This window comes from Arthrobacter sedimenti (genome assembly GCF_042652025.1).
GTDB lineage: Bacteria > Actinomycetota > Actinomycetes > Actinomycetales > Micrococcaceae > Arthrobacter > Arthrobacter sedimenti.
Genome location: NZ_JBHSDQ010000002.1, coordinates 340,171 through 455,513 on the forward strand (window position 1 = coordinate 340,171; position 115,343 = coordinate 455,513).

Annotated in this window: 83 protein-coding genes, 1 tRNA gene, 1 pseudogene and 2 riboswitches (1 of these 87 running past the window's edge); of the genes and pseudogenes, 56 read left to right on the top strand and 29 right to left on the bottom strand. The window is 67.2% G+C overall.

The features are described from left to right. A protein-coding gene (gene nirB, locus ACFO0G_RS06875; protein WP_376976873.1) for a nitrite reductase large subunit NirB crosses the window boundary here: on the bottom strand, positions 1–2,526 show its 5' portion. It extends 117 nt beyond the left edge of the window; only the first 2,526 of its 2,643 coding nucleotides appear in the window; the start codon lies at positions 2,524–2,526; its stop codon lies beyond the left edge, outside the window. 259 nt (positions 2,527–2,785) lie between these two features. Here nirB and nirD point away from each other — a divergent pair, with 259 nt between their 5' ends. Continuing rightward, a complete protein-coding gene (nirD, locus tag ACFO0G_RS06880) occupies positions 2,786–3,166 on the top strand; it encodes a nitrite reductase small subunit NirD (protein ID WP_286402916.1) in 381 nt (126 codons plus the stop codon). Between the two features lie 70 nt (positions 3,167–3,236). Here the strand turns inward: nirD and ACFO0G_RS06885 are convergent, their stop codons facing one another. Together ACFO0G_RS06885 and ACFO0G_RS06890 are read right to left on the bottom strand one after the other, a co-directional pair. Further along, positions 3,237–4,985 carry a phospho-sugar mutase gene (locus ACFO0G_RS06885; protein ID WP_376976874.1) on the bottom strand — a complete coding sequence of 583 codons (1,749 nt, stop codon included), beginning with the start codon at positions 4,983–4,985 and terminating at the stop codon, positions 3,237–3,239. A 57-nt stretch (positions 4,986–5,042) separates the two neighbouring features. Then, on the bottom strand, positions 5,043–5,861 hold the full coding sequence (locus tag ACFO0G_RS06890) for a purine-nucleoside phosphorylase (protein ID WP_286402920.1): 819 nt from the start codon (positions 5,859–5,861) through the stop codon (positions 5,043–5,045). A gap of 103 nt (positions 5,862–5,964) precedes the next feature. On the opposite strand from ACFO0G_RS06890, the gene ACFO0G_RS06895 reads away from it, so the two are divergent. Both ACFO0G_RS06895 and ACFO0G_RS06900 read left to right on the top strand, forming a co-directional pair. Next, entirely contained in the window at positions 5,965–7,380 is a 1,416-nt protein-coding gene (locus tag ACFO0G_RS06895; RefSeq protein WP_286402922.1) for an NAD(P)H-quinone dehydrogenase, read from the top strand. Between the two features lie 127 nt (positions 7,381–7,507). Continuing rightward, entirely contained in the window at positions 7,508–7,756 is a 249-nt protein-coding gene (locus ACFO0G_RS06900; RefSeq protein WP_376976875.1) for a hypothetical protein, read from the top strand. A 53-nt stretch (positions 7,757–7,809) separates the two neighbouring features. Here ACFO0G_RS06900 and ACFO0G_RS06905 read toward each other — a convergent pair whose 3' ends face one another. The 4 genes from ACFO0G_RS06905 to ACFO0G_RS06920 all read right to left on the bottom strand — a co-directional run bounded on the left by ACFO0G_RS06905 (position 7,810) and on the right by ACFO0G_RS06920 (position 14,610). Further along, positions 7,810–9,267: a benzaldehyde dehydrogenase gene (locus ACFO0G_RS06905; protein WP_376976876.1), complete on the bottom strand. Its 1,458-nt coding sequence runs from the start codon at positions 9,265–9,267 to the stop codon at positions 7,810–7,812. 201 nt (positions 9,268–9,468) lie between these two features. After that, positions 9,469–11,028, bottom strand: a complete 1,560-nt coding sequence (locus ACFO0G_RS06910) for an FAD-dependent oxidoreductase (protein WP_376976877.1) — start codon at positions 11,026–11,028, stop codon at positions 9,469–9,471. After that, positions 11,025–13,196 (bottom strand): molybdopterin oxidoreductase family protein, encoded by a 2,172-nt coding sequence (locus tag ACFO0G_RS06915; RefSeq protein ID WP_376976878.1) that lies wholly within the window; start codon positions 13,194–13,196, stop codon positions 11,025–11,027. The genes ACFO0G_RS06910 and ACFO0G_RS06915 overlap by 4 nt, the downstream gene beginning before the upstream one ends. Before the next feature lies 1 nt (position 13,197). Continuing rightward, positions 13,198–14,610 carry an MFS transporter gene (locus ACFO0G_RS06920; protein ID WP_376976879.1) on the bottom strand — a complete coding sequence of 471 codons (1,413 nt, stop codon included), beginning with the start codon at positions 14,608–14,610 and terminating at the stop codon, positions 13,198–13,200. A 278-nt stretch (positions 14,611–14,888) separates the two neighbouring features. On the opposite strand from ACFO0G_RS06920, the gene ACFO0G_RS06925 reads away from it, so the two are divergent. After that, positions 14,889–16,298 carry an MFS transporter gene (locus tag ACFO0G_RS06925; RefSeq protein WP_286402933.1) on the top strand — a complete coding sequence of 470 codons (1,410 nt, stop codon included), beginning with the start codon at positions 14,889–14,891 and terminating at the stop codon, positions 16,296–16,298. Between the two features lie 148 nt (positions 16,299–16,446). On the opposite strand, the gene ACFO0G_RS06930 is transcribed toward ACFO0G_RS06925, so the two are convergent. The 6 genes from ACFO0G_RS06930 to ACFO0G_RS06955 all read right to left on the bottom strand — a co-directional run bounded on the left by ACFO0G_RS06930 (position 16,447) and on the right by ACFO0G_RS06955 (position 23,577). Next, on the bottom strand, positions 16,447–17,178 hold the full coding sequence (locus ACFO0G_RS06930; protein WP_376976880.1) for a glutamine amidotransferase: 732 nt from the start codon (positions 17,176–17,178) through the stop codon (positions 16,447–16,449). Between the two features lie 130 nt (positions 17,179–17,308). Continuing rightward, positions 17,309–17,746 carry a YybH family protein gene (locus ACFO0G_RS06935; RefSeq protein ID WP_286402936.1) on the bottom strand — a complete coding sequence of 146 codons (438 nt, stop codon included), beginning with the start codon at positions 17,744–17,746 and terminating at the stop codon, positions 17,309–17,311. 16 nt (positions 17,747–17,762) lie between these two features. Then, a complete protein-coding gene (locus ACFO0G_RS06940) occupies positions 17,763–19,574 on the bottom strand; it encodes an acetyl/propionyl/methylcrotonyl-CoA carboxylase subunit alpha (RefSeq protein WP_376976881.1) in 1,812 nt (603 codons plus the stop codon). A 130-nt stretch (positions 19,575–19,704) separates the two neighbouring features. After that, positions 19,705–20,349 carry a Maf family protein gene (locus tag ACFO0G_RS06945; protein WP_286402938.1) on the bottom strand — a complete coding sequence of 215 codons (645 nt, stop codon included), beginning with the start codon at positions 20,347–20,349 and terminating at the stop codon, positions 19,705–19,707. A gap of 9 nt (positions 20,350–20,358) precedes the next feature. Then, positions 20,359–22,881, bottom strand: coding sequence for an MMPL family transporter (locus ACFO0G_RS06950; RefSeq protein WP_376976882.1), 2,523 nt, complete (start codon positions 22,879–22,881; stop codon positions 20,359–20,361). Positions 22,882–22,899: 18 nt separating this feature from the next. Continuing rightward, a complete protein-coding gene (locus ACFO0G_RS06955) occupies positions 22,900–23,577 on the bottom strand; it encodes a TetR/AcrR family transcriptional regulator (protein WP_376976883.1) in 678 nt (225 codons plus the stop codon). Positions 23,578–23,772: 195 nt separating this feature from the next. On the opposite strand from ACFO0G_RS06955, the gene ACFO0G_RS06960 reads away from it, so the two are divergent. After that, positions 23,773–24,336: a hypothetical protein gene (locus ACFO0G_RS06960; protein WP_376976884.1), complete on the top strand. Its 564-nt coding sequence runs from the start codon at positions 23,773–23,775 to the stop codon at positions 24,334–24,336. 82 nt (positions 24,337–24,418) lie between these two features. Here ACFO0G_RS06960 and ACFO0G_RS06965 read toward each other — a convergent pair whose 3' ends face one another. The 5 genes from ACFO0G_RS06965 to ACFO0G_RS06985 form a co-directional block, all read right to left on the bottom strand. After that, positions 24,419–25,855, bottom strand: coding sequence for a dicarboxylate/amino acid:cation symporter (locus ACFO0G_RS06965; RefSeq protein ID WP_376976885.1), 1,437 nt, complete (start codon positions 25,853–25,855; stop codon positions 24,419–24,421). A gap of 119 nt (positions 25,856–25,974) precedes the next feature. Beyond that, a complete protein-coding gene (locus ACFO0G_RS06970) occupies positions 25,975–26,844 on the bottom strand; it encodes a phosphatase PAP2 family protein (RefSeq protein WP_286402945.1) in 870 nt (289 codons plus the stop codon). Between the two features lie 99 nt (positions 26,845–26,943). After that, positions 26,944–28,629, bottom strand: a complete 1,686-nt coding sequence (locus ACFO0G_RS06975; protein ID WP_286402946.1) for a DUF885 domain-containing protein — start codon at positions 28,627–28,629, stop codon at positions 26,944–26,946. 114 nt (positions 28,630–28,743) lie between these two features. Then, positions 28,744–28,983 (bottom strand): acyl-CoA carboxylase subunit epsilon, encoded by a 240-nt coding sequence (locus tag ACFO0G_RS06980; protein WP_286402948.1) that lies wholly within the window; start codon positions 28,981–28,983, stop codon positions 28,744–28,746. Next, complete coding sequence (locus ACFO0G_RS06985) at positions 28,980–30,563, bottom strand: acyl-CoA carboxylase subunit beta (protein WP_286402949.1); 1,584 nt, start codon at positions 30,561–30,563, stop codon at positions 28,980–28,982. The genes ACFO0G_RS06980 and ACFO0G_RS06985 overlap by 4 nt, the downstream gene beginning before the upstream one ends. 215 nt (positions 30,564–30,778) lie before the next feature. Between ACFO0G_RS06985 and ACFO0G_RS06990 the strand changes: the two genes are divergently transcribed. From ACFO0G_RS06990 to ACFO0G_RS07085, 20 genes and pseudogenes are all read left to right on the top strand, one after another. Continuing rightward, positions 30,779–31,666 carry an SDR family oxidoreductase gene (locus ACFO0G_RS06990; protein ID WP_286402950.1) on the top strand — a complete coding sequence of 296 codons (888 nt, stop codon included), beginning with the start codon at positions 30,779–30,781 and terminating at the stop codon, positions 31,664–31,666. Between the two features lie 41 nt (positions 31,667–31,707). After that, entirely contained in the window at positions 31,708–32,616 is a 909-nt protein-coding gene (locus ACFO0G_RS06995; RefSeq protein WP_286402951.1) for a biotin--[acetyl-CoA-carboxylase] ligase, read from the top strand. Continuing rightward, positions 32,609–33,208: a PH domain-containing protein gene (locus ACFO0G_RS07000; RefSeq protein ID WP_286402953.1), complete on the top strand. Its 600-nt coding sequence runs from the start codon at positions 32,609–32,611 to the stop codon at positions 33,206–33,208. Before ACFO0G_RS06995 ends, ACFO0G_RS07000 begins: the two co-directional genes overlap by 8 nt. Beyond that, a complete protein-coding gene (locus ACFO0G_RS07005) occupies positions 33,198–34,442 on the top strand; it encodes an adenylate/guanylate cyclase domain-containing protein (RefSeq protein ID WP_376976886.1) in 1,245 nt (414 codons plus the stop codon). The genes ACFO0G_RS07000 and ACFO0G_RS07005 overlap by 11 nt, the downstream gene beginning before the upstream one ends. A 193-nt stretch (positions 34,443–34,635) precedes the next feature. Then, entirely contained in the window at positions 34,636–40,761 is a 6,126-nt protein-coding gene (locus ACFO0G_RS07010) for an Ig-like domain-containing protein (RefSeq protein WP_465251109.1), read from the top strand. Between the two features lie 148 nt (positions 40,762–40,909). Further along, positions 40,910–47,023, top strand: coding sequence for an Ig-like domain-containing protein (locus ACFO0G_RS07015; RefSeq protein ID WP_376976888.1), 6,114 nt, complete (start codon positions 40,910–40,912; stop codon positions 47,021–47,023). A gap of 67 nt (positions 47,024–47,090) precedes the next feature. After that, positions 47,091–48,062: an AAA family ATPase gene (locus ACFO0G_RS07020; RefSeq protein ID WP_286402957.1), complete on the top strand. Its 972-nt coding sequence runs from the start codon at positions 47,091–47,093 to the stop codon at positions 48,060–48,062. Between the two features lie 71 nt (positions 48,063–48,133). Continuing rightward, positions 48,134–49,477: a DUF58 domain-containing protein gene (locus ACFO0G_RS07025; protein WP_286402959.1), complete on the top strand. Its 1,344-nt coding sequence runs from the start codon at positions 48,134–48,136 to the stop codon at positions 49,475–49,477. Continuing rightward, a complete protein-coding gene (locus ACFO0G_RS07030; protein ID WP_286402961.1) occupies positions 49,474–52,032 on the top strand; it encodes a transglutaminase-like domain-containing protein in 2,559 nt (852 codons plus the stop codon). The genes ACFO0G_RS07025 and ACFO0G_RS07030 overlap by 4 nt, the downstream gene beginning before the upstream one ends. Continuing rightward, entirely contained in the window at positions 52,032–53,789 is a 1,758-nt protein-coding gene (locus tag ACFO0G_RS07035; protein ID WP_376976889.1) for an RDD family protein, read from the top strand. The genes ACFO0G_RS07030 and ACFO0G_RS07035 overlap by 1 nt, the downstream gene beginning before the upstream one ends. After that, entirely contained in the window at positions 53,786–54,793 is a 1,008-nt protein-coding gene (locus ACFO0G_RS07040) for a PP2C family protein-serine/threonine phosphatase (RefSeq protein ID WP_376976890.1), read from the top strand. Before ACFO0G_RS07035 ends, ACFO0G_RS07040 begins: the two co-directional genes overlap by 4 nt. Beyond that, positions 54,780–56,858: an FHA domain-containing protein gene (locus tag ACFO0G_RS07045; protein WP_376976891.1), complete on the top strand. Its 2,079-nt coding sequence runs from the start codon at positions 54,780–54,782 to the stop codon at positions 56,856–56,858. The genes ACFO0G_RS07040 and ACFO0G_RS07045 overlap by 14 nt, the downstream gene beginning before the upstream one ends. Beyond that, positions 56,855–58,648, top strand: a complete 1,794-nt coding sequence (locus ACFO0G_RS07050; protein WP_286402967.1) for a serine/threonine protein kinase — start codon at positions 56,855–56,857, stop codon at positions 58,646–58,648. Before ACFO0G_RS07045 ends, ACFO0G_RS07050 begins: the two co-directional genes overlap by 4 nt. A 102-nt stretch (positions 58,649–58,750) precedes the next feature. Further along, on the top strand, positions 58,751–59,455 hold the full coding sequence (locus tag ACFO0G_RS07055) for a hypothetical protein (protein ID WP_286402969.1): 705 nt from the start codon (positions 58,751–58,753) through the stop codon (positions 59,453–59,455). Further along, positions 59,452–63,897, top strand: a complete 4,446-nt coding sequence (locus tag ACFO0G_RS07060; RefSeq protein ID WP_376976892.1) for an FtsK/SpoIIIE domain-containing protein — start codon at positions 59,452–59,454, stop codon at positions 63,895–63,897. The genes ACFO0G_RS07055 and ACFO0G_RS07060 overlap by 4 nt, the downstream gene beginning before the upstream one ends. A gap of 121 nt (positions 63,898–64,018) precedes the next feature. Next, positions 64,019–64,657 (top strand): hypothetical protein, encoded by a 639-nt coding sequence (locus tag ACFO0G_RS07065; protein ID WP_376976893.1) that lies wholly within the window; start codon positions 64,019–64,021, stop codon positions 64,655–64,657. Positions 64,658–64,767: 110 nt separating this feature from the next. Beyond that, positions 64,768–67,089, top strand: coding sequence for an NAD-dependent DNA ligase LigA (ligA, locus tag ACFO0G_RS07070; RefSeq protein WP_376976894.1), 2,322 nt, complete (start codon positions 64,768–64,770; stop codon positions 67,087–67,089). Further along, positions 67,086–67,895 carry an inositol monophosphatase family protein gene (locus ACFO0G_RS07075; RefSeq protein WP_286402976.1) on the top strand — a complete coding sequence of 270 codons (810 nt, stop codon included), beginning with the start codon at positions 67,086–67,088 and terminating at the stop codon, positions 67,893–67,895. Before ligA ends, ACFO0G_RS07075 begins: the two co-directional genes overlap by 4 nt. 82 nt (positions 67,896–67,977) lie before the next feature. After that, complete coding sequence (locus ACFO0G_RS07080; RefSeq protein WP_376976895.1) at positions 67,978–68,481, top strand: GNAT family N-acetyltransferase; 504 nt, start codon at positions 67,978–67,980, stop codon at positions 68,479–68,481. A gap of 46 nt (positions 68,482–68,527) precedes the next feature. Further along, a pseudogene (locus ACFO0G_RS07085) lies at positions 68,528–68,909 on the top strand (RidA family protein). A 10-nt stretch (positions 68,910–68,919) separates the two neighbouring features. Here ACFO0G_RS07085 and ACFO0G_RS07090 read toward each other — a convergent pair. Next, positions 68,920–69,582, bottom strand: a complete 663-nt coding sequence (locus tag ACFO0G_RS07090) for a response regulator (RefSeq protein ID WP_286402981.1) — start codon at positions 69,580–69,582, stop codon at positions 68,920–68,922. After that, the gene (locus ACFO0G_RS07095) at positions 69,575–71,332 is read right to left on the bottom strand and encodes a sensor histidine kinase (RefSeq protein ID WP_376976896.1); all 1,758 of its coding nucleotides are present in this window, start codon (positions 71,330–71,332) and stop codon (positions 69,575–69,577) included. Before ACFO0G_RS07095 ends, ACFO0G_RS07090 begins: the two co-directional genes overlap by 8 nt. Positions 71,333–71,521: 189 nt before the next feature. Between ACFO0G_RS07095 and ACFO0G_RS07100 the strand changes: the two genes are divergently transcribed. From ACFO0G_RS07100 to ACFO0G_RS07120, 5 genes are all read left to right on the top strand, one after another. After that, positions 71,522–72,991 carry a CitMHS family transporter gene (locus ACFO0G_RS07100; RefSeq protein ID WP_376976897.1) on the top strand — a complete coding sequence of 490 codons (1,470 nt, stop codon included), beginning with the start codon at positions 71,522–71,524 and terminating at the stop codon, positions 72,989–72,991. A 145-nt stretch (positions 72,992–73,136) separates the two neighbouring features. Further along, entirely contained in the window at positions 73,137–73,433 is a 297-nt protein-coding gene (gene gatC, locus ACFO0G_RS07105; protein ID WP_018763018.1) for an Asp-tRNA(Asn)/Glu-tRNA(Gln) amidotransferase subunit GatC, read from the top strand. A 2-nt stretch (positions 73,434–73,435) separates the two neighbouring features. Then, positions 73,436–75,001, top strand: coding sequence for an Asp-tRNA(Asn)/Glu-tRNA(Gln) amidotransferase subunit GatA (gene gatA / locus ACFO0G_RS07110; RefSeq protein ID WP_376976898.1), 1,566 nt, complete (start codon positions 73,436–73,438; stop codon positions 74,999–75,001). Beyond that, positions 75,001–76,509 carry an Asp-tRNA(Asn)/Glu-tRNA(Gln) amidotransferase subunit GatB gene (gene gatB, locus ACFO0G_RS07115; protein ID WP_376976899.1) on the top strand — a complete coding sequence of 503 codons (1,509 nt, stop codon included), beginning with the start codon at positions 75,001–75,003 and terminating at the stop codon, positions 76,507–76,509. Before gatA ends, gatB begins: the two co-directional genes overlap by 1 nt. A gap of 206 nt (positions 76,510–76,715) precedes the next feature. Further along, positions 76,716–77,438, top strand: coding sequence for a hypothetical protein (locus ACFO0G_RS07120; protein ID WP_376976900.1), 723 nt, complete (start codon positions 76,716–76,718; stop codon positions 77,436–77,438). Positions 77,439–77,499: 61 nt separating this feature from the next. Here the strand turns inward: ACFO0G_RS07120 and ACFO0G_RS07125 are convergent, their stop codons facing one another. Further along, positions 77,500–78,411, bottom strand: a complete 912-nt coding sequence (locus ACFO0G_RS07125; protein WP_286402992.1) for a LysR family transcriptional regulator — start codon at positions 78,409–78,411, stop codon at positions 77,500–77,502. A gap of 130 nt (positions 78,412–78,541) precedes the next feature. Here ACFO0G_RS07125 and tdh point away from each other — a divergent pair, with 130 nt between their 5' ends. From tdh to ACFO0G_RS07155, 6 genes are all read left to right on the top strand, one after another. Then, positions 78,542–79,588, top strand: a complete 1,047-nt coding sequence (gene tdh / locus ACFO0G_RS07130) for an L-threonine 3-dehydrogenase (protein ID WP_376976901.1) — start codon at positions 78,542–78,544, stop codon at positions 79,586–79,588. Between the two features lie 21 nt (positions 79,589–79,609). Beyond that, positions 79,610–80,806 carry a glycine C-acetyltransferase gene (locus tag ACFO0G_RS07135; protein WP_376976902.1) on the top strand — a complete coding sequence of 399 codons (1,197 nt, stop codon included), beginning with the start codon at positions 79,610–79,612 and terminating at the stop codon, positions 80,804–80,806. Positions 80,807–80,911: 105 nt separating this feature from the next. After that, a complete protein-coding gene (locus ACFO0G_RS07140; protein WP_376976903.1) occupies positions 80,912–82,042 on the top strand; it encodes an NAD(P)/FAD-dependent oxidoreductase in 1,131 nt (376 codons plus the stop codon). Positions 82,043–82,053: 11 nt separating this feature from the next. Then, on the top strand, positions 82,054–83,265 hold the full coding sequence (hutI, locus tag ACFO0G_RS07145; protein WP_376976904.1) for an imidazolonepropionase: 1,212 nt from the start codon (positions 82,054–82,056) through the stop codon (positions 83,263–83,265). Between the two features lie 100 nt (positions 83,266–83,365). Then, on the top strand, positions 83,366–84,154 hold the full coding sequence (locus ACFO0G_RS07150) for a DeoR/GlpR family DNA-binding transcription regulator (RefSeq protein ID WP_376976905.1): 789 nt from the start codon (positions 83,366–83,368) through the stop codon (positions 84,152–84,154). Between the two features lie 71 nt (positions 84,155–84,225). Next, positions 84,226–85,005, top strand: coding sequence for a CPBP family intramembrane glutamic endopeptidase (locus tag ACFO0G_RS07155; protein ID WP_286403003.1), 780 nt, complete (start codon positions 84,226–84,228; stop codon positions 85,003–85,005). Positions 85,006–85,076: 71 nt separating this feature from the next. On the opposite strand, the gene ACFO0G_RS07160 is transcribed toward ACFO0G_RS07155, so the two are convergent. Next, entirely contained in the window at positions 85,077–86,840 is a 1,764-nt protein-coding gene (locus tag ACFO0G_RS07160) for an HNH endonuclease signature motif containing protein (protein ID WP_376976906.1), read from the bottom strand. Between the two features lie 476 nt (positions 86,841–87,316). Then, positions 87,317–87,955: a VOC family protein gene (locus ACFO0G_RS07165; RefSeq protein ID WP_376976907.1), complete on the bottom strand. Its 639-nt coding sequence runs from the start codon at positions 87,953–87,955 to the stop codon at positions 87,317–87,319. 151 nt (positions 87,956–88,106) lie between these two features. After that, positions 88,107–88,221, top strand: a riboswitch (SAM riboswitch). A 44-nt stretch (positions 88,222–88,265) separates the two neighbouring features. Between ACFO0G_RS07165 and ACFO0G_RS07170 the strand changes: the two genes are divergently transcribed. The 4 genes from ACFO0G_RS07170 to ACFO0G_RS07185 all read left to right on the top strand — a co-directional run bounded on the left by ACFO0G_RS07170 (position 88,266) and on the right by ACFO0G_RS07185 (position 93,653). Then, positions 88,266–89,582: a bifunctional o-acetylhomoserine/o-acetylserine sulfhydrylase gene (locus ACFO0G_RS07170; protein ID WP_286403007.1), complete on the top strand. Its 1,317-nt coding sequence runs from the start codon at positions 88,266–88,268 to the stop codon at positions 89,580–89,582. Between the two features lie 122 nt (positions 89,583–89,704). Then, positions 89,705–89,820: riboswitch (SAM riboswitch) on the top strand. A 12-nt stretch (positions 89,821–89,832) separates the two neighbouring features. Further along, positions 89,833–90,948, top strand: a complete 1,116-nt coding sequence (gene metX, locus ACFO0G_RS07175) for a homoserine O-acetyltransferase MetX (protein WP_376976908.1) — start codon at positions 89,833–89,835, stop codon at positions 90,946–90,948. Between the two features lie 178 nt (positions 90,949–91,126). Further along, the gene (locus ACFO0G_RS07180) at positions 91,127–92,509 is read left to right on the top strand and encodes an MFS transporter (protein WP_376976909.1); all 1,383 of its coding nucleotides are present in this window, start codon (positions 91,127–91,129) and stop codon (positions 92,507–92,509) included. A 7-nt stretch (positions 92,510–92,516) separates the two neighbouring features. Further along, on the top strand, positions 92,517–93,653 hold the full coding sequence (locus ACFO0G_RS07185; RefSeq protein WP_376976910.1) for a zinc-binding dehydrogenase: 1,137 nt from the start codon (positions 92,517–92,519) through the stop codon (positions 93,651–93,653). Between the two features lies 1 nt (position 93,654). Here the strand turns inward: ACFO0G_RS07185 and ACFO0G_RS07190 are convergent, their stop codons facing one another. Further along, positions 93,655–94,587: a LysR family transcriptional regulator gene (locus tag ACFO0G_RS07190; protein WP_376976911.1), complete on the bottom strand. Its 933-nt coding sequence runs from the start codon at positions 94,585–94,587 to the stop codon at positions 93,655–93,657. Positions 94,588–94,698: 111 nt separating this feature from the next. Here ACFO0G_RS07190 and mmsB point away from each other — a divergent pair, with 111 nt between their 5' ends. After that, complete coding sequence (mmsB, locus tag ACFO0G_RS07195; protein ID WP_376976912.1) at positions 94,699–95,628, top strand: 3-hydroxyisobutyrate dehydrogenase; 930 nt, start codon at positions 94,699–94,701, stop codon at positions 95,626–95,628. A gap of 50 nt (positions 95,629–95,678) precedes the next feature. Then, positions 95,679–97,163 carry a CoA-acylating methylmalonate-semialdehyde dehydrogenase gene (locus tag ACFO0G_RS07200; RefSeq protein WP_286403016.1) on the top strand — a complete coding sequence of 495 codons (1,485 nt, stop codon included), beginning with the start codon at positions 95,679–95,681 and terminating at the stop codon, positions 97,161–97,163. 98 nt (positions 97,164–97,261) lie between these two features. On the opposite strand, the gene ACFO0G_RS07205 is transcribed toward ACFO0G_RS07200, so the two are convergent. Both ACFO0G_RS07205 and ACFO0G_RS07210 read right to left on the bottom strand, forming a co-directional pair. Then, the gene (locus ACFO0G_RS07205) at positions 97,262–97,873 is read right to left on the bottom strand and encodes a hypothetical protein (protein ID WP_376976913.1); all 612 of its coding nucleotides are present in this window, start codon (positions 97,871–97,873) and stop codon (positions 97,262–97,264) included. 48 nt (positions 97,874–97,921) lie between these two features. Next, positions 97,922–98,791, bottom strand: coding sequence for an SGNH/GDSL hydrolase family protein (locus ACFO0G_RS07210; protein WP_286403018.1), 870 nt, complete (start codon positions 98,789–98,791; stop codon positions 97,922–97,924). A gap of 78 nt (positions 98,792–98,869) precedes the next feature. On the opposite strand from ACFO0G_RS07210, the gene ACFO0G_RS07215 reads away from it, so the two are divergent. Next, positions 98,870–99,520, top strand: a complete 651-nt coding sequence (locus ACFO0G_RS07215) for an alpha/beta hydrolase (protein WP_286403019.1) — start codon at positions 98,870–98,872, stop codon at positions 99,518–99,520. 32 nt (positions 99,521–99,552) lie between these two features. On the opposite strand, the gene ACFO0G_RS07220 is transcribed toward ACFO0G_RS07215, so the two are convergent. Beyond that, a complete protein-coding gene (locus tag ACFO0G_RS07220; protein WP_236821687.1) occupies positions 99,553–99,786 on the bottom strand; it encodes an RNA-binding S4 domain-containing protein in 234 nt (77 codons plus the stop codon). 32 nt (positions 99,787–99,818) lie between these two features. Between ACFO0G_RS07220 and ACFO0G_RS07225 the strand changes: the two genes are divergently transcribed. From ACFO0G_RS07225 to ACFO0G_RS07235, 3 genes are all read left to right on the top strand, one after another. After that, positions 99,819–100,808: a DMT family transporter gene (locus tag ACFO0G_RS07225; protein ID WP_286403021.1), complete on the top strand. Its 990-nt coding sequence runs from the start codon at positions 99,819–99,821 to the stop codon at positions 100,806–100,808. A gap of 130 nt (positions 100,809–100,938) precedes the next feature. Beyond that, positions 100,939–102,324, top strand: a complete 1,386-nt coding sequence (locus tag ACFO0G_RS07230) for a glycine--tRNA ligase (RefSeq protein WP_286403022.1) — start codon at positions 100,939–100,941, stop codon at positions 102,322–102,324. Positions 102,325–102,326: 2 nt separating this feature from the next. Continuing rightward, complete coding sequence (locus ACFO0G_RS07235) at positions 102,327–103,379, top strand: GNAT family N-acetyltransferase (protein WP_376976914.1); 1,053 nt, start codon at positions 102,327–102,329, stop codon at positions 103,377–103,379. A 74-nt stretch (positions 103,380–103,453) separates the two neighbouring features. Here ACFO0G_RS07235 and ACFO0G_RS07240 read toward each other — a convergent pair whose 3' ends face one another. Then, positions 103,454–104,275 (bottom strand): lysophospholipid acyltransferase family protein, encoded by an 822-nt coding sequence (locus tag ACFO0G_RS07240; protein ID WP_376976915.1) that lies wholly within the window; start codon positions 104,273–104,275, stop codon positions 103,454–103,456. 11 nt (positions 104,276–104,286) lie between these two features. Then, positions 104,287–105,069: an alpha/beta hydrolase gene (locus ACFO0G_RS07245; RefSeq protein ID WP_286403025.1), complete on the bottom strand. Its 783-nt coding sequence runs from the start codon at positions 105,067–105,069 to the stop codon at positions 104,287–104,289. 84 nt (positions 105,070–105,153) lie between these two features. Between ACFO0G_RS07245 and ACFO0G_RS07250 the strand changes: the two genes are divergently transcribed. From ACFO0G_RS07250 to ACFO0G_RS07295, 10 genes are all read left to right on the top strand, one after another. Next, on the top strand, positions 105,154–106,680 hold the full coding sequence (locus ACFO0G_RS07250; RefSeq protein WP_376976992.1) for a YibE/F family protein: 1,527 nt from the start codon (positions 105,154–105,156) through the stop codon (positions 106,678–106,680). 68 nt (positions 106,681–106,748) lie between these two features. Then, entirely contained in the window at positions 106,749–107,927 is a 1,179-nt protein-coding gene (gene dusB, locus ACFO0G_RS07255; RefSeq protein WP_286403026.1) for a tRNA dihydrouridine synthase DusB, read from the top strand. Beyond that, entirely contained in the window at positions 107,875–109,224 is a 1,350-nt protein-coding gene (locus ACFO0G_RS07260) for a deoxyguanosinetriphosphate triphosphohydrolase (protein ID WP_376976916.1), read from the top strand. The genes dusB and ACFO0G_RS07260 overlap by 53 nt, the downstream gene beginning before the upstream one ends. A gap of 127 nt (positions 109,225–109,351) precedes the next feature. Further along, positions 109,352–109,723, top strand: a complete 372-nt coding sequence (locus ACFO0G_RS07265; protein ID WP_376976917.1) for a hypothetical protein — start codon at positions 109,352–109,354, stop codon at positions 109,721–109,723. A 1-nt stretch (position 109,724) separates the two neighbouring features. Continuing rightward, positions 109,725–110,834 carry an FAD:protein FMN transferase gene (locus ACFO0G_RS07270; protein ID WP_376976918.1) on the top strand — a complete coding sequence of 370 codons (1,110 nt, stop codon included), beginning with the start codon at positions 109,725–109,727 and terminating at the stop codon, positions 110,832–110,834. After that, on the top strand, positions 110,827–111,384 hold the full coding sequence (locus tag ACFO0G_RS07275; protein WP_376976919.1) for a ferric reductase-like transmembrane domain-containing protein: 558 nt from the start codon (positions 110,827–110,829) through the stop codon (positions 111,382–111,384). Before ACFO0G_RS07270 ends, ACFO0G_RS07275 begins: the two co-directional genes overlap by 8 nt. After that, positions 111,381–112,784 carry an NADH-ubiquinone oxidoreductase-F iron-sulfur binding region domain-containing protein gene (locus tag ACFO0G_RS07280; protein ID WP_376976920.1) on the top strand — a complete coding sequence of 468 codons (1,404 nt, stop codon included), beginning with the start codon at positions 111,381–111,383 and terminating at the stop codon, positions 112,782–112,784. Before ACFO0G_RS07275 ends, ACFO0G_RS07280 begins: the two co-directional genes overlap by 4 nt. Next, the gene (locus ACFO0G_RS07285; RefSeq protein WP_376976921.1) at positions 112,781–113,053 is read left to right on the top strand and encodes a ferredoxin; all 273 of its coding nucleotides are present in this window, start codon (positions 112,781–112,783) and stop codon (positions 113,051–113,053) included. Before ACFO0G_RS07280 ends, ACFO0G_RS07285 begins: the two co-directional genes overlap by 4 nt. 41 nt (positions 113,054–113,094) lie before the next feature. Next, the gene (gene dnaG / locus ACFO0G_RS07290) at positions 113,095–115,074 is read left to right on the top strand and encodes a DNA primase (RefSeq protein ID WP_376976922.1); all 1,980 of its coding nucleotides are present in this window, start codon (positions 113,095–113,097) and stop codon (positions 115,072–115,074) included. Positions 115,075–115,172: 98 nt separating this feature from the next. Then, positions 115,173–115,245: transfer RNA gene (locus ACFO0G_RS07295), tRNA-Asn, on the top strand. Positions 115,246–115,343 lie beyond the last annotated feature (98 nt).

The following is a 115,343-nucleotide window of genomic DNA, read 5'->3' on the forward strand; positions in this document are numbered from 1 at the left end:
GACGAAGCTGATCGAGTCGTCCTTCTGGTCCGGGGCATTGACGAAGGAGCGGAACCGGCGCAGCCGCTCCGGGTCCTTCAGGGTGTCTGCCCATTCGTCCACGTAGGTGTCCACGTGCTTGGCCATGGCTGCCTCGAGGTCCTCGGCGATGCCCAGAGTGTCCTTGACCACCACGTCCTCGACGTGGTTGATGCCGCCGTCGAGCTCCTCCTGCCACCTGGCCGTGCGCTGCAGGCGGTCAGCGGTGCGGATGTAGTACATGAAGTAGCGGTCGATGTACTTGATGAGGGTCTCGTCGTCCAGGTCCTTGGCCAGGAGCTGGGCATGGGCAGGAGTGGCGCCGCCGTTGCCGCCGACGTACAGGTTCCAGCCGTCCGCGGTGGCGATCACCCCAACGTCCTTGCCGCGGGCCTCGGCGCATTCCCGGGCACAGCCGGAGACGCCCATCTTGAGCTTGTGCGGGCTGCGCAGGCCGCGGTAGCGCAGTTCCAGCTTGATGGCCATGGCCACCGAATCCTGCACGCCGAAGCGGCACCAGGTGGAGCCGACGCAGGACTTCACGGTGCGCAGGCTCTTGCCGTACGCCTGGCCGGATTCGAAGCCGGCGTCCACCAGTTCCTTCCAGATTTCGGGGAGCTGCTCCAGCCGGGCGCCGAACATGTCGATCCGCTGGCCGCCCGTGATCTTGGTGTACAGGCCGTACTTCTCGGCGACGGCGGCAATGACGCCAAGCTTCTTGGGGGTGATCTCGCCGCCGGCGATGCGGGGGACCACCGAGTACGTGCCGTCCTTCTGCATGTTGGCCAGGGCACGGTCGTTGGTGTCCTGGAGGGTGCCGCGCCCTGCGTCCAGGACGTAGGCGCTGTTCTGGCTGGCCAGGATGTTGGCGATGGTGGGCTTGCAGATGTCGCAGCCGGCGCCGGTACCGTACTTGGCCATGATCTCTTCGAAGGAGGTCAGCTCCAGGACATGGATGGCGTCGAACAGTTCCTGGCGGGACAGTTCGATGTGCTCGCAGAGGGCCTTGGAAACCTCGACGCCGGACTTGGTGAGCTCGGTTTCCAGCAGCTTCTTCAGCATGGGCACGCAGGATCCGCACTGGGTGCCGGCGCGGGTGCAGCCTTTCAGCTCACCGAGTTCCTGGACCGGGGCGTTGCCCTCACAGGCGCCGCAGCCGTTGATGGCGTCGCGGATGCTTCCGGCAGTTACGTTGTTGCAGGAGCACAACGTGGCGTTGTCCGGGAGCTCCGTTTCGGGGGCTTCGCCGCCTCCTGCCGCGCTGAGGAAGGCGCCGGGCTCGGCGGGCAGTTCGCGGCCCAGGAGCGGCCGCAGGCTCATATAGGGCGAGGCGTCGCCAACGAAGATGCCGCCCAGCAGAGTCTTGGCGTCATCTGTGGTCACGATTTTCTGGTAGACGCCGCGGGCGGGGTCGGCGTAGACGATCTCCAGGGCGTGTTCGGTCCTGGCGAAGGCGTCGCCGAAGCTGGCCACGTCCACGCCGGAGAGCTTCAGCTTGGTGGCCGTGTCGAAGCCGGGGAAGGTGGCGTCGCCGCCGTGCAGGCGGTCCGCGACGATCTCGGCCATGGTGTTGGCGGGGGCCACCAAGCCCAGGCACATGCCGCCGAAGTTGGCCACTTCACCGATGGCCCAGATGCCCGGGACTTCGGTGGCGCAGAAGTCGTTGATCACAACGCCGCCGCGCTGGCCCAGGCTGAAGAGCTGCTCCTCGCCCTCGGCCGCGCGGAAGAGCTCGTCGCGGGGCCTGACGCCGACCGCCACGATCACCAGGTCTGCCGGGATAACGCGTTCGTCAGCCATCAGCACTCCGGTGACCTGGCCGTCGTCGTCCGTCAAAATCTGGCTGGGGAACACACCGCCGTGCACTTCGAAGCCCTTCGCCTCGATGAGGCGGCCCAGGGCCTGGCCGGCGCCCTCGTCCAGCTGGGTGTTCATCAGCCAGGGTGCACCGTTGATGACCACGGGGGTGGCACCCAGCTGCTCGGTGCCGGCAGCCGACTCGAGGCCCAGGAGGCCACCGCCGATGGTCACGGCGTTGATTTTGCGGCCAAGCTTTTCGGTGAGCTTTGCAATTGCCTTATTGATGGCCCAGACATCCTCGAGGGTCCGGTAGACATGGGCGTGCTGAGCGCCCGGAATGGGGAGGCGGACCGGGTCCGAGCCGGTGGCCACCACGAGCTCGTCGTACGGGTAGGCGTTCCCCGCGGCGGTTTCCACCGTCTTCGCCGCGGCGTTAATCTTCACCACGCGCTCGCCGGTCTTCAGGACCACGGAATTGTGATCCCACATGGCAGCCGCGCCCAAGGTGAGGTCCACGCCGGTATCGGTGAGGGCCTTGGAGAGCGCCACCCGGTCATAGGGAAGGTGGGCTTCCTCGGTGAGGACAGTGACCTGCCAGCCGTCGAGGCCCCGGGCATGCATGGCGTCCGCAAAACGGTGGGCCGCGGGGCCGCCGCCGGCGACGACGATGCGGCGCGCAGTCTCTGTGCTTGAAGTCTGTTCGGTCACTGTGGGCCTTTCGCATGGGCCGCAGACGGTGCTCTGCAGCTTGTGCCTCCAGCCTAGGAAGGGGCAGTTTCGCCTCAGTTTCCCAATTGTTTCGTCAACTTAACTTCTGCATCACGGACGCATTTCCTCCCGGGTTAGGTCTCTTTTACGCGCCCGACACATGCATCGCACCCTGATGAAACACCCGGACCCTAGCGTGGGATACGGCCGCAGATGCAGCGGCTGAAAGGACCAACAGGCACAGGGAAAGGAGCCGGACATGACGGCAACACTGGAACTTGGGGCGCTCGCCGCCGAATCAGACCTCGCCGGATTTGAGGCCGGCTGGCACCGTGTCTGCACGGTGGATGACCTTGAACCTGCCTGGGGCGAGGCTGCCCTGGTTGCCGGCCGCCAGGTGGCGCTCTTCCGTACCGGGCCCGACGAAGTTTTTGCAGTGGCGCACGAAGACCCGGCCACCGGGGCCCACGTGATGGCCCGTGGCATCCTGGGCTCCAAAGGCACCCGGCCCACCATTGCCTCGCCGCTGCACAAGGAGGTCTACGACCTTGAAACCGGCGAGTGCTTCAGCACCCCCGGGCTGCGCCTGGCCACGTACAGCACCAGGCTCAGCGGCGGCTTCGTCGAGGTGCAGCTGTAAGGCTTCTCCAACAAAAAGGGGCGCCGGGCTTTGAGTAAGCCCGGCGCCCCTTTTCGTGCTTACGGACCTGCTACAGCCCCAGCGCTTCGCTGACGTCGTGCAGGACCTCGTCCAGGGAAGCCCGGGCCGCCTGGCGTGCGGCCGGCAGCTCCGCGGCGGATCCCACCTGGTGGATGACCTCCAGGTAGCACTTGAGCTTGGGCTCCGTGCCGCTGGGCCGGATGATCACCCGCGTCAGGTTCCGGGTGATGTAGAGCAGGCCCTCGGTGGGCGGCAACTGGGCGCTTCCCTCGGCAAGGTCGGTGAAGACCTCCACTGCCGACTGCCCAAACGCTTCCGGCGGCGAAACGCGCAGGCGGTTCATCATGGCGTCCAGCAGTCCCAGGTCCGCGACCCTGATGCTGAGCTGGTCGCTGGCGTGCAGGCCGTGCTGGAGGTACAGCTCATCCAGGGTGTCGAAGACCGTCTTGCCTGCCGCTTTGGCGGTGGCGGCAAGTTCGGCGATCAGGACCGCGGCGGAGATGCCGTCCTTGTCCTTCACCTGGTCCGGCGCCACGCAGTATCCCAGTGCCTCTTCGTACCCGTAGACCAGGCCGGGAACGCGGGAGATCCACTTGAATCCGGTCAGTGTTTCCTGGTGCGCGAAGCCGGCAGCATTGGCGATGCGGGCCAGCAGCCGGGAGGAAACAATCGAATTGGCAAAGACGCCCCGGCCGTCGGCTTCGTCGCCGGGGGCGCCGTCCGCGAGCCGGGCCACCATGTGCGCGCCCAGCAGTGACCCCACTTCATCGCCGCGGAGCATCCGCCAGGCGCCGGTGTCAGGGTCTTTCGCCGCGACTGCAGCCCTGTCGGCGTCGGGGTCATTGGCGATGACAATGTCGGCGTCCAGCCGCACGGCCGCCTCCAGGGCAAGGTCCAGCGCGCCCGGTTCCTCCGGGTTGGGAAAACTGACGGTGGGAAAATCGGGGTCCGGTTCCGCCTGCTCGGCCACCACGGTGACATCCGTGAAACCTGCCGCGTTCAGCACGTCCAGCGCAGTGCCGCCGCCCACACCGTGCAGCGGGGTAAGGACGATCTTCAGGTCGCGGGCCGGGAAGCGCTCCGCCATGGCGAGTGCCGCCGTCGTCCGTTCGTACCCGGCGGCCAGCGAGCCGTCCAGGACGGTCCAGCCGTCCTCAGCCAGTGCTATTGATTCCAGCGGTCCCACCGCGCTGATGCGTGCGGCAATTTCGGCGTCGTAGGGGGCCACGATCTGGGCACCGTCACCATCAGCCGCCACGGCGTGCCGGCCCAGGTACACCTTGTACCCGTTGTCCTGGGGCGGGTTGTGGCTGGCGGTCACCATGACGCCGCCGTCGCAGCCCAGGGCGCGGACCGCGTAGGCCAGCAGGGGAGTGGGGAGGGCAGCAGGCAGCAGGAATGTCTCGATGCCGGCCGCGGTGAAGATCGCCGCCGTCTCCTCCGCAAAGACATCGGAATTATGCCGGGCGTCATAGCCGACGACGGCGCGCGGCCGGGTGCCGGCCGCCGCTTTGGCCACGGCGTCCACAAGGAAGGCGGCGAGCCCCGCGGCGGCGCGGCGCACCACCACCCGGTTCATCCGGTTGGGCCCGGGGCCAAGCGCGGCGCGCAGGCCCGCGGTGCCGAACTGCAGCGTGCCGCGGAAGCTGTCTTCCAGTTCCTGCCGGGCCGCCGGATCGCCGTCGTCGGCAAGGCGGACAAGCTCCAGGAGGGACGCCCTGGTTGCGGGATCCGGGTCCTGGGCAGCCCATTCGCGGGCCTCGGCGGGCAGGCGGAGTTCGGCATCGGCAGTGGTCATGGGCACAACGCTATCGTCATTGCAGGCCGCCGTGATGCACCCGGGTGCGTGGTCCTGCTAGAGCCGGGCGATGATTTCGGCCAGCAGCCTGGAGATGCGGGGCCCCGCAGCCTCGCCGGATTCAAGGACTTCCTGGTGGCTCAGCGGCTGGGGGCTGATGCCCGCGGCGAGGTTGGTGACCAGTGAAATGCCGAACACCTCCATCCCGGCGTGCCGCCCGGCGATCGCCTCCAGCGCCGTTGACATGCCGATCAGGTCGGCGCCGATCCGCTTGGCGTACTGCACTTCCGCCGGGGTCTCGTAGTGCGGGCCGGGGAACTGTGCGTAGACGCCTTCGTCCAGGGTGGGGTCGACTTCGCGGGCGAGTCCGCGGATCCTGGGTGAGTAGAGGTCCGTCAGGTCCACGAACGTGGCCCCCTCCAGCGGTGAGGCCGCGGTGAGGTTGATGTGGTCCCGGATCAGGACCGGTGTGCCGGGGGCCCAGGCCTCGTTGAGCCCGCCGCAGCCGTTGGTGAGGACCAGGGTGTTGCACCCTGCGGCTGCCGCGGTCCGGACGCCGTGCACCACGGCGCGGACGCCCTTGCCTTCGTAGTAGTGGGTGCGGGCGCCCAGGACCAGGGCGCGCTTGCCGCCCTTGGTCAGCACGGAGCGGATGGTGCCCACGTGACCCTCGACGGCGGGGGAGTGAAAGCCGGGGACTTCCTCGGCGGACAGGGTGGCGGTGGTCTCGCCGATCAGGTCGGCGGCCTCGCCCCAGCCGGAGCCGAGGACCAGTGCGGTGTCATGGCGGTCCACTCCGGTTTCTTCCGCAATATAGTCTGCAGCGGCGCGGGCGGCGGCGAACGGGTCCGTGTTCAGGAAGTCTGTTGTACTCACCAGTACAAGTTATCCTGCCGGCACTGTTACCCCTGTCACGGCGGCCCGCAGGCTGCCCTGTTTTCTTGGTGGTCAGGCGGTAAATGGGCGAGAATGGATGACTGTGACTACGCACCCAGATTTCAGTTCCCCCCGGATCGCAATCCTGGGAGGTGGTCCCGGCGGATACGAAGCCGCCATGGTGGCCGCCTCGCTCGGAGCCACGGTCACCATCGTCGAACGCGCGGGCCTGGGCGGCTCCGCGGTGCTGACGGACGTGGTTCCGTCGAAGACCCTCATCGCCACGGCGGACCTGATGACGCGCGTTGCGGAGGCCGGCGAGCTGGGTGTGAAGTTCGACGTCGACGGCGGCGACTTCGTTCCCGTTATGCGCGCCGACCTCAAGCACATCAACGACCGCCTCCTCACCCTGGCCCGCACCCAGTCCCAGGACATCCGCGACGGCCTCGAAAAGCAGGGCGTCCGCATCATTGCCGGTTCCGGCCGCCTCCTGGACAGCCACACCATCGAGGTCCTCACCGTGGACGGCACCGAGACGATCGAAGCGGACACCGTCCTGCTGGCCGTGGGTGCGCACCCCCGCGAACTGGACACCGCCCGCCCGGACGGGGAACGGATCCTGAACTGGACCCAGATCTACAACCTGGATGAACTGCCTGAGGAACTCATCGTGGTGGGCTCCGGCGTGACCGGCGCCGAATTCGCTTCCGCCTACAACGGCCTTGGCTCCAAGGTCACCCTGGTCTCCAGCCGTGACCGCGTGCTGCCGGGCTCGGACGTTGACGCCGCAGTGGTCCTGGAGGAAGTCTTCGAACGCCGCGGCGTCCGGGTCCTGTCCCGCTCCCGCGCGCAGACCGTCGAACGCACGGACGACGGCGTGGTGGTCACCCTCTCCGACGGCACCAAAGTGACCGGCAGCCACTGCCTCCTGTGCCTCGGTTCCATCCCGAACACCGCCGGCATCGGCCTCGAGGAGGCGGGCGTGGCGGTCAGCGACAGCGGCCACATCAAGGTGGACGGCGTGTCCCGCACCACGGCCCCCAACATCTACGCTGCCGGTGACTGCACGGGCGTTCTTCCGCTGGCTTCCGTGGCCGCGATGCAGGGCCGCATCGCCGTGGCGCACTTCATGGGCGACGGCGTTACCCCGCTTAAGCTGCACCAGGTGGCATCCAACATCTTCACCTCGCCTGAAATCGCGAACGTTGGCGTGTCCGAGGCTGAGATCGAGTCCGGCAAGTACCAGGCCGACATCATCAAGCTCTCGCTGAAAAGCAACGCCCGCGCCAAGATGCGCAACGCCAAGGACGGGTTCGTGAAGATCTTTGCGCGGAAGGGCTCCGGCACCGTGATCGGCGGTGTGGTGGTGGGACCCAACGCGTCCGAACTGATCTTCCCGATTTCCATCGCGGTCAAGCAGAAACTGCACGTGGACGACGTCGCCAGCACCTTCACGGTGTACCCGTCGCTGACCGGCTCCATTTCCGAGGCAGCCCGCCGCCTGCACGTCCACATGTAAGGCTCCCGCCAAACGCGGGGCTGGACCCCTCCGGGGCCCTCTGCCTAGACTCGAACCAGGCGCGGCCGGGAATTTCCATGAAGTTCCCGGCCGTTCCTGTACCAGCCGTCGACGCAAGGAGGGGCCCATGGAACTGCAGGACGTCAAGTGGAACGAGCAGGCACGGGAGAAAATCCTGCTGGATGCTGACCGGGCACTGCAGGAAGCGGTCCGGGAGGCGGCTTCATCGCTGTCCGGAGCCGGCAAGGAAAAGGTGTACGAATTCCTGTTTGAAAAGCTGAAGGGCCAGTTCGTGGACTTCCAGCCGGGCCCGGACCTCACCGAGTACGCCGAGGCCGTGGCCGGTGGGGAGTTCGATTCAGGACCAACGGCTTAGAAGCCCCACAGTTTCCCGCCAAGGGGTTTGAAAGCCTTGGCGGGAAACTGTGTTTAAAACGGATACGGGGCGATGTCCGGTCGCATGGTGAGCCACTGGATTTCGGTGAAGGACTCCATGTTGGCGTGGTGGCCGCCGATCCGTGAGCCGTTGCCCGAATCCTTCATGCCGCCGAACGGGGAATTGGCTTCGTCCGAGACTGTTTGCTCGTTGATATGGACCTTGCCGGAGTCCAGCTGGTCTGCAATGGTCATGGCCATGCCGACGTCACCCAGGATGCCGATGGACAGGCCGTATTCGCTGTCGTTGGCCAGGGCCACTGCTTCCTCCACGGTGGAGAAGCTGGTTACCGGGGCCACGGGCCCAAAAATTTCATCTTTCCAGGCCGGACTGTCCTGCTTAAGGTCCACCAGTACCGTGGGCTGGTAGAAGCGCCCATCGTGGGTGCCGCCCGCTGCCACGCGGGCGCCGCCCTTTACCGCCTCCTGGACGATGCCGTCCACGCGGTGCAGCTGCCGCTCATCGATGACCGGTCCCAGCGCCACGGTGCCGCTCTTCGGGTCACCGACCGGCAGGTGGGCGGCCTTTTCGGACAGCGCGGCGACGTAGTCGTCGTAGATGTCCTCGTGCACGATATGCCGGCCGGCTGCCATGCAGATCTGGCCCTGGTGCATGAACGATCCGAACGCGGCGGCCGACGCTGCCTTGGCCAGGTCCGCGCCCGGCAGCACGATCAGCGCGTTGTTGCCGCCAAGCTCCAGGTGGGCGCGCTTGAGCAGGCGTCCGGCGGTTTCGCCGATCTTCCGGCCGGCCGCCGTCGAGCCCGTGAAGGCGATGACGCGCACTTCCGGTGCCTCCACCACGGCGGCACCGATGTCTGCGCCGCCGGGCAGCAGCGACAGCAGCCCGGGCGGCAGGCCGGCCTCCTCGAAGATCCGCATCAGGGTGACTCCTCCGCAGACAGCGGTCCGCGGGTCCGGTTTGAGCAGCACCGCGTTCCCCAAGGCCAGGGCAGGGGCGACGGCGCGGATGGAGAGGATCAGCGGGAAGTTGAACGGTGCGATCACGGAGACGACGCCGACAGGGCGGCGCCGGGCAAAGGACCAGCGGTTCTCGTTGGAGGTGAGCACATCCCCGGCCGGCAGCGAGGGCAGCGCTGAAGCGTCGAAGCATTCGTTGGCGGCGATGTGCGTTTCCAGGCCAGCCTTGGGGGCAATGCCGCCCGATTCCCGGACGATCCAGTCCTGGACCTCCGCGGCGTGCTCCTCCCAGAGCCGGCCCGCGCGGCGCAGCACGGCGGCGCGCTCCTCCGGGTTGCGCGCGGCGCAGTCCTTTTGGGCCTTCGCCGCCACTGTTGCAGCCTCCCGGACGTCCTCCACGGAGGCGATTCCGTAGTTGCCCAGCTGCGCGCCGGTGGCTGGTTCAACGCTGGTTCCGGTTCCGCCGCCGCCTTTGCGCCAGCCGTTGAGGTAGATGTTGCCGTCCCAAAGGGCGGAATCGAGGAGGGACATCGGTGTCCTTTCGTCGTGAACTGCCGCGACTCGATGTCACGGGCGGGCGGAGTCCGGAACACCGCCCAGTCATTGGTGGTGCCTTTACCTTCGCCGCCTTGTTCATGCGCCGTCAACTATGGTTCCCTGACCGAGCTTGCGGGGTTAGGGGAAGGCTGGGTGGGGCCACGGCCGCCGGGTTCCCTGACCGAGCTTGCGAGGTTAGGGGAAGGCTGGGGAAAAGTGCCCTTCGATGAGGCCCTTGATGTCCTCGTGGCAGCCACCGCAGCCGGTGCCCGCGCGGGTGGCCTTGGAAACGTCCGCCACGGTGGCGCAGCCAGCCGAGACCGCCGCCGTGATGGCAGACCCGCTCACTCCGGCACACCGGCACACGGTTCCGGCTGGATCCACCGGGCCGGCGCCTGGCAGCTGGTCCGGACCGTCCAAGCGCAGGAGCAGCGACCGGTCCGCGGGCAGTTCAGCGCCGCGTTCAAAGAGCCCCACCAGCTCGGCGGCCGTGCGCGGCATGCCCACTGATACCAGGCCTTCAAGGACGCCCCCGCGCGTGGTCATCTTGACGTACCGGCCGTGCTCCGGGTCGGCCCATTGGGAGACCTGCAGTCGCGGCCGGCCGGTAGCGGCACCCGCCGTGAGGGCCTCCTCATCCCAGGGGTCCGCCGAGTTGTCGCCGGCTACGGCCATGTTCATGCCGCGGGCCTTCAGGACCACGACGCCGGGCTGTTCCGGCGGGAGCGCAGGCAAGAGTTCCGCCTGGGCAGCCGCCCCTTCCGCCAGGAGCGTGAGGTAGCCCCCAAGCCACTCTGCCTGCCGCCAGCCCGGACCCACCAGCCCGGAGGGCCCCTTGGCACTGCGGCATTCGGCGCAGGCCGGGTCAGGGCAGCGGACCTCGGCGCAATCACCAATGGCAAAAATGTGCGGTTCGTGGTGCGCCCGCAACCGGTGGTCCACCAGGATCCCGGCGCCGGTGGGCAGCCCGCATCCCTCGGCCAGTTCGGTCCGGGGACGGACACCGCATGAGATGACCAGGAGATCGCCGTCAATCGCGGACCCGTCATCGAGCAGCAAGGCCGAGAAGCCGCCGTCGGGCCCGTTGTGCTCAATCCCCGTGGAGCGGGCGTTGCCGGCCACGCGGACGCCGCACCTCCGCAGGCCAGCAGCCAGGACCGCTCCGCCGCCGCGGTCGATGCTGCGGCCCAGCGGGTGCGGGCCGTTGTGGACCACCGTGACGGTGGCGCCTTCCTCCGCCGCGGCCAATGCCGTTTCCAGGCCCAGCACGCCGCCGCCCAGCACCACCACCCGCTTGCCGCCGTCCACAGCCTCGCGCAGCACGCCGGCGTCGCGGAGGTCCCGCAGTGCCGTGACGCCCGCGGGAAGGACAGGGGTGGAGGGGTCGGGGTTGATGCCGGTGAGGTTGGGGATCACTGGCCGGGATCCGGTGGCGAGGACCAGCCGGTCGTAGTGGACCGCCGCCCCGTCCGCGAGCAGGACCTGCTGCCGCGCCCTGTCCATGCGCTTCACCCGCACACCCAGGCGGACGTCCACGCCCTGCGCGGCCAGCTCGGCAGCATCGGCAAGGGCCAGCGCGTCGGCGGTGGTCCGTCCGACGCCGAGATCGGCCACGAGCACCCGGTTGTAGGCGGCTTCGGCTTCAGCCCCCACCACGGTGAGCCTGACGTCGCCGGAGTGCACGGCGGGCAGCAGTTCGTCCACCAGCCGGGCAGCCACGGGACCGAATCCCACAATGACAATCCGCTCGCTCATGAGGCCTCCGTTGTTTGCAGCATCCGGGCGGAATCAGGTGCGGCCACTGGCCGGACCCACACGGTGTTGAACTTGAATTCGGGCATTCCGGAGACGGGATCGGTGGCCGCTTCGGTTAGCCGGTTGGCGCTTTCGGCACCCGGGAAGTGGAACGGCAGGAAGACCGTCTCGGGGCGGATGGCGGTGCTGAGCTCGGCCCGGCACACCACCTCACCGCGGCTGTTCACCACGGAGACCAGGGTGCCGTCTCCAATGCCCATGGCGTGGGCCGCCGCGGGGTGGAGCTGCACCGTGGCCTCCGGCTGGGCCGCGAGGAGTTCAGCCACCCGGCGGGTCTGGGCTCCGGACTGGTAGTGCTCCAGGAGGCGGCCGGTGATGAGGGTCATGGCTTTGGCAGCGGGGCCGGGGTTGGCATCGGGCGTACGACGGCGGCGCGGCGCCACCGGGACCAGCCGCGCCTTGCCGTCGGGGTGCGCAAAGCGGCCCGTGAACAGCCGCGGCGTTCCGGTGCTGCCGGCCGGGTAGGGCCAGTAGGCGGCCTCGCCCCGGTCCAGCATGGCGTAGTCGATGCCGGAGTAGTCCGCCGGGCCGCCCGCGGAGGCGCGCCGCAGCTCCTCGAAAACCGTTTCCGGGTCCTCGCTGTAGGTGGAGGGCGCGTCCAGCCGCTCGGCCAGGCGGGCCATGATCCACAGCTCGCTGCGGGCGCCGGCGGGCGGGGAGACGGCGCGGCGGCGGCGAAGGACGCGTCCCTCGAGGTTGGTGAGCGTGCCGTCCTCTTCCGCCCACTGGAGCACCGGGAGGATGAGGTTCGCTTCCGCAGCGGTCTCGGACAGGAAGAAGTCGCAGACCACCAGGAAGTCCAGGCTTCGCAACCCGTGGATCACGGCGTTGGCGTCAGGGGCTGCAACGGCAATGTTGGACGCGTGCACGAAAAGGCACTGCACGCCGTCGGACTTTCCCAGGGACTTCAGGAGCTGGACGGCGGGGAGGCCGGGGCCGGGGATCAGGTCCTCGGGGACGCCCCAGACGGCGGCGACGTGCGCGCGGGCGGCGGGGTCGGTGATCTTGCGGTAGCCGGGGAGCTGGTCCGCCTTTTGGCCGTGCTCGCGGCCGCCCTGCCCGTTGCCCTGGCCGGTCAGGGTGCCGTACCCGCTGCGGGCAGTGCCCGGCAGGCCCAGCAGGAGGCTGAGGTTGATGGCGGCGGTGGCGGTGTCGGTGCCGTCCACGTGCTGTTCCACGCCTCGGCCGGTGAGGATGTAGCTTCCGCCCGCCCGGGCTCCGGCCGCAAGCATGCGGGCCGTCTGCCGGACCAGCTCTGCGGGGACGCCGGTGATCGACTGGACGCGTTCGGGCCAGAAGGCGTTCACGCTGCGGACCACCGCGCTGTAGCCGGAGGTGCGCTCCTGGACGTAGGCGGTGTCCACCAGGTTTTCATGGATGACCACGTGGGAGAGTCCCAGCAGCAGGGTGAGGTCGGTGCCGGGCAGCGGTTGCAGGTGGAGGCCAGCGCCGTCGGCCGTAAAAGCCGCAGTGGCGGAACGGCGCGGGTCCACCACGATCAGCCCGCCGGCATCGCGCGCACCCTTGAGGTGCTGGACGAAGGGCGGCATGGTCTCGGCAACGTTCGAGCCGAGCATCAGGATGGTGCTGGCGGTATCCAGCGCTTCCACCGGGAAGGGCAGGCCGCGGTCCACGCCAAAGGCCCGCATCCCGGCCGCCGCCGCGGAGGACATGCAGAATCTTCCGTTGTAGTCGATCCGCGAGGTGCCAAGGGCCAGCCGGGCGAACTTGCCCAGCATGTAGGCCTTCTCATTGGTGAGCCCGCCGCCGCCGAACACGCCGACGGCGTCCGCACCATGCCGGGCGCGGGCCTCCCTCACCGCCTGCGCGGCGAGGTCCAGGGCCTGGTCCCAGCCGATGGGCCGGTGCACGCCGTCGGGTCCCTTTAGCAGGGGCTCGGTGATCCTGCCTCCGTGGTTTAGGAGGCTGGCTGAGGTCCAGCCCTTGCGGCACAGGCCGCCACGGTTGGTGGGGAAGTCCCGGCCCTGGACGTCAAGGGGAGCCGCGGGGGTGGAAAGTGCCACCGGAACCGGTCCCGCAGCGGGGGTGAGCGTCATGGCGCACTGCAGGGCGCAGTAGGGGCAGTGCGTGTCGGCGCTGTTGGCCATGCTAGATGTGTCCCATCGCGTTCCGGCCGGCGTTGCGGATGTAGCAGGCCCAGCAGACGGCCAGCATCAGGACGTAGGCTCCGACGAAGCCGTAGAAGGCGGGGGTGTAGGAGCCGGTGGCGGTGCTGGAGGCGTTCAGGACCTGGGGGATGACGAAGCCGCCGTAGGCCCCGATCGCGGAGATCAGGCCGAGAGCAGAGGACGCCAGGCGCTGGGTGGCCACGGCGCTTGCGCCCTTGCGTGCGGCCCGGCTGGAGGTGGCGAAGATGACCGGGATCATCCGGTACGTGGCGCCGTTGCCGAAGCCGCTGGCGGTGAAGAGCATCAGGAACAGGACCAGGAAGAGCAGGAAGTTCTTCAGCGGCAAGGTCCAGACCATGGTCAGCGTAATCACGGCCATGGCGGCGAACGCCGAAACGGTCATCCGGGCTCCGCCCATGCGGTCCGCCATGCGGCCGCCGTAGGGGCGGGCCAGCGAACCCACCAGCGGGCCCAGGAAGGCGAGCGAGAGGGCCACGGTTCCCACACCGATGCTGGAGAACCCGGGGAAGTAGTCCTTGATCAGCTTGGGGAACACGCCGGCGAAGCCGATGAAGGAGCCAAACGTCCCGATGTACAGCAACGCCATGATCCACAGGTGCGGTTCCTTGAGCGCGGCCACGGAGCCGGCCACGTCGCCCTTGGCGCTGGTGAGGTTGTTCATGTACTTGAAGGCGCCGAACGCGGCCAGCAGGATGAAGGGGACCCACATCCATCCGGCCAGGGGAAGGTTGACCGTGCCGGCGGCCAGCAGGGTGATCACAATGGGAACGGCAAGCTGTGCGACGGCGGCACCGAGGTTTCCGCCCGCGGCGTTCAGGCCCAGCGCCCAGCCCTTTTCCCGGGCTGGGTAGAAGAAGGTGATGTTGGCCATTGAGCTGGCGAAGTTGCCGCCGCCGAAGCCGGCCAGGGCCGCCACCAGGAGCATGGTGCCGAAGGGGGTTTCCGGGTTGGAGACGCAGAGGGCCAGCCCGATGGAGGGGATCAGGAGCAGCAGGGCCGACACGATGGTCCAGTTCCGGCCGCCGAAGCGGGGGACCATGAACGTGTAGGGGATGCGGAGCGTCGCGCCCACCAGGCTGGGCATGGAGATGAGCCAGAAAATTTCCGACGTGGAGAAGGTGAAGCCGGCGGCGGGAAGCTGGACCACCACGATGGACCAGAGCTGCCACACCACGAAGCCGAGGAACTCGGCGAAGATGGACCAGTTCAGGTTGCGGCGGGCGATGCCGCGGCCCACGGACTCCCACTGTTCTTTGTTCTCCGCATCCCAGTTGGCGATCCAGCGGCCGGGGCGGAATTCAAGGGCAGGGGTGTCTGTGGTGCGGGCAGGGCCGGGCTGTACGCCGGTTTCGACAGTGCGGTCAACAGTCACGGTTTACCTCCTTCAGGGATGGGGTTTCCTCAAACCTAAGGACGGCTCGTTTCGCGGACAGTCGATGTTTGTAAACGCGCTGTGACTTTTGCCTATCCAGCCCGGGCGGCCAGCGTGAGGCGACAGCGGACGAGCGGAATGTGAGACGCACAATACGTGTCCGCATAATGGACGTTTCGTCCATTGAATGGACGGGGGCAAGTAAGATTGAACTCTAACAACTTGAGCCGGGAGGCAGTCCTGCCTGTGCCCGGCCGGTCTCACGAAAGCGTTTACCTATGTCATCCACCGATACCACCGCGCTGCCAGGTGCACAGCAGCCGGTGAACTCCCGCGGCCGCGTCATCGTGGCCAGCCTGATCGGCACCACAGTGGAGTTTTACGACTTCTATGTCTACGCCACCGCCGCCGTCCTCGTCTTCCCGAAGCTCTTCTTCCCCAGCGCGAACGAAACCACGCAGCTGCTGAGCTCCTTTGCCGTGTTTGGCGTGGCCTTCATCGCCCGCCCCCTCGGCTCGATCATCTTCGGGCACTTCGGTGACAAGTTCGGCCGCAAGGGCACGTTGGTGGCTTCGCTGCTGACCATGGGTATTGCCACGTTCCTCATCGGATGCCTCCCCACCGCACTGGTTCCGGGCTGGGAGTTCCTGGCACCGGCCCTGCTGGTGGTCATGCGCTTTGCCCAGGGCCTGGCGCTCGGCGGCGAATGGAGCGGGGCCGCGCTGCTGGCCACCGAGAACGCCCCCGCCAACAAGCGCGCCATCTACGGCACCTTCCCGCAGCTCGGCGCCCCGATTGGCTTCATCATCGCCAACGTCATCTTCCTGGTGGCAAGCTACACCCTGACCCCGGAGGCCTTCGCCGCATGGGGCTGGCGCGTGCCGTTCCTGCTCAGCGCCGTCATGGTGATCCTGGGCCTCTATGTCCGGCTCAAGCTGATCGAAACCCCGGCCTTCACCAAGGTGGTGGAATCCAATGAGGTGGCCAAGCTGCCGCTGGGCCGCGTCTTCAAGGGCAGCTGGCGCCAGCTGATCCTGGGCACCTTCATCATGCTGGCCACGTACGTGCTCTTCTACCTGATGACCACGTTCACGCTCACTTACGGCACCAAGCCAACCCTGGAGGGTGCCAAGGCTGCAGCCGAAAAGGCCGGCAAGCCGATGTCTGAAGCCGCTGCCGCCGCGTTCGTTCCCGGCCTCGGCTACAGCCGGAACGACTTCCTCTGGATGCTGATCGCCGGCGTCGTCTTCTTCGGCATCTTCACCCTGGTCTCCGGACCCCTGGCCGAAAAGTACGGCCGCCGCAAGATGCTCATCGCCGTCACCGCCGGCATCTTCGTGTTCGGCCTGCTGTTCGTCCCGCTGTTCAGTGGCGGCTTTGTGGGCACAATGGGCCTGCTGATCCTTGGGTTCTCGCTCATGGGCCTGACCTTCGGACCAATGGGGGCACTGCTGCCTGAATTGTTCCCCACCAACGTTCGGTACACCGGCTCGGCCATCAGCTACAACTTCTCCAGCATCCTGGGTGCCGCAGTGGCGCCGTTCATCGCCGTGGCACTGTGGGAGTCCGCCAAGGGCAGCCCGGTCCTGGTCGGTGTGTACCTGACCTCAATGGCAGTGCTCACCCTGATCGCGCTGTTCCTTACCCGCGAAACCCGGGACGTGGACTACGAGAACAACGTGGCCTGACGCCCAGCGTGCATTCCAGCCCGGTTAGCGGCTGAATTGCCCGGCCTGTTTCCTGCAATGGCAGGAAACAGGCCGGGCATTTTGCTTTCTGTGCCAGGTAACCGGGCAGGAACGCACGACGCCGGGCGGCTGGTTCAGGCGGGCGGGTTCAGCGGGCGTAGCGGGCCACGAAGTTCTTCAACACGGCCATGGGCTCCGTGACGGTGAACTGCCGCGCTGCCGCCATCAGCTCCTCCGCTGATTCGGGCGGGAAGTAGCCGGCGTGCCGGTAAATGTCGATGCGGGTGACCAGCCCATCGGCGTCAAGTTCGGGGTGGAACTGCGTGGCGTAGAGATTGGCCTTGATGCGGAACATGTGGACCGGGCAGGAGGCGGCCCGTGCCAGCAGCACAGCATGCGGGGGCAGCGAGCTGACGGCTTCCTTGTGCCCGGTCAGCGCTGTGAAGGTTTGCGGCATGCCCTGCAGGATGGGGTCCTGCAGTCCCTCCTCCGTCAGTTCCACCTCCACGGCGCCCAGCGGCTCGCCGTAGGTCCGGTCGATCACAGCGCCTTGATGGCTCCCGAGCGTGCCCACTCCATAGCAGGCACCCAGGAACGGGAAATCGAGGTCCACCAATTGGTCCAGGAGTGCTGCCAGCTCTTGCTCCACCCGGTGCTGGACGGGGCTCTTGTGTTCGGGCGGGTCGCTGGAGGTGAACGGGCTGCCGCCGACGATCACGCCGGAGTACCTCGAAAGGTCCAGCGAGGGCAGGGGAGCGGCCTCGAGCCGGACGGGGATCAGCTCCCGTTCTTCAAGCCCGCCGTACCTCAGGTAGGCGGCATATTCGTCCTCCGCGGCGGCATCCTCCGCACGGGTGGCCAGGAGCAGGAAAGGCAGCATGTGCTAAGTCTGCATCCTGGACGGGCCTCCGGCCAGCGCCTGGCCCTGGAGCCGGGCCTGCCGCCGGCCCGGTGAGGCTGTGTGCCACCGGGCCGGTGAAGCTGTCTGCAGGGTCAGGCTGTGTCCTGGCTCAGGCCGGCGGCTGCGTGAGCGAACGGCGGGACTGGGGCCGGGCAGCCGGGTCCGCGTGGCGGTGCACCAGCTTCCAATAGCCTTCCTCGCGCCGGAAGATGCTGCTCACGCGCAGCGCGAACTCCTCCGTGGTGGCCGCTCCGTCAAGCCGGGCGCGGAAGTGCTCGGTCTCCACCAGGTAGGCGGTGTCGCGGGCCGTGTAGGAGGTTACGGTGTCGAAGCCCAGCATCTCGCCGTCGCGGAACTGCCGCGCGGCCTGGTCCAGCCGGGCCTCCACCTGGGCCCAGCCGCGAGCGATCCCGCCGAACGGATTGGCCAGGGTGACGTCGTCCAGCCGGGAGTACAGTTCCTTGATGGGGGCCGGGTTTCCCCGCGTGATCTCTGGAACCGCCTGGTGGTAGCGGTCCACTTCTTCCTGGAAGCTTGGTGCGAGCATGGCTGCCGGGCCGCCTCTAGTCCTCGATGGTGGCGATGATGGCGCCCGCGGACACCGTCTCGCCCGCAGTGGCGGTCAGGCCCGTGATGATGCCGGAGCGGTGCGCGGTGAGGGGCTGTTCCATCTTCATGGCCTCGAGGACCACCACCAGGTCGCCTTCGGATACCGTGTCGCCGTGGGCCACGGCCACCTTGACGATGGTTCCCTGCATGGGGGAGGTCAGGGCGTTGCCGGTGGCGGCCGCCGGGCCTGCGGAGCGGGAGCGCTTCTTGGACTTGCCCGGCTTACCGGTGGCGGCCGCTGCGGATCCCGGAGTGCCCAGGGACGCGGGAAGGACCACCTCAAGGCGCTTGCCGCCCACCTCCACCACCACGCGCTGCCGGTCCTCGGCGGAGCCGTCAGTATCGGCAGCCGCGTCCGGGGTCCATGCCGGCAGGTTGTTGGTGAACTCGGTTTCGATCCAGCGGGTGTGGACCTTGAACGGGCCTTCGGCAGGCGCGAACGCGGGGTCCGAGACGACAGCGAGGTCGAACGGGATGACGGTGGGAATGCCCTCCACCACCATCTCCTCCAGGGCGCGGCGCGCACGCTGCAGGGCCTGGGGTCGGCTGGCGCCGGTGATGATGAGCTTGGACAGCATGGAGTCGAAGTTGCCGCTGATGACGTCGCCCTGCTCCACGCCGGAGTCCACGCGCACACCGGGGCCGGTGGGGTTCCTGAGGACGCGGAGGGTGCCGGGGGCGGGCAGGAAGTTCCGGCCCGGGTCCTCGCCGGTGATGCGGAATTCGATGGAGTGGCCGCGGACTTCGGGGTCGCCGTAGCCCAGTTCCTCGCCGCGGGCCAGCCGGAACTGTTCGCGGACCAAATCGATGCCGGTGACTTCCTCGGAGACGCAGTGCTCCACCTGAAGGCGGGTGTTGACCTCAAGGAAGGAAATGGTGCCGTCCTGGCCCACCAGGAATTCGCAGGTGCCCGCGCCCAGGTAGCCGGCCTCTTTCAGGATGGCCTTGGAGGATTCGTACAGGCGGCGGTTCTGGTCCTCGGTGAGGAACGGGGCCGGGGCCTCCTCCACGAGTTTCTGGTTGCGCCGCTGCAGTGAACAGTCGCGGGTGGACACCACCACGACGTTGCCGTGGGAGTCGGCCAGGCACTGGGTCTCAACGTGGCGCGGAGCGTCCAGGAAGCGTTCGATGAAGCATTCACCGCGTCCGAATGCGGCGGTGGCCTCGCGGACGGCGGATTCGTACAGTTCGGGGATTTCTTCCCGGGTACGGGCAACCTTGATGCCGCGCCCGCCGCCGCCGAAGGCAGCCTTGATGGCCACGGGGAGCCCGTACTGGTCCACGAAATCGAGGACTTCGGCAGCGGACTCCACGGGGTCGGCCGTGCCGGGCACCAGCGGAGCACCGACTTTTTCGGCGATGTGCCGGGCCTGGACCTTGTCGCCCAGGGCGGAGATGGCCTCGGGGGAGGGGCCGATCCAGGTGATGCCGGCCTCGATCACGCGGGCTGCGAACTGGGCGTTTTCGGCAAGGAAGCCGTAGCCGGGGTGGATGGCATCGGCGCCGGACTGGCGCGCGGCGTCGATGATCTTGTCCATGACCAGGTAGGACTCGGCGGCGGTGGTGCCGCCCAGGGCGTAGGCCTCGTCAGCTAGCCGGACGTGCAGGGCGTCGCGGTCCGGGTCGGCGTAGACGGCAACGGAGGCGATGCCTTCGTCCCGGGCCGCCCGGATGATGCGCACGGCGATTTCGCCGCGGTTGGCGATCAGCACCTTTGTGAGGCTCGGCTGCGTGGTTCCTGCGGACTGCTCCAAATTTGCTGACAAGGCGTCTCCTTCTTTCCTTCAGGGAGCCTAGCGCGGTTTTGAGGGTTCCGCCGATATTACTTGCGGAATCCGCGTGAAAAGCAGTCTTCCTTTGTAGGGAAGCTACAAGCTGTGCGGAAAACGGACTGCTTTACCGGTGGGGCCAGAGATCCGTGATGCGCACATTGGCGGCAGCGAGCAGTCCGCGCAGGGTGGAGACAGAAAGGCCGACGACGGCATGCGGGTCGCCGTCGACCTTCCGGATAAAGGCCCCGCCCAGACCGTCGATAGTGAAGGAACCCGCGCAGTGCAGCGGTTCACCGGTGGCGATGTAGGCGTCGATCTCTGCCGGCTCCATGTCCAGGAAGGAAACCTCGGCGGAGGCGACCGCCCCGAGCGTGGCGCCCGAGCCGCGGCCGCCGCTGCCGTCGTCGTCCGTGTCCCTGCAGTCCACCAGCCAGTGGCCCGTGTGCAGCACGCCGGCCCTGCCGCTCATCCGCAGCATCCGCTCGCGGGCGACGTCGGCGGTGTAGGGCTTGCCGTGCGCCTCGCCGTCGAACTCGAAGACGGAGTCGCAGCCCAGCACGAGCGCCCCCTCCGCCTCTGGAAGGGACGCGACGGCCTCCGCCTTGGCCCGGGCCAGCAGCAGGGCGGTGTCGTGCGGGTCCGTGACGCCGTACCGTTCCTGGACGGCGGCCTCGTCGACGTCGGACACCAGCACGGCGTGCCGGATGCCGGCCTCGGCCAGGAGCTTGGTGCGGGCGGGGGACTGGGAAGCGAGGATCAGATGGAGCACGGCTTCAGCCTAGTGGACCAGCTCGCCGGAAACCGGTGCGGCCTGTCCGCGGTTGAGCTTGGCGCCCTCCACGTCCACGTCCGGCAGGATCCGGTCGAGCCAGCGGGGCAGCCACCAGGACCTGGCGCCCAGCAGGTACATCACGGCCGGCACGATGGTCATGCGGACCACGAAGGCGTCGAATAGGACGCCGAAGGCCATGGCAAAGCCCAGCGGCCGGACCATGGTGAGGTGGCTGAAGATGAAGCCGGAGAACACGCTCACCATGATGATCGCCGCGGCCGTAACCACAGCTGCCGCGTGCCGGAAGCCCACCCGCACCGCTTCCTTTGCTGATGAACCATGCATGTAGGCCTCGCGCATGCCGGAGGCGATGAACACCTGGTAGTCCATAGCCAGGCCGAACAGCACGCCGATCAGGATGATGGGCAGGAAGCTCAGCACGGCGCCGGGGTTGGCCACATCGAAGACGTTCCCCAGCCAGCCCCACTGGTATACGGCAACCACGGCCCCAAAGGCTGCGGACAGGGACAGCAGGAAGCCGCCCGTGGCCAGCAGCGGGACCACGATGGAGCGGAACACCAGCAGCAGCAGGACCAGGGAAAGTCCGACGACGATGGCCAGGTAGGGCGGCAGGGCGTCGCCAAGCTTGGTGGAGACATCCACGTTGCCGGCGGTCTGCCCGGTCAGGCCCATGGTGACGTCGTAGTCGGCCTTGATTTCCCCGTTGAGGCCGCGCAGTTCGGAGACGACCTTGACGGTGCTGGCGCTGGCGGGGCCCTCCTTGGGGATGACCTGGAACACGGCGGTGCGGCGGTCTTCGCTGAGGGCCACCGGTACGGCGGCCACCACGTTGTCCACGGCACGGAGCTTGTCCGCGATGTCGTACTGCAGCTTCTGCGCCTGGGCCGCATCCAGGTTCGCGGGGAACTCGCCCACGGCCACGATCGGTCCGGTGACGCCTTCACCGAAGCTGCGGGCGGTCAGGTCGTAGGCCTGGTAGGCCTCGGACTCCACCGGCTCGGAGCCGCCGTCCGGCAATGCCAGCTGGAGCTGGGTGGCGGGAAGGGCAAGGGTGCCCAGCAGGAGGATGCCGGCGATCAGTGCAATCCACGGGTGCTTGGTGACCAGGCCGCCCCAGCCGCGGGTGCTGCGTTCGCGGTCGAAGGCAAGGTCTGCCGCCTCGTGGTCCGGTTCGGCGTTGTGTGCCTCGGACTTGGCCCAGGCGCGTTTGGAGATGATGCGCCGGCCGATGAGGGACAGCATGGCGGGGGTCAGGGTGATGGCGACGAGGACGGCCACGGCCACGGTTCCCGCCGCCGCGAGGCCCATGACGGTGAGGAACGGCAGCCCGGGGACCACCAGGGCGGCAAGGGCGATGATCACGGTAAGGCCGGCGAAGACGACGGCGTTGCCGGAGGTTCCGTTGGCCCGGGCCACGGACTCTTCAGGGTCCATGCCGGCCAGGAGCTGGGTCCGATGCCGGTTGACGATGAACAGGGAGTAGTCGATGCCGACGGCGAGGCCCAGCATGAGGGCCAGCATGGGGGAGATGGAGCTCATGTCGAACAGGCCGGACAGGGCGAAGGTGATGCCCACGCCCACGCCGACGCCCATGATAGCCATCAGCAGCGGCAGTCCGGCCGCCACCAGCGTGCCCAGCATGAGGATGAGGACCAGCGCCGCCACGGCGATGCCGACGATTTCCGCCGTGCCGAAGAGGGCCGAGATGTCCTCGGTGATTTCCTTGCTGGCAAAGGCCTTGACGCCCGCGGAGGACGTCTCGTGGGCGATCTCCTGTACCTGCTTGCGGACGGCCGGGGCCAGACCGTTGATGGAGGTGTTGAACTGGACCTGCGCCACGGCGGCTTTGTTGTCTTCGGAGACGAAGCGGATGGCCGAGGCGGCCTGGGCCTGGCGTTTGCCGAGTTCCAGCTTGGCCTTGTTGGCCTCCAGTTCCTGGGTGCCGGCGTCGAGCTTTGCCTGGCCCTGCGCCAGGGCGGCCTTCTGCTGGCCCAGCTGGGCCTCGATCAGCGCTGCCGGGGCTCCGGCGGCAGTGAGCTGCTGCTCTGCTGCCGCCAGCTGTGCCTTTCCCGCCTCCAGCTGGGCGCGGGAGGCATCCAGCTGCGATTGGCCTGCCGCCAGTTGCTGTTCGCCATCGGTGATGGCCTTGCCGGCCTGGTCCACCTGGGCCTGGGTGGCGAACGGATCTACCGTGCCGCGGACCTCGGGCAGGTCTTGCAGCTTCTTCAGTGCATCCGTGACGGCCGCGCGGCTCCCGTCCGTGAACCCGCCGTCGGGGGCTTCGAAGACGATCGTGGCGCTTCCGCCGGAGGCGGCAGGCAAATCCTGCTTGAGCTTGTCCGCGATCCGCTGTGTCTCGGTGCCCGGGATCTGGAAGTTGTTGGACAGCGTGCCGTGGAAGGCCGCGGCGGAACCGCCGACGGCCACCAGCACGGCAAGCCAGAGGGAGATGACAAGCCAGCGCCGGCGGTAGGAGAACTTGCCGAGGCGGTAGAGGAGGAGTGCCATGCGGGAGGACCGATCTGATCAGGAGGAACGGGTGGCGGATGGGAAAGCGGTGGTGGTGAAGCCGGCGCCCAGCAGGGCCATGGCATCGATGAGCAGTTGGCGGAGTTCGGCCAGGGAGGCGGGCGAGAGGTCCGGCCCGCGCCGGCTGAACCAGACCTCCATGGCAGCCTTGCCGCAGGAGATGATGGAGCCGGACAGGGCGTGGACATACAGCTCGTCCTGGGCGCCGGGGGTGCCGGCGAGGCGTTCGCGGGCAACGGTGAAGACCTGGGCCCGGCAGTGGTCCCACGCCTCGAGTTCCGTGTGGGACATCAGCGGGCTCTGCTGGGTCAGCGTGAACAGTTCGGCGAGCGGGGCGATGGCCTTGGGGTCCGCCAGGGCCATCAGCGCGGCCTGGGCTGACTCCAGCATCGGCTCGTCCGCCGGGCGGAGACGCAGCTGCTGGATGGCGTTGTCCAGGAAGCCATGGACGATGGACGCCAATGCGGCGTCCGTGCTGCCGAAGTAGTTGAAGAAGGTTCGGCGCGAAATGCCCGCGGCGTCGGCGATGTCCTCCACGGTGAAGTTTCCCGGGCCCTGGGAACGAAGGAGTCCCAGTGCAGCGTCCGTTATGGCCTGGCGCGTGGCCGCCTTGTTCAGTTCCCGGCGCGACGGGGTGGCCGGCTCAGCGTCGGGAGAAGGGAGGGTGCTTGTCACGCCTCTTACACTACGTGCAAATTTGCACTGCATGCAACTTCTTCGAACGACCGGAAACGCGGACCCATATGGATTCACAGGAGAACGAAAGGTTCCGAACAGCCCCTCCTGAACCTGGCACGGGACGCTTGGTGTGTCTCGCCAAGAGGCGTTCCACCAGCAGCCGTCACCCGACGGCGAATCAGGAGACAAAAGATGAAACGCACGAAGAAGATGACCCTGGGCCTGTCAGCCGCCGCGCTGGCGCTCGGTGCCGGAATCGGCGTTGCCGGCATGGCCTCAGCCACCACCACGACGCCCACTCCCACGCCCAGCTTGAGTTCCAGCGCTTCGGCTGACGGAAGCACCGGCACTGCCCAGGACGGAATGGGCAGGCACGGCGGCCGCGGCGGACACGGGATGGAACAGGCCTCCACGCTGGCAGCGAAGCTTGGAGTGGACGAATCAAAGGTGGCTGACGCGCTGAAGTCCTTCCGCGATGCCAATAAGCCCAGCACTCCGCCCACCGAGGGCCAGAAGCCGGACCCCGCTGCCCGCGAGGCTGCACTCGCCAAGTCCCTTGCCGCATCGCTGGGCATTGACGAGGCGAAGGTGACGGCGGCTCTCCAGGAGATCCGCAGCGAGGAGCAGTCCGAGCATGCTGCGGCGCTCAAGACCCGCTTGGACAAGGCTGTCACCGACGGAAAGCTGACGCAGGCCGAGGCCGATGCTGTCACCAAGGCCGTGCAGAACGGTGTGATCGGCGGTGGCGGCCGCTGACGCCGGCAGGCTGAGGAGTCCTAAACCTGGAAGCGCGTCCCCGGGAGAGCTCCCGGGGACGCGCTTCTATTTCCAGTGACCGTTATGCCTTTGCATCCTGCAGTTCGCGGGGTGCGGTGTCGGCGGTGGTGCCGTCGGTGGCTTCAGTCGCGGCATCGCTGTCATCCACAAAGGGCGTGCCGTTGCGGGGTGCGTTGTACAGCGACTCGTCCAGGATGCCCTGGCGCTTGGCCACGATGGTGGGGACCAGTGCCTGGCCCGCCACGTTCACGGCGGTGCGGCCCATGTCCAGGATCGGGTCGATGGCGAGCAGGAGTCCGACGCCGGCCAGCGGCAGTCCCAGAGTGGAGAGCGTCAGGGTGAGCATCACCACGGCGCCGGTGGTTCCGGCGGTGGCCGCGGAACCCAGGACCGAGACCAGGGCGATCAGCAGGTACTGGCTGAAGTCCAGGTGGATGCCGAAGAACTGGGCCACGAAGATCGCGGACACTGCGGGGTAGATCGCTGCGCAGCCGTCCATCTTGGTGGTGGCGCCCAGCGGCACGGCGAAGGAAGCGTAGGCGCGGGGGACGCCCAGGCTGCGCTCAGTGACTCGCTGGGTCAGCGGCAGCGTTCCCACGGAGGAGCGGGACACGAAGGCCAGCTGGACGGCGGGCCACACACCCGAGAAGTACTGCTTGATGGACAAGCCGTGGCTGCGCACCAGGATGGGGTAGACCACGAACAGCACCAGGACCAGGCCGGCGTAGATGGCAACCGTGAACTTGCCCAGCGAGCCGATGGTGTCCCAGCCGTAGACGGCCACGGCATTGCCGATGAGGCCGATGGTGCCCAGCGGTGCAATGCGGATGATCCACCACAGCACCTTCTGGATCACGGCGAGGGCTGACGCGTTGAGGTTCAGGAACGGCTCTGCGGCCTTGCCCACCTTGAGGGCTGCAACGCCCACCGCGATGGCGATGACCAGGATCTGCAGGACGTTGAAGCTGATGGAAGTGGTGACGGCGCCGGAATCGCCGACGGTGGAGCTGGCACCGAGGCCGAGGAAGTTCTTGGGGAAGAGTCCCACCAGGAAGGCCCACCAGTCACCGGACTTTCCGGTGTACTTGGCATCGCCGCTGATGCCGGTGTTGGCACCCGGCTGCAGCAGCACGCCAAGCCCCATGCCGATCAGCACGGCGATCAGGGACGTGATGGCGAACCACAGCAGCGTGTTCCATGCCAGCCTGGCCGCGTTCGACACTTGGCGCAGGTTGGAGATGGAGCTGACCACGGCGGTGAAGATCAGCGGAACGACGGCGGTCTGCAGCAGGGACACATAGCTTGAGCCGATGGTCTGCAGTGTGGCGCCGAGCGCGTTCGGGTTGGCCTTGGTGCTGCCGGTGTACTTGGCCAGCAGTCCGAGGCCGAGGCCCACGATAAGGGCGGCGATGATCTGGAAGCCGAACGAGCCCGCCCATTTGGGCAGCTGGAATCCGGTCTTCCCTGCGGGAGATGGGGTGCTTGTCTGAGTGCTCACCAGAACAAGCTAGACCCCCGCTACATATCACGTCGAAAGAATATTGAGAAATATTACGTGCCAGAAATTACCGCCACGGTCCGGAATCTGCGGAAAATGAGGGGCCACAGCGGTCATTGTTACTTATTCCCGGCCTTGGTGTGCTTAATGTCTCGCGCCCCGTGGTGTTTCCTTACCGTCAGATAAAGGCGGTGTGCCGTGATGACGATGGCCAGCCATGCCGCACCGAGCGCCCAGGCGGCCAGGACGTCTGTAAGCCAGTGGTGGCCAAGGAAGACCCGGCTGAGCCCGATGGCAATGGCAAAGAGGGCGGCAACCGACGCTGTGAGGATGCGGGCCCGGTTCGAATCGAGGCGGAGGATGATGAGGTAGGCGACGATGCCCGCGATCACGACAGCGTTCAGTGAGTGTCCACTGGGGAAGGACGGGGAGTGTTCGTAGGGTGGCACGGCATCGCTGAGGTCCGGGCGCGCCCGTCCCACGAGGCGCTTGCCGGCGATCGTCATCAGCAGCGAGCCCAGGCCTGCTGCGGCGATCAGGATGACGGGGGTCCAGGAGCGGCGCCGCAGTGCCAGGGTAAGCATCATGACCACGGCCAGGATTGGCATGCCAACGGTCCCGCCCACGTCAGTAAACGCGGTCACCGCGACATCGAGGGTGGGGGTGCGAAGGCTCTCGCTGGCCGCCAACACCGGATGGTCAAGTCCCGCCACCCCGTCGGCGGCGGTCACTGCCTGGTACACCTCGCCGAAGGCGGCGGCCATGACGGCGGAAATCACGGCCCCCGCCAGCAGGGTCAGGATCAGGGCACCATAAGGGCCCAGCACCTGGCTGATGTGGTGGACCAATCCCGCGAGGCTCCGGCCTGCTCGGCTGTCCCAGCGGGTGAGGTCCTTTGCCCCTACCGCAGTGTCCTGGTGGAGTTCGCCCCGCACTCCCGTCCCCGCCGGTGTCCCTTGGTAGTCGGTCAATGTGGTCTCCCTGATCATTCGGCATATGCTCCCCACAACAATTTAGTAAGCAAGCTTATTGATTGCTGTGGGCAGTGTCCACCAAACGAGGGGCAGGACCCTGGCCGGAAAGTGGGTCTAGGTGAGCAACGCCCGCCGCAGGGTATCGAGTCCAACAGAGCCGATGTTGAGGGCCTTGGTGTGGAACGCCTTGAGGTCGAACCCGGGCCGTGATTCCAGTTCGGCGCGGATCTGCTCCCAGAGGCGCTGGCCTACCTTGTAGGAGGGGGCCTGGCCGGGCCAGCCGAGGTAGCGGGTGAACTCGAAGTTGAGCTGCCCTTCGCTGATGGGGAGGTTTTCCTTGAGGAAGCCGTACCCCTTGTCAGCAGTCCAGGTACCGGAGCCCCAGCGTTCGGGCATTTCCAATTCGAGGTGCACGCCGATGTCGAAGACCACGCGGGCTGCCCGCATGCGCTGCATGTCCAGCATGCCCATGTGGTCGCCGGGGTCTTTCAGGTAGCCCAGTTCCTGCATGAGCTTCTCGGCGTAGAGTGCCCAGCCTTCGCCGTGCCCTGAGGTCCAGCAGACGTTGCGGCGCCACTTGTTCAGCAGTTCCCGGCGGTAGGTGGCGGTGGCCACCTGGAGGTGGTGGCCGGGGACGCCTTCGTGGTAGACGGTGGTGGTTTCGGCCCAGGTGGTGAAGGTGTCTTCGCCGGCGGGCACGGACCACCACATGCGGCCGGGGCGGCTGAAGTCGGCGGAGGGGCCCGTGTAGTAGATGCCTCCTTCATCGGTGGGGGCGATCCTGCACTCGAGCTTCTTCATGACGTCCGGGATGTCGAAGTGCACGCCGGCGAGTTCGGCTACTGCCTTGTCGGAGAGGCCCTGCATCCATTCCCGCAGCGCCTCGGTGCCCTTCAGCTGGCGCGCGGGATCGTTGTTGAGGATTTCCTTGGCTTCGGCGATCGTGGCGCCTGCCTTGATGGTGGCTGCCACCTGTTCCTGCTCGGCGATGAGGCGGTCGAGTTCCTGCACCCCCCATGCATAGGTTTCCTCGAGGTCCACTTCGGCGCCCAGGAAAGACCGGGAAGCCAGGGCGTAGCGGGCCCTGCCCACGGCGTCCTTCTCGGGCGCGGCGGGGAGCAGCTCGGTGCGCAGGAATTCCGCCAGACCGGCGTAGGCACTCCGGGCAGCGTCGGCACCGGCGTCGAGCTTGTTTTGCAGCGCCGCGGGCAATGGCCCGGCGGAGGTGGAGGCCCCCGCCGCCAGCTTGGCGAAGAAGCCGTCTTCGGCGGCGTATTTGGTCACCTGTTCCATGACGATCCGCACCTGGCGCGCCGCGGCCACCTTCCCGGCGTCCTTCGCCAGGCGCAGGGATTCGGTGTACCCGCTGATGGCTGCCGGGACATTGTGGGCGCGCCCGGCGATGTGTTCCCAGTCCTGCTCGGTGTCGGTGGGCATGAGGTCGAAGATGGCCCTGATGTCCTGGGCGGGCGAGGCGATGTTGTTCAGTTCCGCGTACTCCCACCCGGAGGCATGGATCAGCAACTGCAGGCCCAGCCGCTCCCGCATCGCATCGAGGGTGACGGCGTCCACGTCGTCCTCAGGCTCCAGGCCGTCCAGTGCCGCGAGGGCGTCCCGTGCCGCCTCTGCGAAACCGGCGATGCCGGCGGGGGAGAAGTCCTGGTATTCCGTCTCATGTCCGGGCAGGCCAAGGGTGGTGGCAAACGTCGGGTTGAGCCTGATCAGGGTGTCTGTGTAGTTGTCCGCGACGGCATCGATCCGGGTGTGCGGGCGGGCTGCGGAAGAGGTGTCTGTAGTCACACCCCCGAGCCTAACGGGGCAACGTGGGCAACGTCAGCATGCCCCGCGGGTGTATGGGCCCACTCCGCCGAGGGTCCCTGGCCGAGCGAAGCGAGGTTAGGGAGGGGGTGGGGACTACGCCCCGCCGTGGCTGCGTTTCCAAGCGCCCGGGCCCGGCGTGGGCGCGAGCCGCAGCTGCTGCCGCCGCACCCAGTGCCGCACGCTGGGCGTCTTGGCCGGTGCAGGGCTTTCCCCGCCCAGGGAAAGCACGACGGCGGTCAGCGCGGCCAGTTCCTCGGCGTTCGGCTGTCCTTTGACAACAGAGAGCAGCGGAGCGGTCGGCAGGTTTTCCTCAGCGGGGCCGGTGGGGATCACAGCGGGATGTTCCCGTGCTTCTTGGCGGGGAGGCTGGCCCGTTTATCGCGCAGCGCCCGCAATGCCTTGATGATTTGGATGCGGGTGTCCGAGGGGGCGATGACCGCGTCCACGTAGCCCAGTTCGGCAGCCTGGTAGGGGTTGAGGAGTTCTTCCTCGTACTGCCGGATCACCTCTGCGCGGCGGGCCTCAACGTCGCCGCCGTCCTGGGCGACTGCCGCGAGGTCGCGCCGGTACAGGATGTTCACTGCGCCCTGCGCACCCATGACACCAATCTGCGCCGTGGGCCAGGCCAGGTTCAGGTCTGCGCCGAGCTTCTTGGAGCCCATGACGATGTAGGCGCCGCCGTAGGCCTTTCGGGTGATGACGGTCAGTTTGGGGACGGTGGCCTCGGCGTAGGCGTAGAGAAGCTTGGCGCCGCGGCGGATGATGCCCTGGAACTCCTGGTCCTTGCCGGGAAGGAACCCGGGAACGTCCACCAGGGTGATGATGGGGATGTTGAAGGCGTCGCAGTGGCGCACGAAGCGGGCGGCCTTTTCTGATGCGGCGATGTCCAGGGTGCCGGCGAACTGCAGCGGCTGGTTGGCCACGATGCCAACAGTGTGCCCCTCCACCCGGCCGTACCCGATCATCACGTTGGGGGCGTACAGCGCCTGCATCTCCAGGAAGTGGCCATCGTCCACGATCTGTTCCACCACGGCGCGCATGTCGTAGGGCTGGTTGGCCGAGTCCGGGACCAGCGCGTCCAGGGCGAGGTCGTCGTCGTCGATCTCCAACTCCTGCTGGTGCCCCATTACGGGTGCCTCGGAGAGGTTGTTGGAGGGAAGGAAGTCCAGCAGTTCGCGCACGAACTCGATGGCGTCGGTTTCGTCCGAGGCCAGATAGGTGGACGTTCCGGTGGTGGCGTTGTGCTGCCGGGCGCCGCCCAGTGTTTCCATGTCAACGTCCTCGCCGGTGACGGTCTTGATGACGTCCGGGCCGGTGATGAACATATGCGAGGTCTTGTCCACCATCACCACATAATCCGTGAGGGCGGGGGAGTAGGCCGCACCGCCGGCGGAGGGGCCCATGATGAGGGAGATCTGCGGTACCACGCCGCTGGCATGGACGTTGTTCCGGAAGATGTCCGCGAACATGGCCAGCGAGGCCACGCCTTCCTGGATGCGGGCGCCGCCGCCGTCGAGGATTCCGACGACGGGGCAACCATTCCGGAGCGCGAACTCCTGGACCTTGACGATCTTTTCGCCGTTCACCTGGCTCAGCGATCCACCATAGACGGTGAAGTCCTGGCTGTAGACGGCAACGAGCCGTCCATCCACGGTGCCGTAGCCGGAGACCAGGCCGTCGCCCAGCGGCTTCTTCTTTTCCATGCCAAAGGCGGTGGAGCGGTGGACCGCCAGGGCGTCGAACTCAACGAACGAGTCCTCGTCCAGCAGCAGCGCAATCCGCTCGCGGGCAGTGTTCTTGCCCCGGGCATGCTGCTTTTCAATGGCTTCGGGGCCGGAGGGCTGTTCGGCGCGCGCCTGGCGGTCGCGGAAATCGGCAATCTTTCCCGCTGTCGTTGTCAGATCGTGGCTCATCAAGTGTCTCCGGCTCTGTAGCAGGTCAATTCCGTTGGCTGGCGCGTCAGGCTGTGCGGTGCTTTAAGTAGCATCCACACAAAAGACGAACCCTGCTGGCAAGTCTAGTGACGCTTTGGGCGCCCACAGCTGTAGGGAACCTACAATTTTCTGAGGATCCAACAACCACTCAACAATGTTACTAGCCGGTAACTTAGTTGGGCTACAGTGGTCCCATGACCTCAAGCGACGATGCTTTGCATGCTCCCGACAGCCCATACCGGGCGGCAGGTTCCCTGGCCGGACGGACCATCCTGATCTCCGGCGGCAGCCGCGGAATCGGGCTCGCCATTGCTAAAAGGGCGGCCCGCGACGGCGCCAACATCGTCCTCCTGGCCAAGACGGGGGAGCCCCATCCCAAGCTGGAGGGCACCGTCTACACCGCTGCCGAGGAACTGGTGGCGGCGGGCGGACAGGCGCTGCCCCTGGTAGGGGACGTGCGCAGGGATGAAGACGTGGCCGGTGCCGTGGATGCGGCGCTGGAGCGGTTTGGCGGCATCGACGTCGTCATCAACAATGCCTCAGCCATCGACCTGTCCACCACTGACACCGTCGACATGAAAAAGTACGACCTGATGCAGGACATCAACGTCCGCGGCACCTTCCTGCTGTCAAAGCTGGCTCTGCCGGCGCTCCGTGCCTCGGAACAGGGCCACATCCTCACCCTCTCACCGCCGCTGAACCTGCACCCCTCCTGGGCGGGGAAGCACCTTGCGTACACCATGGCCAAATACGGGATGAGCCTGACTACGCTGGGCCTGGCCGAGGAGCTGAAGGCGGACGGGATCCGGGTCAACTCCCTGTGGCCGTGCACCCTGATCGATACCGCGGCCATCCGCAACATGCCCCACGGCGAAACCATGGTCATGGCCGCGCGCGGCCCGCAGATCATGGCCGACGCCGCCCACGCCGTCCTGACCGGAGCCAACCTTGGTGCCGGTGCCCCGCCGTCGGGCAACTTCTACACGGACGAGCAGGTCCTTGCCGCTGCAGGCGTGACGGACTTCCGCCCCTACACCCTTGGAGCGCCCGAGGACCAGTTGGTTCGGGACATCTTCCTGTAACGACGCCACCGGCGCGGTACTGCGCTCGGTAGGATTTAGGTATGGACGACGCACACGCACCGGGCACCCCCTTGAACCGAGGGGACCTGGCAGACCAGCGTTTCCTGTCCGCCACCGGGATACCCCGGATCGACGTGGTTGACTCAACCGGCTCCACCAACGCGGACCTCCTGCGCGGTGCCACGGTGGATCCGGCGGACTGGCCTGACCTCTCCGTCCTGACTGCCGAGTATCAGACTGCAGCCAGGGGCCGGCTGGAACGGCACTGGGAAGCTCCGCCGCTGAGTTCGGTGTCCGTCTCGGTGGTCCTGCGCCCGGTCAACGCGGACGGACGGCCGTTGCCTACCCAGAGCTACTCCTGGCTCTCCCTGATCGCAGCCCTCGCGCTGCGCGAGACCCTCCTGGAAACCGCCGGCATCCCGGCCGAGCTCAAATGGCCTAATGACGTCTTGGTGCGCGGCAGGAAGATCGCCGGCATCCTGGCGCAGCTTGGACCGATGGCGGACGGCAACGTGCCCCCCGTCATTCTGGGCACGGGCCTGAACGTCACCCTGCGCGAAAGCGAACTGCCCGTTCCCACCGCTACCTCCGTGGGCCTCGAAGGTGGCCGCACCACCGACCGCACCGCGCTGCTGAAGAGCTACCTGTCCCACTTTGCGGTCCTGTACCGCAGTTTCTGCAATGCCGACGGCGACCCCACAGCAGGCTTGGCGGGCGGGCCGTCCCTGCACAAGAGGGTGGAGGCCGTCATGGTCACGCTGGGCAAGCAGGTGCGCGCCCAGCTTCCCGGCGACCACGAGATCATCGGACATGCCTCCCGGCTGGACGACTACGGCTCGCTGCTGGTGCTGGACCGCGACGGGCGCGAGCACGTGGTGACTGCCGGGGACGTGGTGCACCTGCGGCCATGGACAGCGCCGGATGCACCGGACCAAGGCGGTTATGCGTAAAACCCTCGTTCCCGGGGAGCAGGTCATCGTCACAACCCGCCCGCAGCCCAGGAGGCTGGCCGGGGCTGCCGTGGCCTTCGTACTGGCCCCGGCGCTGGCCGCCTATGCCAGCGCCTGGATTACCCGCGGCGGCGCCGCGCGCCTGGCCCCCGCGCTCGGCCGCCAGTGGACGCCGTGGCTCGTCACCGCCTGTGTCCTCGCGGCCGCAGCGGTATGGCTGGGCTACTGCCTGCCCAGGCTGCTCCGCTGGCAGGGCACGCGCTACACGCTGACGAGCCAGCGGATGGTGGCCCGGTACGGTCTGCTGAACCGGCGGGACCAGCAGGTGAACCTCGCTGCCGTCCGTAATCTGACGGTCCACGAATCCGTGCCGCAGCGACTGGTGCGCTCCGGGAATATATCCTTGGAAACCGGGTACCAGGGCGTGGTGACCTTTCGCGACGTGCCTGAGGTTGCAAGGTTCCGCGACTTTATCCTCGATGCCATCGGGGAATTGCCGGATGAAAGCGGAGCCCAGCCGGGCGGCGCGACGTATTACCCCGCCGGTGCGTTTCCGGAGGATATGAGAGAAGGTGGACGGGATGACCGATGAGGACCAGCAGGAACGCGTCGACAGCATCGCACCCGGCACCGCCGCCTTTGATCCTGCCGCTTTTGAATCCGCCGCCTATCAGCCTGCCGCTTCTGATTTTCGCGCCGGCTCCTCCGCCGACCCGTCGGAAGCCGGGCCCGCCCTCGATCCGGTCATGCCCGCCGTCGACCGGCACCCGCCCACCGGCGCCATGTCCGCCGAACGCCTGGCCATGAAGGCACTCGAGTCGCGCCTGCTGGGCGGGGAACGCAAGCTCCGCCGTCGTGAAGTTGCCGCCGGCGCGGGCCTCTCCCTGCTCTCCGCCCGCAAACTCTGGCGCGCCCTGGGTTTCCCGAACTTCGGCGACGAGGACGTTGCCTTCACCGAGCGCGACCAGGCAGCCCTGTCCACCGTGGTGGACCTGGTCCGCGCCGGCAAGCTCACGGAGGAGGCAGCCATTTCGGTCACCCGTTCGATCGGGCAGATGACCGACCGGATGGTGGTCTGGCAGATCGAGGCCCTGGTGGAGGACATGGTCCACGAACAGGGCGTTACGGATGCGGTGGCCCGCAAGCGGCTGGTCAACGAGCTCCCGGCGCTGGTGGACGCGCTCGAGGAAGTCCTGGTCTACTCCTGGCGGCGCCAGCTCAATGCCGGCGTCCAGCGGCTCGCCGTCCGCGCCGAGGCCGGCCTGCAGGCGAGCGAAGAAGGCCGGGAAGGCGACGAGGACGACGCGCCGCTGCCCCTGGCCCGCGCCGTGGGCTTCGCGGACCTGGTTTCCTACACCAGCCTGTCCCGCCGGATGAACGAAAAAACGCTCGCACGGCTGGTCCAGCGCTTCGAGAACAAGTGCGCCGAGATCATCTCCGTGGGCGGCGGACGGCTGGTCAAGACCGTGGGCGACGAAGTCCTCTATATCGCTGAAACCCCTGCGGCCGGCGCCGAGATCTCCCTGGCACTCGCCGAGGCCTTCACCGAGGACGAGATCCTCCCGGAAGCCCGGGTGGCCATGGTCTGGGGCAGGATCCTGTCGCGCCTTGGTGACATCTACGGACCCACCGTCAACCTCGCAGCACGCCTGACCACCCTCGCCGATCCCGGCACCGTCCTGGTGGACTCCATGACCGCCTCTGCACTGGAGCACGACGAGCGGTTCGTGCTGATCCCGCAGGACCCCGAAAACGTCCGCGGGTTCGGCGAGATCAACCCGGTACGCCTTACCCGCGGCCGCGGCAAGGGCCTGGTGCTGGACTAGGCCATGGTGAATCCGCTGTTTGCGGTGTTGCCGGTGTCCTTGTAACCATTTATCCACTTGTTGGGGAATTAGCGGTACTGTTGTGCTGCCCGGCTTCCACGGAAGCCGGAATCCGGCTGTGAGCCTGAAATCTGGGGAGATTCAACGAATGAAACGTCGGGGACAAACGCGCGCCCAAAGCACTGTTACCGGCATGCCCAAGCGCCGGTTTTCGCGCCCGCGGTGGTTCCCGGGTACTGCGTTTGGTGCTGTGGTGGCTGTGGTGGTGACGGGTGCTGTGTTGTATCCGGGGTTTAAGACCACTGAGGTGGAGTTGAATGACGGTGGCGTGTGGGTGGTGTCGAAGTCGAAGAATGCTGTGGGGCGGTTGAATTATCCGTCGCGGGTGTTGGATGGTGCGGTGACTCCGGCGTCGACGACGTTTGATGTGTTGCAGCATGCCGGTGAGGTGTTTGTTGATGATGAGACTGGTTCGACGTTGAATCAGGTGTCGCCGGCGAATATGCGTCTTGGTGGGGATAAGCAGTTGCCGGGGGCGGCGGATGTGAGTTTTGGTGCGCGGACGATTTCGGTGACGGATGCGGCGTCGGGGAAGGTGTGGGCGGTGTCGCCGTCCACGGTGAATGGTTTTGACAAGGAAGCGTCGGAGCCGGTGATGGTGGGCTCGGCGGGGATTGTGTCGGCTGTTGGTTCTGATGACCGGATTTATTCTGCGGATCCGAAGACCGGGGCGGTGACGGTGACGGGGGTGGATGCTGATGGTGCGGTGACGTCCTCGGAGTCCAGTGTTTGGGATGGGCTTAAGGGTGCCGGGGATTTGCAGATGACGGTGGTGGGGGACCGGCCGGTGGTGTTGGATGCTGCGGCGGGGAACCTGTTTTTGCCCGGCGGTAAGAAGTTGGCGTTGGAGGACGCGCGGGAGGCGAAGCTTCAGCAGGCGGGGCCGGGTAGTGATGTTGTGGCGGTGGCGACGCGGAAGGCGTTGTTGGAGCAGCCGTTGGATGGCGGTACGGCGAAGACGGTGGGCTTTGATGGTGAGGGTGTGCCTGCTGCGCCGGTGCAGTTGGGTGGGTGTGTGCATGCGGCGTGGTCGGGTGCGAACAAGTATGTGCGGGATTGCACCAATGATGGGGACGATAAGAAGGTGGACGTGCCCAAGGCGAGTGCGTCGCCGTCGTATGTTTTTCGGGTGAACCGGGACCTGGTGGTCCTGAACGATGTGAACTCCGGGAATGTGTGGTTGGTGAACCAGAACATGCAGCTGGTCAACAACTGGGACGACGTCATCCCGCCCAAGGAAACCTCCGACGACGCCGACAAGGACTCCGCCGACGAAGTCCAGCAGACCGTCCTGCCGGACCGCACCAAGCCCAACAATGCCCCGGTGGCCAAACCGGACCAGTTCGGCATCCGCGCTGGAAAGACAACCATCCTGCCCGTGCTGGACAACGACTCCGACCCCGACGGCGACGTCCTCACCGTTCGTACCCCCGAAGGGGTCAAGTCCGGTGCCGTGTCACCCATTTACGGGTCCACGGGACTGCAGATCGCCGTGCCCGCAGACAAGACAGGCAGCGAGACCTTCAAGTACACGGTGGACGACGGCCGCGGCCTCTCCGCCTCGGCGGACATCACCCTCAACATCGTTCCGCCCGGCACCAACACCCCGCCGCGGCAAAAGCCCAACCGGAACACCACGTTGGTGGTCCAAACAGCCAAAGCCGTGGCGCAAAACATCCTTCCGGACTGGATGGACCCCGACGGCGACGACCTGTTCGCCGTGTCCGTGACCAGCAGCGACCCCCTGGACCAGGCCCGCATCCGGCCCGACGGCCAGCTGACCTTCCAGGATTCCGGCTCCGGTCCCGGCCGGAAGGTCCTGACCGTGTCGGTCTCGGACGGACAATCCACTGCCGAGGGCAAGGTCACCGTGGACGTCAGGAGCCCTGGCGCCCTGCCGCCCGTTGCCAACGCCGACCATGTGGTGGCAGTTGCCGGTACCGACACGGTGATCACCCCGTTGAAGAACGATTCCGATCCCCAGGGCGGGACTTTGCGGCTTGCCCAGGCCAGTCCCGACGCTGAATCCTCTGCCACCCTCAACCCGGACCAGCAGACCTTCACGTTCAACTCCCGCACGATCGGGGCGCACTACGTCACCTACCTGGCGACCAACGGCCCCGCCAGTGCCCAGCAGCTGGTACGCGTGGACGTGGTGCCGGGCACCGATGAGGGAGCGCCCGTTGCCGTCCGCGATACGGCGCTGCTGCCCACCGGCGGCGACGTCCTGGTGGACGTCCTTGGCAACGACTCCGACCCCTCGGGCGGCGTCCTGGTGGTGCAGTCCGTGACGGCCGACGCCGGGCTGCCGGTGAGTGTCGCGGTGCTCGACCACTCCGTAGTGAGGATCACCGACCTCCGCGCAGAAGGCCAATTGACTGTCCGCTACACCGTTTCCAACGGCCGCTCCTCCGCTACCGGAGAGATCTCGGTGCTGATGGTTCCCGCGCCGGCCAAGCTCCAGGCACCCCAGGCAAAGCCGGACGAAGCCACGGTCCGGGTAAACGACGTCGTCAGCATCCCTGTCCTGGCCAACGACACAGATCCCAACGGCTCCAAACTCACACTCCTGCCCGATCTTGCCCAGCAGCCGGACGCCGCTGACGGCCGCATGTTCGTGGCAGGCGACCAGCTCCGGTTCATCGCCGGACCCGAGGCTAAGACCGTCTACGCCATCTACAAGGTGCAAAACGCGTCCGGCCAGGTGGACTCCCAGCAGGTCACCATCCGCATCCGGGCCCGCGACGACGACCGGAACACCCGGCCCGAGCCCCGTAACCTGACCGCCCGGGTGGTGGCTGGGATGACAGTCAAGGTACCGGTGCCCCTGGACGGCATCGACGCCGACGGCGACTCCGTCCAGCTCATCGGCATCGACAAGGCGCCCGCCATGGGAACAGCCGTGGTCCGGGACGGCTACCTGGAATTCACCGCCGCGGGAGATGCCGCAGGCACCGACAGCTTTACCTACCGCGTCCGCGACCGGATCGGCGCCGAGAACACCGGCACCGTCATTGTGGGCATCGCCCCGCCGGAAGCCAACAACCAAAAACCCATCGCCGTGGACGACGCCGTCGACGTTCGGCCCGGCCGCAAAGTGGCCGTGGAGGCCGTGGCCAACGATTCAGACCCCGACGGCGATCCCCTCAGCCTGGTTTCCGACGGGTTCGAGGCCGCACCCGAACTGCAGGTCGAGGCCACGGACGGAGCCAAGGTACTCTTCACCGCACCCGCGGCCGCAGGCAATGAAAGCATCAGCTATCGCATCCAGGACGACAAGAAGGCCTCCGCCAGTGCCGTGATCCGGATCCGCACCAGCCCTGACGCGGAGCTCAAACGTCCCGTGGCCAAGGATGACCGGGTGACGGTTGCCGAAACCCTTGGCAAGACCGCAGTGGATGTCCCCGTCCTGAAGAACGACTCCGATGCCGACGGCGTGGCCGCAGACCTCAACATCAGCCTGCCCGACGGCAACCCCAATGCCCGCGTGGGCGGCTCCGGCAACGTCGTGGTGACGCTGACCCCGGAGGACCAGCTCATTCCCTACACGGTGACCGACGTTGACGGCCTGACCTCCACGGCCCTCATGTGGATCCCCGGCCAGGGCGCGCAGTACCCCACCCTGGCCAAAACGGAGCCGGTGGAAGTCATGTCCGGCAAGGACATCACCCTGGACCTCGCCGAATACGTCCGGGTCCGCAACGGCCGTACCGCCAGGGTCACTGTGGCTGATTCCGTCCGGGTCCAGGGCGGTTCACCGGAGGGCGTCATCCAGTCCGACGGCAAGGCCCTGCGCTACACCGCGAAACCCGATTATGTGGGCCCCGGCTCCATCACCTTCGAAGTGACGGACGGCTCCGGACCGGACGACGGCGACGGCCTGAAAGCCACGCTGGTGATCATCACCAAGGTGATCCCGGACCCCAACGCCAACCACCCGCCCACCTTCAGTGGCACCTCCGTGGATGTCCCGAAAGCCGAAACGGCAACGATTGATCTTGCCGGACTGGCCAAGGACGTGGACGAAAGGGACAAAGACAACCTCCGCTTCGAACTGGACGGAACGCTTCCCGCCGGGTTCAACGCAAAGGTCGACGGCGCCACGCTCGCCATTACTGCCGACGGTTCCCTTGGCATCGGCGTCACCGGAAACATCCAGGTGAAGGTCACCGACGGCAGGTCACCCGCAGTGGGCGCCACGATCACGGCCCGCCATGTCGCCTCCAACCGGCCCCTGCCGGTGGCCAACGATGACGTGGTGGACAAAGCCAACGCCGGCAAGACGGAACAGGTGAATGTCCTGGCCAACGACTTCAATCCGTTCGCGGACACACCCCTGCGGATCGTTGGCGCCACCGTGGAGACGGGGGCCGCGGCCGGGCAGCCGGCGGTAGCAGGAGACAGCATCAGTGTTACCCCGGCTGACGGATACAAGGGCGTCATGGTGGTCCGCTACACAATCGCCGACAAGACGGGCGACCTGTCCCGCCAGGTCGACGGACGCCTGCGGCTCACCGTCCGCGGCAAACCCGACGCACCATCGGCGCCCAGCGCCACCGACGTCCGCAGCCGCACCGCCGTGCTCAAGTGGGCGCCGCCCTCGGACAACGGCGCCCCGATCACCGGGTACACCGTCCGTTCGAACAACGGCTTCGAACAGAAGTGCCCCACCACCACCTGCACGTTAAGCGGGCTCACCAACAATGTGAAGTACGTGTTCACGGTCCTGGCCACCAATGAAGTGGGGGACTCGCAGGCTTCACCGCAGTCCAACGAGATCCGGCCCGACGAAAAACCTTCGCCGCCTGAGGCGCCCACGGTCAAAGCCGGCGACAAGACCATGGCGGTCACCTGGCCCGCGGCCAAGTCCGAGGGCTCGCCGGTGAAACACTACAACCTGGAGATTTCCCCACCGCCGGCCAGTGGAGTTGCGGTCAAGAACGAGGTCGCCGGGCTGAACTACACCTGGACCGGCCTCACCAACGGCGTGAAGTACAAGGTGCGCGCGCAGGCTGTCAACGAGCTCGGCCCCTCCGACTGGGGGACCTATTCGGCCGAAGACAACCCGGCCGGCGTTCCGGCGGCACCTGCCGCCCCGTCATCCGCCGTCGCATCATCCGTGGGCACCCAGAACCAGCTCAGGGTGTCATGGGCAGAACCCAACACCAACGGCGACCCCATCAGCACCTACTACGTCACCATGAGCGGCGGCAACGCCGCGGACCAGACGCAGGCTGTCCCGGGCAACGTCCGGACTGCCAACTTCACCGCCAATAACTCCGAGGCCGCCTATACCTTTACGGTGCAGGCGGAGAACAAGGCCGGCAAGGGAGCGGTCAGTCCGCCCTCGGCACCCCGCCGTGCCACCGGCAAGCTGTCTCCGGTCTCCGGTGTCACGGCCACGCCGGCGAACACCGGGGGAGCGGGCCGCGCCGTGACGGTGGACTTCCGCAGGCTGACCGCGGCGGAACGCAACGGCTCCGCCGAGAACGAAGTCAGCTACACGTACAACGCCAGCAACGGCGCCCGTGGGCCCATCACACCCGGGCAGATCATCAGCGGCTTCAGCAACGGCACCCCCGTCAGCATCACCGTGATCGCCAACTCCACGGTGGCGCCGAGCTCGGACAGCAGTGCACCCGCCACCACCACGCCCTACGGATCCCCGGGCACGCCCTCGGCTTCCGGGCAGGACGGAGCTGTCAACCAGAAGTCGGCCACCCTCAACTGGTCCTCACCGTCCACCAGCACCAACGATGTGGCGCAGACCAAGATCAGGATCAACAACGGCGGGTGGGAGAGCGTTGCCCCCTCCGGCAGCAGGACTGTCAACACGGCAAACTTCGGGGACACCGTCACCATCGCCGTCCAGACCTTCAACTCCATGGGTACCGGCAGCGCAGTGGTCACGGCCAGCGCCAACGCGGGCAAGCAGGGGCTCTGGGAAACCAGGATCAAGACTTCCGACCCCAACTTCGTCCGGAGCTGTACGTTCACACTGGGCGGGTCCAACTACCGGCCAAGTCCCTACTTCGACTGTGATGGAGTCAACGCTGACAGCCCGCCGTGGTTCTACAAGGCGGACCAGGACCGCATCATGGTGGCGTGCTACATCGACCAGAGCGATAACTGGTCCGGCAACGGCATAGTCCGCTGGTGGCGCGTGGAATCGGGATCGGCCCGCAACGTCGGCCGGTACGTCATCGCCGGCCACACCACGCTTGCGGACCCTGCATCGCTGGGAGCACCGCATTGCTGACACCGGAAGTTCCGGCAGCCTGCGGGCAGTTGTCCCCATCGCAGGGCTTGCAGGGGTTCGGTAGGCTTGCCGCGGGGAAAGAAAGCCTGCTGCCTGTCCTGCGAACAGGCCGCCATCTGGCTACACAATCTGAGGGAAAAGTAACGCTGTGACAACTCTGCTGGGGAAGCTTGGGCTGAAAAAGCGACATAGGAAACTCGTCACCGGTACTGCGTTTGGTGCTGTGGTGGCTGTGGTGGTGACGGGTGCTGTGTTGTATCCGGGGTTTAAGACCACTGAGGTGGAGTTGAATGACGGTGGCGTGTGGGTGGTGTCGAAGTCGAAGAATGCTGTGGGGCGGTTGAATTATCCGTCGCGGGTGTTGGATGGTGCGGTGACTCCGGCGTCGACGACGTTTGATGTGTTGCAGCATGCCGGTGAGGTGTTTGTTGATGATGAGACTGGTTCGACGTTGAATCAGGTGTCGCCGGCGAATATGCGTCTTGGTGGGGATAAGCAGTTGCCGGGGGCGGCGGATGTGAGTTTTGGTGCGCGGACGATTTCGGTGACGGATGCGGCGTCGGGGAAGGTGTGGGCGGTGTCGCCGTCCACGGTGAATGGTTTTGACAAGGAAGCGTCGGAGCCGGTGATGGTGGGCTCGGCGGGGATTGTGTCGGCTGTTGGTTCTGATGACCGGATTTATTCTGCGGATCCGAAGACCGGGGCGGTGACGGTGACGGGGGTGGATGCTGATGGTGCGGTGACGTCCTCGGAGTCCAGTGTTTGGGATGGGCTTAAGGGTGCCGGGGATTTGCAGATGACGGTGGTGGGGGACCGGCCGGTGGTGTTGGATGCTGCGGCGGGGAACCTGTTTTTGCCCGGCGGTAAGAAGTTGGCGTTGGAGGACGCGCGGGAGGCGAAGCTTCAGCAGGCGGGGCCGGGTAGTGATGTTGTGGCGGTGGCGACGCGGAAGGCGTTGTTGGAGCAGCCGTTGGATGGCGGTACGGCGAAGACGGTGGGCTTTGATGGTGAGGGTGTGCCTGCTGCGCCGGTGCAGTTGGGTGGGTGTGTGCATGCGGCGTGGTCGGGTGCGAACAAGTATGTGCGGGATTGCACCAATGATGGGGACGATAAGAAGGTGGACGTGCCCAAGGCGAGTGCGTCGCCGTCGTATGTTTTTCGGGTGAACCGGGACCTGGTGGTCCTCAATGATGTGAACTCCGGGAATGTGTGGTTGGTGAACCAGAACATGCAGCTGGTCAACAACTGGGACGACGTTGTTCCGCCCAAAAACCAGTCCGATGACCAGGACCAGGAATCCGCGGACAACAACACCATCAATGTCCTGCCGGACCGCACCAAGCCCAACCGGCCGCCGGAAACCAAGCCGGACGCCGTCGGTGTCCGCCCTGGCCGCACCACTATCCTGAGTGTTCTGGACAATGACTCCGACCCCGACGGTGACGTACTCACGGCTGCCGTGGCGCCGGAGGCTGCACCCAAGGCCGGCAACCTTGAGAGCATCTACGGCGGGACGGCGTTCCAGATCACCGTTCCCGCAGACGCAAAACCGGGCACGGAGACCTTCAACTACAGTGCCTCCGACGGCCGTGGCCTGTCCGCCACCGGCCAGGTCGCCTTAACGGTGGTGGGACCGGACGAGAACAAGCCGCCTAAGTTCAAGCGCGGCGAGGACACCACCATGCTGGTGGAACAGGGCAAGACCGTCAGCCAGAACATCCTCACCGACTGGATCGACCCCGACGGCGACGACCTGGTCCTGCTTGACGCGAAGGCCGACAACGACCAGGACCAGGTCAAGGTCCGGCGCGACGGGCTCCTCACTTTCCAGGACTCCGGCGCCACGGCGGGCAAGAAGAATGTCCAGGTGACCATCTGGGACGGCCGCGCCACGGTTACCGGCAAGGTTGTGGTCAACGTCCAGCCGCCCGGAGCCCTGGCACCGGTGGTCAACGCCGACCACGTCACCGCCGTTGTGGGCCAGGACCTGGTGATCTCGCCCCTGAAGAACGACGTCGACCCCAACGGAGGTGCCCTCCGGCTTGCCCAGGTGGAAGCCAACGGGCCGGCCGAACTTGGCCCCGTGACTGACGGCGGCACTTTTACCTTCCGCAGCAGCACCCCCGGCCCGGTCTACTTGACCTACATTGCCAGCAACGGACCGCAAAGCAGCCAGGGACTCATCCGCGTGGACGTGGAGTCCGGCAACGACGGCGGTGATCCGGTGGCGGTGCACGACGTTGCCCTGATGCCCACCGGCGGAAGCGTGCTGCTGGACCCGCTGGCGAACGACTCCGACCCCTCCGGCGGAGTCCTGGTGCTGCAGTCCGTCAAGCTTCCGGACAACGCCACCGTATCCGTCAGTGTGATCAACCACAGCGTCCTGCGGATCACCGACATTCTGGGGACCAAGGACCCCATCCTGTTCGAGTACACCATGTCCAACGGAAAGAAGTCGGCCACCGGCAGCGTCTCCGTGGTGCCGGTCCCGGCCCCCGCCGTCGTGGAAGCCCCGCAGCCCAAGCCCGACGAAGTGAACGTCCGCGTCAATGACGTGGTCACCATTCCGGTCCTGGACAATGACACCCACCCGCAGGGCCAGGAACTGACCGTTGACCCGGTCCTGCCGCAGGCCGTTGATCCCGCCGACGGCAAGAGCTTCGTCTCCGAAAACACGCTCCGCTTTATTGCCGGCAGCCAGCCCAAGACCGTCCGGGCCATCTATAACGCGGTGGACCCGCAGGGGCAGAAAAGCGCCGCCGCGGTAACAATCCACATCCTTCCGCTCGAAGGCGCGGAGAACTCCCGGCCCCAGCCGCGCAACCTCACCGCGCGCGTGGTGGCGGCCGGCACCGTCAGGATTCCCGTGCCCCTGGACGGCATCGACCCCGACGGCGACTCCGTTCAGTTGACAGGCATCGACAGCACCCCTGCCATGGGCACCGCCACCGTTGGCAGCAACTTCATCGACTTCACGGCTGCGGGGGACGGTGCAGGTACTGACACGTTCCGCTACAAAGTGGTGGACCGGCAGGGCGCGACAAATACAGGCACCGTGACGGTGGGCATCGCGCCGCGTGGTGAGATCAACCAGAAGCCGACACCTGTGGACGATGAAGTCCGGGTCCGGCCCGGGCGTCAGATCGCCGTTGACGCCATCGCCAACGACACGGATCCCGACGGCGACCGCATCCGCATCCTCACCGACGGCATCGAGGCCGATCCGGCCCTGCAGGCCACCGTGAGCAAGAACAGCGGCCGCATCATCCTTCTGGCACCGAACGAGGCCGGGACCGTCAACGTCCGTTACACCGTCGCCGACGACCGCGATGCAACGGCCCAGGCCACCATCCGCCTGGTGGTTGACAACGACGTGCCGCTGAAGGCCCCGATTGCCCGCGACGACAGGGTGACCTCGGCCCAGGCCATGGGCAAGACCGCCGTGGACGTGCCGGTCCTCAAGAACGATGAGGATCCCGATGGCGTCGGCGAGAACCTGAAGATCAGCACCGAGGCCGCCACTGCCCGCCCGGGCGGCAACGGCAACGTGCTGGTGGACCTCACCGAACAGCCGCAGCTCATCCCGTACACCGTGGAAGACGTGGACGGCCAGCAGTCCACCGCCATTATCTGGGTGCCCGGCCTGGGGCAGCAGGTCCCGACCCTGGCCAAGGACGAGGTCCTCGAAGTGGTGGCCGGCCAGTCTGTCGACGTCGACCTCAAGGAATGGGTCAAGGTGCGTGAAGGCAGGTCACCCAGGTTGACCCAAGCGGACCGGATCAAGCTCATTGGAGCCGACGGCGGCGACCCCATCATCAGGGACGGTGCCGGGCTCAAGTATTCCGCAGGTGCCGACTATGTTGGCCCTGGATCGCTCACCTTCGAAGTGACCGACGGCTCAGGACCCGACGATCCTGCCGGCCTGAAGTCGACCCTCAGCATCCGCACCAAGGTCCTGCCGGACCCCAACAAGAACAACCCGCCGGAACTGCTGGGCGCCAACGTGGATGTTCCCAAGGGTGACTCGGCCAGCACCGACCTCGGCAAGCTCACCTCAGATCCCGACCAGGACGACGTCGAGAAGATGAAGTACCAGCTGGTAGGGGACTCCCCGGGAGGCTTCAACGCACGCATCGAAGGCCAGACGTTGAAGGTTTCGGCTGCGGATTCCACCGCCACCGGCACCCGGGCTGCCGTCCAGGTCAAGGCGACGGACCCGCGCGGGCTTGAAGCGACGGCGACGTACCAGCTTGCCGTGACGGCTTCCAACCGGCCCAAGCCCGTGGCCAACGACGACGTCGAGCCGAACGCTGCGGCAGGAAAGCCCGTCACCATCAACGTCCTGGCAAACGACGCCAACCCGTTCCCGGAAACCCCGCTGAAGATCATCGCTGCGAACACCGAGACCGGCAGCGGCAATGTGGGGGTCAACGGTGATTCGATCACCGTTACCCCGGCGCCGGGCTTCACCGGAACCCTGGTGGTTGCGTACACGGTGGAGGACAAGACACAAGACAGCTCCCGGCATGCCACGGCCCGGGTCCGGCTCACCGTCAAGGACAAGCCTACGGCTCCCACCACGCCGCAGGCCCAGAGCGTAGGGGACCAAACCGCACTGCTCAACTGGTCCGCTCCCGCCGACCGCGGTTCAGCCATTACCAAGTACACCGTGTACGGGGAGGCAGGCTTCCGGCAGGACTGCCCTGCCAATACCTGCACCTTGAACGGCCTGACGAACAACACGACGTACCACTTCCAGGTGACGGCCACCAACGAGTTCGGTGAGTCTGACCGTTCCCCGGCGTCGGCGGATGTCCGTCCGGACGTGAAGCCGGATACGCCTCTTGCGCCGTCGCTGAAGTTCGGTGACAAGCAACTGACGGTCGCCTGGGCCGCTCCGGCCAGCAAGGGCTCGCCGGTGAAGTCCTACGACCTGGAGATCTCGCCTGCTCCTGCGGGCCAGAACGCCCAGATCCAAGGGCTGACGTCGGTCAACTACGTGTGGAAGGGCCTGCAGAACGGCGTGTCCTACAAGGTGCGGGTCCTGGCCCGGAACGACGCCAAGGATCCGTCCGAGTGGAGTCCCTATTCGGCGGCCGAAGTTCCCGCCGGCGTGCCCGCAACACCGGCAGCGCCGAGCGTGGCACAGGCCACGCCCGTTGGTTCGCAGAGCCAGCTGCGAGTGGTGTGGTCGGCACCCAATAACAACGGTGACGCCGTCTCCGCCTACACGCTGACCACGCTTCGGGGCGGAGCCGCCGTTGCAACCCAGCAGGTTTCCGGGACGTCGCAGAACGTCACGGTGGATAACTCGGAGTCCAGCTACACCTTCACCGTTTCGGCCACCAACAAGGCGGGCACCAGCGGCACCAGCGCGCCGTCGGCTGCAACGCGTGCGGTGGGCAAACCCGGAACGGTGGCAGCGCCCTCGGCCTCCCTGGTGGACACCAACGGCAACGGCGGCAAGATCGACGTCCGGTTTACGCCACTGACGGACGCCCAGCGGAACGGCTCGGCGACCAGCGAAATTACCTATCGTTACAGCCTGACCTCCGGTGGGGGCTCCGGCTCCATCCCCGCCGGTGGCGGCGTGGTGGCGGCAGCCAACGGCACGCAAACATCGGTGGTGGTGTGGGCGGTTTCATCCCGCAGCACTTCCGCCGGTGACGCCAGTGCGCCATCGAACGCCGTCAACCCGTATGGCCTGGCCTTTGCCCCGAATGTCACCGGCAGCAAGAGCAGCGGGGTGGGTGACCAGACGGTCTCCTGGACCTGGAACCAGCCGGACGGCAACGGGCGCGCTGTTACCGGATACCAGATCAGCCTGGACAACGGCGCATGGCAGGACACCACACAGCGCAGCTTCTCCAAGAGCGTTGGCTTCAGCCAGACGCACAAGCTGGAGGTACGCGCCGTCAGCGCCGGACAGCCGGGACGCATCGGCAGCGATACGTCCAGCAGCGGTGCCGCACCGCCGCCTCCGGGACCCAAGCTGTGGAACGTCACGGTCCGGGTCAACAGCTGCCTTGAGGAAGCCAAGGGCAGCGGAGACCACTGGTCCAGCGGAACCTGCACGTCCTACATGATGCCGCAGGGCTCCAACCTTGGACTCGAGTGCTACCGCGATGGATGGGGCTCAAGCCGCTGGTACTACATCTACGAACGGAACGGCAGCCGGTGGACCAATCAGTACCGGTTCATCAGGGCTGACACCATCACCGGCTCAACTGCCGGAATGGGCTCCTGCCCGGCGAGCTACTAAGACCGCGGCAACCCGGTCTTCACAACAACACGACAAACCAGCCACAACCAGAGGAAGAACAACTTTCATGACCATGACCATCGAGCAGGCCGAGTGGTTTGCCGACACATTCGAAAAGCTGGTTGCCAACGTGGGGCAGGCGGTGTTGGGCAAGGAACACGTCATCCGGCTGACCTTCACCGCGATGCTGGCCGAGGGCCACGTCCTGTTCGAGGATGCGCCGGGCACCGGCAAGACCTCCCTGGCCCGCGCCCTCGCAGCCACCGTCCAGGGCTCCAACAACCGCATCCAGTTCACCCCCGACCTGCTGCCGTCGGACGTGACCGGTGTGACCATCTACGACCAGAAGACGCAGAAGTTCGAGTTCCACAAGGGCCCGATCTTCAACAACATCGTCCTGGCCGATGAAATCAACCGTGCGTCGCCCAAGACGCAGTCGGCCCTCCTCGAAGTCATGGAAGAATCCCGGGTCACCGTGGACGGCGTCACCTACTCCGCGGGCCGCCCGTTCATGGTCATGGCCACCCAGAACCCCATCGAGCAGGCCGGCACGTACCGCCTGCCCGAAGCCCAGCTGGACCGCTTCCTGATCAAGACGTCCATTGGCTACCCGGACCACGCGTCCACCGTCCGGCTCCTGGGCGGCAGCAACCTGAAGGACCGCTCCAAGGAACTGTCCGCCGTCATCACCACCCAGGCCGTGGCAGACATGGCGGACCTTGCGGCAACCGCGCACATCGACACCGCGGTGCTGGAGTACATCTCCCGCCTGTGCGAAGAAACCCGCAACGCCCCCGAAACCCGGCTCGGTGTCTCCGTGCGCGGCGCCCTTGCCATGGTGCGGGCCGCCAAGGTGTGGGCCGCCTCGCAGGGACGCAACTTCGTCCTGCCGGATGACATCAAGGAACTGGCCTCCGTGGTGTGGACCCACCGGTTCGTGATGGATCCCGAGGCCGAGTTCTCCGGTGCCACCGCTGAGGCTGTCCTGACCAGGATCCTCACCGACGTCGCCGCACCACAGCAGCGCACCAACGCCTGACCGGACCGGCTGCAGCCTGGCGCTGCAGCCACCACCACTCCATCCCAGCGCAACAACGAAGGCACACCCCTATGTCCGACGGCACGTCCAGCGGCACCCCGTTGACCCGGTTCGCGGAGCGATTCCAGCAGCTCTTCCACCGGAACGGCCGCCCCACCCGCCTGCATCCTGCGGCGGTATGGTCCGAAGCGAGCAGCACCGCCCTCCAGGCCCTGACACCCGGCTGGCGGGCCGTCCGTGACACCTGGCTGAAGTATGCGTGGCCGGTCCTTTCCGTGGTCAGCATCCTTGGCTGGTCCGTCCTGGCAGCAGCCATCCTGCTCTGGACCACCGGCCAGGCATTCGGCTGGCAGGAAGCCACGGCAGCCTCCATTGCCGCGTTCGCCATGTTCGTCATCGCCGTTGCCTTCATCCTGGGCCGGTCCTCCTACGGGGTGGTCCTGGACCTGGCCCGTACGCGTGTGGCGGTGGGGGACAGCGCCGTGGGCAGCATTGCGGTCTCCAACACCTCGGCACGCCCGCTGCTACCGGCCGCGCTGGAACTGCCGGTGGGCAGCACCACGGCCGTCTTCCACCTGCCCCGGATGAAGCCCGGACAGGTCCACGAAGACCTGTTCACCATCCCCACCGCGCGGCGCGCCGTCATCGTGGTGGGACCGGTCCGATCCGTCCGGGCAGACCCCCTGCACCTCCTGCGCCGCCAAGTCCTGTGGACCGAGCCGGAGGACCTCTTCGTCCACCCGCGCACGGTCGCCCTGGCGGGCTCCGCCGCAGGCTTCATCCGCGACCTCGAAGGCATGCCCACCACCGAGCTCTCCAGCGCCGACGTCTCCTTCCACGCCCTCCGCGACTATGTGCCGGGCGATGACCGCCGGCACATCCACTGGAAGACCACGGCCCGGACCAACAAACTGATGGTGCGCCAGTTCGAGGAAACCCGCCGTGCCCACCTGGCCATCTCGCTGTCCATCAACACCGAGGAATACGCCTCCGAAACCGAGTTCGAGATGGCCATCTCGGTGGCTGCCTCCATCGGCCGGCAGGCCATCCGCGAACAGCGGGAACTGGATGTCCTGACCCAAAAGGGGCCGCTGCGCTGTGAAACCGGCCGGAACATGCTGGACGACATGACACGGATCGTCGGCTCGCCCATGCGCCGCACCGCCGTCGACCTTGCCCGCACCCTGGCCGACACCGTCCCCAACGCCTCCGTGGTCTTCTTCGTGGTGGGCAGCAACGTAACGGCAACCCAACTCCGTTCCGCCGCCGCCTCGGTACCGCCCGGCGTGCGAAGCCTCGCAGTCCGGGTGGAAGCCGGGGCGGCGCCCACACGGGCCAACATCGCGGACCTTACTGTCCTGACGCTCGGCGACCTTGCCGACCTTGCCATCGTGCTGAGAAAGGCGGCAGCATGAGCACCGCACCGGGCCGTTCACCGCAAACTTCCATCCCGCCCACCCGTACCCGGCGGAAGGCCGCCACCACGGAGTCGGCCTTCGCTGACGGGCAGCCGCTCTGGCACTTCCTGCTCGACGCCGGCGCCCTGGTGGTCCTGCTGGGCCTGGGCCTGCTTGGCTTCGGCCTGAGCTTCGGCGGGGACCCCTATTACCTGGTCTCCGGATTCGGCGGCATCATCCTGGGCCTGGCCATTGGGGCCGCCAACGCCCACCTGCGCCTGGGCCTGCTGATCACCACCGCCCTGGCCCTGGCCGCGTACCTGGTGCTCGGGACCTGGCTGGCAGTGCCGGACGCCGCCATCGCAGGCTTCGTCCCCACCCTGGACTCGCTGCGGACCCTGCTGCTGGGTGTCGTCTTTGCCTGGAAGGACATGCTCACGGTCGGCGTGCCGGTGGGCACAGCCGGCGGCGTGCTCATCGTCCCGTTCCTGAGCTCGCTCATCACGGCCCTCGTGGCCGCTCTCCTGACCTGGCGGCTCCGCAGCCCCTACCTGCCCCTCCTTCCCGTGCTGGTCCTGTTCGTCACCGGCATCGCCTTCAGCACCAATGCCGCCTTCCTGACGCTGGAACGCGGCATCGGGCTGACCGTGCTGGGCATCGCCTGGGCAACGTTCCGCCGGGACGCCCTGCGGCGGAACAGCACCAGGCGGGTGGCGGTGAACAACCCGCAGAATGACAGCGCCACCGCGCGGCGGGCCAGGATCCGCCGGCTGGGCATGGCGGCGGGAGTCATCGCCGTCAGCGTCGGGATCACAGCAGTGGCCGCGCCGCTGGTCAGCGCAGGGGAGGACCGGAAAGTCCTCCGCAACGTGGTGGTGCCGCCGTTCGATCCCAAGGACTACATCACCCCGCTGGCCAGCTTCCGGACGTACGTGAAGGACAAGAAGGACGACACCCTGTTCGTGGTCAAGGGCCTCCCGCGCGACGGCCGGGTGCGCCTGGGGGCCCTGGACGCCTTCAACGGCACCAACTACAACATGGACCCCAACGGCTCGGGCAACTTCAGCAAGGTGGGCGACGCCAAGTCCATCAATACGCTCGCCGACACGTCCGGGGTAGTTCCCACCAACGATTACTCGATCAGCATCAACATCGAGGACTACCAGGGCTACTTTGTCCCCGGCGGGCGCAAGACCACCGGCATCAGCTTTGACCAGCCCGGGTCTGCAGCGGCTGGGGGACTCTACTTCAACCCGGGATCGGACACCGCTGTCACCACCAGCGGGCTGTCAAAGGGCGACTCCTATACCGTCCAGGTCTCCGACCCCGTCAAGCTCGAGCACGGCCAGCTGACCCAGTACGACTTCGCCAAGATCTCCCTCCCGGACCCCCTTGAGGTACCGCCGGTGGTGGGCTCCCAGGCGAACGACCTGTCCGCTGATGCCCCGACCGCGATCGACCGGGTGCGCCAGATTGAGGCCCACTTCCAGAAGACCGGGGCGTTCAGCAACGGCTTGGTGAGCGAGGGGCAGCTGCCCAGCGTTTCCGGCCACGGCTCTGCCCGCATCCGCAGCCTGCTCACAGCCAAGCAGATGCTCGGTGACGATGAACAGTACGCGGTGGCCATGTCCTTGATGCTGCGGCACTTGGGCATTCCGTCCCGCGTGGTGATGGGCTTCTACCCGGAACCGACCAGTCCCGAGAACGGCGCGGGCGAGGTGAAGATCACCGGCAAGGACGTCCACGCCTGGGTGGAGGTGGCGTTCGAGCGGGTGGGCTGGGTCAGCTTCGACCCCACCCCGCCCAAGGACAACATCCCCATCCCGCCGGACCCCGAAAGCAAGTCCAAGCCCAAGCCGCAGGTGCTGCAGCCGCCGCCCCCGCCGCAGGAGCCGGCGGACCTGCCGCCGGACTCCTCGCCGGACGCGCTGGACGCGGACCAGAAGAAGAACAACCCGTGGCTGTTCTGGGGCGCGCTCCTGGGTGCCTTGGGCGTCGCGGCCATCCCGGTGGTCGTCCTGGCCCTGCCGTTGTTGCTGATTGCTTTGCTGAAGGCACGACGGCGGAAGTCGCGTTTCCGTGATGGCCTCCCCGCCCAGCGTGTGGGCGGAGGATGGAACGAGGTAGTGAGCCTGGCGACGGACCTGGGTGCCGCCGTCGACACCCGGTCGACGAGGCGCGAAAGCGCCGCCGTGCTGGCCGAGGCGTTCCCGGCGACCTCGGGGACCACCACCATGCTGGCCCGCCGGGCGGACGCGTCAATCTTCGGCGCCGGGGAGCCCACTGAGGAGCAGGTCCGGGAGTACTGGACCATCGTTGACGGCTCGCTGAAGGAAATGACCTCCGGAATGGGCTTCTGGCGCCGGCAGCAGGCACGGTTCTCGCCCCGGTCGCTGCTCGCCGACGCCCGGACAGCCATGAACTCAGGTAGCGGCCTGAAGCTGCGCGGCGGCCGTTTGGCACTCCCGACGGTGCCCGGGATCCTCGCCGCGCGCCGTCGTCGTACCTCCGGCAACGCTGATGCGCCGCCCCAGCAGCACGCACCCAACCAGCAAGGACCACACCAGCAGTGATGCGCGACGCCGAACGCTGCCCCCGCTGCCAACAGCAGATCCGTGCGGGGGCCACCTTCTGCACTGCCTGCGGTGCGCCGCTGCCCAACAGGGCGGCGCGCCGCACCCGGACTTCGGACCTGCTTCCGGATCACGGCCCGAGTGCTGCCAGGGAGGCGCGTCCCGAGCATGCGGCGGGGATTCCCGGTACTATCCCGGTAGTAGAAAGGCCCCCGGCAGGTCAGCCGGCGGGCAGCGCATTGACGGGTCCCATATACACGGGCTCCGGGCCGGGCAGGACCGGCGGTTCCACCAAGGTGGAAGCCGCTCCAGGGGGAGGAACGGGAATGGCAGTGAACCTTCAGCTTGTTCCGGCTACGGCGGGCAAGCGGCTTGGTGCTGCCGTCATTGACTGGCTGCCTGGGTTAGCGGTGCTGGTGGTGACCTTCGCCATCGGTTTCGCCGGCATCACGCGGACCAGGAGCGGCGGCTTCATCGTCTACGACACGTCATCCCTGGTGCTGTTCGGCGGCATCGGCCTGGGCCTGACCCTGGCCTACCTGTTCGTTGTCCTCGGCCTGGAGAGCCGCAGCGGCAAGACGCCGGGCAACCTGCTGATGGGCATCCGCAGTGCGGACCAGGACGGCTACGCGCCCGGTGCCGGAGCTGTGTTCCTGCGCGGCCTGATCACGGGAGCCGGTGTCCTGCTGGCCCTGCTGGTGGCGGTGCTGGTGGTGGTGTTCAAGTGGTTCGACGTTGCCCTGTTTATTCTTGGGCCGCTGCTTCTGGTGTCTGCCGTCTGGGCGGTGCTGGTGGTTGTTTCCTGCCGATGGGACAAGCGCGGCGGGCTGCGCGGCTGGAATGACAACGCTGCCAAAACGTTGGTGTTCGACGTGAAAGCGGGCCGGGACCCCATCACCACCGGCGGCATCCAGGGGCCCTACAGCTTTGCGCCCCTGGACCTTCCGCCCGTCCAGCAGGTGCTGTCCCCGGTGGCCGGCGCCAAGGCACAGCAGGCAGCGGGATCCCAGGCTTCAGCGTCCGGACCGCCGGCGTCGCCCGTGCCGGCATCCCCCGCACCCGACTCCCGGCCGCCGGCACCCTTTAGCCCTGTACCATTCGCACCGACGCCCGTCGCGCCCCAACCCAGCGCGCCCCAGGCGGCGACGCCCCACGCAACCCCAGCCCAGGCCCCCCAAGCACCTGCGCCGTCGGCCACCATGCCGTCCCAGACCATGCCCTACACCTCGCCGGCATCCTTCGCGCCGCCTGCTGCAGGTGCCCCGGCTGCTGGTACCCACGGTTCGCCGGCAGGCTTCGAGCAAGGCTCCGTCCAGGGCTTCGCTTCTGCCGGTGCTCCCTCCGGTCACCGGGTGCCCCCGCCGCATGTGGACGACGACGTCGAGCGCACCCAGGTGCGCCCCGGCAGCGGTGCCCCGGCCCAGGTGGCAGTCCTGCGCATCCGCCTGGACGACGGGCGGGACTTCCAGCTGGACCGCAACGTCCTGGTGGGCCGCAACCCCGTGGGACAGGCCGGGGAGCAGCATGCCCAGCTGCTGGCCGTGGACGATCCCGGCCGCTCCATTTCGAAAACCCACCTGCACCTGCTCACCGACGGTGCCGGCATCTGGGTGACGGACCGGCACTCAACCAACGGAAGCGCCGTCACCACCCCGGACGGCCTGCGCACCCCCTTGGTGCCGGGCGTCCCCACGTTTGTTACCCCGGGATCCAGCGTGCATTTTGGAGACCGTACCTTTTACCTAGGACAGGCATGAACCAGCACCCCGCCAGTGTTTCCTCCACCATCCAGCCGGGGCCGGCCCTTAGCCTCTCCTGCGGTTACGGGACGGACAGGGGGCTCCGCCGGGAACTGAACGAGGACTCGTATATCGCAGCCGATCCCATCTTCGCCGTGGCCGACGGCATGGGCGGCCACGAAGCCGGCGAGATTGCCAGCGGCCTGTGCGTGCGCGCCCTGGCCGAAATGCCCCAGGTCACCACGGGGGAGCGGAACATCACGGCGTCCGTCCTCCAGCAGTACCTGGTCCGTGCCGACGCCTCCATCCGTGAAGCCGCCGGGGCCCGGGCCGGTACCACGCTGACGGGCGCCGTCATTGTGGAACAGATGGGCATGCCCTACTGGCTGGTGATGAACATCGGCGACTCCCGCACCTACCGGCTCAGCCTGGGACGGTTCGAGCAGATCAGCGTGGACCACTCCGAAGTCCAGGAGCTGGTGGACGCGGGCGAAATCACCGCCCAGGAAGCCACCGTCCACCCGCGTCGGCACGTGGTCACCCGGGCACTGGGCACCGGGGATGAGACGGAGGCGGACTACTGGCTCCTCCCCGTCGAGGAAGGCGACCGCGTGCTGGTCTGCTCGGACGGCCTCACCGGCGAACTGGCAGACGATGACATCCTGCGGATCCTCAGTACCGTGGCGGACCCGCAGGAGGCCGTGGACGCCCTGATCCAGGCGGCCCTGCGCAGCGGCGGCCGTGACAACGTCACCGCCATCGTGGTGGACGCGCGCAACGTGGCGAACGACGACGGCGCAGGCACCACGGCGCCCCGCCACACCACGGCTGACGGGGACGAAGTGACGCTGCCGCGCCCGCAGTCCTCCGAGGCCGTGACGGATCCATTGCCCGAACCCTTGGTGGACGGCGCGGCATTGGATAACGGCGCGGCATTGGAAAACGGCACTGCGCTGGAGAACGGTGCCGGGCTGGTCGAGGGCACTTCGCTGGAGGGGGAGCCGGGCGATGACCGGCGCTAGCTACATTCCCGGCGGCTGGCTGGGCATCATCCGGTCCCGTACTGCAGTCCTGCTGGGTCCCGAGGCGCCGGCTGAACTGGCCGGCGCACTGTGGGAACTCCTGGCCGGCCGGCCCGAACCGCACGAGGTCCTCGCCGCCGTGACCAGCAGCTCCGGCGGCTCGCTAACCCGCATACCGTCCTTCGCCATCCTTGACTTCAACGGGTCCCTGCGGGTCTTCCTGCGCGGCGCCATCGACCTTACCGTCGAGCAGCCAAGCGGGGCCGTTGACCTTGACGGAAGGGACGTAACCACCTGGAACGAACGCAAATTCGTGGTGCCCGGCACATGCAGGTTGGGTCTCCCGGATGGCGGCGCTGCAGGCACCGGCGGCGCATGGCCCGCAGAGGGTCCCGGGCTGCCGCTCGGGGAGGGCGTGGTGCTGCTCCGGTCCCTGATCTTTGGGACACAGCCAAGTCCTGCCGCCGTCGATGGCGCTGCTGCTGATACTGGCACGGCGGCGGGCGAGGGGACGGCTGTAATCACAGGCACGGCGCCTGCGGACGGTACAGAAGCAGGACATGTTCCCGCCGCCCCCGACGGCCCTTTTGCCGTCAATGCGGCCGGTGAAGTGGAATCTGCCGGTGAAGTGGACACTGCCGGCGAAGTCGATGGTAGCGGCGACGCCGGCCATGTTGCCGGGATTGTGGTGGGGGTGATTGACGAGGACCTGGACGTGGACCCGGTTGAAGACCCGGTTGCTGACGTGAACGACGACCTGAACGAGGCCCCGGACGGGGAATGCGCGGAAGACGGGAACCTGCCCCAGGCGTTCGCCGCCGACGCTCTTGACCCCGAAGGCCTTGACCTCGAAGGTCTTGATCCCGACGCCACCATCGCTCCGGGCGCCATCATCGACGCCGACGAGGAACTGCTGGAGGAGCCTGCCAATCCGGCACCGGTTGGCGACGGACCGGTTGGCGACGGCCCGGCCGGACCGGACGGGGCGGAAACTGATCCAGGCGATGCCGCTCCGGCCGAGGAACTCACCAGCTCCTACGACCACCTCTGGGACCGCACTGTGATGCGGAACATCGAGGACGCGGCGGTGCGCGAGGAACCCGATGCCGACTCCGGCCATGTGGTCCCGCAGCAACCTCCAGCCCTGCCCGCGGCCGAACCGCTGGCCGCTCTTGGTGCAGCGGAGGACGCCGGCCTGGAGGGTGCAGCAGCCGGTTCTGGACCGGCAGCGGACTCCGACACTGCCACCGGCGCCGGCAATCCTGCCGCAGCTGGCCCCGAAACCGGCGCGGCGGCTGCCTCGCCCCGCCCTGCCTCCACGGGCCTCATCGATTCCGTCCCATGGCGTACCGCGGGAGCTGCGACAACACCCGCCCCGGAACCCAGCACGCCGCCAACCCTCGGCACGCCGCCGGCTCCGCCAGTCCCTGCCCCCGTTGCATTCGAAGGTGGCCCGTCCGGGCCGGCCCAGAGCTCGTCCCAGGCCCAGCCCGAGGCCGGCTTCGATCCCGACCACGACGGCCAGACGGTTATGAAGAGCAGCCTTCCGGGAGCAGGCTCCGTCCCGGCCGCAAACCAGCAGGCCGCCCTGCAGGATGCCGGCGACGGGCCGCTGGTGCTGGCGCGCGTCTGTTCGCAGGGCCACGCCAATCCGCCAACCCGTGCACAGTGCGGCGCCTGCGGTGCCGCCCTGCTGCCCGACGCCGTCCAGGTTGCACGTCCACGGCTGGGCCGGATGCGCCTATCCACGGGCGAACTCCTGGACCTGGACCAGTCGATGGTCATTGGCAGGCAGCCGTCCGTATCCCGGGTCCAGGGCGGGGTCATGCCGCGCCTTGTCCAGGTGGCGAGCCCGGGCGGGGACATCTCCAGGTCCCACGTTGAGGTGCGGCTCGAAGGCTGGCACGTCATGCTCTGCGATCTCAAAGCCACCAACGGCACCGTCCTGGTCCGCGAAGGCCAGCCGCCGCGCCGCCTGGCCCAAAACGAGATGGCCATCCTGCTCGACGGCGACATCGCGGAGCTGGGCGACAACATCTCACTGCGTTTTGAGGAGATTCCGTGAGTTCCAAACGGCCCGTTGCGCCGCCGCCCCGCATTCCGGGGTTCACCTACATCAGCCTGCTGGGATCCGGCGGCTTCTCCGACGTATACCTCTATGAACAGGACAGGCCGCGCCGAAAGGTGGCGGTCAAGGTGCTGCTCTCCGACCTGAAGACAGAGGGCGCCCGGCGGCGGTTCGAATCCGAAGCCAACCTCATGGCCCAGCTGTCCTCGCACCCGTACATCGTCACCATTTTCGAAGCGGAAGTGACGGATGACGGGCACTCCTACCTGGCCATGGAGTACTGCTCACGGCCCAGCCTGGACGTCCGGTACCGGCGGCAGCGCTTCAGCGTGGACGAGGTCCTGGCAGTGGGCATCCAGGTTGCCTCCGCGGTGGAGACAGCCCACCGTGCCGGCATCGCCCACCGTGACATCAAGCCCGCCAACATCCTGGTGACGGACTACAACCGCCCTGCCCTGACCGACTTCGGCATCTCCGGCACCCTCGCCGGGGACTCGGACGACGACTCCGGCATGTCCATTCCGTGGTCCCCGCCCGAGCAGTTCCGGGACGGGCCCGTGGACGGCGTCATGGTGGACGTGTGGGCCCTTGGCGCCACGCTCTACACGCTGCTGGCCGGCCGCTCGCCCTTCGTCATGCCCGGGGCGGACAATTCGCAGCGCGAATTGATCAACCGCATCAGCAACACGGCCCTGCCGCGTCTGGGCCGGGCCGATGTGCCGGAATCCCTGGAACTGGCGCTGGCCACGGCCATGGCCAAGTCACCGCAGTCCCGGTACTCCTCGGCCCACGCCTTCGCCCTGGCCCTGCAACGCATCCAGGCCGAGCTCAACCTCTCCGTCACGCCCTTCGAGGTCCTGGAGGAGCCCCAGCAGGACGAGGGCCACCCGGATGACGGCACTGAGGAAACGCGCGTCCGCAGCATCGCCGCCATCGACCCGGAAGGCACCGGCAGCGCCCCCACCTTCCCGGCACGCACCCGGCCCAACGCAGCCAGCCCCAATTTTCCTGGCGCCAGTCTTCCCGGCGCCCAGACCGACGCGACCGGACGCAGGGGAGGCGCCGTCCCGCCGTCGGCCTTCACCCCCGCAGCGCCCAGCCAATGGCGGGCGGCCCCGGCAGTGCCCTCCATCCCGGCCAGTCCGGCAGGAGCACCGGGCGCTTCCGGAACAGAACCGGCCGACGGCGGCGGGCAGGGGGAGTGGGCACAGTCCACCGTCCTGCGCGGCGCCCCGGGGGCGGTGAACTACGGCGCGCCGGTAAGCGATGCCGGGCAGGACGCCTATACCGCCGACGCAACGGTCCAGCGGCCCCTGAAAGTGGACGAGCCGCAGGCGGCACCGCAAGCGGACCACGGCAAACGCAACCTCTGGCTGGCAATCACCGGGGGCACCCTTCTGGCGCTGGCGGCGGTGGTGGGCATCGTGGTGGCCAACGCGGCCCCCGGCACCCCCAAGCCTGTGCCCACCCAGCAGGTAACCAAACCCCCGGCGGACGCCCTGGACGACGGCACCGTCCCGGACGTCGAAGGCCTCAAGGGATCCATCGGCGGTGACGGGGAGGCCAGCTTCACCTGGACCAATCCGCAGCCCAAGGAGGGGGACACCTACAAGTGGAAGGTGTGGACCATAGGCGGGAACAGCTTGGAATTCCATTCTGTGGACAAGCCGCCGGTCAAGATGCGGCCCAGCCCCACCGGGCAGACCTGCATCCAGGTGATGATCGTCCGCTCGGACGGCGCATTCTCACCCATGGAGGAGAACTCCATCGCCTGCACCGGCCAGTGATGGCACTGGACCAGCACGTAACATCCGGCTGCGGCACCCGGCAACAGCACACCACCAGTACTCCGGCTACCGGAACAGTTCTGCCTTGAGGAGGCGCGGATCATGGGGGATCTAGCAATAGATTTTTGTGGCGAATGGTATGAGCCATCGGACCAGGACATCTTCAATATCGGCCGCGAGGGCGACCTCGAAGTGGACGACAACCCTTACCTGCACCGGCAGTTCCTGCAGGTGGCCAGGTACGACGGAATCTGGTGGCTTAGCAACGTGGGCAGCATGCTCTCCGCCACCGTTGCCGACGCGTCCGGCGGCATGCAGGCCTGGTTGTCGCCCGGTGCCCGGATTCCGTTGGTCTTCAGCCACACGAACGTGATCTTCACGGCCGGACCCACCACGTACGAGTTCGCCGTGCACCTGAAGACGCCCTCCTTCCGGCAGGAAGCCCCAGAAGGCGCCAGCAGCGGGGACACCACCATCGGCCCGGTGGTCTTCACGGATGCCCAGAAGGCGCTGATCGTGGCGCTCGCCGAGCCGGTGCTTCGGCGCGAAGGGACCGGTTTCAGCACCATCCCGTCCTCCGCGGCCGCGGCCAAGACACTGGGTTGGGCGCTGACCCGCTTCAACCGCAAGCTCGACAACGTCTGCGACAAGCTGGACCGCGTGGGCGTGGTGGGGCTGCGCGGCGGCGGCGGCAAGCTGGCCACCAACCGCCGGGCCCGCCTGGTGGAACACGCCGTCACCACCCACCTGGTGACACCCGATGACCTGTACCTGCTGGAAAAGATGAGGGGCGTGGACGAAGGATGAGGATCCGGCTGACACTCCGCCGTGAACCCGCCGACGCCAAGGACCTGGCCGTCACGGTGGACGGCATGGCCACCGTGGCCGATATCGCCACCGTGCTGTGGGCCGCGGACCCGGACCGCAAGGGCACGCCTGCGCCGGACAACCTGTCCCTGCGGATCGACGAGGCTTTCGTGGGCGCCGGTATCAGCGGCAACATCCTGGCCCGCCAGGACAACCTCCTCGAATCGGGCCTGCGCCCCGGCTCCGTGGTTTCCCTGGCCCAGGTGAGCGAACAGTTCAACGAACCCGGGGCGAACCGGGGGCCGGCAGCGGCCACGCTGCGGGTGCTGTCCGGGCCCGACGTCGGCCGCGAATTTTCGCTGCCCACCGGCACCAGCTACATCGGCCGGGACCGGGACGTGGATATTCGATTGACGGACCCGCTCACCTCCAAGCGGCACGCCCGGATCACGGTGGGCGAGAGCATCGAAATCGTGGACACCAACTCCGCCAACGGCCTCCTCATGGACGGCCTGCCCGTCACCCGCGCCACCCTCAACTCTTCAGACACCGTGACCCTGGGGGACACCACCGTCACCGTGGTGCCGTTGGGACACAACCATGCGGCAGCACCGACGTCGCCCCTGGTGGACTTCAACCGCTCCCCGCGCGTGGTGCCCCGCTTCGAGGTACCCAAGCGCGTCCTTCCCTCCGGGCCCAAGCGGCCTGAGGACCAGCCATTCCCGTACATCATGCTGGTGGCGCCGTTGATGATGGGCGCCGTCATTTTCGCGGTTACGCAGAACGTGCTGTCCATGGTGTTCATGCTGATGATGCCCCTGTTCATCGTGGGCCACTACGTTGATACGAAGATGCGGACCCGGAAGCAGCAGAAGGAGCAGCTCAAGCAGTTCCGGGCCTCCATGGCCGCCTTCCGGCAGGACCTCACCGAGCTGCAGCAGGTGGAACGGGCAGTCCGGCTGCAGGAGGCGCCGTCCGTCAGCGACACCGTGGACGCCATCTACAAGCTTGGGCCGCTGCTGTGGACGCACCGGCCGGAGCACTCCTCCTTCCTTGGCCTGCGCTTTGGGCTGGGGACCGCGCCCTCCCGCATCCCGCTGGAAGAACCCTCCAACAACGACACCGAGGTCCAGTACGCCCGTGAAATCCAGGACTGCATCAAGCAGTTCAGCGAGATCGAAGGCGTTCCCGTGGTCTCCCAGCTGCGCACCTCGGGCGCCCTCGGCATCGCCGGCGCCCGAGGCCTGGTGGACGACGTTGCCCGCGGCATGGTGCTGCAGCTGGTGGGGCTGCATTCACCCGCCGAGGTGGTCCTGACAGCCATTACGTCCGCCCAGTCCCGGGAGCGCTGGAACTGGCTGCAGTGGCTGCCGCACGTGGGCTCGGGCCACAGCCCCTTGGGCGGGGACCACCTTGCTGCCGGTTCGGCCGGCGGTTCGTCACTGCTGGCCCGCCTCGAGGACCTGGTGGACGCCCGCGAGGCAGCAGCCAAGCGGACCGCCCCGGACCTGCGCCCCGGCATCGACCCCGTCAAGCATGAGCTCGAGGAACCCGTCCTGCCGTCCGTCTTGGTCATCGTGGAAGACGACGCCCCCGTGGACCGCGGCCGCCTCACCCGGCTGGCGGAACGGGGTCCCGATACAGGCATCCACGTCCTGTGGGTGGCCACCGACATCCAGGCGCTCCCTGCAGCCTGCCGCGACTTCATGGTGGTGGACGGGGACCACGGCACCACCACCGGCCAGGTCCGCCTCGGCCGGCACACCTACCCGGTCAGCTGCGAAAGCGTGGACGCCGAACTCGCCGCCCAGCTCGCCCGGATGCTGGCCCCCGTGGTGGACGTGGGCAAGCCCGTCAACGACGACTCCGACCTGCCCAGGGCCGTCTCCTACGCCACCCTGATTGGCAAGGACTTCCTGGACAACCCGGAGGCCGTGGCGGAGCGTTGGACGGAGAACAATTCCGTGCACGCTACGTCAGTGGCCAACCGCAAGGACAACGGCACACTCCGGGCCCTGGTGGGGTCAAAAGGCATTGAACCGCTCTACCTGGACCTCAAGAACGAGGGCCCGCACGCGCTGGTGGGCGGTACCACCGGCGCCGGCAAGTCCGAGTTCCTGCAGTCCTGGGTGATGGGCATGGCCGCGGCCTACAGCCCGGACCGGGTCAGCTTCCTGTTCGTGGACTACAAGGGCGGCGCCGCATTTGCGGACTGCATCAACCTTCCGCACACCGTTGGGCTGGTGACGGACCTGTCCCCGCACCTGGTGCGCCGGGCCCTCACCTCGCTGCGCGCCGAGCTGCACTACCGTGAGCAGCTGCTGAACCGGAAGAAGGCCAAGGACCTGCTGGCCCTGCAACGGGAGGCCGACCCCGAGGCTCCGCCGTACCTGATCATCATCGTGGACGAGTTCGCGGCCCTGGCCAACGACGTTCCCGAGTTCGTGGACGGCGTGGTGGACGTGGCCGCCCGCGGCCGATCCCTGGGCCTGCACCTGATCCTTGCCACCCAGCGGCCGGCCGGCGTCATCAAGGACAACCTGCGCGCCAACACCAACCTCCGCGTTGCCTTGCGCATGGCGGACGAGGACGACGCCACCGACATCCTCGGCGTCCCGGACGCGGCCTACTTCGACCCCGCCATTCCGGGGCGCGGCGCCGCCAAGACCGGGCCGGGCCGCATCCAGGGGTTCCAGACCGGCTATGCCGGCGGCTGGACCACGGACAAGCCGCAACGGCCGCAGATCGACATCGTGGAGATGGCCTTCGGCTCCGGTCCCAGCTGGGAAGCGCCCGCACCGGACAAGCCCGTGGCCCAGGAACCGGCCGGCCCCAACGACATCGCCAGGATGACCTCCACCATCGTGCACGCCGCGGACCGCCTTGCCATCCAGCCGCCCCGCAAGCCGTGGCTGGACGAACTGGCCAAGACCTACGACTTTTCCAAGCTCCCCAACCCCCGCACCGACGAACAGCTCCTGCTCGGTGTGGCCGATGATCCCGTCCACCAGGACCAGCCCACTGTGTTCTACGAACCGGACAGGGACGGCAACATGGCCATCTATGGTACCGGTGGCTCGGGGAAGTCTGCCGCCCTGCGCGGCATTGCCATTGCTGCCGCGGTCACCCCGCGCGGCGGCCCCGTGCACGTGTACGGCATCGACTGTGGCTCCGCCGGGCTGCGGATGCTGGAGGAGCTTCCGCACGTGGGCGAGATAATCAACGGCGACGACGTGGAACGCGTTGGGCGGCTGCTGCGGCTCCTGCGGGACATCGCAGAGCTGCGCTCGGCGCAGTTCGCCGAGGTCCGTGCCTCCACCATCGTGGAGTACCGGAAGCTGGCCAACCGGCCGGACGAGAAGCGCATCTTCGTGCTGGTGGACGGCATGTCCGCCTTCCGCGAGGCCTACGAGCACAGCAAGCTCTCCGGGCTCTGGGACATCTTCCTGCAGCTGGCCACGGACGGCCGCACCCTGGGCATCCACCTGGTGGTGACGGGGGACCGGCCCAACGCCGTGCCCGCGTCGCTGCTGGCCTCCATCCAGCGGAGGCTGGTCCTGCGCCTGTCCAACGAGGACGACTACATTTCCATGGATGTGCCCAGGGACGTCCTGACCGCAAACTCGCCTCCGGGCCGCGGACTCCTGGACGGACTCGAAGTGCAGCTGGCCGTCCTGGGCGGCAACTCGAACCTGGCACTGCAGGCCCGGGAAGTCCACAAGCTCAGCGAAGCGATGCTGCGGCAGGGGCTGGGCACCGCCCCTGGCATCGAGCGGCTTCCGGAGCAGGTGGACCTGGACGTCCTTCCCGCCGGCAGCCCGGACCTGCCCGTCATCGGCGTGGACGACGAATCACTGCAGCCGGCCGAGATCATGGCACGCGGCCCGCTGCTGCTGGCGGGCCCGCCGGGAGCCGGGCGGACCGTGGCCCTGGTCACCCTGGCCTACGCGCTGCGCCGGTCCAACCCCGCTACCGAGCTGATCTACCTCGGGTCCCGCCGGTCCGCCGTCGCGTCCCTTCCGATCTGGAACCGCTCCGTGGTGGGCCCGGACGATCTCGCCGAGGTGGTGGAGGACCTGGTGGAGCACTCCACCGGGAACCCGGGAACGGTGGCCTTCTTCATCGAAGGCCTGACCGAGTTCACCGACACCATCGCCGAATCGGGCATGGCGCAGCTGGTCACCGCGTCGCTGAAGGCGGACCAGTGGGTGGTGGGCGAGTCCGAGTCCTCCACCTGGTCCAGTGCCTGGCAGCTTGCCCAGCCGTTCAAATCCGGCCGGCGCGGACTGCTGCTCAACCCTGGGGACATCGAGGGCGACAGCCTGCTCAATACCTCCCTGGGCCGGGTCAGTCCGGAGTTCATCCCCGGCCGCGGCTACGTGGTGGGACGCGGCAAAGCACGGAAGATCCAGGTGGCGCTGCCGCCTGAAAACCGGGACTGAACAGGCCCGATAACTGCGGGGCCGCCACAGCTGCGGATTTGCGGCCCCGCAGGGCGCTGTAGAAGACTACCGGGGACACCAGAAAGCCGTGGTGGGGGGCTGCGCGCATCGAAAGGTAGCAATGACCCCGTCCGCACCGTTCCGCCACGCCGTTTCGACGACCGCATCCGCAGCCGTCCTGGCCCTCGCCTTTGGCTTCTTCCCAACCGGCCCGGCTCTTGCCGCCACCACCGCACCCTCGCCCACTCCGGCGTCGGGCACGCAGTCCACGGACTGCGGGCTGGTTTGCCTTCCCATCCTTGCCGGCAGCCCGGACACCGGCCAGAATGGACGGCCGCGGAAGTCCAAGGAACCTGCTCCGCCGCCCGCCCAGCCGGCGCCCCCTGCCGAGCCGCCCGCCCAGCCCGCCCAACCCCAGCCTCCCCAGGCGGATACGACCCCGCAGCCCGATGCCCCGGCACCTGATCCGGCCGCAATCCCGGCCACCGCGCCGGCCGTCCCGGCTGAGCCTGCCCCTGACACTGCCTCGGCCGCCGCAGGTTACCGGCCTCCCACCGGACCCTCCAGCGGCCAGGACTGGAACAGCCCGGTCACCCGGTCCGCCGCGCCTGCCCAGTTGGCTGCTGCAGCTCCCGCAGGTGGCCAGGGACCCAACGGCCCGGCGCTGCTGCCCATCGTCGCCGGAACGGTGCTGCTGGCAGTGTCCGCCGGAGCCTTCGCGTGGTGGACCCGGAACCGCAACCGGCTCCGGGTCCACTGAGCTGATCCTGCGCAACACCGCTTGGCTGCGGCGCTTTCGGGCTGCAACGCGTCCTGCCTGCCGCGCGGGCCTGCCGGGTGGCTGTCGGAGGTGTAAGGCAAGATAGGTCTGTGAGCACAGGACCAGGACCCGCAGAAAAGACCGACGCCCGGCCCCCGGCACCGCACGAACCAGAGGCGGTCCCCACCGAGGCCATCCGCGAGGAATACGAAAACCTTGCGGACCTGGTGCGGAAGTACCGGTTCGCGTACTACCAGGAGGACGCGCCGCTGGTATCGGACGCCGAATTCGACGCCCTTTTCCGCCGGCTCGAGGAGATCGAGGCGCTGCACCCGGAACTGGTGGCCAACGATTCACCTACCCAGGAAGTGGGCGGCGAGGTCTCCGCAGCGTTCGCGCCGGTGGAACACCTGCAGCGAATGTACAGCCTGGAGGACGTCTTCTCGCTGGAAGAGCTTGAAGCCTGGCTCAACCGGGCCGAGGCCAGCATCGAAAAAATCGGTGACGGCGGCGCCACGGCAGCCTGGCTGACCGAACTCAAGATCGACGGCCTGGCCGTCAACCTCCTATACCGGGACGGCAAGCTGGTGCGCGCTGCCACCCGCGGTGACGGCACCACGGGTGAGGACATCACCCACAACCTCCTCACCATCAAGGAAATCCCGCAGGAACTGCGCGGCAGCAGCTTCCCGGCCGAGATGGAGGTGCGCGGTGAAGTCTTCATCCCCTCCAAGGCCTTCGCGGAGTTCAACGAAGCACTGATCGAAGCCGGCAAGGCCCCGCTGGCCAACCCCCGGAACGCCGCAGCCGGGTCGCTGCGCCAGAAGGACCCGGCCGAGACGGCCAAGCGGCCGCTGAAGATGTTCGTCCACGGCATCGGCGCCCGGGAGGGGCTTGTTGCCGGCAGCCAGTCGGAAACGTATGGGCTGCTCAAGGAATGGGGCCTGCCTGTCAGCCCGTATTTCGAGGTACTGGAAACCCGCGACGATGTCCTGGGCTTCATCAAGCGGTACGGCGACCAGCGCCACAAGCTGCTCCATGAGATCGACGGCATCGTGATCAAGGTGGATGACTTCGTCACCCAGCGGGCCCTGGGCAACACCACCCGCGTTCCCCGCTGGGCCGTGGCCTACAAGTACCCGCCGGAGGAAGTCCACACCAAGCTGCTGGACATCCAGGTCAACGTGGGCCGAACCGGACGCGTCACCCCCTACGGCGTCATGGAGCCGGTCAAGGTTGCCGGTTCCACCGTGGAGATGGCCACCCTGCACAACCAGGACGTGGTCAAAGCCAAGGGCGTCAAGATCGGCGACATCGTCATCCTGCGGAAGGCGGGCGACGTCATTCCGGAGATCGTGGGCCCGGTCCTGAACCTCCGTGACCAGCAGGACCCGCCCGTACGCGACTTTGTCATGCCTACCGAATGCCCCTCCTGCGGAACACCGCTGGCCCCGGCCAAGGAAGGGGACGTGGATGTCCGCTGCCCCAACGCCAGGTCCTGCCCGTCACAGCTGCGCGAGCGGGTGTTCCATGTAGCCGGCCGGGGTGCCTTCGATATCGAGGCCCTGGGTTGGGAAGCGGCCATCGCACTGACCCAGCCCACCGAACCCGAGGTGCCGCCGCTGACCTCCGAAGCACGGCTCTTCGACCTCACCCCCGAGGACCTGGCCGACGTCAGGATCCGGCGCGAGAAAAAGGCCAAGGGAGTCCCTACGGGCGAGTACGAGCTGGTGCCCTACTTCTTCAGCAAGGGCACCGCCAAGTCGCCGTCCAAGCCCACGGCCACTACGCAGAAGCTCTTCAAGGAACTCGAAAAGGCCAAGACGCAGCCCCTGTGGCGCGTCCTGGTTGCCTTGTCCATCCGGCACGTTGGTCCCCGCGCATCCCGGGCCCTGGCACAGGCGTTCGGCTCCATGGACCGCATCCGCGCAGCCTCCCAGGAGGAACTGGCCCACGTGGACGGGGTGGGGCCCACCATCGCCGCCGCCCTGAAGGAATGGTTCGCCGAGGACTGGCACGTGGAGATCATCGACCGTTGGGCCGCCGCTGGGGTGCGCATGGAGGACGAGCAGGACGAGTCCATGCCACGCACCCTCGAAGGGCTCACCGTGGTGGTCACCGGCTCCCTGCCCAACTTCAGCCGCGACGAGGCCAAGGAAGCCATCCTGCTCCGGGGCGGTAAGGCCGCGGGCTCCGTTTCCAAGAACACCAGCTACGTCGTGGCCGGCGAAAGCGCCGGCACCAAGCTGGACAAGGCAGAACAGCTGGGAATCCGCGTGCTCGACGAGGACGGGTTCCGGCAATTGCTCGACGGCGGCCCGGCAGCGTTGGGTGACGGCGGCAACGAAGAGGCGACCGTGCCGGCCACTGCGGGGGAGGACACTGTCGAGGAAAACACTGTCGGGGAGAACACTGTCGAGGAGAACGCATGACGTCCGCTTCGGAGCTCCTGGAGGTGGCCAAAGAGGCCGCCGCGGCAGGCGCGAAGGTCCTGTCCGGCCGGAATGGCAACGCCCTGGACGCGAGCAACAAGGGAGCGGCGGGGGACTGGGTGACCGCCTACGACGTCGCTGCCGAGAGTGCCGTGCGGGATGTCATTTCCGCTGCCCGTCCAGGCGACAGCGTCACGGGTGAGGAACAGGGAACCACCCGCGCTGCCCACCCCAGCGGCTACCGCTGGTCCATCGACCCCCTGGACGGCACCACCAACTTCATCCGCAACATCGTCTACTACGCCACCTCAGTGGCAGTTGCCGATGCTGATGGCGTTTGGCAGGCCGGCGTCGTCAACGCCCCTGCCCTGGGCCGGGTGTACTACGCTGCCCGCGGCCACGGTGCGTGGCTGGAGGAGCGGGGCACCGTCACCAGGCTCGACGGACCGGTTCCGGGGCGCGCCGGGCAGATCCTGGCCACCGGGTTCAGCTATGAGCCGGAAATCCGCGTCCAACAGGCTGCGGCCTTCGGTACCCTGATGGACGGCTTTGCCGATGTCCGCCGCCTTGGGTCCGCCGCCCTGGACCTGTGCATGGTGGCGGATGGAACCCATGACGCCTACGGCGAGCGGGGGCTGAACGAGCACGACTTCTCGGCCGGCGCCCTGATCGCGGAGGAAGCCGGCTGCTGGGTGCGCAGGCCACGCCTCACCAGCCCCCTCGACGGCGGCCCCACCGACGACGAGCGCCTGGACGCCTGGACCTGCGCCGCCAGCCTGGAACTGTCCGGCAAGTTCCCGCTCTGAGCTTCGCGCACCTACTGATAGTTCGATCACGGAAAGCGCGTTTCCGCCGGAGGGGAGGCGCGCGGGCTACTACCATTGACGGGTGCACAACCAGTTGACCATCCGTCCCGCCGTCAAGGCCGATTTCGACGCCGTTGCCCGCATCACCGGCGACTCCTACCTGTCCGCCGGCTACTTCGACGACGCCGCCCACCCGTACATGGTCAAGATCATGGACGTTGCGGCCCGCGCCGAGCAGGCCACCATCTGGGTGGCAGAACGGGAAGGAACCGTCATCGGTTCGGTCACCCTGGCGCTGGCCGGGGAACCGTACGCGGACATCGCCCAGCAGGACGAGCTGGAATTCCGCATGCTGGTGGTGGACCCGGCCGTGCAGCGCAGCGGTGCCGGCAAGGCCATGGTGGATGCCATCCTCAGCTATGCGAAAACCCTTCCCGGCATCAAGGGAGTGTCCCTCACCACCGGCCAGGCCTGGGAAAGCGCCCACGGCCTGTACCGCAAGACCGGGTTCCAGCGCGTGCCCGAGCGGGACTGGTTCGTTCCCGGCACCGACACAAAACTGCTGGTTTATCGGCGCGACCTGTAGCAGCCCTACAGTGGTGGCGACCCATTCCAGCTTTGAAAGGCCCACCATGCGCAAAACCTTCGGCAGCGGATCCGTCTGGGAACAGACCCTCGGTTACTCCCGTGCCGTCCAGGTGGACAACACCCTCTACATCTCAGCCCACCGCTGCCAGCGGCGAGGACGGCGTGGTGGGGGATGACTTCTACACCCAGACCCAGTACATCCTGCAGAAACTCGGCAAGGTCCTGGCCGACGCCGGCTTCGCCTACGAGGACGTGGTGCAGTCCAAGCTGTACCTGACGGACATCAGCAAGTGGGAAGAGGCCGGCCGGGCCCACGGCGAAGTGTTTGGCGGGATCCGTCCTACCCTCTCCCTGGTCCACGTGCTCCCGTTCCTGGACCCGAAGATGCTTGTCGAGATCGAACTGGTCGCCCAGAAGAGCGCGTAGTTTTCCTGCCCTACCTTCCCGGCAGGCCGTAGCGGTGCTCCGGCCTGCCGGTGGTGCCGTAGCGGAGCTGGATGTCCACCGCGCCGTCGTCGGCCAGGGACGACAGGTAGCGCTGGGCGGTGGCGCGCGAGACGCCCACCCGGGAGGCCACCTCGGCGGCAGAGTACTGCTCGCCCGGGGCCAGTGATTCCAGCACCGCGGCCTCCGTTGCGGAGCGGGGTTTCGACGACGGCGTGACGTCTCCCGGAATCAGCGACCGTTTCGCGCGTTCCACCGCCTCCTGGTCCAATGCCCCGGGCTGGCCCAGGAGGCGCCGGTAACGGGCGTAAGAGCGCAGCTGCTGCGACAGCGACTCCGACGTGAAGGGCTTGAGCAGGTACCCCAGGGCCCCACGGCGGAACGCCACCCGGACCGACGCCGGATCGGAGGCGGCGCTGAGAATGATCGTGTCCACATCCAACTGCTGGAGAAGGTCCAGGCCGGAGGCGTCCGGAAGGTACACATCCAGGAGCACCAGGTCCGGCCGCAGGCTGTGTATGGCTTGCAGTGCCAGCGACGCCGTGCCAACGGGCGCCAGGGCAAGGAAGCCTGCCACAGAATCCACATAGGCGGCGTGCAGCTTGGCCACGTGGAAGTCGTCGTCCACGATCAGGACCCGAAAATCGTCAGCCATTCTTTTCCTTTCCGGCTTCCCCCGTGGTCTTTAATGTGGGGCTTCCCGCCGTCGTGTGCGGAAGGGTCGCCATGAACACGGCGCCGGGCCCACCCCTGCCCCCGCGTTCCAGCACCTTCACGTCGCCGCCCCGGCGGCGCGCCAACTGGCGCGCCAGCGCCAGCCCAAAGCCCTGCCCGCCGCCGGCACGCACCGGCCCGGAGGCCGTTGTAAAACCTTCGGCAAACACGCTTTCCGTGTCGGTGCCCTCTGCCAACCCGTCACCCGAGTCCGCCACCACCATGTGCAGGGTGCCGCCGTCGTCGCCCGGCTCATCCAGCACCTCCAGCTCAACCCAGCGGTCCCTTGAGGACCCCGCCACGGCGGCGTTGACTGCGTTGTCGATCAGGTTGCCCAGCACGGTGGTCACATCCTGGGCTTCGGTCACCTGCCCGCGGACCAGGGTCTCAGGGCCGATGCGCAGCGCAACCCCGCGTTCGTCCGCTTCCACGCCCTTGGCACCCACGAACGCCTGCAGGTACGGGTCCTGGAGCAGCTCGGCCTGGTCCACCGGGAACTTCAGCGGGCCGGTGGCTGCAAGCCCTGCAAGGTAGTCGCGCGCTTCCTGGTGCTGTCCGATGCCCAGGAAGCCGGCAAGGGTGTGCAGCTGGTTGGCGAACTCGTGCCGCTGGGCGCGCAGCGCGGTGGACATGGTGCCGACGGCGTCGAGTTGCCGCGTCAGCTCCTGCAGTTCCGTGCGGTCGCGCAGCATGACCACCCAGCCAAGGTCCTCCCGGCGGTGCAGGGCCTTGCGCGCATTCACCACCAGCACCCGGCCGCCGGCCACGAGCTCGAGGGCGTCAGGTGTTGAAACCGCGCTGGTGGAAACGCCAGGACCGGCAGTTGCAGACGCCGGCCGGGTCAGGGACTTCAGCTGTTCGGGGACCGGCGCGTCCTCCCAGCGGGATCCGGACAAGTCCGGCAAATCAAGCAGCCGCTGCGCCGCGGCGTTGAAGACGCTGACCCGCCCGTCGGCACTGACGCCGATGACGCCGTCGTCAACGCCCTGCAGCACCGCCACCTGGTCGTGGACCAGCGTGCTGATCTCCTCCGGTTCCAACCCCAGGGTGAGGCGCTGCAGGCGGCGGCGCAGCAGGAATGACCCCAGGATCCCGGCGAGCAGGGCACCCGCGGCCGTCAGGGCAACGGGACCGATGTCGCGCGCCACACTCTGGGCCACGGTTTCCATGGAGTAGCCCACGCTCACCTCGCCCACCACCGTGCTGGTGCCCGGCGCATACACGGGAACCTTCGCCCCGGCGGAAGGTCCCAGCGTTCCGGTGTTCCGGGTGGTGATCTCCTGCCCGGACAATGCCTCGGAAGGATCGGTGCTCACCTTTTCGCCAAGCCGTTGCGGATCCGGATGGGCCAGCCGGATGCCCGTTTCGTCGGTGATCACCACGAACAGCGCCCCGGTCCGGGTGCGCGCCGCCTCCGCCGACGCCTGCAGCGGACCGGCCAGGAGCTCGGCCGGCGGGGGAGTGCCGGGCTTGTCGCTGATGGCGAGTACGTCGGCGCGGACCTCCGGATCGGAGGCCACCGTCCGGGCCAGCGTCAATGCCTGGTTCTCCGCGTCGCTGCCCACCCGGTCGTAGGTCAGCCAGGCGTGAACGGCAGTGCTCAGCAGCACCACCAGCAGCACCACGGCCAGCTGGAGCAGCAGCGTCTGGGTGGAAAACCGCAGCGGCTGCCGGGACGTGGATCGCTGCATTCATCCTCCTTGACGGGTCTGGCGGTGGTGGTTATCAGTGCGAAAGCGCGGTGAGCACAATGAGCAAAATGCTCCCAATAAGCAGTATGCCAATCAATTGAGCCAAAGGCGCTGCCGTGACGGCCGCCACCCTACAGTCTGTAGCACGCATCACAACGCTGTGGTGCTGTTCACAAGAAGGAGCCGGCTGTGCTGGTAATACTTGGATTCGCCATGATCGCGGTTTTCATGGTGCTGATCATGACGAAGAAGTTGACGCCAGTGCTGGCGTTGATCATCGTCCCTACTGTTTTTGGCCTGTTCGCCGGCGCCGGCCTGGGCATCGGCGACATGGTGATGGACTCCATGAAGTCCATGACCTCCACCGCGGCCCTGCTGATGTTCGCCATCATCTACTTCGGCCTGATGATCGACGTCGGGCTCTTTGACCCGCTGGTGAAGTTCATCCTCCGCAAACTGGGCAACGACCCCGCCAAGGTTGTCCTGGGCACCGCCATCCTGGCCGCTGCCGTGTCCCTGGACGGTGACGGGTCCACCACCTTCATCCTCACCACCGCAGCCATGCTGCCGGTCTACCTGCGCCTCAAGATGAGCCCCGTGGTCCTCACCTGCGTGGCCGGCCTGGCCAACGGCACCATGAACATCCTGCCCTGGGGCGGCCCCACGGCCCGTGCCGCCACCGCCCTGAAGATCGACGTCAACGACGTCTTCGTCCCCATGATCCCGTCCCTCGTCGCCGGCCTGGTCGTCGTTTTCGCCTTCTCCTGGCTGCTGGGCCTGCAGGAACGCAACCGCCTCCGCGCCACCGCCCCCGAGATCTGGGGCGTGCCGGACACTGCAGAAGAGTTCGACGGCGGCACCTCCGCAGGTGCCTCCGGAACCGGCGCTTCCGGTACCGGCCGTGGCCGCAAGGGCGGCACCCCCGGCGGAGCAGCCCCCGCCGGTGGTTCGGTGGCAGTCCTGGACCGCACCGAGACCCTGGTGGACGAGCACGACACCGCCATGGCGGACACCGCGCTCGACCCCAACCGCAGCACCCTGCGCCCCAAGCTGTTCTGGTTCAACCTGGCCCTGACCGTCGCCGTCATGGTGGTGCTTGTCGCCAACGTCATTCCGCTGCCGTTCGTGTTCATGGTGGGCGCCGCAATCGCCCTGCTGGTTAACTTCCCCAAGGTCAAGGACCAGGGCGCCCAGCTGATTGCGCACGCACCGTCCATCGTCGCCGTGGTCAGCATGGTCATGGCCGCCGCCGTCCTCACCGGCGTCCTCAAGGGCACCGGCATGGTGGAAGCCATGTCTGCGTGGCTGGTCCAGATCATTCCCACCTCCATGGGCCCGTTCATGGCGGTCATCACCGGTGTGCTCAGCATCCCCATGACGTTCTTCATGAGCAATGACGCGTTCTACTTCGGCGTCCTGCCGGTCCTGAGCGAAACCGCAGCCCACTACGGGGTCGGCGCCGCCGACATGGCCCGCGCCTCCATCACGGGCCAGCCCTTCCACCTGCAGAGCCCCCTGGTTCCGGCCATCCTGCTGCTGGTCTCGCTGGCCAAGGTGGACCTGGGCGACCACCACAAGAAGGTCCTCTGGCGCACCGCCGTCATCTCCCTGGTGATGCTCGGCGTCGGGATGCTTACCGGAGCCATTGGAATCGGCTAGTCTATAGCTGCCCGTGCTCCTGTCCCCGAGGCAGGCCGGGTATCGAAGGTGCCCGTCTGACGCCCGCTGGGGGATGTCAGACGGGCATCTGCGTTTCCGCACTAGACTGGATCGGAAAACAATTCGAACTTTGCAGGGGAGATCCATGGCTGCGATCAACCGTGACGACGTCGCGCATCTCGCGCGGCTCGCTCACATCGAGATGAGTGCCGAAGAGCTGGACAGGATGGCCGGCGAGCTCGCCGTCATCGTGGATTCGGTCAAGTCCGTCAGCGAGGCCGCGGGGGACGACGTCCCGGCCACCTCGCACCCCATCCCGCTCACCAACGTGTTCCGCGACGACGTCGTGGGCCACACCTTCACGGCGGAACAGGCTCTCTCCGGCGCCCCGGACTCCGATGACAACCGTTTCAAGGTCCCGGCCATCCTGGATGAGGCATAGACATGACTGACAAGACCACCAGCGGCGACATCCTGATCCGGCTTTCCGCCGCGCAGCTTGCCGAGAAACTCCACGCCGGCGAAGTCACCGCCGTCGAAGCCACTCAGGCCTACCTGGACCGCATCGCCGCCGTCGACGGCCAGGTCAACGCCTTCCTGCACGTCAACGCCGAGGAAGCGCTCGCCGTCGCCGCAGAGGTGGACGCCATCCGCGCCGCCGGCGGTGCCGAAGCCGAGGCCCTGCACTACCTGGCCGGCGTTCCCATCGCCGTGAAGGACCTGATTGTCACCATCGGCCAGCCCACCACGGCGGGCTCGAAGATCCTCGAAGGTTGGCACAGCCCGTACGATGCCACCGTCGTCGAGCGCCTGCGTGCCGCCAAGATGCCCATCCTGGGCAAGACCAACCTGGACGAGTTCGCCATGGGCTCCTCCACCGAGCACTCCGCCTACGGCCCAACCCGCAACCCCTGGGACCTGGACCGGATCCCCGGCGGCTCCGGCGGTGGCTCCGCTGCCGCCGTCGCCGCTTTCGAGGCACCCTTGGCCCTGGGCACGGACACCGGCGGCTCCATCCGCCAGCCCGGCGCCGTCACCGGAACCGTTGGTGTGAAGCCCACCTACGGCAGCGTTTCCCGCTACGGCGCCATCGCCATGGCATCCTCCCTGGACCAGATTGGCCCCGTCACCCGCACCGTCCTGGACTCCGCGCTCCTGCACCAGGTCATCGGCGGGCACGATCCCCGCGACTCCACCTCGCTGCCCGAACCCCTCGCAGACCTCGTTGCCGCCGCGAAGACCGGCAACGTGGAGGGCCTGCGGATCGGCATCATCAAGGAACTGCACGGCGAGGGCTACCAGGCCGGCGTCGAAAACCGCTTCAACGACGCCCTGGAGCTGCTCAAGGAGGCCGGCGCGGAGATCGTGGAGGTCTCCTGCCCCAACTTCCAGTACGCCCTGGGCGCCTACTACCTGATCATGCCGTCCGAGGCCTCCTCCAACCTGGCCAAGTTCGACGGCGTCCGGTACGGCCTGCGCGTCCTCCCCGAAGAGGGCCCCATGACCATCGAACGCGTCATGGGTGCCACCCGCGCCGCCGGCTTCGGCGACGAGGTCAAGCGCCGCATCATCCTGGGCACCTACGCCCTGTCCGCCGGCTACTACGATGCCTACTACGGCTCTGCCCAGAAGGTCCGCACGCTGGTGCAGCGGGACTTCGAGGCCGCCTTTGAAAAGGCCGACGTGCTGATCTCGCCCACCGCCCCCACCACGGCGTTCCCGCTCGGCGAAAAACTGGACGATCCGCTGGCCATGTACCTCAACGACGTCGCAACCATCCCCGCCAACCTTGCCGGCGTCCCCGGCCTGTCGCTGCCCGGCGGCCTGGCCGACGAAGACGGGCTGCCCGTTGGCATCCAGCTGCTGGCCCCGGCCCGCGAAGACGCCCGCCTGTACCGGGTGGGCGCGGTCCTGGAATCGCTGCTCGAAGCCAAGTGGGGCGGCCCGCTGCTGGCGCAGGCTCCCGACCTCGCCGCTGCCGGAACCCTCGAAACCCAGGAGGCAAAATAATGAGCACTGACGACATCCTGAGCTTCGAAGAGGCCATGGAGAAGTACGATCCCGTCCTGGGGTTCGAGGTCCACGTGGAGCTGAACACCAAGACCAAGATGTTCTCTTCTGCCCCGAACGTCTTCGGCGACGAGCCCAACACCAACGTCAATGAGGTGGACCTCGGCATGCCCGGCGTCCTGCCCGTGGTGAACCGGACCGCGATCGAGTCATCCATCAAGATCGGCCTGGCGCTGAACTGCAAGATCGCCGAATCCTGCCGCTTCGCCCGGAAGCAGTACTTCTACCCGGACACTCCCAAGAACTTCCAGACCTCCCAGTACGACGAGCCCATCGCGTACGACGGCTACCTGGATATCGAGCTTGAGGACGGCACCGTGTTCCGCGTGGAGATCGAGCGCGCGCACATGGAGGAGGACGCCGGCAAGCTGACCCACATGGGCGGTGCGACCGGCCGCATCCACGGCGCCGACTTCTCCCTGGTGGACTACAACCGTGCCGGTGTTCCGCTGGTGGAAATCGTCACCAAGCCCATCGAGGGCGCCGGGTCCCGCGCACCGGAGCTGGCCAAGGCGTACGTGGCCGCTGTCCGCGAGATCGTGAAGAACCTGGGCGTCTCCGATGCCAAGATGGAACGTGGCAACGTCCGCTGCGACGCCAACGTCTCGCTGCGCCCGCACGGCCGCGAACGGTTCGGCATCCGGTCCGAAACCAAGAACGTGAACTCGCTGCGTGCCGTCGAGCACGCTGTCCGCTACGAAATCCAGCGGCACGCCGCCGTCCTGGACTCCGGCAACCCCGTTGTCCAGGAAACCCGCCACTGGCACGAGGACACCCGGACCACCACCTCCGGCCGGCCCAAGTCCGACGCCGACGACTACCGCTACTTCCCGGAACCGGACCTGGTTCCCGTGGTCGCCTCCCGGGAATGGGTGGAGGAACTGCGTGCAACCCTGCCCGAGCCGCCCGCCGAGCGCCGCAAGCGGCTCAAGGCCGACTGGGGCTACTCGGACCTGGAGTTCCGCGACGTGGTTAACGCCGGCGTCCTGGACGAGATCGAGGAGACCATTGCCGCCGGCGCCTCCGCATCCGTGGCGCGCAAGTGGTGGATGGGCGAGATCGTGGGCCGCGCCAAGGCCGCCGATGTTGACCCTGGCCAGCTGGGCGTCAGCCCCGCCACCGTCGTGGAGCTGAGCCGGATGGTGGAGGCCGGCAAGATCAACAACAAGATGGCCTCCCAGGTGCTGGACGGCGTGCTCGCCGGTGAAGGTACCCCGGAAGAGATCGTCGAAAAGCGCGGCCTCGCCGTGGTGTCCGACGACGGCCCCCTCCTGGAAGCCATCGACGCCGCACTCGCCGCGCAGCCCGACGTCGCGGAGAAGATCCGCGGCGGCAAGGTGCAGGCCATCGGTGCGATCGTGGGCGGGGTCATGAAGGCCACCCGCGGCCAGGCCGACGCAGCCCGCGTCCGTGAACTGATCCTGGAGAAGCTGGGCGTCACCGTCTAGCAGGTCCACCCGACTGGGTCGCAGTTGTTGTCGTTTTGAGCCCTCATAACGACAACAACTGCGACCCAGTTGCGCTTTAAGTACTCAGATGCCTGCCGCTGAAAGTACCCGTGGTTGAGCGTGCACCGCCGCACTTACACTGGAGGCCACGGGGCGCTGATGCCCCCGGCTTTGAGCTGCGGCGCGAGCGTGCGGGAGGAACAATCATGGTGGTCCGGGAACCAATGAGGGTGCGCAAGGCGGCGCTTGCCGGGGCGGTGGCCCTGGCGCTGACCGGGACGGGGGCTGCCCTTGCCTGGTCTGCCACCGGCACGCCCACACCGTCGCCCTCGCCGTCGCAGTCGGCGCCCGGAAATTCAGGCGAGGCGCCCGGGCAGAATAAGCCGGGCAAAGTCCAGCGTTCCCAGCCCCTCCATGGCGAGGAGGTAGTCAAGAACTCGGACGGCTCCTTCCAGACCATCCTGGAACAGCGGGGGACCGTCGAGTCCGTCAGCGACTCGGCCATCACCGTCAAAAGCGAGGACGGCTTCACCCAGGCCTACACCGTCAACGACGACACGAAGATCACCAGGATTCCTCCGGCCGCCAATCCCGGTGCAACGCCCAGCCGTGGCGCAACGCCCAGCCCTGGAGCAACGCCGAATCAAGGCGCAACCCCCAGCCCCGGAGGAAAGTCCGACGACGGCAAGCGGCTCAAGCCGACGGACGGAACCATCGCGGACATCGCGGCAGGGGACACGGTTCGCATTGCAGGCGTCAAGGACGGAGACACAGCCACGGCCAGGCGGATCGTGAAGGGCGCCGGCGACAAGCCCGGCCTTGGGCTGGGACGCGGTTTGGGACACGCACCTGGACTGGAACATTCACCCGGACTTGGGCATGGCAAAGGAATGGGCCGGGGCAACGGCAATGATGACCAGGGAGCGTAACTCCGGCAGATTCCGGGCATGCCCGCCTTCCGGGGCGGAACCCCCTTTCGCATAGGGCTGTTCAGCCCTGGCGCACCAGGCCCGCCATGATGTCCTCCAGCGCCTCGCAAACCATCACCACGGACCGCCGCTTCAGGTTCTCCGGCCGGGCCAGCAGGTCGATCCTGCGCCGAGTGCTGATCCCCTCCAGCGGGCGCAGCACGATGTCGGGATTGAGGACCGGACCCGCCGTGTACCTGGGCAGCAGCCCCACCACGCCACCGGTGGCCACAAGCGCCGCCACGGTGGAGTAGTCGTTGATACGGTGGACGATGTTCGGCTCCCTGCTGGAAACGGCTGCGACGGCGGCAAGGACATCGGCGGGGGAGTAACCGGGGTGGCTGGTCACCCAGGGCTCGGCGCCGACGTCGTCCGCCGTCACCGCATCCTTCCGTGCCAGGGGGTGGTTGACCGGCAGTGCCACGTCCAGGGGCTCGTGCGCCAGCGGGATGACGGCAACCCGTTCCGCCGGCCACCGCGGACTGTGGTCCATGCGGTGCGCCAGCACCAGGTCATAGCGGGCAGTGAGGGCGGGAAAGTCCTGCTGGGCAACATCCTCGTCAGACAGCTCGATCCGCGGATGCTCGGGCCGGTCCAGCATCCTGGCCAGCGGCGCGAACAGGGCCTGTCCCGCGCTGTGGAACCCGCTGACCGTCACCCGGCCGGCGGGAGATCCATGATACGTTCCCAGCGCACCGCGGGCCTCGGCCATGGCGCTGACGACGGCGGCACCCGCGTCGGCTAGGACCTGGCCGGCCTCCGTGAGCACCAGGTTCCGGCCCTCCTTGCGCGTCAGCGGCACCTCCACGCTGCGCTGCAGATGGGCCAGTTGCTGCGACACTGCCGACGGGGTCACCATGAGCGTATCGGCCACCGCTTTCACGCTGCCCAGGGCACCCAGTTCCCGCAGGATTTCGAGCTGATGAACCTCCATGGCTCCAGTCTATTCATTAGCTACTGCTACATCGTTGATTGAGAAAAATCCTGTTGTGCTAACGCTTCAGCAGGGCTTCAATGGGGATGACATACCCCGCAAACGTGAACCCCAATCAGTAAGGACGCCAATGAAGGCCCTGTACAAGGCCGGCCCGCACGCCGGTTTCGAGCTCGTAGACCGGCCCGAACCCGGGGCCGGTCCGGCGGACGTGAAAATCCGGGTCATGACCACGGGCATCTGCGGCACCGACCTGCACATCCAGTCCTGGGATTCCTGGGCGCAGGGGATCATTGAGGCTCCCCTTATCGCCGGGCATGAGTTCTATGGCGAAGTGGTGGAGGTGGGCGAGGACGTCCGCGAGGTCAAGGTAGGTGACCGGGTCTCGGGCGAAGGCCATGTGGTGTGCGGTATCTGCCGTAACTGCCGGGCAGGACGCCGCCAGATGTGCATCCACACTGTCAGCGTGGGTGTCCAGCGTGACGGTGCCTTTGCCGAGTACGTGGTGATCCCCGAAACCAACGCCTGGGTCCACCACGACCCCTCAGTCACGCCGGAGCTTGGCGCGATCTTCGACCCGTTCGGCAACGCCACCCACACCGCGCTGAGCTTCCCCCTGGTGGGCGAGGACGTGCTGATCACCGGCGCCGGTCCCATCGGACTCATGGCCATCGCTGTCGCCCGCCACGCAGGCGCACGCAAGATCGCCGTCACGGACATCTCCCGCCCGCGGCTGGACCTGGCCCGGCAGCTCGGCGCGGACCTTGCCATCGACGTCTCCACTACTCGGGTGCGCGACGCCCAACGTGAGCTGGGCATGCGTGAAGGCTTCGACGTCGGAATGGAAATGTCCGGCCATCCCTCCGCGCTGCCTGAGATGATCGACAACATGAATCACGGCGGCCGGATCGCCATGCTGGGACTGCCCAGCCAGGAGATCACCATCGACTGGGGCAAGGTGGTCACCCACATGCTCACGCTCAAGGGCATCTATGGCCGCGAGATGTACGAAACCTGGTACGCCATGAGCGCCATGCTCTCTTCCAATCCGGTCCTCCACGCCGGGATTTCCGCCGTGGTCACGGACACGCTGCCCGCAACGGACTGGGAGAAGGGCTTTGAGATTGCCCGCAGCGGCGTGGGCGGCAAAGTTGTCCTCGACTGGACCCGACTCTAAGACCCGACGGTAAGGAACCCCATGTACACCTCCATGAAGGACCAGCTCCACGACGAGCTGGAAGAAATCCGCACAGCCGGGCTCTACAAGACCGAACGCAGCATCAGCTCGCCGCAGTCCAGCCACATCACCGCCGGGCAGATCGGCGGCCCGGGCGCCGACGTGCTGAACTTCTGCGCCAACAACTACCTGGGCCTGGCGGACCACCCGGACATCATAAGTGCCGCAAAGGCCGCCATGGACGAGCGCGGCTTCGGCATGGCCAGCGTCCGTTTTATTTGCGGCACCCAGGACCTGCACCTGGAGCTGGAAGCCAGGGTCTCCAAGTTCCTGGGTACCGAGGACACCATCCTGTTCTCCAGCTGCTTTGACGCCAACGGCGGGGTGTTCGAGTCCCTCTTTGGGGCCGAGGACGCCGTGATCTCCGATGCCCTGAACCACGCATCCATCATCGACGGAATCCGCCTGTGCAAGGCCAAGCGCTACCGGTACGCCAACCGGGACATGGCCGAGCTTGAGGCCCGCCTGCAGGAGGCACAGGACGCCCGGCGGAAGATCATTGTCACCGACGGGGTGTTCTCCATGGACGGATACCTGGCTCCGCTCAAGGAAATCTGCGACCTCGCCGACAAGTACGGCGCACTGGTGATGGTGGACGACTCCCACGCCGTGGGTTTCATGGGTGCCACCGGTGCCGGTACCCCGGAACACGCCGGTGTCAGTGACCGCGTGGACATCTACACGGGTACCTTTGGCAAGGCGCTGGGCGGAGCCTCCGGCGGTTACGTGTCCGGCCGCAGGGAGATCGTCGCCATGCTCCGCCAGAAGGCGCGGCCCTACCTGTTCTCCAACTCCCTCGCTCCCGCTATCGTGGCCGCCACCCTCAAGGCGCTGGACCTGGTGGAGAAATCCGGTGACCTGCGACGCCGGCTGTTCGAAAACGCCGAGCTGTTCCGCCGCCGCATGACCGAGGAGGGGTTCGAACTGCTCCCCGGTGAGCACGCCATTGTCCCGGTGATGTTCGGTGACGCCGTGATGGCCGCCAAGGTGGCCGACCGGATGCTGCAGCACGGCGTCTTCGTCACCGCCTTCAGCTTCCCCGTGGTTCCGCGCGGTGCCGCAAGGATCCGGGTGCAGCTTTCAGCCGCCCATTCAGCGGGCGACGTCGAAGCTTGCGTGCGTGCCTTCGTCGCCGCCCGCGCCGAGGCGGCAGCCTGACAGTAGTTTCGGATAGCCCGGCGGTTCCGGCGAACAGCCGGCAGGCAGGGAGAGCCGACAGGAATAAGCTTTGTGAGGACCCAACGACGCGGACAGGAGTGATCAATGGCAGCTCGTTACGATGTCCTGATTGTGGGCGGGGGCATTGCCGGCCTCTCCCTGGCGTCCGCGCTCGCGGGCCGCTGCAGTGTTGTGCTGGTGGAGGCGGAGCAGGAGTTGGCGTACCACACGTCCTCCCGCTCGGCCCGGCAGCTGATCCCCAGCTACGGACCGCCGGTGGTCCAGGAACTCACTGTCCGGACCCTTGAGCTGCTCGCGGCACGGGACGCGGAGCTCCCGGAACCGGTCCTGACGCCGCGCAGCTTCATGCTGATCGGCTCCGAGGCGGAAGTGGCCGCGGAAGCCAGCGGCCACATGCAGCCCATCACGGTTGAGCGTGCCTTGGAACTGTGCCCTGCCCTGAAGCCTGGAACCTTTGCCGCCGCGGGACTCGATACCGGATCCTTTGGCTGCAACGCACCCCTGCTTCTGGACGAACACCGCAAGCGGGCGCTCGCCGCCGGCGCCGACATCGTCACTGGAGCCCGGGTCCATTCGGCGCAACGGCTGGGTTCCGGCTGGCAGGTTGGTGCCGGCGCCGAGGGGTTCGAGGTGGGTGTGCTGGTCAACGCTGCCGGAGCGTGGGCGGACGAGCTCGCGGTGCTCAGCGGCGTCGAAAAGCTGGGCCTGCAGCCGTACCGGCGCACTGCGGCGATTGCCGCCGTGGAACGTCCCCTTCCGGCTGCCACTCCGATGGTGGCTGCGGCCGACAACACGTTTTATTTCCGTCCTGACGGCCGGGACGTGCTGATTTCGCCGTCCGAGACCGTTCCCAGCGGCCCCGAGGACGCACGCCCGCGGCCCGGAGATGTGGAACGCCTGGTGGAGAAGCTCAACGCCTTCACCAGCCTGGGAATTACGGCAGTCCGCCGGGCCTGGACCGGGCTGCGCACCGAAGCGGCAGATGGGATTCCGGTAGCGGGGTTCGATGCCGAAGCGGCAGGCTTCTATTGGCTTGCAGGGCAGGGCGGCTATGGGTTCCAAACCTCGTCAGCCCTGGCGGAATTCGCGGCGTCCCAGATCCTTGCCGGGCAGGACCCGTCCGGAGGTACTGCTTCCTTTGGTGGCGCCGCCGACGGTCCGGTATCCCGGACAGCGCAGGCCCTGGCAGCCACGCGCTGGTCCATCCGGCGTTGAAGAATGGTGCAATGAGCACCCTGATCACCAACATCGCCGAGCTGATGACGCAGGACCTTGAGCACCGGGTCCTGAAGAATGCGGCGGTAGTCGTCGAGGGGGAACGGATCTCGTGGATCGGCGCCGCAGCCGATGCACCTGCAGCGGATGACGCCGTCGACGCCGGAGGCCGGGCCATGCTGCCAGGCTGGGTGGACTCGCACAGCCACCTGCTGTTCGCCGGGGACCGCACCGCAGAGTTTGAGGCCCGGATGGCGGGGGAGGCCTACGCGGCCGGTGGCATCGCCGTCACCATGGAAGCCACGCGCGCCACCTCCGATTTCGACCTCACCCGGCTGGCGATGGGCCGGGTCGCCGAGGCCGTCTCGCAGGGAACCACGTACCTGGAAACCAAAACCGGCTACGGCCTGGATGTGGAGAATGAGGCCCGGAGCGCCCGCATCGCCTCCACCGTGGCAGACCAGGTGACCTACCTCGGCGCCCACCTGGTTCCCAGCGGCCAGAATTCCGACGAGTACACGGACCTGGTCTGCGGACCGATGCTCGACGCCGTCCGTCCGTACGTCCAGTGGGCCGATGTCTTCTGCGAAGAGGGCGCATTCACCGCGGAACAGTCCCGGCGCGTGCTGCTGGCCTGCCGCGATGCGGGCCTGGGCCTGCGCGTGCACGGCAACCAACTGGGTGAAGGGCCGGGGGTGCAGCTTGCCGTGGAACTGGGAGCGGCGAGCGTGGACCATGTGAACTACCTGGCGGAGCAGGACGTGAAGGCCCTGGCAGCCTCCTGGTCCGGGTGGGACGGTGTTAGCGGCGCGGGTGAACGGGGCACTGTGGCCACCTGCCTCCCTGCGTGCGACCTCTCGACCCGCCAGCCGCTGGCTCCTGCCCGCGAGCTTCTCGATGCCGGAGTGCAGGTGGCGCTTGCCTCCAACTGCAATCCCGGCACCTCCTACACCAGTTCCATGGCGTATTGCGTGACCACTGCCGTCCTCCAGATGCGCCTGAGCGTGCACGAGGCAGTCCGCGCCGCCACATACGGTGGCGCCCTGGCGTTGCACAAGGACACCGGGCGGGATGCGGACGGTGAACGCGCCGTGGGGTCGATCGCGGTCGGGCACCGTGCGGACCTGCACCTCCTGAACGCGCCCTCCGCCACGCACCTCGCTTACCGCCCGGGCATGCCTTTGACGTACGCTGTGTGGCGGGCCGGAGCCCGGGAGCGGTAGCACCAGCATCCCGATGTGCTCCTTTCTGATCGTATGCCGTAGGTTAGAATCAGAAAACGTCATCAGGAATGGTGGCTGAATGATCGGAAGGGCCCCTTGCATGACGCGCACTGACCGGCTTACGGCGATCCTCGACCTGCTGGCCAAGAGCGGCCAAGTGGAGGTTGACGAGATTGTCAGCACCCTCAATGTTTCCCCGGCCACTGCCCGCCGCGACCTGGACAGCCTTGCCAAGCGCCGGCTTTTGACCAGGACCCGGGGCGGTGCGACCACCGGTGCCCTGGCCTACGACCTGCCCGGCCGCTACAACCGCGACGACCATGCCGAAGCCAAGGAACAGATCGCGCAATGCGCCTCTGCCTTGATCCGTCCGGGGGCAGTCATCGGGCTCTGCGGAGGCACCACCAGCACGGCGCTTGCACAGATCCTGGCTACGCGGGAGGACCTGAACGCCCCCTCCAACCAGCCCACACTTACCGTGGTGACGAATGCGATCAACATTGCGGGCCAGTTGGCGGTCCGGCCGAACATCAAGGTGATGGTCACGGGCGGGATCCTTAACCCGCGGTCCTACGAACTGGTGGGGCCCTATACGGACATCATCATGCAGAAGGTGGTGCTGGACATCGCTTTTATCGGCGTCAACGGCATCGATCCCGAGGTTGGCCCCACCAACACGGGGGAGGGGGAGGCTTCCGTCAACGCCCTTTTAGCATCCCGCGCCCGCGTGTCCTATGTCATCGCGGATTCCTCCAAGGTGGGAGTGCGCGCCTTCGCCACCATGGACGGTTATGACTTCAACAGGTTGATCACAGACGCCGGCATTTCTGCCCGCGACAAGGCTGCGTTCGAGGCCAACGGCACGGAAGTGATCGTCGCGCCCGCCTGACGTTGCGGAGAGACTGGGTGCACCGGCAGTTCCATCAGGCTGGATCCAGAAACTGAAGGCAAGATGGGAACATGCTGGTTCCCTCCCGCCGTCGCCTGCGGCTCGAAGTCTGGATCGTCCTGGGCCTGTCCCTGGGCCAGTCGGCTGTCTATTCCGTGGTGCAGCTGCTCGACAAGATGACCCGGGCTCCTTTGGCCGAGGGGACGTCCACCCTGAACCGCTCGCAGAGCACGCGGGAGTACTTCGACCTGACGTACCAGCTGCTGGACATCATCTTTGCGCTGGTGCCGGTGCTGCTGGTCCTCTACTTCCTCACCGACCAGCGCCAGGCCGTGCCTGGCAAAGCGGGCAACTCCGGCTCCGCTTTCCGGAAGCTTGGCTTCAACTTCGCCCGGCCGGGCAAGGATCTGCTGCAGGGCCTGGGGCTGGCTGCCCTGATTGGCATACCTTCGCTGGGGCTTTATGCGGCGGGCCGGGCCCTGGGCATTACCACCGCCATCATTCCGAGTGCGCTTGATGCCTACTGGTGGACCGTTCCCGTCCTGATCCTGTCGGCTGTGCGCCACGCGGTTCTCGAGGAAGTCATTGTGGTGGGCTACCTCATGGACCGCTTCGGCAAGTTCGGTTGGAGTATGCCGCTGGCCATCGCCGTGAGCTCGGTCCTCCGCGGCAGCTACCACCTGTATCAAGGTTTTGGGCCTTTCATTGGCAACGCCGTGATGGGTGTTGTGTTCGCCTGGCTGTACACACGAACCCGCCGGGTCATGCCACTGGTGATCGCCCATGCCCTGCTGGATATCGTGGCGTTTGTGGGTTTCAGCCTCTTCGGCAAGGCCGTTGGGTTGGGTTAGGCAAACCGGCCTTCAGGGTGGGGCGGGCCTGGCGACAAGTCGTGCGCTGGTAGGAGAACGTGTTTCAACTGTCACATTAGCGACAGTAGTAGCCACGAAGCTGCTTCGGGGTCGGGTGGCAGATTGAATGGTTGCGCGTAGAAGTCGTCCCATAGTGGATCTGTGGGGCACAGTCCGCTGGGGTCGAGCAGATTCTCGGCGGGTGGTTCTTCAGGTGGCGGGTCGGGCCAGTTTGGCATGTCCGCGAGTAGTGGCTCCCACTCCAGATCCTCTGCTGCGCGCGCAACAGCCTCCATCGGCAGGATGCCCGCTGGCCAGTGGGTTGGTTCGGTGTCTGGGTGTTCGGGTTTGTAGTGGCGGCCGGTGGGTGAGGTCCAGCCGGGTGGTTCATTGGTGGTCGCCGGGTCCGGTGTCCACTGGCTGTGGTGTTTGAGCCGGTGGTGCTTGGGGCAGAGCTGCGCCAGGTTGCTGACATCAGTACTGCCGCCGTGTTGCCAGGCTTGGAGGTGGTCGGTTTCGTTGTCCGGAGTGCGGTTGGTGCAGCCGGGGAAGGTGCATTTGGCGTCGCGCATCCTGATCCAGCGTTTGATGGACTCGGTGAGCCGGTAGTTCCTCCTCCCGATCTCCAGCGGTGCCCCGTCCCTGGGGTCGACCAGGACCCGGTAGAAGGACTCCGCCCCGTCCGCGACGAGTTTGCGTGCCATCGAGGCCGGGATCGGTCCCACCCCGTCCAGTACTGCCGGCTCATCCGTCGCACCCAGCAGGGAGAGCACCGGCACCATGACCAGGACATCGGCCCGCGGGGCGGGTACCTTCCCGATCTCCCGGACGGGCCGCGAACCGGCAGCGGTGCCGGTCCCGTCGTCGTTACCGGTTCCTTCATCGTTGCTGACCGGCTCGGTTGCTGCAGCGGTGGTGTTGCGGTTGGTCTCCATGGCGTTGCCGGTGCTGAGGAGCAGTGATGCTGCGATGTCGGGGCGGAGTTGGGTGATGGTGCGTGGTTCGTTGGGGCCTTGGAGGCCGCGGGCGGTGGCGGTGGTGCGGTTCCAGATGGCGCAGGCGGTGTCGCCGGGGAGGTGGAGGGAGATCCAGGCCATGCCGTCGCGGTCGGGGGTGTATTCCATGCGCCGGTCGGCACAACCTTTGGTGTGGCGTCTTTCGATGGATTCGGGGTGGTGGCGTTCGCGCCAGCCACGGACCTTAGCCCGGAACCGGGAGGGGACGAGTTCACCCGGGGCTGCGCCGCGGGCGGCGTTGGGTGCGTCGGGGTCGAAGAAATGCGCCACCAACTTCACCGCGCCCTCAGGAGTTAGGCCTTCGGTTTCATCGACGATGACCTTCGCGTGCTGCCAGGACATGTCACCGGCGGCCAGGGCCTCGAAGACGGGTGGGAGGGAGCAAACCTTCCGGGACTGTTCCAGGAACGCCCCGGCGGCGGCGGAGCTGATGGTCAGGACTCCGGCGATTTCCTCCACTACGGACATCTCCGCGTAGGTGCGGTCGTGCAGGGACGCGTCCGGCGGTGTCATGGCCTGCTGAAACCCGACGGCCTCGGCTGAGTCCCGTGCCTTCATCGCGGACAGCCGCGCCTCCAGCCGGGCGATAACTTCGAGCCGTTCCAGCCGGATCTCATACCGCCGCTGCAACACATCAGCACCGGAACCAACAGCAGCAGCACCGGAACCAACAGCAGCAGCACCGGAACCAACAGCTGCACCCGAACCAACAGCAGTGCCGGAGGCCAGGAACCCATCCTCCCGGTCCAAGGCATCAAGAGCGGCCACGGAGGCATGAACGCCTTCCGCACCTGCCCCCACACCCCTGCTGATTCCCATACGAACATCGTCCCTCGAGGCACTGACATTCAAACCTGTCATGCAGACTTACGGCATGGACCGGCGCCCGGGGGCGCGCCAGTCTAGTACCGCGGTCGTACGTTTTCGCCGCGCATGTTCCTTTTCGAGCCCCATATACTCGTCGCGAAAAGGAATATGCGTGGCGCAGGAATATATGTGGTGCGAAAAGGAATAGATGCAGCGCCGGAGCGCGCCAGCCGGAGCACAAAGCCCGCCAGCCGCCGTCGTACGTTTTCTATGCGAAGGTTCCCTGCCGCAGCCCAGACGCCCGGCGCGCGCAAAGGAACATGCATGGCGCAGAAAAATCCGCGGCTCTGACCAGGCGAAAGCAGCCGCTGCTTAAATGAATTCGGCCGCCATGAGGTGGTGACGCCGTTGTCACCACCTCATGGCGGCCGAAGATTATCCGGGCATGGACCCGGCGCACTCATCTCCCAACAAGGGAAGCTGGAGCGTCAGAGAGTGACAGCCCCGTTGGCGGTTTCGAACGTGACCGACAGGATGCCCGGCGTCCCGTGAGGTGCGACCCACTCGACCGCAACGTCCTCAAGCGGCTTCTCCACCGGCTCACCCAGCCACTCGGTGACCCGGGAGGCGGAGCCTGCGATGGTCAGGCAGCTCATCTTGAGGCTGCTCTCGTAGGCGTTGGACGGGTGAAGTGAGGGATCACCCTCCCACTTGAGCATGTACGGGACCTGGGGATCGGCAATGAGGCCCAGGATGCCGATCTGCTTCCAGACCAGCTCGCGCCCGTCCGGGAACTTGCGGTTGCCGTTGACAGCGGAGCGGCCGAGGCGTTCCTCGAAAGGGGCGAGGTCGTCCACTTCGACGCACCAGCCCATCCAGCCGCCGCCTGCCGCGGATCGGGCCCTTACGGCCTGTCCAAACGGTGCCTTGTCCGATGCGGGGTGGTCCAGGACCTCCACAACCTCGAGGTACTTGTGACCGGCGAGCGGGATGATCATATTCCGGGTTCCGAACCGGGGGTGTACCCCGCCCTTCACTGCCTCAACGCCGAGGGCAGTTGCAATACGTTCGGTGGTGGCCGCGAGGCCGTCGTGTTCACAGGCGTAAGAGACGTGATCCATGCGCATGGCAACATCTTGGCACTTTGTGATGCGGCTCTCAGCTAAGGGTACCCTTACTGGATTTGCGCGCACTCAATGGCCATGGGGAGGCCGCCGAAAAGACCATGTTCGTCACAATCCTGTTCACAGCAACAACGCTGTTCCTAGACTTGGCGCAGGTCATGAGTGCCAGCGCCAAGCCCCGGCTCGCTGGCCGGCAACCCTCCATCCGCGGTGGGGTGCCCCGGGTGAAGACTTGGCTGTCCGGCAAGAGTCGGCAGCAAGCGCGGCCCGCACTGCCGGTGAGCATGCCGGGCCCATGTCAAAGGAGATTTGGATGTCCAACGGTTGGTCCTTCGAAACCCGCCAGATCCACGCCGGCCAGGAAGTGGACAGTGCCGCGGGAGCCCGTGCCCTGCCCATCTACCAGACCACGTCCTTCGTGTTCCCTACAGCCGAGAGCGCGGCAAACCGCTTCGCACTGTCCGAACTCGCGCCCATCTACACCCGCATCGGCAACCCGACGCAGGACGCAGTGGAACAGCGGATCGCCAGCCTCGAAGGTGGTTTGGCAGCGCTGCTGCTGAGTTCCGGCCAGGCCGCTGAAACGTTCGCGGTCCTGAATATCGCGGAGGCCGGCGACCACATCGTGGCCAGCCCCAGCCTCTACGGCGGAACCTATAACCTGTTCGCCCACACCCTGAAAAAGTTCGGCATCTCCGTCACGTTCGTGGAGGACCCCGACAACTTGGACCAGTGGCGCAACGCAGTCCAGCCCAACACCAAGCTCTTCTTCGGTGAAGTGGTCTCCAACCCCCGCCAGGACGTCCTGGACATCGAGGGCATCTCCGAAGTCGCCCACCAGGCCGGCGTGCCCCTCATCGTGGACAACACCCTCTCCACCCCGTACCTCATCCGCCCGCTGGAGTGGGGCGCGGACATCGTGATCCATTCCGCCACCAAGTACCTGGGCGGCCACGGCACAGCCATCGCCGGCGTGATCGTCGATTCCGGCAAGTTCGATTTCAGCAAGGACCCGGAACGGTTCCCAGGCTTCAACACCCCGGATCCCACCTACAACGGGCTGGTCTACGCCCGCGATCTGGGAGCCGATGGAGCGCTGGGGGCCAACTTCTCCTACATCCTCAAGGCGCGGGTCCAGCTCCTGCGCGACCTGGGCTCGGCGGTCTCGCCCTTCAACGCCTTCCTGATTTCCCAGGGCCTGGAGACTTTGAGCCTGCGGGTGGAGCGCCACGTTGCCAACGCCACGGAAGTGGCGCGCTGGCTTGAGGCAAGGCACGACGTCGAATCGGTCGCCTATGCCGGGCTGCCGTCCAGCCCCTGGTACGAGCGTGGCCGCAAGTACGGGCCCAAGGGGACGGGCGCCGTCGTCGCCTTCAACCTGGCCGGCGGAGCGGAGGCGGGCAAACGCTTCGTCGACGCCCTGGAGCTGCACTCCCATGTGGCCAACATCGGCGACGTGCGCTCCCTGGTCATCCACCCGGCGTCGACCACCCACAGCCAGCTCTCCCCGGAGCAGCAGGCTGTGGCCGGGGTGCACCCGGGACTCGTCAGGCTTTCCGTGGGGCTGGAACACATCGACGACATCCTCGCCGACCTGGAAGCGGGCTTCAGGGCTGCGAAGAGCGCCTAGACGGGCAAAGTACGACGCCGGGCCTCCGCTCGGGCGGTAAGACGGGGCGGGCAGCAAGCCGGGAAGTCACAACCAGTCACACTCTTGGCCTGGACCGGGGAGTATTTCGTACACTCGATCCAGGTCATGAGTGCCAGTGACAGCCCCGGCTTGCTGGCCGGCAACCCTCCATCCGCGGTGGGGTGCCCCGGGTGAGGACCTGGCCTGCCGGTCAAATGACGGCGGGCAAGCGCGTAGAAGAGGTCTTGCCATGACGGTTACCGTCGCCCCAAAAACCATCCCCGAACACGGAATTGTCCGCTACGCCTCCATCGGGGGACTGGAACTCGAAGCCGGGGGATACCTCCCGGACGTCACCCTGGCCTACGAAACCTGGGGGACGCTCAACGCGGACGCCAGCAACGCCATCCTGATCGAGCATGCGCTGACCGGCAGCACGCACGTAACCCGTGGCGACACGGACGAAGAAGGCTGGTGGGAACAACTCGCGGGCCCGGGCGCCCCCGTGGACACCGACCGTTTCTTCGTGGTGTCCATCAACATTGTGGGCGGCTGCTACGGCTCCACAGGCCCCTCCTCTCCCGCCCCCGACGGATCGCCCTGGGGCTCCCGCTTCCCCCTGGTCACGCTGCGGGACAGCACAGTGGCGGAAGCCCGGCTCGCAGACCAGCTGGGAATCAAGAGCTGGTTCGCGGTCCTTGGCGGCTCCATGGGCGGCGCCCGCGCACTGGAATGGGCAGTGTCGTACCCGGAAAGGGTGCAGCGCTGCGCCGTCATCGCCGTCGGGGCTGCCAGCACGGCAGAACAAATCGCCTTTGCCCAGGCCCAGACCCTGGCCATCCGGCAGGATCCAAACTTCAACGGCGGCGACTACTACGGCGGTCCCTGTCCTGAAGAGGGCCTGGCCCTTGCCCGGCGCATCGCCCACATCACCTACCGGTCCGCCGCAGAACTGGAAGGCCGCTTTGGCCGGTCAGCCCAGGCATCCGAGTCGCCCCTTCAGGGGGAAGTGCTCGCAGCCCGCGGCCGCTACCAGGTGGAAAGCTACCTGGACCACCAGGGCAACAAGCTCGTGAAGCGCTTTGACGCCAACAGCTACATCGCCCTGACCGAGGCATTGATGAGCCACGACGTCTGCCGGGGCCGGGGAACCCTGGCCGAAGCGCTGGCCGCGGCTACTGCACGCTTCTTCGTGGCCGCCGTCGACTCCGACCGGCTCTACTTCCCGTCCCAGTCGCGGGAGCTGGCGCAGGCGCTGCCCGGCGACGTGGACGTCCACGTCATCCAGGCGCCCATCGGCCACGACGGGTTCCTCACCGAAATTGGGCAACTGGGGGCACAGCTGAGGAGCAGCTTCCTGGTCTAGGGCCATCCAGCAAACCGCCAGCAATGTGCATTAGTGCAGATGCCTTCTGCACTAATGGGCGTTGAGGTTGCACGGGCAGGCAGACCATACTCATCGAAGCCGGCTTTCGTGGTGTACATCACACGCGGCTGCCATCGACTGTCCCCGTGGTGTCGACGACGACGCCGAAGGAGTTCGCATGAGTACGGAACGCTCCGCCGCAAGGTTCACCGAGGAAACCGACGTCAAGGCATCAGGCCTGAAGAAAGTGGTGACGGCCTCCATGGCCGGCACCGTCGTGGAGTGGTACGAGTTCTTCCTCTACGCATCGGCCGCCACCCTGGTGTTCGGCAAGGCCTTCTTCCCCAACGCCGGGACCGAACTGGACGGCATCATCGCCGCCTTCCTCACCTATGCCGTGGGTTTCGTGGCCCGTCCCATCGGCGGCATCGTGTTCGGCCACTTCGGCGACAAGTTCGGCCGCAAGCAGCTGCTGCAGCTGAGCATCGTGCTGGTGGGCGTCTCCACCTTCCTGATGGGCTGCCTGCCCACCTTCGCGCAGATCGGCTATTGGGCTCCGGCGCTGCTGGTCATCCTCCGGTTTGCGCAGGGCTTCGCTGTTGGCGGGGAATGGGGCGGCGCCGTCCTCCTCGTGGCAGAGCACAGCCCCAGCAAGTCACGCGGGTTCTGGGCCAGCTGGCCGCAGTCCGCCGTGCCGCTGGGCAACCTGCTGGCCACGGCCGTGCTGTTCGTCCTGTCCTCCACACTGACCCAGGACGCCTTCCTCGGATGGGGCTGGCGCGTTGCCTTCTGGCTGTCCGCGGTGATCGTCCTGATCGGCTACTACATTCGTACCAAGGTCAACGACGCGCCCATCTTCCTCGAGGCCCGCAAGGAAGTGGATGCCGGCCACAAGGGCTACGGCGTGGCCGAGGTCTTCCGCCGCTACCCGCGCGGCGTCTTCACCGCCATGGGCCTGCGCTTCGCGGAAAACATCCTGTACTACCTGGTGGTGACGTTCTCCATCACCTACCTCAAGACCGTGGTGCAGGCCGACACCACGCGCATCCTCCTCCTGTTGCTCCTGGCCCACGCCGTCCACTTCGCCGTGGTGCCCATGATCGGCAAGCTCTCGGACCGCTTTGGCCGCAAGCCCGTCTACATGGCCGGCGCCATTATGGGGGCCACATGGGGGTTCTTCGCGTTCCCGATGATGGATACGAAGAACGACTTCATCATCCTGGCCGCCATCATGATCGGCCTGGTGTTCCACGCCTTTATGTACGCCGGGCAGCCTGCCATCATGGCGGAAATGTTCCCCACCCGGATGCGCTACTCAGGCGTCTCCCTGGGCTACCAGGTGACCTCGATCGTGGCCGGCTCCCTGGCCCCGATCATCGCCGCTTCACTTCTGGGCACCTACAAGTCCTCGGTTCCGGTGGCCGTCTACCTGCTCATCGCCTGCGCCATCACCGCCGTCGCGGTCTTCTTCCTGAAGGAGACCCGCGGCGTCTCACTCCACGACGTGGATGCCGCCGACGCCAAGGGCACCGCCGACCTGTTGGCCGCCGGCAGGAAGTAGGGATCCCATGAAAGCCGCCGTCCTGTACGCAACCGTCCCCGCCACTGGAAATGCCCCCGGTAAGAGCAGCTACGCCGATGACCGGCCGCTGCTGGTGCAGGAGCTCGAGCAGCCGGAGCCCCGCGCCCGTGAGCTGGGGGTTGCCATCACCTATTCGAGCCTGTGCCATTCGGATCTCTCCGTGGTGGACGGCTCACGGGTCCGGCCGCTTCCCATGGCGTTGGGCCATGAGGCGGTGGGGCGCGTAGTGTCCGTTGGCCAGGGTGTGGAGGACGTGTCCGTGGGCGACCACGTGGTGCTGGTGTTCGTGCCCAGCTGTGGCCATTGCCGGGCCTGCCTGGCCGGGCGGCCCGCGCTTTGCCACCGGGCAGCAGAGGTCAACGGTTCGGGGGACCTGCTGCACGGGCCTGCCCTGTTGCGGACGCCGGAGGGAGAGCGCATTAACCACCACCTGGGCGTTTCCGCCTTCGCGGACTATGCAGTGGTTGCGCGGGAATCAGTGGTGGTAATTGACGACGACGTCCCGGACACGGTTGCGGCGATGTTTGGTTGCGCCGTGCTCACCGGAATGGGCGCGGTGTTCAACACGGCGGGAGTCAGCCAGGGGCAGCACGTGGCAGTGTTCGGCTTGGGGGCGGTGGGCCTTTCCGCCGTCATGGCGGCACGCCTGGCCGGAGCTGCCAGCGTGATCGCCATTGATCCGAACCAGGGCAAGCACCAGCTCGCGCTCGACGCCGGAGCCACCGCCGTGGGAACGTCGGAGGATGCAAGGCGGTTGATCGAGGAAGCTTCGGGCGACGGCGTGGATGTAGCCATTGAAGCGGTGGGTTCGGCCGCGGTGATCGCATCCTGCCTGGAGCGGGTCACCCGGGGCGGGGCAGTGGTCGCGGTGGGCCTGCCGCACCCGTCCGCCGAGTTGACCGTCCCGGCCCTCCAATTCGCCGGTGCCGGCAAGCGGCTGCTGGGCTCCTATATGGGTGACGCCGTTCCCGCCCGGGATATCCCGCAGTACCTCGGGTACTGGCGGGAGGGGAGGCTGCCGGTTGAGCTGCTGCACACCGACACGCGGCCACTGAGCGAGATCAACGAGGGCCTGGATGCACTCGCGGCCGGGCAGGTAGTGCGCCGCCTCTTCCAGGCCTGACTCAGCCTGCCAGCAGTCCGGCCCGCTCCTTCAGCTCCTCCTTCAAGGCCGCAATCACCGCCTGCACCCGGGCCGACCGGAGCGACTCCGGACGGGCAACGGCCCAGATAGGGAGCTGGCGCTCAAAGTCGCCTGCCAGGACGGGAACGAAATCCTCCCGGTCCGCCACCATGAAGTTGGGCAGCAGGCCAATGCCGGCGCCCCGGCGGACGGCCTCCACCTGGGCGAAGACGCTGGTGGCCTGGAAGCTTGTCCGGGGCATCGGCAGCTGCGATGACCAGCGGGGGCCCAGCTCCGCCACCTGGAGCGCAGACTCGACGTAAGAGACAAACGCGTGCTGCCCCACGTCGTCGAGCGTTTCCGGCATGCCGTGCCGGGCGGCATAGTCCTGGCTGGCGTAGAGCCGCAGGTAGTAGTTGCTCAGGAAGATGGTCTGTGCGGTGCTGACATCGGCCCGGCCCACCACGATCTCCAGGTCCACCCCGGACCGGTTCTGGCTGACTTTACGGGTGGCGCTGAGCATTTCGATGTTCAGTTGCGGGTTCTGCTGCTGGAGCCGCACCAGCGATGGAGTGACGAACACCGCTCCCACTGCGTCGGTGGTGGCAACCCGGACCAGGCCTGCAAGCGCGCTCTGGTCCTGGCGGATCAGGCCCGAGAGCGAGCCGAGCGTGCTCTCGATCGCCTCCGCCGCGTCCACGGCGGCAGCACCGAGCTGGGTCAGCTCCCAGCCGTGCGGGCTGCGCTCCAGCGTGCGGCCGCCCAGCTGCTTGTCCAGCGCGAGGATCCGGCGCGAGATGGTGGTGTGGGTGGTCCCCAGGCTCTCGGCCACCGCGTTGAACCGGCCGAGGCGTGCAACGGTCAGAAGGATGAGCAGGTCGTCAGGGCTCGGCAGCCGTCTGGAGTCCACGATGGACCTTCCGTTGATGTGCATCAATGCACAGAGTGTCTGTGATTTTTCCCCTTGATTGCACCCTAACACGGTGTGATGGTTGACACAGGCATGCCGGCAAGAGCGCCGGAATGGAAGCAAAGGAGCTTACGCATGGCAGTTATCGGTTGGATCGGCCTGGGCAACATGGGCGGCCACATGTCGGTGAACCTGGTGAAGGCCGGGCACGAGGTCCGCGGGTTTGACCTCAACCCCGCGGCCCTGGACGCGGCTGCAGCAGGCGGTGTCAAGCGGGCCGCGAGCATCGCTGAAGCGGTGGACGGCGCGGACGCCGTGTTCACCATGCTCCCCAAGGGCGAGCACGCCCGCGCAGTGTATCTCGGCGGGGACGGGGTGCTGGCGCACGCGGACACGCGCACGCTGCTCATTGACTCCTCCACCATCGACATCGCCTCCGCCCAGGAACTGCACGACGCCGCTGCTGCCGCCGGCTTCCGTTTCGTGGACGCGCCGGTATCCGGCGGGATGAGCGGCGCGGAGGCCGGAACCCTGACGTTCATGGTGGGCGGTGAAGAAGGTGCCGTCAAAGATGCTGCCGGCTACATCGGTCCCATGTCCGGCAACATTATCCCCACGGGCGGCCCCACCACAGGGCAGGCGGCAAAGATCTGCAACAACCTGATGCTTTTCATCAACCTTGCCTCCACCGCTGAAGGGGCTGTGTTGGCTGACCGTCTGGGCCTGGACAAGCAGGTCTTCTGGAACATCGCCTCGGTCTCCTCGGGGGACTCATGGGCGCTCCGGACCTGGTACCCCGTGCCCGGTGTGGTTCCCACCGCGGCCTCGAACAATGACTTCGCACCCACCTTCACCACCGAGCTCGCCAACAAGGACATCGGACTGGCCGTCAGCGCAGCCGAAGACACCGGCACGCCCCTGGAGATCGGCAAGCACGTCCAGCAGCTGTTTCAGCGGCTTATCGACGCCGGTGAAGCCGGCAAGGACTGCTCCATGATCATCAAGCTCGTGGACGGCTCGCTTGAGGCCGCCGACCGGACGGCGTCCAACACGCAGTCCAACTAACTGCGCCGTCCAACCAGCCCACTGCAAGAACCGCAGGAAAAGAGACTCTTTTGGAAACCATCCCGCACTACATTAACGGCGCCCGCGTCACCGATGCCGACCGTTTCGGTCCGGTCTTCAATCCCGCCACCGGCCAACAGGAGAAGCAGGTGGCGCTCGCCTCCGCGGCCCGGACAGAGGAAGCCATCGCGGCCGCCCGCGCCGCGCTGCCTGCATGGCGCGCCACCAGCCTGGCCAAGCGCACCACCATCTTCTTCAAGGTCCGCGAAATCCTGAACCAGCGGAAGTCCGAACTCGCCGCGATCCTGACCAGCGAGCACGGCAAGGTCCTCTCCGACGCGGAAGGCGAAATCGCCCGCGGTCTGGAGAACATCGATTTCGCCACCGGCCTGTCCCACATGCTGAAAGGCGAGCGGTCGGAGCAGGTCTCCAGCGGCATTGACGTCCATTCCATCCGCCAGCCAGTCGGCGTGGTGGCCTGCATCACCCCGTTCAACTTCCCGGCCATGGTGCCGCTGTGGATGATCGGCAGCGCGCTGGCCTGCGGCAACACGGTCCTGCTGAAGCCGAGTGAAAAGGATCCGTCGGCGGCCGTCTTCATCGCAGAGGCCTTCGCCGAAGCGGGGCTGCCGGCAGGCGTGCTCAACGTGGTCCAGGGGGACAAGGAAGCCGTCGACGTCCTGCTTGAGCACCCTGACGTAAAGGCAGTCAGTTTCGTCGGGTCCACCCCCGTGGCCCAGTCCATCTACAAGCGGGCAGCGGAACACGGCAAGCGGGTGCAGGCCCTGGGCGGTGCCAAGAACCACATGGTGGTGCTTCCCGACGCCGACCTGGACATGGCTGCCGACGCTGCGGTATCCGCCGCCTACGGTTCCGCCGGCGAACGCTGCATGGCTGTCAGCGTCCTGGTGGCAGTGGGCAACATCGCCGACGACCTGGTGAAGGCGATTTCCAGCCGCATGGCAGACCTCAAAATTGGTGACGGCACGGATCCCGCCTCGCAGATGGGCCCCCTGATCACAGCGGAGCACCGGGAGCGCGTGGCTTCCTACGTTGCGGGAGCGGAAGGCGAAGGCGCAACCGTGGTGGTGGACGGCCGCTCGCAGCATTTCGACTCCAACGGGTTCTTCATCGGCGTCAGCCTGGTGGACCACGTCAAGCCAGGCATGAAGGTGTACGACGACGAAATCTTCGGCCCGGTCCTGTCCGTGGTCCGCGTGGACACCTACAACGACGCAGTCCGGCTTGTGAACGACAACCAGTTCGGCAACGGCACGGCCATCTTCACCCGCGACGGCGGAGCGGCGCGGCAGTTCGAGTTCGACGTCGAAGCGGGCATGGTGGGCGTCAACGTGCCCATCCCGGTCCCGGTGGGCACATTCTCGTTCGGCGGCTGGAAGAACTCGCTGTTCGGCGACACCCACATGTACGGGCCCGACAGCATCCGCTTCTACACCAGGGGCAAGGTGGTCACCACGCGTTGGCCGGACCCATCCACCTCGGTGATCGACCTGGGCTTCCCGCAGGTGGATTAGCAGGCTGGATTGAACCAGCGGACTCAGCAGATGGATTAACCAAAAAGAAGGTCGGGGACCGGAAACCGGTCCCCGACCTTCTTGCGAAATCAGGCTGGCTAGCCGTTCATGATGTCGCCGCGGCGCTTCATGTACTCCTCCATGGACAGCTCACCATTGCTGTACTGCTGGTCCAGTTCGGCGAGCTTGCGTGCCCGGAACCCCTGTGGCGCCGAGGGCGGAGGGGGAGTGGCAGGCCCGAAGGCCTGGCCCTGCCCCTGCTGGCCCCGGCCTGGCTGCTGGTACCCCTGCCCAGGCTGCTGGTACCCGGGCTGCTGGAACGGCGCTTCCTGCCCAAAGTCCTGTGACCCAGCGCCGAACCGGGGGTCCGGCATGGGCGGCTGTCCGTACTGGTACGGCGGCAGCTGCTGCCCGCCATAGGGTTGCGGCGGCTGGCCCGGCTGCCGGAAGCCGCCGGAGAAGTAGTCCTGCTGGGTGTACCCGTCGCGGGGCTGGCGGTTCTGCGGCCCGCCCGAGCCCGGAAACTGGCCATAGCCCGGGTACTGGTCCGGACCGGGGAACTGGTTCTGCCCCGGGAACTGGCCAGGTCCGGAAAACGGCCCGGGCAAGCCCTGGTCCCGGTCCCTCCGTGCCATGGAGCGGCGGTACGCCCGCATGGCCATGGGGACCACGAAGGACAGGATGATGATCCAGAAAAACAAGCTGCTCACGGTGCCGCGCCTCTCGTGTGTTGTCCTTCCAGCGTAACCCCGGCAGGCCTACTGGCGGCTGGGCTCGGCGGATCCCAGCGGACCCTCGCCGGAACCCAACGGAACGCCCGGGCCGAAGACCGGACCTGGCGTCGGCCGCTTTGCCGTGATGCCGTCCCCGGACGACTGGTGGCGCAGCCGGCGCAGCACCCACGGTACGAAGTATTCGCGCGCCCACACGAGGTCCCCGCTCCTGGCCTCGCGCCAGGTGCGCGGCGGCAGCGGCTTGGGCTGCAGCGGTTCCAGGGAGTGCTCCACGTTGAGCGCGTCCAGCACCATGGCCGCAATGGTGTGGTGTCCCAGCGGGGAGAAGTGCAGGCGGTCCTGGTCCCACATCTGCGGGTCGCTCAGCTGCCGCAGTGACCACATGTCCGCGATCACCGCATCATGCCGCGCTGCAACCGTCCGAAGGTTCTCGTTGTAGATGGCCACCTTGCTGCGGATCCGGCTGAGCACGGAGGAGCCCGTATCCGGCCCGTTGAACAAAACCACCGTGGCTCCGCCCATGGACAGGATCTGGACCACGGAATCGAGCTTCTCGGCCAGCGCGTCGGGATCGCCGCCGGGACGGATCAGGTCGTTGCCGCCGGCGGACAGGGTGACCAGGTCCGGCTTCAGTTCCAGCGCGGGAGCGAGCTGCTGGTCCACGATCTGCTGGAGCAGCCGGCCGCGGACGGCAAGGTTGGCGTACGCGAAGTCCGGCTGGGTACGGCCGAGCTCTTCGGCAACCCTGTCGGCCCAGCCGCGGTGGCCGCCGGGGCTTGAAGGCTCGGGATCGCCGATGCCCTCTGTGAACGAATCACCCATCGCCACATACCGGGTCCAGGGGTGGGAACCGGGGTGCGCGGACGGGGTCTGGATGGCACTTGCGTCAGTCACGGTCCTATCCTGCCTTCCGCCTCGCTGCCTACGCGAACGTAGGTTGTTACTTCCAAGTAACTGGTATGAATGGAAACCATGACTGACGCCGAAGTATTTCCTGCCCCTGTTGTCCTGTGGTCCCATCCGGAAGACCAGCGCGCCGGCAAGCCGCTGCTGGTGCTCCTCCACGGCTACGGCGCCAACGAGCAGGACCTGCTCAGCCTGGCCGACATGCTGCCCGGGGACTTCGCCGTCGCCTCCGTCCGCGCGCCCATCGCCATGGGTCCCGGCTTCACCTGGTTTCCGCTTACCGCGTCGATCGAATACTCGCTGGACCGGGTCAAGAAGGCCTCGGCCTACGTGCTCGACTGGATCGACGCCATCAGGCCCGGCCACCCTTCGGTGACCCTCCTGGGCTTCTCCATGGGCATGGCCATGGCCACCACGCTCCTGCGCCAGCGGCCCACCGACTTTGCCGCCGTCGTCGGACTTTCAGGCTTCGTGGTGGACGCCGCTGGCGACCCGACCTTCAAGGACGACGAGCTGGACGGCACCGTGCCCATGTTCTGGGGCCGCGACCAGCAGGACCCGGTGATCACCCAGGACAAGATCGAATTCACCATGGGCTGGGTCCGCAAGCACGTGAAGCTCACCAAGGTCCTCTACACCGGCATGTGGCACGGCATCAACCAACAGGAGATTGGGCACGTGGGGGAGTTCCTCACCCACGAGGTGCTGAACAAATAGAACGTACGACGGCGGCGCAACAGCTGCCGCCGTCAGTCCGCCTGGGGTGCCACCACCCGGACGGTCTGGCCGTTAACGGTGACGGTGTCCCCGTTGTGCAGCTGCCGGCCGCGGCGGTCGTCGATCTCGCCGTTGACCTTGACCAGCCCGTTCTTGATGAGCTCCGCCGCCTCCACGCCGTCCTCCACGAGGTTGGCGAGCTTCAGCAGCTGGCCCAGCCGGATCATGCTGTCGCGGATGGGGACGTCGTCAATGGGGTTGCTCATAGAGCAATAATGCCTGAACTAAGGTGGATTCAATGACCTCCCCTTCCCGCCTGCCGGTACTCGCAGGCCTGCCCCTGGCCGTGGGCTCCGGCCTTGCCATCCCCGTCCAAGGGCGGATCAACGGGGCGTTGGGGGCGCGGCTCAACGATGGAATCGCTGCCGCGGCCGTGAGTTTCAGCACAGGACTGCTGGTCATGATCATCATCTCCCTGGTGCTGCCGCGAGGCCGCGCCGGCCTGGCAAACATCCTCCCGGCCGTCCGGAACCGGGCGTTTCCCCGGATCTACGTGGTGGCCGGTGCCATCGGTGCCCTGTTCGTCTTTGCCCAGTCCTTCACGGTGGGCATCCTGGGCGTGGCACTCTTCACCGTCGCCACCGTTACCGGGCAGACGGTGAGCGGCCTGCTGGTGGACCGGCTGGGGATCGGCCCCGCCGGAAAGAAATCCGTGACGGGCATCCGCATCATTGGCTGCATCCTGACCATCGCCGCCGTGGCCTGGGCGGTGTCGCCCCGGTTCAGCAGCGGAGGCTCCGGGGACGGTGCGGCCGGGCTGCTGCTTCCCCTGCTCCTGCCGGTGGCGGCGGGCTTCCTCATGAGCTTCCAGCAGGCCATGAACGGTACGGCAACGCTCCACTACGGCACCCCCATCGCGGCCACCCTGGTCAACTTCGTGGCCGGCTGCATCGTGCTGTGGGCAGCGTTCGGGGTGAAGCTGGCCGTGGCCGGCCCCGCCAACCCGCTGCCGGGGGAGTGGTGGTACTACCTGGGCGGCCCCATGGGCTGCGTCTTCATCGGCCTGGGCGCCCTCCTGGTCCGCAGCCTGGGCGTGCTGGTCACAGGGCTGGGCATGATCGCCGGCCAGTTGCTCGGCTCGCTGGCTTTGGACCTGGCGCTTCCCGCGCCGGGCACCATCGTGGCTCCGGCCACGGTCCTGGGAACCCTGCTGACCCTCGGCGCCATTATCCTGGCAACCCTGCCCTGGCCGCGGGGCGCGCTGCGCGGGCAGCGGCCGGTACGCTAGGACACGAGCTTTCCACCGTCTTCCTTCATCCGCCCCGAAGCGTTGCCCGCTGTGCCCAGGCATACAGCAGCCGGGGCCCGAACAACCCGCGGACCGCACCCAGCGGCCCTGTAGAAATTGGAGTTATCCCATGGCAGCAAAATCCGTCCTCGACCAGGTCATTTCCCTCTCCAAGCGGAGGGGCTTCGTGTTCCAGGCCGGTGAGATCTACGGAGGCTCGCGGTCTGCCTGGGACTACGGCCCCCTGGGCGCCGAGCTGAAGGAAAACATCAAGCGCCAGTGGTGGCAGTCCATGGTCCGCGGCCGCGAGGACGTGGTGGGCCTGGACTCCTCCGTGATCCTGCCCCGCCAGGTCTGGGAAGCCTCCGGCCACGTGGAGGTCTTCTCCGACCCGCTGGTCGAGTGCCTCTCCTGCCACAAGCGCTACCGCGCGGACCACCTCGAGGAAGAGTACGAGGAAAAGAAGGGCCGCCCCGCCGAAAACGGCCTGAAGGACATCGTCTGCGCCAACTGTGGCACCCGCGGCCAGTGGACCGAGCCGCAGGAGTTCTCCGGCCTGCTCAAGACCTACCTGGGCCCGGTGGCCAGCGAGGAAGGCTTGCACTACCTGCGCCCCGAAACCGCGCAGGGCATCTTTGTGAACTTCAACAACGTCCTCACCACCTCCCGGAAGAAGCCGCCGTTCGGCATCGGCCAGATCGGCAAGTCTTTCCGCAACGAGATCACGCCCGGCAACTTCATCTTCCGCACCCGCGAGTTCGAGCAGATGGAAATGGAATTCTTCGTGGAGCCCGGCACGGACGAAGAGTGGCACAAGTACTGGATGAACGAGCGCATGGCCTGGTACACCGGCCTGGGCATCCGCGAGGAGAACCTGCGCTTCTTCGAGCACCCCAAGGAAAAGCTCAGCCACTACTCCAAGGGAACCACGGACATCGAGTACCGCTTCGGCTTCCAGGGCTCGGAATGGGGCGAGCTCGAAGGCATCGCCAACCGCACCGACTTCGACCTCTCCACCCACGCCAAGGCCTCCGGCACGGACCTGAGCTACTTCAACCAGGCCACCAACGAGCGCTACACCCCGTACGTGATCGAGCCCGCGGCCGGCCTGACCCGTTCCTTCATGGCGTTCCTGGTGGATGCCTACACCGAGGACGAGGCCCCCAACGCCAAGGGCGGCGTGGACGTCCGCACCGTGCTGAAGCTGGACCCGCGCCTGGCCCCGGTCAAGGCCGCCGTGCTGCCGCTGAGCCGCAACGAGGACCTGTCCCCGAAGGCCAAGGCCTTGGGCGCCCAGCTGCGGAAGAACTGGAACATCGACTTCGATGACGCGGGTGCCATCGGCCGCCGCTACCGCCGCCAGGACGAGATCGGCACCCCGTTCTGCATCACGGTGGACTTCGACACCCTTGAGGACCAAGCCGTCACCATCCGCGAGCGGGACACCATGAGCCAGGAGCGTGTCTCCCTGGACAAGGTGGAGGGCTACCTGGCGGCACGGTTGATCGGCGCCTGAGCATGGCCATCGAATATCGTGAATGGCGCGACGGCGACGACCTGGCGCTCCTGGAAATCTGGGGCGACCCGGACACCGCCCAGGCCCGCCAGTTCCGCGGCGCCCTCGCCGTGTCCTCCAACGCCAGGGACGGCATGCCCTGGCGCCGCTGCATCGTGGCGGAAGACGTCGTTGACGGCGTCGGCATTCCCGTGGCCGCCGGCGTCGTCTATGAAGCCTCGCTGCACCCCGAGCGCCTGTGGACGTACATCGAAGTGGCGAAGGACCATCGCCGCGCCGGCATCGGGGCCAGCCTCCTGACCATGCTGCGGCGCGAAGCCGAAAACGCACCGTCGGGCGTCACCAAACTCCGCGCCAAGGTGGAACCCGGCACGGCGGGTGCCGCGTTCGCTGAAGAGTCCGGGCTGGCGCCGATCCAGCGCTCCCGGCTGGTCATCGTGGAACCCGGAGCCCTGAAGCTGCCCGTCTTCCCGGACAAGGACCACGGCGGCCGCCCTATCGACGGTGAAAACGCCGGTTCCGATGTCGTCATGGACCTGGCCACCGGTTCCGTGGAGCTGACGGACGTGGTGGGCCGGTATTACACCTCCATCCACGGCTGGGACTCCCCGGGCGTCCTGTCCGTTGGACAGGTGCAGAGACTGTTCCTGGACGAGCTCACCGGAGCCCACGGCGCCATCGTCCTGCGGGCCCAGCCGGAATCCGCGTTCGGCCAGGGAGTAGCGCCCAGCAAAAAGGGCCGCATCCGCGCATTCGCGGTCAGCTACGCTGCACCCGCGGACCCGGATGCAGCGCCGGCCCACCTTGACAGCTCCGGTGCAGAGGCAACGGGCGCCGACACCCCCACGGACGTTTTCGTGGGGCATGAGCCATCCCTGGCCGCTGACGACGCCGCCGAAGCCGTCCGCGACATCCTCGCCCTGATCGCCTACCAGCACCCGGTCATGCTGGAACTGGACGATTCCATGACCGCCCTGCGCGCCGCCGTCGAGCCCCTCCTGGAGAGCGGCAAAGCCCGGCTGGCGGGCGCCGAAACCCTGGTGGTTTCGGACTAGCGACTGCCGGTCCACGTCAGCACCGTGCCACGCGCCGTCCCTGTGACAGCGCGTGGCACTGCCGCTTAAGCAGGCTACTTCGGGCGGGGAGCACGACGGCGGCCGGCGGCTGCGTCGGCCGCGTCCAGCAGTTGCCGCTCGGCGTCCGTAGGGGCGCTGCCACCCAAGTGCGCGGGCATCCACCACGCCCCTGGTCCGGGCTGAAGCGGAAAAGCGGCGATGCAGCGGTCAATCCCCGTCTGGAGCGTGGTGCGCAGCTTCTTCGTGGCAGCGTCCACATCAACGTCCGGCGGATACACTATCGGCACGCCAACCCGGACCTGGATGGGAGCCTGCCAGCTGCGCCGCAGGGAGAAGCCATGGCCGCGGGTCAGGATCCGATGTGCGCCCCAGACGGCCACCGGGATAACCGGGACACCGGCCTCCGCCGCCATGCGTACAGCCCCCGTTCGGCACTCGCGGACCGTGAAGCTGCGGCTCACTCCCGCTTCGGGGAATACCGCCAGGTACTCGCCGGCGCGCAGCTTGGCCACGGCGGTGCCGTAGGCGTCGGAGCGGTCGTTGTATCCCACCACCACCTGGCCGGAGGCGCTGATGGCGGGGCCGGCCAGCCAATGGTCCGCCGCGCCCTGGTGGACCAGGAACCGCAGCTGGGCACGGCTGCGGTTCCACAGGAGCAGCTCAAGGACGGCGAAGTCCAGGTAGCTGAAGTGCGTGACGGCGAACACCGCGCCGCCGGGGGGCACCTGCCGGGACGGGCCGGCCGGGGGTGGTGCCCCCGGGAGGTGCTCCAGGCCCTCTGCGCGGATGTCCAGCTGCAGGGCCCAGCGGAGGAACAGCCCGGTGCGGACGATCAGCCGGTAGAAGCGGTCGCTGGATGGGGGACGCCAGGGCATGGCCGGGCGGCCTAGAGGGTGACCTGGACGGAGGTGTCCGGCAGCAGCTCGGTGAAGGCCCGCGGCGGTTGGACCGCCGCCCCTGTGCTCTCGGCGAAGGACTTGATGACAAAACCGGTGGCGAGGGTGTGCCAAATACGGACCTTGCGGAGCATGAAGTGCCCCACGCCCCTCAGGGACACGTACTGCATGCTGGCTGCGTCCGAAGCGGCGCGCCGGGCGAAGGCAAGGGACTGCGTGGGGCTGGTCATGTGGTCCGTGGTCCCGTGGATGATCAGGACCTTCCGGCCCCTAACCCTGTCCGCAGGGGTTTGCGGGTCCAGCCAAGGGGCCAGCGCCACCACAGCCTCCACCTGCGGATGGTCCGCGGCGCACACGGCGGTCAGGCCGCCCATGGAGTGGCCCAGCAGGAACACCGGAACATCGGGGTGGCGTTCTGCGATCTGCCGCAGCGCCCACCGTGCGTCCTGCAAGGGGGACATGTCGGGCCCGTTCCAGCCGCGGACGCTGTTGCGCAGGGACCACACGGCCAGCCCGTGTTTACGGCCCGCGCGGTGCAGGTGCCGGGCGAAGGGCACCATACGCGCCGGGCTCAGATGCCGCGCCTCCACGGGATCCCGGCTGTGGGCCTTGCCGCCGTGCAGGACCAGGACCACGCCCTTGGTGTCACCGGAGGCATCCAGGACGCTGAGTACGGGCTGGTGGGCGGAAACGTCCGGCACCTGCCCGGCCTGCACACCGCCCTTCCCAGGTGCTCCATTGCTGCCGCCCCCATGCCCACCACGGTTGTCCATGCTTGGCTCCTCCCCATCCCGATGGTCCATTTATCAAACCCTATGGCGCCGCACGTAGAGTTCAACCATGAGGTTGTACTGCTGATGGGCGCCGGTCACTCCCACGCTTCCTTGGATCATTCGGAGCCGACGCCCCAGGCGATGGCTGCCCGCAGCAAAGCGAACCGCATCCTGGCCTTAGTGCTGATTCCCGTGGCGCTGCTGACCCTGGCCGGGATGGCCGCCCTCTGGCCCTCCGGGAGCAAGGAGGGCATCTCGCTCGCCAACCCGTACTCCACCGCGCCCGGGGTCACCTTCGATACGGGCACGATCCAGAGCGTGCTGACCGGGAGTTGCATGCAGGGATCCGGGCAACAGGGTCCAACTCAACAGGGCACGGGTCAACAGGGGTCCGGCCAGCAGGGTTCAGACCAACAGGGGTCCGGCCAGCCACGCACCACACAGCAACCACCAAGCCAGGGCTCCGAGTGCACCTTCGCCGTCACCGAGCCGGACAAGGGCGGAAGCCCGGTGAAGGTGGTCATCAACCCGGACGTCGCCTCCTCCCATGGCGTGAAGCCCGGGGACCAGATCCGCTACCTGAACCTCTCCAATGTCCAGGGCGCCACCGGGTCACAGGGTTCGCCAGCCTACATCTTCATGGACTTCGTCCGCACCATGCCGATCATCCTGCTGGCCGTGCTCTACGCCGTGGTGGTCATCGCCGTCGCCAGGTGGCGCGGATTGCGCGCCCTGATCGGGCTGGTGGGCGCCTATTTCGTGCTCGCGAACTTCCTGCTCCCTGGGCTGGTGGAAGGCAAGCCGCCCCTGCTGCTGGCCCTGGTGGGGTCCACGGTGATCATGATCGGGGTGCTGTACTTCGCCCACGGCTTCTCTGCCCGCACGTCCACCGCGCTCCTGGGCACCATCTTCGGGCTAGCCATCACCGCCCTGCTCGCAGCCTGGGCCACGGACGCCGCCAACCTCGCGGGTGTGGGCAGCCACGACGCCGCCACGTTGGTGAACACATCGTCCAACATCTCCATTTCCGGGGTGATTCTTTGCGGGCTCATCATCTCCGGCCTGGGTGTCCTCAACGACGTCACCATCACGCAGTCCTCTGCCGTCTGGGAGCTCTACGAACTGGCACCAGCCAGCAGCGCCCGGAAGCTGTTCACTTCCGCCATGCGGATCGGTCGGGACCACATCGCCTCCACCGTGTACACCATCGCCTTTGCCTACGCCGGCGCGGCGCTGCCCATCCTGATCATCGTCATGCTCTACGACCGGCCCTTGATGGACACCCTCACCAGCGCTGAACTCTCAGAGGAAGTCATCCGGACACTGGTCGGTTCCATCGGGCTGGTCCTGGCTATCCCCGTCACCACGCTGATCGCCGTGCTGGTGGTCAAGGCCACAGGAGTTAAGGCAGCGGGCACCCAGTCGCTGGACGCCGGACGCCGGAACGGAATGCACGACGGCGGGCACCACCACGCGGAGGACGTTGCGGACACCGGGGCGCTCGCCGCAGCCGCGCTTGAGGCACGCAGCCGGCGTATCGCCGTCGAACCCGCCGTCGAACCCGCCACGGAGCCCGCCACCCGCCGGGGACGGCGGGCAGACCGCGGCTGACTGCTGCCGCGGCGGAGCCGGAGGGGACCGGCAAAGCCCGATTTGCCCGGCTTTGCAACAATGGTCAGGTGACTGTTGCAGCAACTCCTCCCGCCCCCAAGCTGGAACTCCCGCCCCTGAAGCTGGGACCCATCACGGTTGACACCCCGGTGATCCTTGCCCCGATGGCCGGCATAACCAACTCCGCGTTCCGCAGGCTCTGCCGGGAGTACGGCGGCGGCATGTACGTGGCGGAGATGGTGACCTCCCGTGCGCTGGTGGAGCGGACGCCCGAATCCCTCCGCATCATTTCGCACGACGACGACGAAAAAGTCCGGTCCGTGCAGCTCTACGGCGTGGACCCGGGCACGGTGGGCGCCGCGGTGCGGATGCTCGTGGAGGAAAACCGGGCCGACCACATCGACCTCAACTTCGGCTGCCCCGTCCCCAAAGTGACCCGGCGCGGCGGCGGCTCGGCGCTGCCCTGGAAGATCGACCTCTTCACGTCCATCGTGCAGACCGCCGTCAAGGAGGCGTCCAAAGGCAACGTCCCGCTGACCATCAAGATGCGGAAGGGCATCGACGAGGACCACCTGACGTACCTCGACGCCGGGCGCATCGCCCGCGATTCCGGAGTTGCCGCCGTCGCCCTCCACGGCCGCACCGCCGCGCAGTTCTACTCGGGCCAGGCCGACTGGTCCGCCATCGCCCGGCTCCGCGAGGCGCTGCCCGACATTCCCGTGCTGGGCAACGGCGACATCTGGTCCGCAGAGGATGCCGTCCGGATGGTCCGGGAGACCGGCGTGGACGGCGTGGTGGTGGGCCGCGGCTGCCAGGGCAGGCCCTGGCTCTTCGGTGACCTGCAGGCAGCGTTCGAGGGCAGCGAGGTCCGGCACCGCCCCAACCTCCGCCAGGTGGCCGAAGGTGTTTACCGGCACGCCGAACTGATGGTGGAAACCTTTGGTGATGAAGGCAAGGCGCTGCGCGAGATCCGCAAGCACATCGCCTGGTACTTCAAGGGCTACGTGGTGGGCGGGGAGCTGCGCACCCGGCTGGCCCTGGTCACTAGCCTCGAGGTGCTCCGGGACACCCTCGCCGAGCTGGACCTGGACTCGCCCTATCCGGGGGTGGATGCGGAAGGCCCGCGCGGCCGCGCAGGGTCGCCCAAGAAGCCCGCCCTGCCCAAGGACTGGCTGGACTCCCGTGCCCTGAACGATGACCAGTCCCGCAATATCGCCGCCGCCGAACTGGACGTTTCCGGTGGCTGAAACACCGACTGCCGGAACTCCCACCGCAGCCCTGGCCCTGCCCGGCTACGACACGCACGATTCCGCCCGCTGGGTGGAGGAACCGCCCAAGAGCACCTACCGCTCGGACTTCGAACGGGACCGTGCCCGGGTGCTGCACTCCTCGGCGTTGCGGCGGCTTGGCGCCAAGACCCAGGTGGTGGCACCGGACACCGACGACTTTGTCCGCACCCGCCTCACCCACAGCCTGGAAGTCGCGCAGGTGGGCCGCGAGCTTGGCCGGGCCCTGGGCTGCGACCCGGACGTGGTGGACACGGCCTGCCTCAGCCACGACCTCGGCCACCCGCCCTTCGGCCACAACGGCGAATCGGCGCTGAATGAAGTGGCGCATGCCATCGGCGGCTTCGAAGGCAACGCCCAGACACTCCGCCTGCTCACCCGCCTGGAACCCAAGGTGCTCACGGCTGACGGCCACCCCGCCGGACTGAACCTGACGCGGGCAAGCCTGGACGCGGCGTCGAAATATCCCTGGTCAGCCCTGGAAGCACCTGTAATCCACGGGCAGCGGACCAGCAAGTTCGGCGCCTACGAGGATGACCTCCCCATCTTCAACTGGATCCGGGAAGGAGCCCCGGAACGCCGTACCTGCCTGGAAGCGCAGGTGATGGATCTGGCGGACGACATCTCCTACTCCGTACACGACGTGGAGGACGCGATCGTTGCCGGCCACTTCCAGCTGCGCTGGATGGACAACCCGGACCACCGCGCCCGTGTGGTGGGCTACGCCAAGCAGTGGTACCTGCCGCACAACGACCCCGCCGCCATCGACGCCGCACTGGCCCGGCTGGAGGCCACCGACGTGTGGGTCCGCGAAGCCGACGGCAGCCGCAAATCCATGGCTGCCCTGAAGAACATGACCAGCCAGCTGATCGGCAGGTTCTGCCAGTCCGCCCTGGAAACCACCCGCGCGGTCTACGGCCCGGAAAACCTGACGCGCTACAACGCCGAACTCATTGTTCCGGACGAGACCGTCATGGAAATCGCGGTGATGAAGGGCCTTGCCACCACCTTCGTCATGACCACCGAACACCGGCAGCCCATCTACGAGCGCCAGCGGGAAGTGCTCCATGCCCTGGTCACGGCCCTCAGCGCCACCGGTGACCGGCACCTGGAGCCGATGTTTGCAGCGGACTGGCGGGCAGCGGACGACGACGGCAAGCGCCTTCGCGTGGTCATCGACCAGGTGGCTTCGCTCACCGACGGGTCGGCCCTGGCAATGTACGAGCGCCTGGTGGGGAGCCTGCCCTCGCTCTGGTGAACCGGCCCGTACCCCGTGCGGGGAAACTCCTCGACGTCCTCCTGATCAACAGCTTCCTTAAAGCATCTACACAGGAAGGAAGCGCACCATGGGAGGAAAGGCAGGCCGCTAGGAACGGGAGCAGGTCATGAGTACTCGAAGCAGGGGCAAGCGGCTGGCCACCCGAATCACCGCAGCGGTGGGCGTTGGCAGCTTCGCTGCTGCAGGCGTGGCCGCATCCGCTGTCTATGCCGCGACTCCTTCCGTGATTGCCAGGACAACCGCGGGTACGGACAGCAACACGCAGGACGGCGGTACGCAGGGGAGCACGCCAAAGTCCGGCTCCGGCCGCTCGGATGACGACGGTTACGGCACCCGGCAGGACAGCGGCACCGGGCAGAACAGCGGCACCCAGAATGGTGGCTCGCGGCGCTCGAAGAGCTACGGCAACAACGGCAGCACCAGCCCGGTCCAGCCCGGAAAGGGCGGCACCATCCACGGAAGGTCCTCAGGGTCCTGACGTGGCCGCTTCAGACACCACCCATCGCATGGGGGCCCGGGAATCCGCAGCGGCCCCCGAACACGAAGCCGCACTGGCTCCCACAGCACAATCCAACTGGATCGTATGGGAACTCGAGGCAGCCGTCACGGTGACCGCGCCCGGCCTGCTGCATGATGCGGAAGAGATTGTTCGTCAGGTGCTGGCGGCGGTGGACCATGCCTGCAGCCGTTTCAGGGCCGACTCGGAACTGGTGGCGCTTCAGCCCGGAATGGCATCTGGCGTCAGGGTGAGTCCCATGTTCCGGCTGCTCTTGGAGCGCGCCCTTGACGCTGCCAGGATGACCGGCGGCGCTGTTGATCCCACTCTCGGAGCGGATCTGGCCGCCCTGGGCCACGGTCCGGAAATTCCGGGTGAACACTCCAACCCGCCAAACACAGCGGGCAGGCCGGGAATCCGGAGCGTGCACGTATCGCCGGTGCCTTCGCCCCCGGGCCCGATGCCGCCGCCGGCACCGCGGGCGCCAGGCTGGTCGCAGGTTCATGTGGACGGCGACGTGCTGACCGTCCCGGACGGGCTTCGCCTCGACCTGGGTGCAACGGCCAAGGCTGTCGCAGCGGATCTCGCCGCTGCTGAAGTGCACCGGCGGCTGGGCTGCGGAGTCCTGGTAAGCCTGGGTGGAGATCTGGCCAGCGCAGGACCCGGCCCGCAGGACGAGCAGTCGGAGGCCAAGTCCGGCCAGTGGCAGATCTTGGTGCAGGACCTTCCTGCCGACCCCGCCCAGCACATTTCGCTGGCTTCGGGATTTGCCCTGGCAACCTCCAGCACGCAAAAGCGCCGCTGGCTCCACGAAGGCACCCAGGTGCACCACATCCTCGATCCCCGTTTTGGCTTGCCCGCGGAACCGGTGTGGCGCTCGGTGACCGTGGCGGCGCCTACCTGCCTGGAGGCGAACGCCTTCAGCACCGGGGCGATCGTCCGGGGCTTCAAAGCCCTCGAGTGGTTCCGGGCCGAGGGCATATCCGCCCGGTTCGTGGACAGCCGCGGCAGGGTGGCGGCAACCGGAGACTGGCCCGCCCAAAACTACCTCCCAGCCGAAAGCTCCAGCAGGGGAGGCCTGCGCCGTGGATGAGGCAATGTGGGCTTTCGGACGCGTCAGTGGCTTCGTGTCACTGGCGCTGTTTACCGCGTCGGTGCTGCTGGGCATCCTGAACCGGTCAGGCCGGCCACTGCTGGTGTTGCCGCGGTTCTCCATCAGCCTCCTGCACCGGAACATTGCCCTGCTCGCCACGGTTTTCCTGGGGCTGCACGTTGGATCCCTGCTCCTTGACTCCTTTGCCAAGCTCAATCCCGTGGATATGGTGGTGCCGTTCCTGGGGTCGTACCAGCCGTTCTGGCAGGGGCTGGGCACGGTCGCCCTGGACCTGGTCCTGGCCGTCGTGGTCACGGCGTTGCTGCGGCATCGTATCGGGCAGCGCACCTTCAGGGCCGTCCACTGGCTCAGCTATGGCGTTTGGCCCGTGGCCATGGCCCACGCCCTCGGAAACGGCACTGACGTGTCAAGCGGATGGTTCCTCCTGCTGGCTGCGGCGTCCGCAGTGGCTGTTGCCGCTGCCCTGATGTGGCGGTCGAGCCCGTCCTTCCTCGAAACCTTCCGCGCCAGGCAAGGAAACCTCCCTTGAGCCAACCCCGTGACAGCTACCCCCAGACGTCCCAGGACAACTACCAGGACAGCTACCAGGGCCGTCAGCACAACGGCCACCAGGACGCGTACACTCCCGTGCCCCGCCAGGGGCCGGGCGGAAGTTACCGGGACGGCATCCAGGACAGTATCCGCCAGGAGCCGCGCCTCCTGGCGGCAGGCCCCGATGCAGGCTGGGCCCGGCACCTGGACACTTTCGGCCAGTGGGAGCCGCAGGCGGCAGGTCCGGGTCTCCTGGAAGTGCTCGCTGAATCCGGGCTGACCGGCCGCGGCGGAGCCGCATTCGAAACCTGGCGCAAGGCCACTGCAACTGCCGGTACCGGGCGAAAGGGTTTGTTCGCCGCCCGGCCCGTGGTGATTGCCAACGGCGCCGAGGGCGAACCGCTCAGCTTCAAGGACCGGACACTCCTCGCCCACGCGCCCCACCTTGTCATTGACGGGTTGATCGCCCTCGCCGCCGCCCTGGGCCAGACAGGCGGCAGGACAAGCAGCCAGACAAGCGCGGGCGGCACAAGCATGTACGTTTACGCCCCGGCGGCCAGCCTGCCCCGTGTGAAGCAAGCCCTCGGGGAGCGTCCGGGCGGCAAAAAGATCCGGGTAGTGCAGGCTCCCGAAACGTTCATCTCCGGTGAGTCGAGCGCCGTCGTCAACATGATTGAGAACGGTACCGCCCTGCCCACGGACCAGCGCCGGCGCCTCAGCGAGTCAGGCCTGAACGGCCGCCCCACGCTGGTGGTCAATGTCGAGACCCTGGCCCAGGTGGCCCTGATCGCCCGCTACGGCGCGCAGTGGTTCCGGCAGGCGGGCACCGCCACCGATCCCGGCACCAGGCTGGTGTCCATGTCCGGTCCTGCCTTTACAAGGGACGTAGTGCTGGAGGTACCGGGCGGGGTGCAACTTTCCGCCGTCCTGAAGGAAGCCGGAATGGATCCGGGATCCTTATCCGCCGTCCTGGTGGGCGGGTACCACGGCCGGTGGGTGCGGCCGGCCGACCTCGCCCTCACACCCGCAGGAGCGCCGGGCCGGGCAGTCCGCCCGGGTGCGGGAGTTATCCATGCCCTGGACCTGCAGACCTGCGGGATCCAGGCCACGGCCCGGATCCTCAACTACCTGGCCGGCCAGTCCGCCCGGCAGTGCGGCCCCTGCATGTTCGGGCTGCCGGCCATGGCGTCCGTCCTCAACCGCATCGCCGGAGGCGAAACAAATCCGCGGCTTAGCTCCGAGCTGGACCGCCTGGGGCGTCTGGTTTCCGGGCGCGGCGCATGCCGCCATCCCGAAGGGACCACCGGAATGGTCAGCAGCGCGCTGGAGGTCTTCGCCGCTGACTTCCGCGCCCATCTGTCCGGTTACTGCACAGTCCCGGGAGGCGTGGCGGCATGAAAACGTACCTGCACATCGACTGGACCAGCTGCGATGGCCGCGGCCTGTGCTCAGAGCTGCTTCCCGGAGTGCTCGACAGGGACGACTGGGGCTACCCGGTGGCACGGGGCAAGGTGGGCCGTGACCGCACCGACGTTCCGCTGCGGGACGCCGACCGGGACGCCGCGCAGGAGGCCGTCTTCCTTTGTCCCAAGCTTGCCCTCAGCCTGGTGGAGCGCGCGGCGCCCGCAGCGGGACAGCGGATGCCGGGCGGGACGCCCGGCCGGTAGCCCTGCCAGTGGCACCAAGCCAGTGACACTAAGATTGCTGTGTGGCTGGGCTGATAAAACGCGAAGATATCGATGAAGTACGCCAGCGCACGGACATCAAGGAAGTTGTTGACGGCTACGTGACGCTCAAGGGCGCCGGGCTGGGCACCTTCAAGGGTCTGTGCCCCTTCCACGACGAGCGCTCGCCGTCCTTCACCGTCCGTCCCCAGGTGGGCCGGTACCACTGTTTCGGCTGCGGCGAGGACGGCGACGTCATCGCCTTCGTGCAAAAGCAGGACCACAGCTCCTTCCAGGAAGCCGTGGAAAAGCTCGCTGCCCGAATCGGTTACGAGCTCCGGTACGAGGACGGCGGGACCGGACCCAACCGCGAGGAAGTGGGCCGGCGCCAGCGGCTGCTTGACGCGCACAAGATCGCCGACGAGTTCTTCCGCGCCCAACTGCTCACCCCAGGTGCGGCAGAGGCCCGGAACTTCCTGTTCGGCCGGGGCTTCGACAGGGCGGCCGCGGAACACTTTGGCTGCGGCTACGCTCCGCAGGGCTGGGACGCGCTCCTGAAGCACCTTCGCGGCCGCGGCTTCACCGATGCCGAGCTCAAGCTCACCGGCATCTTCAGCGAAGGAAACCGGGGCATCTACGACCGCTTCCGCGGCCGCCTCATCTGGCCCATCAAGGACATGGCCGGCGACACCATCGGCTTCGGCGCCCGCAAGCTCTACGAGGACGACCAGGGCCCCAAATACCTCAACACCCCGGAGACCACGCTCTACAAGAAGTCCCAGGTCCTTTACGGCATCGACCTGGCCAAGAAGAGCATCGCAAAGGACCGCCAGCTGGTGGTGGTGGAGGGCTACACGGACGTGATGGCCTGCCACCTTGCAGGAATCACGACGGCGGTGGCCACCTGCGGCACGGCGTTCGGCACCGAACACATCAAGATCGCCCGGCGGCTTTTGTCCGACGACGGCACCGGGGGAGAAGTGGTGTTCACCTTCGACGGCGACGCCGCCGGGCAGAAGGCAGCACTGCGCGCCTTCGAGGAGGACCAGCGGTTCACCGCCCAGACCTTCGTGGCCGTGGAACCCACCGGAGCCGATCCCTGCGACCTCCGGCTCAGCAGGGGGGACGAGGCCGTACACGCCCTGATCCAGTCCCGGCGGCCCCTGTTCGAGTTCGCCATCCGCACCACCCTGAAGCAGTTCAACCTGGACACCGTGGAAGGCCGCGTCCAGGGCCTGAAGGCTTCCGTGCCGGTGGTGGCGGCCATCCGCGACGGCTCCACCCGGACCGGATACTGCCAGGCCCTGACCGGCTGGCTGGGCATGCCCGACCCGAACGAAGTCCTGCGCCTGGTCAACGCCGAGGTGAAAAACGCAGCGAAACGGGGGGACGCCGGAGGCCCCGGGGGCCAGGGCGCGTCCAACCGTGGACAGCAGCAGCGCAGCTCTGGCCACGAGGGCAGGGGGTACGAGGGCCAAACCGGCACCGCACCTGCCGGCGGACCCGGCGTAGCTGCCGGGCCGTCGTCGGGCGCTGTTCCTTCCTTCCACCGTCCCGACCCGCGCGACCCCGTGGCCTCCATGGAACGGCAGGCGCTGGAGGTGGCCCTGCAGCAGCCGGCCCTGCTGGCGGGAGAGGTTTGGGACCGGTTCGCCGCCGCCCGCTTCTCCACCCCTGCCTTCCAGGCCGTGCACGACGCCATGCGCGCCACTGGGCAGGGACTGGTGGGTGATCCGGTGCGCTGGGTGGAACACGTCATGCACGAGGTCCCGGAGCCGCTCCGGCCGCTGGTGTCGGAGCTGTCGGTGGTGCCGCTTCCGGCCCATACGGAGGAGGCGGTGCTGAAGTACTGCCGCGACATCCTGTCCCGGCTGTTCGAACTCCAGATCACCCGGGTCAAGGCGGACAAGATGGGCCAGCTGCAGCGCCTCGACGCCGAAGCGGACCCGGAAACATACCAGCGGCTCAACCGCGAACTCATGATGCTGGAAATGGAGCGCCGGGCCCTGCGGGCAGAGGCGTAGGCGGCTGCCTGCTGGGTGGAACCAGGAAGTGGGGGAGGTCACGGCACTCCCGATTTCGTTTCCGCAGCGGGTGTTTGCTAGGCTTGTACCCGCTTCATTCCTCCTTAGCTCAATTGGCAGAGCATTCGACTGTTAATCGAAGGGTTGCTGGTTCAAGTCCAGCAGGAGGAGCTTCCAATCCCCGTTCCGGTTTCCGGAACGGGGATTTTTGTTTCCGCTTTTGAACGGCACGAGGCGTGTTTTGGCCCGGAAAACCGCCGATTTCCCTT

Excerpts from the sequence above, each read along its gene's own strand:
- ACFO0G_RS07125 (WP_286402992.1), bottom strand. The coding sequence starts at position 78,411 with ATGGAGGTTCATCAGCTCGAAATCCTGCGGGAACTGGGTGCCCTGGGC.
- ACFO0G_RS07230 (WP_286403022.1), top strand. The coding sequence starts at position 100,939 with ATGGCAGCAAAATCCGTCCTCGACCAGGTCATTTCCCTCTCCAAGCGG.
- ACFO0G_RS07160 (WP_376976906.1), bottom strand. The coding sequence starts at position 86,840 with ATGGGAATCAGCAGGGGTGTGGGGGCAGGTGCGGAAGGCGTTCATGCC.
- ACFO0G_RS07060 (WP_376976892.1), top strand. The coding sequence starts at position 59,452 with ATGAGGATCCGGCTGACACTCCGCCGTGAACCCGCCGACGCCAAGGAC.
- ACFO0G_RS07010 (WP_465251109.1), top strand. The coding sequence starts at position 34,636 with ATGCCCAAGCGCCGGTTTTCGCGCCCGCGGTGGTTCCCGGGTACTGCG.
- ACFO0G_RS07120 (WP_376976900.1), top strand. The coding sequence starts at position 76,716 with ATGGTGGTCCGGGAACCAATGAGGGTGCGCAAGGCGGCGCTTGCCGGG.
- ACFO0G_RS06910 (WP_376976877.1), bottom strand. The coding sequence starts at position 11,028 with ATGAGCGAGCGGATTGTCATTGTGGGATTCGGTCCCGTGGCTGCCCGG.
- ACFO0G_RS06925 (WP_286402933.1), top strand. The coding sequence starts at position 14,889 with ATGTCATCCACCGATACCACCGCGCTGCCAGGTGCACAGCAGCCGGTG.
- ACFO0G_RS07055 (WP_286402969.1), top strand. The coding sequence starts at position 58,751 with ATGGGGGATCTAGCAATAGATTTTTGTGGCGAATGGTATGAGCCATCG.
- ACFO0G_RS06950 (WP_376976882.1), bottom strand. The coding sequence starts at position 22,881 with ATGGCACTCCTCCTCTACCGCCTCGGCAAGTTCTCCTACCGCCGGCGC.
- ACFO0G_RS06995 (WP_286402951.1), top strand. The coding sequence starts at position 31,708 with ATGGACGACGCACACGCACCGGGCACCCCCTTGAACCGAGGGGACCTG.
- ACFO0G_RS07265 (WP_376976917.1), top strand. The coding sequence starts at position 109,352 with ATGAGTACTCGAAGCAGGGGCAAGCGGCTGGCCACCCGAATCACCGCA.
- ACFO0G_RS07075 (WP_286402976.1), top strand. The coding sequence starts at position 67,086 with ATGACGTCCGCTTCGGAGCTCCTGGAGGTGGCCAAAGAGGCCGCCGCG.
- ACFO0G_RS07165 (WP_376976907.1), bottom strand. The coding sequence starts at position 87,955 with ATGCGCATGGATCACGTCTCTTACGCCTGTGAACACGACGGCCTCGCG.
- ACFO0G_RS07285 (WP_376976921.1), top strand. The coding sequence starts at position 112,781 with ATGAAAACGTACCTGCACATCGACTGGACCAGCTGCGATGGCCGCGGC.
- ACFO0G_RS07025 (WP_286402959.1), top strand. The coding sequence starts at position 48,134 with ATGTCCGACGGCACGTCCAGCGGCACCCCGTTGACCCGGTTCGCGGAG.
- ACFO0G_RS06885 (WP_376976874.1), bottom strand. The coding sequence starts at position 4,985 with ATGACCACTGCCGATGCCGAACTCCGCCTGCCCGCCGAGGCCCGCGAA.
- nirD (WP_286402916.1), top strand. The coding sequence starts at position 2,786 with ATGACGGCAACACTGGAACTTGGGGCGCTCGCCGCCGAATCAGACCTC.
- ACFO0G_RS06970 (WP_286402945.1), bottom strand. The coding sequence starts at position 26,844 with ATGATCAGGGAGACCACATTGACCGACTACCAAGGGACACCGGCGGGG.
- ACFO0G_RS07040 (WP_376976890.1), top strand. The coding sequence starts at position 53,786 with ATGAACCAGCACCCCGCCAGTGTTTCCTCCACCATCCAGCCGGGGCCG.
- ACFO0G_RS07250 (WP_376976992.1), top strand. The coding sequence starts at position 105,154 with ATGGGCGCCGGTCACTCCCACGCTTCCTTGGATCATTCGGAGCCGACG.
- ACFO0G_RS07190 (WP_376976911.1), bottom strand. The coding sequence starts at position 94,587 with ATGCACATCAACGGAAGGTCCATCGTGGACTCCAGACGGCTGCCGAGC.
- gatC (WP_018763018.1), top strand. The coding sequence starts at position 73,137 with ATGGCTGCGATCAACCGTGACGACGTCGCGCATCTCGCGCGGCTCGCT.
- ACFO0G_RS06930 (WP_376976880.1), bottom strand. The coding sequence starts at position 17,178 with ATGCTGCCTTTCCTGCTCCTGGCCACCCGTGCGGAGGATGCCGCCGCG.
- ACFO0G_RS07180 (WP_376976909.1), top strand. The coding sequence starts at position 91,127 with ATGAGTACGGAACGCTCCGCCGCAAGGTTCACCGAGGAAACCGACGTC.
- ACFO0G_RS07170 (WP_286403007.1), top strand. The coding sequence starts at position 88,266 with ATGTCCAACGGTTGGTCCTTCGAAACCCGCCAGATCCACGCCGGCCAG.
- ACFO0G_RS06990 (WP_286402950.1), top strand. The coding sequence starts at position 30,779 with ATGACCTCAAGCGACGATGCTTTGCATGCTCCCGACAGCCCATACCGG.
- ACFO0G_RS07140 (WP_376976903.1), top strand. The coding sequence starts at position 80,912 with ATGGCAGCTCGTTACGATGTCCTGATTGTGGGCGGGGGCATTGCCGGC.
- mmsB (WP_376976912.1), top strand. The coding sequence starts at position 94,699 with ATGGCAGTTATCGGTTGGATCGGCCTGGGCAACATGGGCGGCCACATG.
- metX (WP_376976908.1), top strand. The coding sequence starts at position 89,833 with ATGACGGTTACCGTCGCCCCAAAAACCATCCCCGAACACGGAATTGTC.
- ACFO0G_RS07220 (WP_236821687.1), bottom strand. The coding sequence starts at position 99,786 with ATGAGCAACCCCATTGACGACGTCCCCATCCGCGACAGCATGATCCGG.
- ACFO0G_RS07065 (WP_376976893.1), top strand. The coding sequence starts at position 64,019 with ATGACCCCGTCCGCACCGTTCCGCCACGCCGTTTCGACGACCGCATCC.
- ACFO0G_RS07150 (WP_376976905.1), top strand. The coding sequence starts at position 83,366 with ATGACGCGCACTGACCGGCTTACGGCGATCCTCGACCTGCTGGCCAAG.
- ACFO0G_RS07225 (WP_286403021.1), top strand. The coding sequence starts at position 99,819 with ATGACCTCCCCTTCCCGCCTGCCGGTACTCGCAGGCCTGCCCCTGGCC.
- ACFO0G_RS07260 (WP_376976916.1), top strand. The coding sequence starts at position 107,875 with ATGACCAGTCCCGCAATATCGCCGCCGCCGAACTGGACGTTTCCGGTG.
- ACFO0G_RS07045 (WP_376976891.1), top strand. The coding sequence starts at position 54,780 with ATGACCGGCGCTAGCTACATTCCCGGCGGCTGGCTGGGCATCATCCGG.
- ACFO0G_RS07030 (WP_286402961.1), top strand. The coding sequence starts at position 49,474 with ATGAGCACCGCACCGGGCCGTTCACCGCAAACTTCCATCCCGCCCACC.
- ACFO0G_RS06960 (WP_376976884.1), top strand. The coding sequence starts at position 23,773 with ATGAAACGCACGAAGAAGATGACCCTGGGCCTGTCAGCCGCCGCGCTG.
- ACFO0G_RS07235 (WP_376976914.1), top strand. The coding sequence starts at position 102,327 with ATGGCCATCGAATATCGTGAATGGCGCGACGGCGACGACCTGGCGCTC.
- tdh (WP_376976901.1), top strand. The coding sequence starts at position 78,542 with ATGAAGGCCCTGTACAAGGCCGGCCCGCACGCCGGTTTCGAGCTCGTA.
- ACFO0G_RS07095 (WP_376976896.1), bottom strand. The coding sequence starts at position 71,332 with ATGCAGCGATCCACGTCCCGGCAGCCGCTGCGGTTTTCCACCCAGACG.
- hutI (WP_376976904.1), top strand. The coding sequence starts at position 82,054 with ATGAGCACCCTGATCACCAACATCGCCGAGCTGATGACGCAGGACCTT.
- ACFO0G_RS07215 (WP_286403019.1), top strand. The coding sequence starts at position 98,870 with ATGACTGACGCCGAAGTATTTCCTGCCCCTGTTGTCCTGTGGTCCCAT.
- ACFO0G_RS07090 (WP_286402981.1), bottom strand. The coding sequence starts at position 69,582 with ATGGCTGACGATTTTCGGGTCCTGATCGTGGACGACGACTTCCACGTG.
- ACFO0G_RS06905 (WP_376976876.1), bottom strand. The coding sequence starts at position 9,267 with ATGTCCCTCCTCGATTCCGCCCTTTGGGACGGCAACATCTACCTCAAC.
- ACFO0G_RS07035 (WP_376976889.1), top strand. The coding sequence starts at position 52,032 with ATGCGCGACGCCGAACGCTGCCCCCGCTGCCAACAGCAGATCCGTGCG.
- ACFO0G_RS07245 (WP_286403025.1), bottom strand. The coding sequence starts at position 105,069 with ATGGACAACCGTGGTGGGCATGGGGGCGGCAGCAATGGAGCACCTGGG.
- ACFO0G_RS06985 (WP_286402949.1), bottom strand. The coding sequence starts at position 30,563 with ATGAGCCACGATCTGACAACGACAGCGGGAAAGATTGCCGATTTCCGC.
- ACFO0G_RS06900 (WP_376976875.1), top strand. The coding sequence starts at position 7,508 with ATGGAACTGCAGGACGTCAAGTGGAACGAGCAGGCACGGGAGAAAATC.
- ACFO0G_RS07135 (WP_376976902.1), top strand. The coding sequence starts at position 79,610 with ATGTACACCTCCATGAAGGACCAGCTCCACGACGAGCTGGAAGAAATC.
- ACFO0G_RS07005 (WP_376976886.1), top strand. The coding sequence starts at position 33,198 with ATGACCGATGAGGACCAGCAGGAACGCGTCGACAGCATCGCACCCGGC.
- ACFO0G_RS07155 (WP_286403003.1), top strand. The coding sequence starts at position 84,226 with ATGCTGGTTCCCTCCCGCCGTCGCCTGCGGCTCGAAGTCTGGATCGTC.
- ACFO0G_RS07020 (WP_286402957.1), top strand. The coding sequence starts at position 47,091 with ATGACCATGACCATCGAGCAGGCCGAGTGGTTTGCCGACACATTCGAA.
- ACFO0G_RS06935 (WP_286402936.1), bottom strand. The coding sequence starts at position 17,746 with ATGCTCGCACCAAGCTTCCAGGAAGAAGTGGACCGCTACCACCAGGCG.
- ACFO0G_RS07000 (WP_286402953.1), top strand. The coding sequence starts at position 32,609 with ATGCGTAAAACCCTCGTTCCCGGGGAGCAGGTCATCGTCACAACCCGC.
- gatB (WP_376976899.1), top strand. The coding sequence starts at position 75,001 with ATGAGCACTGACGACATCCTGAGCTTCGAAGAGGCCATGGAGAAGTAC.
- gatA (WP_376976898.1), top strand. The coding sequence starts at position 73,436 with ATGACTGACAAGACCACCAGCGGCGACATCCTGATCCGGCTTTCCGCC.
- ACFO0G_RS07240 (WP_376976915.1), bottom strand. The coding sequence starts at position 104,275 with ATGCCCTGGCGTCCCCCATCCAGCGACCGCTTCTACCGGCTGATCGTC.
- ACFO0G_RS07185 (WP_376976910.1), top strand. The coding sequence starts at position 92,517 with ATGAAAGCCGCCGTCCTGTACGCAACCGTCCCCGCCACTGGAAATGCC.
- ACFO0G_RS06915 (WP_376976878.1), bottom strand. The coding sequence starts at position 13,196 with ATGGCCAACAGCGCCGACACGCACTGCCCCTACTGCGCCCTGCAGTGC.